This is a genomic window from Duganella sp. 1224 (assembly GCF_013408245.1).
Taxonomy (GTDB): domain Bacteria; phylum Pseudomonadota; class Gammaproteobacteria; order Burkholderiales; family Burkholderiaceae_D; genus Rugamonas.
The window spans coordinates 55772-169146 of sequence record NZ_JACBYS010000009.1 but is presented as its reverse complement, the minus strand read 5'-3'; the positions used below and the strand labels follow the sequence as shown (position 1 = coordinate 169146).

Annotated in this window: 106 protein-coding genes and 1 riboswitch (2 of these 107 running past the window's edge); of the genes, 38 read left to right on the top strand and 68 right to left on the bottom strand. The window is 65.3% G+C overall.

The features are described from left to right. On the top strand, positions 1-752 hold the 3' portion of the coding sequence (locus tag FHW58_RS25740; RefSeq protein ID WP_179676036.1) for an SGNH/GDSL hydrolase family protein. The gene continues 487 nt to the left of window position 1, outside the view; only the last 752 of its 1239 coding nucleotides appear in the window; its start codon lies beyond the left edge, outside the window; it ends in the stop codon at positions 750-752. Here the strand turns inward: FHW58_RS25740 and dxs are convergent. Genes dxs through FHW58_RS25725 form a run of 3 tightly spaced genes read right to left on the bottom strand, consistent with a single transcriptional unit; the run spans position 739 to position 3758 of the window. Then, complete coding sequence (dxs, locus tag FHW58_RS25735) at positions 739-2610, bottom strand: 1-deoxy-D-xylulose-5-phosphate synthase (protein WP_179676035.1); 1872 nt, start codon at positions 2608-2610, stop codon at positions 739-741. The genes FHW58_RS25740 and dxs overlap by 14 nt on opposite strands. After that, positions 2611-3498: a polyprenyl synthetase family protein gene (locus FHW58_RS25730; protein ID WP_179676034.1), complete on the bottom strand. Its 888-nt coding sequence runs from the start codon at positions 3496-3498 to the stop codon at positions 2611-2613. Beyond that, positions 3495-3758, bottom strand: coding sequence for an exodeoxyribonuclease VII small subunit (locus FHW58_RS25725; RefSeq protein ID WP_179676033.1), 264 nt, complete (start codon positions 3756-3758; stop codon positions 3495-3497). Before FHW58_RS25725 ends, FHW58_RS25730 begins: the two co-directional genes overlap by 4 nt. Positions 3759-4084: 326 nt before the next feature. On the opposite strand from FHW58_RS25725, the gene FHW58_RS25720 reads away from it, so the two are divergent. The 3 genes from FHW58_RS25720 to FHW58_RS25710 are packed head-to-tail and all read left to right on the top strand — an operon-like array spanning position 4085 to position 6983. Further along, complete coding sequence (locus FHW58_RS25720; protein ID WP_179676032.1) at positions 4085-5191, top strand: aromatic ring-hydroxylating dioxygenase subunit alpha; 1107 nt, start codon at positions 4085-4087, stop codon at positions 5189-5191. Positions 5192-5196: 5 nt separating this feature from the next. Further along, the gene (locus tag FHW58_RS25715; protein WP_179676031.1) at positions 5197-6120 is read left to right on the top strand and encodes a DMT family transporter; all 924 of its coding nucleotides are present in this window, start codon (positions 5197-5199) and stop codon (positions 6118-6120) included. 11 nt (positions 6121-6131) lie between these two features. Further along, a complete protein-coding gene (locus FHW58_RS25710) occupies positions 6132-6983 on the top strand; it encodes a sulfurtransferase (RefSeq protein WP_179676030.1) in 852 nt (283 codons plus the stop codon). A 43-nt stretch (positions 6984-7026) separates the two neighbouring features. On the opposite strand, the gene FHW58_RS25705 is transcribed toward FHW58_RS25710, so the two are convergent. Further along, positions 7027-8007 carry a LysR family transcriptional regulator gene (locus FHW58_RS25705; protein ID WP_179676029.1) on the bottom strand — a complete coding sequence of 327 codons (981 nt, stop codon included), beginning with the start codon at positions 8005-8007 and terminating at the stop codon, positions 7027-7029. Positions 8008-8164: 157 nt separating this feature from the next. On the opposite strand from FHW58_RS25705, the gene FHW58_RS25700 reads away from it, so the two are divergent. From FHW58_RS25700 to FHW58_RS25690, 3 genes are read left to right on the top strand one after another with little or no spacing between them, the layout of a single operon-like run. After that, positions 8165-8875 carry an SDR family NAD(P)-dependent oxidoreductase gene (locus tag FHW58_RS25700; RefSeq protein WP_179676028.1) on the top strand — a complete coding sequence of 237 codons (711 nt, stop codon included), beginning with the start codon at positions 8165-8167 and terminating at the stop codon, positions 8873-8875. Between the two features lie 24 nt (positions 8876-8899). Next, positions 8900-9301: a nuclear transport factor 2 family protein gene (locus FHW58_RS25695; protein ID WP_179676027.1), complete on the top strand. Its 402-nt coding sequence runs from the start codon at positions 8900-8902 to the stop codon at positions 9299-9301. A 27-nt stretch (positions 9302-9328) separates the two neighbouring features. Next, positions 9329-10021 (top strand): carboxymuconolactone decarboxylase family protein, encoded by a 693-nt coding sequence (locus FHW58_RS25690; RefSeq protein WP_179676026.1) that lies wholly within the window; start codon positions 9329-9331, stop codon positions 10019-10021. Between the two features lie 19 nt (positions 10022-10040). On the opposite strand, the gene FHW58_RS25685 is transcribed toward FHW58_RS25690, so the two are convergent. Then, positions 10041-10379: a hypothetical protein gene (locus FHW58_RS25685; RefSeq protein WP_179676025.1), complete on the bottom strand. Its 339-nt coding sequence runs from the start codon at positions 10377-10379 to the stop codon at positions 10041-10043. Positions 10380-10525: 146 nt separating this feature from the next. Here FHW58_RS25685 and FHW58_RS25680 point away from each other — a divergent pair, with 146 nt between their 5' ends. Then, the gene (locus tag FHW58_RS25680) at positions 10526-10840 is read left to right on the top strand and encodes a FlxA-like family protein (RefSeq protein ID WP_179676024.1); all 315 of its coding nucleotides are present in this window, start codon (positions 10526-10528) and stop codon (positions 10838-10840) included. A gap of 175 nt (positions 10841-11015) precedes the next feature. Here FHW58_RS25680 and FHW58_RS25675 read toward each other — a convergent pair whose 3' ends face one another. Next, positions 11016-13052, bottom strand: a complete 2037-nt coding sequence (locus FHW58_RS25675) for a M13 family metallopeptidase (RefSeq protein ID WP_179676023.1) — start codon at positions 13050-13052, stop codon at positions 11016-11018. A 219-nt stretch (positions 13053-13271) separates the two neighbouring features. Between FHW58_RS25675 and FHW58_RS25670 the strand changes: the two genes are divergently transcribed. The 3 genes from FHW58_RS25670 (at position 13272) to groL (ending at position 15983) form a co-directional block, all read left to right on the top strand. Continuing rightward, entirely contained in the window at positions 13272-13901 is a 630-nt protein-coding gene (locus FHW58_RS25670; RefSeq protein ID WP_179676022.1) for a diguanylate cyclase, read from the top strand. 140 nt (positions 13902-14041) lie between these two features. After that, positions 14042-14356 (top strand): co-chaperone GroES, encoded by a 315-nt coding sequence (locus tag FHW58_RS25665; RefSeq protein WP_179676071.1) that lies wholly within the window; start codon positions 14042-14044, stop codon positions 14354-14356. 22 nt (positions 14357-14378) lie between these two features. Then, the gene (gene groL, locus FHW58_RS25660) at positions 14379-15983 is read left to right on the top strand and encodes a chaperonin GroEL (RefSeq protein WP_179676021.1); all 1605 of its coding nucleotides are present in this window, start codon (positions 14379-14381) and stop codon (positions 15981-15983) included. A 6-nt stretch (positions 15984-15989) separates the two neighbouring features. Here the strand turns inward: groL and FHW58_RS25655 are convergent, their stop codons facing one another. The 3 genes from FHW58_RS25655 to polA all read right to left on the bottom strand — a co-directional run bounded on the left by FHW58_RS25655 (position 15990) and on the right by polA (position 20588). After that, positions 15990-16694 carry a ZIP family metal transporter gene (locus FHW58_RS25655; RefSeq protein ID WP_373996734.1) on the bottom strand — a complete coding sequence of 235 codons (705 nt, stop codon included), beginning with the start codon at positions 16692-16694 and terminating at the stop codon, positions 15990-15992. A 163-nt stretch (positions 16695-16857) separates the two neighbouring features. Continuing rightward, positions 16858-17742 (bottom strand): dienelactone hydrolase family protein, encoded by an 885-nt coding sequence (locus tag FHW58_RS25650; RefSeq protein WP_179676020.1) that lies wholly within the window; start codon positions 17740-17742, stop codon positions 16858-16860. Positions 17743-17816: 74 nt separating this feature from the next. Further along, entirely contained in the window at positions 17817-20588 is a 2772-nt protein-coding gene (gene polA, locus FHW58_RS25645) for a DNA polymerase I (protein WP_179676019.1), read from the bottom strand. A gap of 199 nt (positions 20589-20787) precedes the next feature. On the opposite strand from polA, the gene FHW58_RS25640 reads away from it, so the two are divergent. The 3 genes from FHW58_RS25640 to FHW58_RS25630 are packed head-to-tail and all read left to right on the top strand — an operon-like array spanning position 20788 to position 22955. Next, on the top strand, positions 20788-21198 hold the full coding sequence (locus tag FHW58_RS25640; protein WP_179676018.1) for a hypothetical protein: 411 nt from the start codon (positions 20788-20790) through the stop codon (positions 21196-21198). A gap of 21 nt (positions 21199-21219) precedes the next feature. Continuing rightward, positions 21220-22176, top strand: a complete 957-nt coding sequence (locus tag FHW58_RS25635) for a homoserine kinase (protein ID WP_179676017.1) — start codon at positions 21220-21222, stop codon at positions 22174-22176. Next, positions 22176-22955: a BPSS1780 family membrane protein gene (locus FHW58_RS25630; RefSeq protein ID WP_179676016.1), complete on the top strand. Its 780-nt coding sequence runs from the start codon at positions 22176-22178 to the stop codon at positions 22953-22955. Before FHW58_RS25635 ends, FHW58_RS25630 begins: the two co-directional genes overlap by 1 nt. On the opposite strand, the gene FHW58_RS25625 is transcribed toward FHW58_RS25630, so the two are convergent. The 11 genes from FHW58_RS25625 to thiC all read right to left on the bottom strand — a co-directional run bounded on the left by FHW58_RS25625 (position 22952) and on the right by thiC (position 35926). Continuing rightward, complete coding sequence (locus FHW58_RS25625) at positions 22952-25252, bottom strand: UvrD-helicase domain-containing protein (protein ID WP_179676015.1); 2301 nt, start codon at positions 25250-25252, stop codon at positions 22952-22954. The genes FHW58_RS25630 and FHW58_RS25625 overlap by 4 nt on opposite strands. Positions 25253-25381: 129 nt before the next feature. After that, positions 25382-27649, bottom strand: a complete 2268-nt coding sequence (locus FHW58_RS25620; protein ID WP_179676014.1) for a M56 family metallopeptidase — start codon at positions 27647-27649, stop codon at positions 25382-25384. 125 nt (positions 27650-27774) lie between these two features. Then, positions 27775-28881 carry an S-(hydroxymethyl)glutathione dehydrogenase/class III alcohol dehydrogenase gene (locus tag FHW58_RS25615; RefSeq protein ID WP_179676013.1) on the bottom strand — a complete coding sequence of 369 codons (1107 nt, stop codon included), beginning with the start codon at positions 28879-28881 and terminating at the stop codon, positions 27775-27777. A gap of 37 nt (positions 28882-28918) precedes the next feature. Further along, positions 28919-29851, bottom strand: coding sequence for a Gfo/Idh/MocA family protein (locus FHW58_RS25610; protein ID WP_179676012.1), 933 nt, complete (start codon positions 29849-29851; stop codon positions 28919-28921). A 101-nt stretch (positions 29852-29952) separates the two neighbouring features. Beyond that, positions 29953-30405: a response regulator gene (locus FHW58_RS25605; RefSeq protein ID WP_179676011.1), complete on the bottom strand. Its 453-nt coding sequence runs from the start codon at positions 30403-30405 to the stop codon at positions 29953-29955. A gap of 205 nt (positions 30406-30610) precedes the next feature. Next, entirely contained in the window at positions 30611-31243 is a 633-nt protein-coding gene (locus FHW58_RS25600; protein WP_179676010.1) for an ANTAR domain-containing response regulator, read from the bottom strand. 70 nt (positions 31244-31313) lie between these two features. Further along, positions 31314-31931, bottom strand: a complete 618-nt coding sequence (thiE, locus tag FHW58_RS25595; RefSeq protein WP_179676009.1) for a thiamine phosphate synthase — start codon at positions 31929-31931, stop codon at positions 31314-31316. 15 nt (positions 31932-31946) lie between these two features. Further along, complete coding sequence (locus FHW58_RS27665; RefSeq protein ID WP_229265492.1) at positions 31947-32942, bottom strand: hydroxymethylpyrimidine/phosphomethylpyrimidine kinase; 996 nt, start codon at positions 32940-32942, stop codon at positions 31947-31949. After that, positions 32939-33718 carry a thiazole synthase gene (locus tag FHW58_RS25580; RefSeq protein ID WP_179676008.1) on the bottom strand — a complete coding sequence of 260 codons (780 nt, stop codon included), beginning with the start codon at positions 33716-33718 and terminating at the stop codon, positions 32939-32941. The genes FHW58_RS27665 and FHW58_RS25580 overlap by 4 nt, the downstream gene beginning before the upstream one ends. Positions 33719-33835: 117 nt before the next feature. Next, entirely contained in the window at positions 33836-34039 is a 204-nt protein-coding gene (gene thiS, locus FHW58_RS25575) for a sulfur carrier protein ThiS (protein WP_179676007.1), read from the bottom strand. A 3-nt stretch (positions 34040-34042) separates the two neighbouring features. Beyond that, complete coding sequence (thiC, locus tag FHW58_RS25570) at positions 34043-35926, bottom strand: phosphomethylpyrimidine synthase ThiC (protein ID WP_179676006.1); 1884 nt, start codon at positions 35924-35926, stop codon at positions 34043-34045. 67 nt (positions 35927-35993) lie between these two features. Continuing rightward, positions 35994-36096, bottom strand: a riboswitch (TPP riboswitch). A gap of 91 nt (positions 36097-36187) precedes the next feature. On the opposite strand from thiC, the gene FHW58_RS25565 reads away from it, so the two are divergent. Continuing rightward, positions 36188-39274, top strand: a complete 3087-nt coding sequence (locus FHW58_RS25565) for a ligand-binding sensor domain-containing diguanylate cyclase (RefSeq protein ID WP_179676005.1) — start codon at positions 36188-36190, stop codon at positions 39272-39274. Here the strand turns inward: FHW58_RS25565 and FHW58_RS25560 are convergent. Continuing rightward, on the bottom strand, positions 39264-40082 hold the full coding sequence (locus tag FHW58_RS25560) for a crotonase/enoyl-CoA hydratase family protein (protein WP_218892881.1): 819 nt from the start codon (positions 40080-40082) through the stop codon (positions 39264-39266). The genes FHW58_RS25565 and FHW58_RS25560 overlap by 11 nt on opposite strands. Before the next feature lie 84 nt (positions 40083-40166). Between FHW58_RS25560 and FHW58_RS25555 the strand changes: the two genes are divergently transcribed. The 3 genes from FHW58_RS25555 (at position 40167) to FHW58_RS25545 (ending at position 45728) form a co-directional block, all read left to right on the top strand. Further along, positions 40167-40631, top strand: coding sequence for a (2Fe-2S)-binding protein (locus tag FHW58_RS25555; protein ID WP_179676004.1), 465 nt, complete (start codon positions 40167-40169; stop codon positions 40629-40631). 10 nt (positions 40632-40641) lie between these two features. Next, positions 40642-42765: a xanthine dehydrogenase family protein molybdopterin-binding subunit gene (locus FHW58_RS25550; RefSeq protein WP_179676003.1), complete on the top strand. Its 2124-nt coding sequence runs from the start codon at positions 40642-40644 to the stop codon at positions 42763-42765. A gap of 167 nt (positions 42766-42932) precedes the next feature. Further along, positions 42933-45728: a valine--tRNA ligase gene (locus FHW58_RS25545; protein ID WP_179676002.1), complete on the top strand. Its 2796-nt coding sequence runs from the start codon at positions 42933-42935 to the stop codon at positions 45726-45728. Between the two features lie 89 nt (positions 45729-45817). Here the strand turns inward: FHW58_RS25545 and FHW58_RS25540 are convergent, their stop codons facing one another. The 3 genes from FHW58_RS25540 to FHW58_RS25530 are packed head-to-tail and all read right to left on the bottom strand — an operon-like array spanning position 45818 to position 50298. After that, the gene (locus FHW58_RS25540; RefSeq protein ID WP_179676001.1) at positions 45818-46774 is read right to left on the bottom strand and encodes a threo-3-hydroxy-L-aspartate ammonia-lyase; all 957 of its coding nucleotides are present in this window, start codon (positions 46772-46774) and stop codon (positions 45818-45820) included. Between the two features lie 17 nt (positions 46775-46791). Next, on the bottom strand, positions 46792-47418 hold the full coding sequence (locus FHW58_RS25535; protein WP_179676000.1) for a transcriptional regulator: 627 nt from the start codon (positions 47416-47418) through the stop codon (positions 46792-46794). Positions 47419-47460: 42 nt separating this feature from the next. Then, on the bottom strand, positions 47461-50298 hold the full coding sequence (locus FHW58_RS25530) for a TonB-dependent siderophore receptor (protein WP_179675999.1): 2838 nt from the start codon (positions 50296-50298) through the stop codon (positions 47461-47463). Positions 50299-50554: 256 nt separating this feature from the next. On the opposite strand from FHW58_RS25530, the gene FHW58_RS25525 reads away from it, so the two are divergent. Further along, entirely contained in the window at positions 50555-53206 is a 2652-nt protein-coding gene (locus tag FHW58_RS25525; RefSeq protein WP_179675998.1) for a M1 family metallopeptidase, read from the top strand. 93 nt (positions 53207-53299) lie between these two features. Next, positions 53300-53740, top strand: coding sequence for a DUF2147 domain-containing protein (locus tag FHW58_RS25520; protein ID WP_179675997.1), 441 nt, complete (start codon positions 53300-53302; stop codon positions 53738-53740). Here FHW58_RS25520 and FHW58_RS25515 read toward each other — a convergent pair whose 3' ends face one another. After that, positions 53741-54502, bottom strand: coding sequence for a ThuA domain-containing protein (locus tag FHW58_RS25515; protein ID WP_179675996.1), 762 nt, complete (start codon positions 54500-54502; stop codon positions 53741-53743). It abuts the gene before it with no gap. Between the two features lie 68 nt (positions 54503-54570). Here FHW58_RS25515 and FHW58_RS25510 point away from each other — a divergent pair, with 68 nt between their 5' ends. Further along, entirely contained in the window at positions 54571-54957 is a 387-nt protein-coding gene (locus FHW58_RS25510; RefSeq protein WP_179675995.1) for a YbaN family protein, read from the top strand. Here FHW58_RS25510 and FHW58_RS25505 read toward each other — a convergent pair. Beyond that, entirely contained in the window at positions 54902-55828 is a 927-nt protein-coding gene (locus FHW58_RS25505) for a LysR family transcriptional regulator (RefSeq protein ID WP_179675994.1), read from the bottom strand. The genes FHW58_RS25510 and FHW58_RS25505 overlap by 56 nt on opposite strands. Positions 55829-55923: 95 nt before the next feature. On the opposite strand from FHW58_RS25505, the gene FHW58_RS25500 reads away from it, so the two are divergent. Next, on the top strand, positions 55924-56910 hold the full coding sequence (locus FHW58_RS25500; RefSeq protein WP_179675993.1) for an aldo/keto reductase: 987 nt from the start codon (positions 55924-55926) through the stop codon (positions 56908-56910). A 10-nt stretch (positions 56911-56920) separates the two neighbouring features. Here the strand turns inward: FHW58_RS25500 and FHW58_RS25495 are convergent, their stop codons facing one another. The 11 genes from FHW58_RS25495 to tyrS all read right to left on the bottom strand — a co-directional run bounded on the left by FHW58_RS25495 (position 56921) and on the right by tyrS (position 65948). After that, entirely contained in the window at positions 56921-57373 is a 453-nt protein-coding gene (locus FHW58_RS25495; RefSeq protein WP_179675992.1) for a YaiI/YqxD family protein, read from the bottom strand. Continuing rightward, positions 57373-58431 (bottom strand): Holliday junction branch migration DNA helicase RuvB, encoded by a 1059-nt coding sequence (ruvB, locus tag FHW58_RS25490; protein WP_179675991.1) that lies wholly within the window; start codon positions 58429-58431, stop codon positions 57373-57375. The genes FHW58_RS25495 and ruvB overlap by 1 nt, the downstream gene beginning before the upstream one ends. A gap of 140 nt (positions 58432-58571) precedes the next feature. Continuing rightward, entirely contained in the window at positions 58572-59150 is a 579-nt protein-coding gene (gene ruvA, locus FHW58_RS25485; RefSeq protein WP_155463745.1) for a Holliday junction branch migration protein RuvA, read from the bottom strand. 24 nt (positions 59151-59174) lie between these two features. After that, positions 59175-59726 carry a crossover junction endodeoxyribonuclease RuvC gene (gene ruvC, locus FHW58_RS25480; RefSeq protein WP_179675990.1) on the bottom strand — a complete coding sequence of 184 codons (552 nt, stop codon included), beginning with the start codon at positions 59724-59726 and terminating at the stop codon, positions 59175-59177. A gap of 106 nt (positions 59727-59832) precedes the next feature. After that, the gene (purH, locus tag FHW58_RS25475; RefSeq protein ID WP_179675989.1) at positions 59833-61419 is read right to left on the bottom strand and encodes a bifunctional phosphoribosylaminoimidazolecarboxamide formyltransferase/IMP cyclohydrolase; all 1587 of its coding nucleotides are present in this window, start codon (positions 61417-61419) and stop codon (positions 59833-59835) included. 89 nt (positions 61420-61508) lie between these two features. Continuing rightward, positions 61509-61742: a helix-turn-helix domain-containing protein gene (locus tag FHW58_RS25470; protein ID WP_160989600.1), complete on the bottom strand. Its 234-nt coding sequence runs from the start codon at positions 61740-61742 to the stop codon at positions 61509-61511. A 110-nt stretch (positions 61743-61852) separates the two neighbouring features. After that, positions 61853-62869, bottom strand: a complete 1017-nt coding sequence (dusB, locus tag FHW58_RS25465) for a tRNA dihydrouridine synthase DusB (RefSeq protein ID WP_179675988.1) — start codon at positions 62867-62869, stop codon at positions 61853-61855. Positions 62870-62989: 120 nt separating this feature from the next. Continuing rightward, positions 62990-63640, bottom strand: coding sequence for a histidine phosphatase family protein (locus FHW58_RS25460; RefSeq protein ID WP_179675987.1), 651 nt, complete (start codon positions 63638-63640; stop codon positions 62990-62992). Continuing rightward, positions 63637-64248: a YbhB/YbcL family Raf kinase inhibitor-like protein gene (locus FHW58_RS25455; RefSeq protein WP_179675986.1), complete on the bottom strand. Its 612-nt coding sequence runs from the start codon at positions 64246-64248 to the stop codon at positions 63637-63639. Before FHW58_RS25455 ends, FHW58_RS25460 begins: the two co-directional genes overlap by 4 nt. Positions 64249-64251: 3 nt before the next feature. Then, a complete protein-coding gene (gene dtd, locus FHW58_RS25450; RefSeq protein ID WP_179675985.1) occupies positions 64252-64698 on the bottom strand; it encodes a D-aminoacyl-tRNA deacylase in 447 nt (148 codons plus the stop codon). Further along, a complete protein-coding gene (tyrS, locus tag FHW58_RS25445; RefSeq protein WP_179675984.1) occupies positions 64695-65948 on the bottom strand; it encodes a tyrosine--tRNA ligase in 1254 nt (417 codons plus the stop codon). The genes dtd and tyrS overlap by 4 nt, the downstream gene beginning before the upstream one ends. Positions 65949-66106: 158 nt before the next feature. On the opposite strand from tyrS, the gene FHW58_RS25440 reads away from it, so the two are divergent. Both FHW58_RS25440 and FHW58_RS25435 read left to right on the top strand, forming a co-directional pair. Beyond that, the gene (locus FHW58_RS25440; RefSeq protein WP_179675983.1) at positions 66107-67501 is read left to right on the top strand and encodes a peptidoglycan DD-metalloendopeptidase family protein; all 1395 of its coding nucleotides are present in this window, start codon (positions 66107-66109) and stop codon (positions 67499-67501) included. A 100-nt stretch (positions 67502-67601) separates the two neighbouring features. After that, positions 67602-68699 carry an anhydro-N-acetylmuramic acid kinase gene (locus FHW58_RS25435; protein WP_179675982.1) on the top strand — a complete coding sequence of 366 codons (1098 nt, stop codon included), beginning with the start codon at positions 67602-67604 and terminating at the stop codon, positions 68697-68699. 148 nt (positions 68700-68847) lie between these two features. Here the strand turns inward: FHW58_RS25435 and erpA are convergent, their stop codons facing one another. From erpA to rplM, 4 genes are all read right to left on the bottom strand, one after another. Then, positions 68848-69198, bottom strand: a complete 351-nt coding sequence (erpA, locus tag FHW58_RS25430) for an iron-sulfur cluster insertion protein ErpA (protein ID WP_135199647.1) — start codon at positions 69196-69198, stop codon at positions 68848-68850. A 112-nt stretch (positions 69199-69310) separates the two neighbouring features. After that, the gene (gene argC / locus FHW58_RS25425; protein WP_179675981.1) at positions 69311-70348 is read right to left on the bottom strand and encodes an N-acetyl-gamma-glutamyl-phosphate reductase; all 1038 of its coding nucleotides are present in this window, start codon (positions 70346-70348) and stop codon (positions 69311-69313) included. A gap of 153 nt (positions 70349-70501) precedes the next feature. Continuing rightward, positions 70502-70894 carry a 30S ribosomal protein S9 gene (gene rpsI / locus FHW58_RS25420; RefSeq protein ID WP_179675980.1) on the bottom strand — a complete coding sequence of 131 codons (393 nt, stop codon included), beginning with the start codon at positions 70892-70894 and terminating at the stop codon, positions 70502-70504. 9 nt (positions 70895-70903) lie between these two features. Further along, entirely contained in the window at positions 70904-71332 is a 429-nt protein-coding gene (rplM, locus tag FHW58_RS25415; protein ID WP_179675979.1) for a 50S ribosomal protein L13, read from the bottom strand. Between the two features lie 221 nt (positions 71333-71553). On the opposite strand from rplM, the gene FHW58_RS25410 reads away from it, so the two are divergent. Continuing rightward, positions 71554-71979, top strand: coding sequence for an OsmC family protein (locus FHW58_RS25410; protein WP_179675978.1), 426 nt, complete (start codon positions 71554-71556; stop codon positions 71977-71979). Here FHW58_RS25410 and cysS read toward each other — a convergent pair. The 3 genes from cysS to FHW58_RS25395 form a co-directional block, all read right to left on the bottom strand. After that, on the bottom strand, positions 71949-73349 hold the full coding sequence (cysS, locus tag FHW58_RS25405; RefSeq protein WP_179675977.1) for a cysteine--tRNA ligase: 1401 nt from the start codon (positions 73347-73349) through the stop codon (positions 71949-71951). The genes FHW58_RS25410 and cysS overlap by 31 nt on opposite strands. Positions 73350-73500: 151 nt before the next feature. Beyond that, the gene (gene coq7, locus FHW58_RS25400) at positions 73501-74142 is read right to left on the bottom strand and encodes a 2-polyprenyl-3-methyl-6-methoxy-1,4-benzoquinone monooxygenase (protein ID WP_179675976.1); all 642 of its coding nucleotides are present in this window, start codon (positions 74140-74142) and stop codon (positions 73501-73503) included. 48 nt (positions 74143-74190) lie between these two features. After that, positions 74191-74625, bottom strand: coding sequence for a hypothetical protein (locus tag FHW58_RS25395; protein WP_179675975.1), 435 nt, complete (start codon positions 74623-74625; stop codon positions 74191-74193). A 112-nt stretch (positions 74626-74737) separates the two neighbouring features. Between FHW58_RS25395 and FHW58_RS25390 the strand changes: the two genes are divergently transcribed. The 4 genes from FHW58_RS25390 to FHW58_RS25375 all read left to right on the top strand — a co-directional run bounded on the left by FHW58_RS25390 (position 74738) and on the right by FHW58_RS25375 (position 81366). After that, complete coding sequence (locus tag FHW58_RS25390; RefSeq protein ID WP_179675974.1) at positions 74738-75517, top strand: ATP-binding cassette domain-containing protein; 780 nt, start codon at positions 74738-74740, stop codon at positions 75515-75517. 3 nt (positions 75518-75520) lie between these two features. Further along, positions 75521-76717 (top strand): ABC transporter permease, encoded by a 1197-nt coding sequence (locus FHW58_RS25385; RefSeq protein WP_179675973.1) that lies wholly within the window; start codon positions 75521-75523, stop codon positions 76715-76717. Positions 76718-76883: 166 nt separating this feature from the next. After that, positions 76884-77777 (top strand): ABC transporter ATP-binding protein, encoded by an 894-nt coding sequence (locus tag FHW58_RS25380; RefSeq protein WP_179675972.1) that lies wholly within the window; start codon positions 76884-76886, stop codon positions 77775-77777. A 10-nt stretch (positions 77778-77787) separates the two neighbouring features. After that, complete coding sequence (locus tag FHW58_RS25375) at positions 77788-81366, top strand: M1 family aminopeptidase (protein ID WP_179675971.1); 3579 nt, start codon at positions 77788-77790, stop codon at positions 81364-81366. A gap of 94 nt (positions 81367-81460) precedes the next feature. Here FHW58_RS25375 and FHW58_RS25370 read toward each other — a convergent pair whose 3' ends face one another. The 7 genes from FHW58_RS25370 to FHW58_RS25340 all read right to left on the bottom strand — a co-directional run bounded on the left by FHW58_RS25370 (position 81461) and on the right by FHW58_RS25340 (position 89950). After that, positions 81461-82999 (bottom strand): methyl-accepting chemotaxis protein, encoded by a 1539-nt coding sequence (locus tag FHW58_RS25370; RefSeq protein WP_179675970.1) that lies wholly within the window; start codon positions 82997-82999, stop codon positions 81461-81463. 138 nt (positions 83000-83137) lie between these two features. Next, positions 83138-83620, bottom strand: coding sequence for a hypothetical protein (locus tag FHW58_RS25365; RefSeq protein WP_179675969.1), 483 nt, complete (start codon positions 83618-83620; stop codon positions 83138-83140). An 80-nt stretch (positions 83621-83700) separates the two neighbouring features. Beyond that, positions 83701-84183, bottom strand: coding sequence for a hypothetical protein (locus FHW58_RS25360; protein ID WP_179675968.1), 483 nt, complete (start codon positions 84181-84183; stop codon positions 83701-83703). Positions 84184-84392: 209 nt separating this feature from the next. After that, positions 84393-87050 (bottom strand): DNA topoisomerase III, encoded by a 2658-nt coding sequence (locus tag FHW58_RS25355; protein ID WP_179675967.1) that lies wholly within the window; start codon positions 87048-87050, stop codon positions 84393-84395. 171 nt (positions 87051-87221) lie between these two features. Beyond that, positions 87222-87686, bottom strand: coding sequence for a DUF494 family protein (locus tag FHW58_RS25350; RefSeq protein ID WP_179675966.1), 465 nt, complete (start codon positions 87684-87686; stop codon positions 87222-87224). A gap of 42 nt (positions 87687-87728) precedes the next feature. Next, on the bottom strand, positions 87729-88847 hold the full coding sequence (gene dprA, locus FHW58_RS25345) for a DNA-processing protein DprA (protein ID WP_179675965.1): 1119 nt from the start codon (positions 88845-88847) through the stop codon (positions 87729-87731). Between the two features lie 8 nt (positions 88848-88855). Next, entirely contained in the window at positions 88856-89950 is a 1095-nt protein-coding gene (locus tag FHW58_RS25340; RefSeq protein WP_179675964.1) for a LysM peptidoglycan-binding domain-containing protein, read from the bottom strand. Positions 89951-90123: 173 nt separating this feature from the next. Here FHW58_RS25340 and def point away from each other — a divergent pair, with 173 nt between their 5' ends. Next, positions 90124-90666, top strand: coding sequence for a peptide deformylase (gene def, locus FHW58_RS25335; RefSeq protein ID WP_179675963.1), 543 nt, complete (start codon positions 90124-90126; stop codon positions 90664-90666). Positions 90667-90680: 14 nt separating this feature from the next. Then, a complete protein-coding gene (gene fmt / locus FHW58_RS25330; RefSeq protein ID WP_179675962.1) occupies positions 90681-91631 on the top strand; it encodes a methionyl-tRNA formyltransferase in 951 nt (316 codons plus the stop codon). Here the strand turns inward: fmt and FHW58_RS25325 are convergent, their stop codons facing one another. Further along, on the bottom strand, positions 91632-92012 hold the full coding sequence (locus tag FHW58_RS25325; protein WP_179675961.1) for a MerR family transcriptional regulator: 381 nt from the start codon (positions 92010-92012) through the stop codon (positions 91632-91634). It abuts the gene before it with no gap. Between the two features lie 94 nt (positions 92013-92106). Between FHW58_RS25325 and FHW58_RS25320 the strand changes: the two genes are divergently transcribed. The 4 genes from FHW58_RS25320 to FHW58_RS25305 all read left to right on the top strand — a co-directional run bounded on the left by FHW58_RS25320 (position 92107) and on the right by FHW58_RS25305 (position 95773). After that, on the top strand, positions 92107-92745 hold the full coding sequence (locus FHW58_RS25320; RefSeq protein WP_179675960.1) for an NAD(P)H-dependent oxidoreductase: 639 nt from the start codon (positions 92107-92109) through the stop codon (positions 92743-92745). Between the two features lie 143 nt (positions 92746-92888). Then, entirely contained in the window at positions 92889-93788 is a 900-nt protein-coding gene (locus FHW58_RS25315; protein WP_179675959.1) for a hypothetical protein, read from the top strand. Then, a complete protein-coding gene (locus FHW58_RS25310) occupies positions 93785-95086 on the top strand; it encodes a hypothetical protein (RefSeq protein WP_179675958.1) in 1302 nt (433 codons plus the stop codon). The genes FHW58_RS25315 and FHW58_RS25310 overlap by 4 nt, the downstream gene beginning before the upstream one ends. 12 nt (positions 95087-95098) lie before the next feature. Next, complete coding sequence (locus FHW58_RS25305) at positions 95099-95773, top strand: FkbM family methyltransferase (protein ID WP_179675957.1); 675 nt, start codon at positions 95099-95101, stop codon at positions 95771-95773. Here the strand turns inward: FHW58_RS25305 and FHW58_RS25300 are convergent. Both FHW58_RS25300 and FHW58_RS25295 read right to left on the bottom strand, forming a co-directional pair. Beyond that, entirely contained in the window at positions 95770-96666 is an 897-nt protein-coding gene (locus FHW58_RS25300) for a DUF2145 domain-containing protein (RefSeq protein ID WP_373996731.1), read from the bottom strand. The two genes, FHW58_RS25305 and FHW58_RS25300, sit on opposite strands and share 4 nt — an antisense overlap. Further along, positions 96663-97118: a hypothetical protein gene (locus FHW58_RS25295; protein ID WP_179675956.1), complete on the bottom strand. Its 456-nt coding sequence runs from the start codon at positions 97116-97118 to the stop codon at positions 96663-96665. The genes FHW58_RS25300 and FHW58_RS25295 overlap by 4 nt, the downstream gene beginning before the upstream one ends. Before the next feature lie 48 nt (positions 97119-97166). On the opposite strand from FHW58_RS25295, the gene FHW58_RS25290 reads away from it, so the two are divergent. Further along, positions 97167-97757, top strand: coding sequence for a 2-hydroxychromene-2-carboxylate isomerase (locus FHW58_RS25290; protein ID WP_179675955.1), 591 nt, complete (start codon positions 97167-97169; stop codon positions 97755-97757). On the opposite strand, the gene FHW58_RS25285 is transcribed toward FHW58_RS25290, so the two are convergent. Then, complete coding sequence (locus tag FHW58_RS25285; RefSeq protein ID WP_179675954.1) at positions 97734-97967, bottom strand: hypothetical protein; 234 nt, start codon at positions 97965-97967, stop codon at positions 97734-97736. The genes FHW58_RS25290 and FHW58_RS25285 overlap by 24 nt on opposite strands. Next, a complete protein-coding gene (locus tag FHW58_RS25280; protein WP_179675953.1) occupies positions 97951-98223 on the bottom strand; it encodes a BrnT family toxin in 273 nt (90 codons plus the stop codon). The genes FHW58_RS25285 and FHW58_RS25280 overlap by 17 nt, the downstream gene beginning before the upstream one ends. 239 nt (positions 98224-98462) lie before the next feature. Between FHW58_RS25280 and metH the strand changes: the two genes are divergently transcribed. Beyond that, positions 98463-102224: a methionine synthase gene (gene metH / locus FHW58_RS25275; RefSeq protein WP_179676066.1), complete on the top strand. Its 3762-nt coding sequence runs from the start codon at positions 98463-98465 to the stop codon at positions 102222-102224. 99 nt (positions 102225-102323) lie between these two features. On the opposite strand, the gene FHW58_RS25270 is transcribed toward metH, so the two are convergent. Both FHW58_RS25270 and FHW58_RS25265 read right to left on the bottom strand, forming a co-directional pair. Further along, on the bottom strand, positions 102324-103697 hold the full coding sequence (locus FHW58_RS25270) for an ABC transporter permease (RefSeq protein WP_179675952.1): 1374 nt from the start codon (positions 103695-103697) through the stop codon (positions 102324-102326). A gap of 10 nt (positions 103698-103707) precedes the next feature. Next, positions 103708-104640, bottom strand: coding sequence for an ABC transporter ATP-binding protein (locus tag FHW58_RS25265; RefSeq protein WP_373996730.1), 933 nt, complete (start codon positions 104638-104640; stop codon positions 103708-103710). 141 nt (positions 104641-104781) lie between these two features. On the opposite strand from FHW58_RS25265, the gene FHW58_RS25260 reads away from it, so the two are divergent. Then, positions 104782-105159, top strand: a complete 378-nt coding sequence (locus FHW58_RS25260) for an SPW repeat protein (RefSeq protein WP_179675951.1) — start codon at positions 104782-104784, stop codon at positions 105157-105159. A 66-nt stretch (positions 105160-105225) separates the two neighbouring features. Here the strand turns inward: FHW58_RS25260 and FHW58_RS25255 are convergent, their stop codons facing one another. The 10 genes from FHW58_RS25255 to rsmB all read right to left on the bottom strand — a co-directional run. Further along, positions 105226-106506, bottom strand: a complete 1281-nt coding sequence (locus FHW58_RS25255; protein ID WP_179675950.1) for an EAL and HDOD domain-containing protein — start codon at positions 106504-106506, stop codon at positions 105226-105228. Positions 106507-106580: 74 nt separating this feature from the next. Beyond that, entirely contained in the window at positions 106581-106853 is a 273-nt protein-coding gene (locus FHW58_RS25250) for a PAAR domain-containing protein (protein ID WP_179675949.1), read from the bottom strand. Then, a complete protein-coding gene (locus FHW58_RS25245; RefSeq protein WP_179675948.1) occupies positions 106843-107508 on the bottom strand; it encodes a hypothetical protein in 666 nt (221 codons plus the stop codon). Before FHW58_RS25245 ends, FHW58_RS25250 begins: the two co-directional genes overlap by 11 nt. Before the next feature lie 82 nt (positions 107509-107590). After that, complete coding sequence (locus FHW58_RS25240; protein WP_179675947.1) at positions 107591-108355, bottom strand: class II glutamine amidotransferase; 765 nt, start codon at positions 108353-108355, stop codon at positions 107591-107593. Between the two features lie 38 nt (positions 108356-108393). Next, a complete protein-coding gene (locus tag FHW58_RS25235) occupies positions 108394-108651 on the bottom strand; it encodes a DUF3567 domain-containing protein (RefSeq protein ID WP_179675946.1) in 258 nt (85 codons plus the stop codon). A 100-nt stretch (positions 108652-108751) separates the two neighbouring features. Then, positions 108752-109171, bottom strand: coding sequence for a GTPase (locus FHW58_RS25230; RefSeq protein WP_218892888.1), 420 nt, complete (start codon positions 109169-109171; stop codon positions 108752-108754). Further along, positions 109168-109884 carry a response regulator gene (locus tag FHW58_RS25225; protein WP_179675944.1) on the bottom strand — a complete coding sequence of 239 codons (717 nt, stop codon included), beginning with the start codon at positions 109882-109884 and terminating at the stop codon, positions 109168-109170. Before FHW58_RS25225 ends, FHW58_RS25230 begins: the two co-directional genes overlap by 4 nt. 61 nt (positions 109885-109945) lie before the next feature. Further along, the gene (locus FHW58_RS25220; RefSeq protein ID WP_179675943.1) at positions 109946-112252 is read right to left on the bottom strand and encodes an ATP-binding protein; all 2307 of its coding nucleotides are present in this window, start codon (positions 112250-112252) and stop codon (positions 109946-109948) included. Then, positions 112253-112861: a DUF4390 domain-containing protein gene (locus tag FHW58_RS25215; protein WP_179675942.1), complete on the bottom strand. Its 609-nt coding sequence runs from the start codon at positions 112859-112861 to the stop codon at positions 112253-112255. Beyond that, positions 112854-113375, bottom strand: partial view of a 16S rRNA (cytosine(967)-C(5))-methyltransferase RsmB gene (gene rsmB / locus FHW58_RS25210; protein WP_179675941.1) — the 3' end only. Its footprint extends 885 nt past the window's final position; the window shows 522 of its 1407 coding nt (coding positions 886-1407); the start codon falls outside the window, past its right edge — the gene reads right to left on this strand; the stop codon is at positions 112854-112856. Before rsmB ends, FHW58_RS25215 begins: the two co-directional genes overlap by 8 nt.

The window sequence follows — 113375 nt, the reverse complement described above, 5'->3', positions numbered from 1 at the left end:
CTACGCTGCGGGACGCGCAGGCCTTGCACGGCCGCGCGCTACTCAGCGGAATTTGGGTGGACGCGCCTCCCGAGGTGACAGCGGCGACGGACGCGACGGCGAGCGTGGTGGCGACGTTGGGTGCGGTCGCGGCGTTTGGCGACTCTATCACCGATGGCAATGCTTCTACACCGGACAAGGACCGCCGCTGGCCGGACTACCTCGCCGCGCGGCTCAGTCTCGCCGGCGTAGCGGTGGTGAATGCCGGGATTTCAGGCGCGCGCCTGCTGGGCGACCGCATGGGCGTCAACGCGGCCGCGCGCTTCGAGCAGGATGTGCTGTCGCAGCCCGGCGTCCGCACCGCCATTGTGCTGATGGGGATAAACGATATCGGCTGGCCGCAATCCATCTTCGCGCCGCAGGAACCGCCCATGACGGCCGACCGCATGATCGCCGCCTACCGCCAGCTGATCGCCCAGGCCCGCGCGCGCAAGCTGCGCATCATCGGCGCCACGCTCACGCCTTTCGAAGGCACGGCAATCGGCGGCTACTACACGCCCGCCAAGGACGCGCTGCGCCGCCAGGTCAATCAATGGATCAGGGAATGCAAGGAGTTCGACGCGGTGGCCGATATGGATGCGCTGATGCGCGACCCGGACCACCCATCGCGCATGCTGCCGCGCTACGACAGCGGCGACCACCTTCATCCCGGCGACGCGGGATACGAGGCGATGGCCGCCGAAGCCACGCGCGTACTGCTTAGCCGTTATTGACGACCAGGCGCGGCTCGTCGCTCAGATAACGCTGTTTGATGGAAGCGGTAATGCCGGCGGCATCCAGCCCCACGCTGGCCAGCAGCTTGGCCGGATCGCCATGGTCGATGAACTTGTCCGGCAGGCCAAGCATCAGCACCGGCTTGACGATGCCTTCCGCCGCCAGCGCTTCCGCCACGGCGGCGCCAGCGCCGCCCATGATGCAGCCCTCTTCCACCGTCACGAAATAATCGTGATCGGCGGCCAGCTGCCTGACCAGTGCCACGTCCAGCGGCTTGACGAAGCGCATATTGGCCACGGTGGCGTTCAGCGCATCGCCGGCGGCCACCGATGGCGCCACCATCGAACCAAACGCCAGGATGGCGATCTTCTGGCCGGCGCGCTTGAGCTCGCCCTTGCCGATCTCGATCGTGGTCAGCGCAGGCTGGATGGCCGCGCCGATGCCGGCGCCGCGCGGATAGCGGACCGCCGCCGGGCCGTTGTAGTGGTAGCCGGTGGTCAGCATCTGGCGGCACTCGTTTTCGTCCGACGCCGCCATCACCACCATGTTCGGAATGCAGCGCAGGTAAGCCAGGTCGTAATTGCCGGCATGGGTGGCGCCGTCCGCGCCCACCAGCCCCGCGCGGTCCAGCGCAAAGGTCACGTCCAGGTTTTGCAGCGCCACGTCGTGGATCAGTTGATCGTAGGCGCGCTGCAGGAAGGTCGAGTAGATCGCCACCACCGGCTTGAGGCCCTCGCAGGCCAGGCCGGCGCCGAAGGTCACCGAGTGCTGCTCGGCGATGCCAACGTCGAAGTAACGGTCCGGATACTCGTGGTTGAAGCGCACCATGCCCGAGCCCTCGCGCATGGCCGGCGTGATGCCGACCAGCTTCTTGTCGGCGGCGGCCATGTCGCACAGCCAGTCGCCAAACACCTCGGTGTAGGTCTTCTTGGACGGCGCGGTGGCCGGCTTGATGCCCTCGGCCGGATTGAACTTGCCGGTGCCGTGGTACAGGATAGGCTCGGCCTCGGCCAGCTTGTAGCCCTGGCCCTTCTTGGTCACCACGTGCAGGAACTGCGGCCCTTTCAGGTGCTTGATGTTTTGCAGCGTCGGGATCAGCGAGTCCAGGTCATGGCCGTCGATCGGGCCGATGTAGTTGAAGCCGAATTCCTCGAACATCGTGGCCGGCACCACCATGCCCTTCGCATGTTCTTCCAGCTTCTTCGCCAGTTCCAGCACAGGGCCAGGCAGCACCGACTTGCCGACGTTCTTGGCGGCGGCGTAGAACTGGCCGGACATCAGGCGCGCCAGGTAGCGGTTCAACGCGCCCACCGGCGGCGAGATCGACATGTCGTTGTCGTTCAGGATCACCAGCAGATTCAGGTCGTCCTGCACGCCGGCGTTGTTGAGCGCCTCGAACGCCATGCCGGCGGTCATCGAGCCGTCGCCGATGACGGCGATGGCGTGGCGATGCTCGCCCTTGATCTTGGCCGCCTGCGCCATGCCCAGCGCCGCCGAGATGGAGGTCGACGAGTGCGCGGTGCCAAAGGTGTCATATTCCGACTCGTCGCGCTTGGGGAAGCCCGAGATGCCGCCCAGCTGGCGCAAAGTGCTCATGCGGTCGCGGCGGCCGGTCAGGATCTTGTGCGAGTAGGTCTGGTGGCCCACGTCCCACACGATGCGGTCATGCGGCGTGTTGAACACGTAGTGCAGCGCCACCGTCAGCTCCACCGTGCCCAGGTTGGACGACAGGTGGCCGCCGGTCTTGGACACGGAATCGAGCAGGTAGGCGCGCAGTTCGTGCGCCAGCGGCGTCAGTTGGCTGTACGGCAGTTTGCGTACATCGGCCGGGGAATCTATTTTTTCGAGCAAGTTCATTTATGCCTTCCGCTGCACGATCAAATCCGCGAGTTCGCGTAATCGCAGAGCTTTTTCTCCAAACGGTGCGAGCGCCGCGTGCGCGTCGCGCCGCAATTGTTCCGCCAGCGCGCGCGATGGCTCCAGCCCCAGTATCGACACATAGGTCGGCTTGTTGTCGGCGGCGTCCTTGCCGGCGGTTTTGCCCAGCGTGGCCGAATCGGCCGTCGCATCGAGCACATCGTCCACCACCTGGAACGCCAGGCCGATGGCGCGCGCGTAGACGTTCAGCGCGTTCAGTTCTTCATCCGACAAATCCTTGCCGGCCAGCGCGCCCAGCACCACCGAGGCGCGCAGCAGCGCGCCGGTCTTCAGCTGGTGCATCTGCTCCAGTTGCTCCAGCGTCAGGCTGAGGCCCACGCTGTCGAGATCAATCGCCTGGCCGCCGCACATGCCGGCCGAGCCGGAAGCCTGCGCCAGCAGGCGCACCATCGCCAGCGCGCGCGCCGGCGGGACCTGGTCGGCCGCCGCCAGCACCATGAAGGCCTGCGACTGCAGCGCGTCGCCGACCAGCAGCGCGGTGGCCTCGTCGTAGGCCACGTGCACGGTGGGCTTGCCGCGACGCAGTTCGTCGTCGTCCATGCACGGCATGTCGTCGTGCACCAGCGAATAGGCGTGGATCATTTCCACGGCCGCCGCCGCGCGGCTCAGCGTCGAGGCGTCGGCGCCGAACAGCGCGCCGGCCGCGTACACCAGCAGCGGGCGCACGCGCTTGCCGCCGCCCAGCAGCGCATAGCGCATCGCCGCGTGCAGCCTGGCCGGGATCGCATCGGCGGCCGGCAGGAAAGCGGATAAATCGTTTTCCGATCCGGCCTGCACGGTTTTCATCCAGTCGTCGAAGGCGCTCATTGATCGCCCTCGGCGGCTTCCACGAAGGGCTTCAGCATGTCGCCTTCCAATACCTTGACCTGGGATTCGACTTTCTCCAGCTGGGCGGCGCAGAACTTCACCAGCTCCGAGCCGCGCGCGTAGGCGGCCACCGAAGCTTCCAGCGGCAGCTGTCCTGCCTCCATTTGCGCGACCAGTTGTGCCAGCTCGGCCATCGCTTCTTCAAACGAAGCGGGAGCGGGGACGGCGGCGGTCGCGTCGGCAGTTATTTTCTTAGACATAGTCACTCAGTTATCTTTGGCACAACAATGCCAGCGCAGTGTAGCCCGATATTTTAGAACAAACCACCTTATCCGGTGGAACATTAGCAGTCCGGCGCGGCGGCGACTCTGGATTTTATCGCAATCGCCCCCATTTGCCGTGCCAGCATGCAGGAATTGCAAGTTTATGCACGAAAAACGAGCACGGCAGGCTGTTGGTCGAGAGTAAAACACGGTATAATCGCCGGTTCTGTCCTAAATACCACCTCAACGCATTCACGTTATGCGGGTCGTCTTTACGGATTCTGTCTCTTCTTGGTTTGAAATTTTAATTAAGGGGGGTTTGGATGTCCGATCTGGGTACCCACGCCAAGCTAGCGCGGCCAACCGCGCAACTTCCGGTAAGCGTCTATTTTGACGAAACGCTACTGCAGCGGGAAATGCAGCAACTTTTTAAAGCCGGTCCGCGCTATGTCGGACACGAGCTGATGGTGCCGAACACCGGCGACTATGCCACCCTCGCCGCCGAAAACGAAGGCCGCATGCTGGTGCGTAACGCCAACGGCATCGAACTGGTGTCCAATGTCTGCCGCCATCGCCAGGCGCTGATGCTCAATGGCCGTGGCAATACGAACAACATCGTTTGCCCGCTGCACCGCTGGACGTACGACCTCAAGGGTGAACTGATCGGCGCGCCGCATTTCGCCGAGACGCCGTGCCTCAACCTGCCCAAGACGCCGTTGCAAAACTGGAACGGCCTGCTGTTCGAGCAAAACGGCTACAACGTCATGGAAGCGCTGAACGGGCTGTCGGTCACCAAGGACCTGGACTTCAGCGGTTACATGCTGGACCATGTCGAAGTCCACGAGTGCAACTACAACTGGAAGACCTTCATCGAGGTCTACCTGGAGGACTACCACGTCGAGCCATTCCACCCGGGCCTGGGCAGCTTCGTCACCTGCGACGACCTGCGCTGGGAATTCGGCAAGGAATACAGCGTGCAGACGGTGGGCGTGCACAAGGGGCTGCAGAAATCCGGCTCGGAAATCTACAAGCGCTGGCAGGAACAGGTGCTGAAGTTCCGCGGCGGCGAACCGCCGCCGTACGGCGCCATCTGGCTGACGCTGTATCCGAACATCATGGTCGAATGGTATCCGCACGTGCTGATCGTCTCGACCTTGTGGCCGGAAGGCCCACAGCGCACGCGCAACGTGGTCGAGTTCTACTACCCCGAGGAGATCGTGCTGTTCGAGCGCGAATTCATCGAGGCCGAACGCGCCGCCTACATGGAAACCTGCATCGAGGACGACGAGATCGGCCAGCGCATGGACGCCGGCCGCAAGGCCCTGCTCGACCGCGGCGAAACCGACGGCGGACCGTACCAGTCGCCGATGGAAGACGGCATGCAGCACTTCCACGAGTGGTACCGCAGCCGCATCGATGTAAAGGCCTGAGCACGATGCAGTCACTGTGGATGTTGTTTGCCAGTTTCATGTTTGCCGCCATGGGCGTGTGCGTGAAACTGGCGTCGGTGGAATTCTCAACATCCGAACTGGTCATGTACCGCGGCGTGGTCGGCGTGATCACCCTCGGTACCATCATCAAGCTGTCGGGCGAAACCTTCCGCACGTCGATGCCGGGCGCCCACCTGTGGCGTGGCGTCATCGGCGTGATCTCCCTGTGGTTGTGGTACTACTCCATCGGCCAGCTGCCGCTGGCCACCGCCATGACCCTCAACTACCTGTCGCCGATCTGGATCGCCGTGTGGCTGTTCGCCATGGGCTGGTGGCACGCCAGGGGCGACGTCAAGTGGCCGCTGCTGGTGGCGGTGGGCATGAGCTTTGTCGGCGTCACGCTGCTGCTGCGGCCGGCGTTCAACGCCAACCAGCTGACGCCGGCGCTGATCGCGCTGGGCTCCAGCATGATCACCGCCATGGCCTACCTGCAGGTGCGCAAGCTGGGCCTGGCCGGCGAACCGGAAAACCGCGTGGTGTTCTACTTTACCGTGATGAACCTGCTGGCCGGGCTGGCCGGCGTGTTCCTGACCGGCGGCGCCGACGGCCCGGTCTGGCATCCGGTCACCCATTGGCGCAGCGGCCTGCTGCTGCTGGCCATCGGCGTGTGCGCCACCAGCGCGCAGATCGCCATGACCCGCGCCTACCGTCTCGGCAGTACGCTGGTGGTGGCCAATCTCCAGTACACTGGCATCGTCTTTTCCAGCGCGTGGGGCGTGCTGATCTTCGGCGACGTGTTTGACTGGCATAGCTGGGCCGGCATCGGCATCATTCTCGTGTCGGGCATGGCCGCGACGTTCTACAATACCCGCAGCACCGACAAAGGCAAGGCCATTTCGAAAACCGACCCCATCGCCAGCGAAGTATAAGGAAACCGCCCATGCACACCACCCTGATCGACGCCGCCACCCTGTCCCAGCACCTGGACGATCCGCACTGGGTCATCCTCGACTGCCGCCATGACCTGATGAACCCGAACGCCGGCCTGGACAGCTTCGCCATCGGCCACATCGCCGGCGCGCAGTACGCCAATGTGGACACGGACCTGTCCGGTTCGAAGGTGGGCGCGGATGGCAAGTTCCAGGGCCGGCACCCGCTGCCGGGCCGCGCCGCCTTCATCGAGACGCTGCGCGGCTGGGGCATCAGCGACGACACGCAAGTGGTGGCGTACGATGCGCACGGCGGCATGTTCGCGGCGCGCCTGTGGTGGCTGCTGCGCTGGGTCGGCCATCCGGCCGTGGCCGTGCTGGATGGCGGCCTGGTCGCCTGGCAAGCGGCCGGCCTGCCGATGGTCACGCAGGCCGAGCGCCGCACGCCGGGCGCGATCAGCGAGCGGCCGTCGCTGGTGTCGACGGTCAGCGCGGACGACGTGGCAGCCAACCTGTCGACGCAGGCGCGCACCGTGGTCGACGCCCGCGCGCCCGACCGCTATCGCGGCGAGAACGAAACCATCGACCCGGTGGGCGGCCACATTCCCGGCGCGCGCAACCGCTTTTTCAAGGACAATCTGACCGCCGAAGGCCGCTTCAAGAGCGCCGAACAGCTGAAGGCCGACTTCGCGCCGCTGTTCGACGATCCGGCGAAAGCCATCATGCAATGCGGCTCCGGCGTCACCGCCTGCCACAACCTGCTGGCCCTGGAAGTGGCCGGCCTGCCGGGCGCGGCGCTGTATCCGGGATCGTGGAGCGAATGGGTCAGCGACACCAGCCGCCCGGTCGCCACCGGCCACTAAGCGCCTACCCCGAGGCACCGTCTGCAATCGGCCACGACCTCGGCTATGGGGTCTGACCCCGTACGGGGTCAGACCCCTCGCAGCTTGAGGGGTTGGCCTGCCACAACGCATCCCAATACGGCGGCGACCCGATCGCATCCACAAGAAAAGCCGACAATTCGCGCACCTTTTGCGATCGCAGCCGGTTCTCCGGCGACAGGATCTGAATGTACAGCGGATCGGCATACGCCGAAATCTCCCAGTCCGGCAGCAACCCCACCAGCCGCCCCTCCGTGAAACTGGCCGGCTGATACAGCCAGGTCGGCATCAGCACGATGCCCTGTCCGGCCAGCGCCGCATTAATCAGAATTTCCGAGTTATTACTGCGTAACGGCCCGTTGACCACCAGCGGCTCGAACACCTCGCTGGCCGAGCGCCGAAAGTGCCAGCGCTGCGGCTCCTGCTGCCCCTTGTACAGCAGGCAGCTATGCTCCAGCAACGCCTCCGGATGCCGGGGCGTACCGCGCCTGGCCAGGTACGCCGGGCTCGCCGCGAGCACGTAGCGGTGCGCACACACCACCTTGCCAATCAATCCCGAATCCACCAGCCGTCCCACGCGGACGGTGATGTCCGCTCCCTCCTGCACCGGATCGACAAAGGCATTGGTCAGCGTCAGTTCCACCACCAGATCCGGATACCTGTCCTGCATCTGATTGACCAGGCGGCCAATATGCAGCCGGCCCAGCGAGTCCGGCGCATTGATACGCACCAGTCCGCGTATGCCCCTGGAGCTATCGTCGAACTGCTCGGCGGCGCTGTCGATCAGCTCCACCGCCTGCCGCACCTGCGCGTAGTAGCGCTGTCCCTGCTCGGTGAGCCGGACCGCGCGCGTGCTGCGGTAGAACAGCTGCTGACCGAGTTCGTGTTCCAGCGACGAGATGGCGCGCGACACCGACGATGCCGGCACCTCAAAATGCCGGGCCGTGGCAAGAAAACTGCCGCTGGTGGCAACCATCAAAAAGTAACGTAGAGTCTGAACATGCATAGCCGCTGATTGTACCCGCTCCCCATCACCATCCTCTCAAATGCTGTTTTCGCAAAAATGAATTGCCGGGCCGGCGGATTGTTCCAGGCCCTGTGCGCACCTACCATTCTCCCTGTCGAGTTCGTATCGATTCACCCATTTTCGAGAGAGGTCTATCATGAGTGCAGCACAAAAAGTCGCCATCGTCACCGGCGCGTCGCAAGGCATCGGCGCGGCAATCGTCAAGGCGTATCGCCAGCTCGGTTACCGCGTGGTCGCCACCTCGCGCACCATCAAGCCGTCCGACGATCCGGACGTCGCCACTGTCGCCGGCGACATCGGCGACCGCGCCACCGCCCAGCGCGTGGTGGCCGAGGCGCTGGCGCGTTTCGGCCGCGTGGACAGCCTGGTCAACAACGCCGGCATCTACATCGGCAAGCCGTTCACCGAGAACACCATCGACGATTACAACGCCATCATGAACGTGAACATGGCCGGCTTCTTCCACATCACCCAGCTGGCGTTGACCGAAATGGAAAAACAAGCGGCCGGCCATGTGGTGACGGTCACCGGCAGCATCGACAACGGCATGAGCGGCGGCGTCTACACCGGGCTGGCGGGCCTGACCAAGGGCGGCCTGAACGCGGCCACGCGGGCGCTGGCGATCGAGTACGCCGACAGACGCATCCGCGTCAACGCCGTCGCACCGGGCGTCATCAAGACGCCAATGCACGCCGAGGAGAATCTCAAGTTCTTCGGCCAATACCATCCGCTGGGCCGCATCGGCGAAGCAAGCGAGGTGGCCAGCGCCATCACCTTCCTCGAAACCGCCGAGTTCATCACCGGCGAAATCATCCACGTCGACGGCGGCCAGCACGCCGGCCGCTAACCTCTTGCAACAGGAGCACACACCATGAATACGACGCACGTCACCGACTATTTCAACGCCTTGCGCAACAAGGATACGCAGGGCATCATCCCTCACCTGGCGGACAATATCGTTCTGCACGGCCCCATCTTCCCCGAACCGACCGAAGGCAAGGAAGCGGTGGTACAAATCCTGGCCGGTTTTCTGGCCACCATCGACACGCTCGACGTCCACCTGACCTTTTCGTCGGGCCGCGACGTGGCGGTGTTCTTCAGCTTTTCGTGCAATGGCATCACGGTCAAGGGCAACGAACATCTGCACCTGGATGAGAACGGTCTGATCGACCACATCGAGGTCGCATGGCGCCCGCTGCCTTTCGCCGTACAAATCCAGGAAATATTCGCCAACAAACTGGGCTTCCAGCCGTTGCGCCTGGTTCCGGCGTAAGTGATGATGGCTCATCCAGGTTCATCGATGCCCGACACGCTGGAAGACGTCCGCAAAGTAGCACCCGCGCTTGCACGTTACACGACGCGGGTGTTGCAAGGCGATGTCTGGCGGCGTCCGCAGCTGTCTGGCCGCGACCGTGCCCTGCTCACCTTGTCCGTCCTGATCGCACGCGGACAAAGTGAGCAGACGCCCTCTTATCTGGCGCTCGCGCTGGATCATGGCGTGAAGCCCAGCGAGATTTCCGGAATGATTGCGCATCTGGCTTTTTATTCCGGCTGGGGGAACGCCATGGCGGCGGCGACAGTGGCAAGCGGCGTTTTTGAACAGCGCGGCATCGATGCCGGACAGCTGTCCAGCGCTGCCATGCCGGCCGCCTTGGATAGCGTCGCCGAAGCACGACGCCACGCCATCGTGCAGCGCAAATTCGGCGACGTCGCGCCAGGCCTGGTGCAACTGACGAAGGACGTATTGTTCGGGGACCTATGGTTGCAGCCAGAACTCTCGCCACGTGACCGCTGCCTGGTGACGATTTGTTCCGTCATCGCCACGGCCCAGACCGCTCAACTTGGGTTCTACCTGAACCGGGCAATGGACAACGGTGTGAGCCGGGCGGAACTATCGGAACTGATGACGCATGTGGCGTTCTACTCGGGCTGGTCGAGCGTTTACACGGCCCTTGCGGTCGCAAAGGAAGTGTTTGAGACCAGGCCCGATTAAAAGCGGCTGTCAGCGGCAATTAACTTGCTACCTTGCCCGTCTGCTCCGCGATTTGCTGCTGCAGCTTCTGCTTGATCATCTCGGCGATTTTTTCATCGACCGCTTTCTTCTGCTCAGGCGTCATGGCGTTGTACTGATCGTCGGAGATGCCCAGTTGTTGGCGCATCGCTTTCGCCACGCGCTCCTCCGGCGTCATCTTCATATAAGCGTCCAGCTCCTGGGCCGCGTCGGATTGCTGTGCTTGCGTGTTTTGCAGCACGGCGCCGAAGCTGCCGCCATCCACCACGCCTTTCGAGCCCGGCGGGTACTTGAGCGACAACGCGTCGTTGGCGCTAACGGTCCGGATTTCGACTTTCATACTGGTTCTCCTGTAGGTTGCTAGTAGAACAAGTGCGAAGCCGGGGGAAATGGAAATGTAGCGCCGCCGGAAAAAAATGTTGGGCGGGCTGTAACCGCTGGTGCGTCGAATACGAATTCAGAAAAAAAACGGACCACTGCACAATCATGCCCTCCACCATCGCCATCGGAGCATCCCCGACGCCCGCCACCGCCTACGGGGGAGGCGGGCCGTCCGCAACCAGTTTGCAAGCACAATTGCAGCGATATCAACAGCAGCTTTCGGACTGCGTCAACTGCGCATCGGCCAAGACCCCGCAAGGCAAGGCGGACATCCAGGCAATTTCCGCGCGCATCAGCGAGGTGAAGCAAAGCATCGCGCAGGCGGAACAGGCAGCGGCCAAGCCGACGGACGCCTCCGCGCCAACGTCGCCGCCGTTCCAATTTTCTGGCGTAGGCAACGTGATTAATGTGTTCGTTTGATTTGCTTTGGCCGTGGTGGCAGGGGCGGCGCCATCGCGTGTCAGTAGGTCTTTTCAACCCCAAAAAGTTCGGGGTCGTACCCCGTGCGGGGTACGACCCCTATGTGTCGCAGTGCATGTGGTGCGGTTACTGCGGGTTCAGTTGAACAACAGCCCCTGAACCCGCTTTGCTGTTCTTACCACATGATGACGCGCTGCTCCGGCGGCAGGTACATCGGGTCGCCTGGCTTGATGCCGAAGGCTTCGTAGAAGCCGGGCTGGTTCATCACCGTGCCCTTGGCGCGGAATTCGCCCGGCGAGTGCGGGTCGCTCTTGATCTGGGCGATGGCCGCTTCCGGACGCAGCTTGGCGCGCCATTTCTGCGCGAAGCCGATGTACAGGCGCTGCTCGCCCGTCAGACCGTCGATCACCGGCGATGGCTTGCCACCCAGCGAACGCTGGTAAGCCTTCAAGGTCAGCGACAGGCCGGAGTTGTCGCCGATGTTTTCACCCAGCGTCAGCTCGCCGTTGATGTAGTAGCCGGGCACCGGGCTGTACGAGCCGTATTGCTTGACCAGGCCGGCCGCGCGCGCCTTGAAGGCGGCGCGGTCTTCGGCGGTCCACCAGTTGCGCAGGCGGCCCTTGGCGTCGTACTGGCTGCCGGAGTCGTCGAACGCGTGGCTGATCTCGTGGCCGAAGGTGATGCCCAGCAGGCCGTAGTTGACCGCGTCTTCCGCTTTCACGTTGAAGAACGGCGGCTGCAGAATCGCGGCCGGAATCGTGATCGCGTTCAGCAGCGGGTTGTAGCTGGCGTTGACGGTCTGCGGCGTCATCGACCATTCTTCGCGGTCGACCGGCTTGCCCAGTTTTTCCATATTGCGTTGGCGCGCCCACGCACGCGAGGCGCGGACGTTGGCGATCAGGTCGTTCGGCTGGGTCTTCAGCGCGCTGTAGTCGCGCCATTTGTCCGGGTAGGCGATGTTGGGACGCAGCGCGGCCAGCTTGGCTTGCGCTTCTTTCTTGGTCTCCGGCCCCATCCAGTCCAGCTTGTCGATGCCTTCCTTGAACGAGGCGACGAAGTTGTTGAACATGGCCATCACGCGCGGCTTGGTTTCCGGCGGCAGATAGGTTTGCACGTACAGCTTGCCGACGGCGTCGCTCAGCGCGCCGTCGGTGAAGCGCAGCGCCAGCTGCCATTGCGGTTCGCTTTGCGGTACGCCGCGCAGCACCGTGCCTTCAAACGCGAAGCGTTCCTTGACGGTGTAGCTGTCCAGGTAGGACGCATAGCTTTCGATGATGCGCCAGTTGAAGTAGCTCTTCCACGCTTCCAGCGGCACCTCGGCCACGGTCTCGGCGAAACCGGTCAGGTAGCTCGGCTGGCGCACCACCGCCGACGAGGCTTTCGGCGCCAGGCCGGCGGCCGTGAAGTAGGCCTTCCAGTCGAAGGCCGGCGCCAGCGCGCCGAACTGGTCGAAAGCGACGCGGTTGTACGACTTGACCGGGTCGCGCATCTGCACGCGGGTCCATTGCGCTTTGGCCAGGCGGGTTTCAATGTCCAGCACTTGCGCCGCGTGGGTGGCGGCATCCTTGTCGCCGCTCTTGGCCAGCAGCGTTTCGATGTGCTTGACGTATTTGTCGCGCACGCCTTTGAGCTTGGCGTCGTCGTCCTTCAGGTAGTAGTCGCGGTCCGGCAGACCCAGGCCGGACTGGCCGACGTTGAGGGTGTACTGATCCGGGTCCTGCGCGTCGACCGATACGCCGGCCGAGAACGGCGTCTGGATGCTGTTGCGCTGTAGATAGGCCAGCAGCGCCGGCAGTTCTTTCTTGTCCTTGACGGCGGCCACATGCGCCAGATCGGCGTGCAGCGGCTTGAAGCCGGCGGCGTCGCGCGCCTTGTCGTTCATGAAGCTGGTGTACAGGTCGGAAATCTTATGCGTCTCGCTGCCCACCTTGCCCGGATTTTTGACGGCGTTGTCGATCACCGCGCGCAGCTGGCCTTGCGCGGTTTCGCGCAGTTCGATGTAGGTGCCCCAGGTCGACTTGTCGGCCGGGATTTCGGTGTTGCGCGTCCAGATGCCGTTGACGTAGCCGTAGAAGTCGTCTTGCGGACGCACCGCCGGGTCCAGCGTTTTCAGGTCGATGCCCGACACCAGCGGCGCAGTTTGCTGGGCGTGCGATGGTGACGAGAGGAAGAGCAAGGCGCAGCAGGCGGCGCTGACAAGCGTACGGTTCACGAGGGAGTCCTTTAATGGTGGTGAGAGTCCTGGCGCATGGACCTTGCGGCCATGCAGCGGACGATTATAACGGTCCATTACACATAGGTAATGCTGCAAGGCAGCACATTGTGGTACGGATGCTGCACTTGTTGAAACGTTGATTTACAATTTTCCAGCCGCCGGGCGATGCGGCGGCCCTCTGTTTTCCCCAACGCGAATGATCAGGAGAATTTTCTCATGCACATTTTCGATATCGTCTCGGCCCACATGGACGCGGTCGGCCTGCCGCTGTACGCCGTCAGCGCCACCCGCGTCAACCAGGCCGACACCCCCACCCTGTTGTTCCTGCATTGGCATGGCTTCCACCGCGCCACGCCGCTGCAACTGCCCGGCGTGGCGCTGCCGGCGCGCGCCGTGCCCAGTTCCGCGCTGCAGTTCGACGGCCCGTGGACCAGCAGCCGCGCCGCTGAAGAAGAACTGCTGGATGCCGCCTGGCGCCTGGGCGCATGGGAGGTGGAGCGCCTGCAACGGCGTGCCTGCAATAGCGCCGGCGCGCCGGTCAGCGAGGCCTACGACTGCCGTCTGGCCTTCGGCGACAACCCTGCCGGCCACCCGGACCTGCCTGTACTCGGCGCTGACGAAGAAGTGCGCGAGCAGCTAATGCGGCAGGCGGCGCAACGCGGCTATGCGCGCTGGCTGTTCCAGCCGGTGAAGGGCGGCCTGTGGGCCGGCGTGGGTCCGGGCGACGACAGCCTGGACAGCGACGGCGGCCGCCCGTCGGAGTGCCCGGTGCGCCCGGCGCCGGACGGCGCGCAAGCGCGCACCGTCTACCAGCTGGGCCGCATCGACCGGGTGCTGGTGCGTTGATACATTTTGTTACACATTCAGCGTTAAACAGCGCCTTGAAAACAAAAAAACCGGCACTTATTTTGGCCTCGCTGAAGTCAGGTCCTGCTCGCAGGGCCGGTTCACTTTGGAATGATCTGTAACCATTGGAGATAGAAATGATCAAGATTCGTCCCCTTTACGACCGGGTTATTGTTAAGCGAATTGAGCAACAACGCCAAACCGCCTCCGGTATTGTCATCCCCGATTCCGCCGCCGAAAAGCCCGAGCAGGGCGAGGTGCTGGCGGTCGGCCACGGCCGCGCGCTGCAGGATGGCAGCCTGCGCCCGCTGGCGGTGAACGTCGGCGACTCCGTCCTGTTCGGCAAATACGCCGGCCAGACCGTCAAGCTGGACGGGCAGGAAGTGCTGGTGATGCGCGAGGAAGACATCCTCGGCATTATCGAAAGCGCCCAGTCCACCCTCAAAGCCGCCTGATTGACTACACGGAGAACAGAAAATGACTGCGAAAGAAGTACAGTTCCATGACGACGCCCGCGCCCGCATTGTGAAGGGCGTCAACGTACTGGCCAATGCGGTGAAGGTCACGCTGGGCCCGAAAGGCCGCAACGTCGTGATCGACCGCAGCTTCGGCGCCCCCACCATCACCAAGGATGGCGTGTCGGTGGCCAAGGAAATCGAACTCAAGGACCGCCTCGAAAACATGGGCGCGCAAGTGGTGAAACAGGTCGCCTCCAAGACCGCCGACGTGGCCGGCGACGGCACCACCACCGCCACCGTGCTGGCCCAGTCCATCGTGCAGGAAGGCATGAAATTCGTCGCCGCCGGCATGAACCCGATGGACTTGAAGCGCGGCATCGACCAGGCCGTGGCCTCGGCCATCGAGGAACTGAAAAAGATCTCGCGCCCCATCACCACCAACAAGGAAATCGCCCAGGTCGGCTCGATCTCGGCCAACTCGGACAGCGCCATCGGCGACATCATCGCCCAGGCCATGGAGCGCGTGGGCAAGGAAGGCGTCATCACCGTCGAGGACGGCAAATCGCTGGACAACGAGCTGGATGTGGTCGAGGGCATGCAGTTCGACCGCGGCTACCTGAGCCCCTACTTCATCAACGACCCGGACAAACAACTGGCGCGCCTGGAAGACCCGCTGGTGCTGCTAGTCGATAAAAAGATCGGCAACATCCGCGACCTGCTGCCGGTGCTGGAAATCTCGGCCAAGGCCGGCAAGCCGCTGTTCATCGTGGCGGAAGACGTGGAAGGCGAAGCGCTGGCCACGCTGGTGGTCAACTCGGTGCGCGGCATCCTGAAGGTGGCGGCCGTGAAGGCGCCGGGCTTCGGCGACCGCCGCAAGGCCATGCTGGAGGACATCGCCATCCTGACCGGCGCCACCGTGATTTCGGAGGAAACCGGCCACACGCTGGAAAAGACCACGCTGGAACAGTTGGGCAGCGCCAAGCGCATCGAGGTGCAGAAGGAAGCCACCACCATCATCGACGGCGCCGGCGACCGCCAGCGCATCGATGAGCGCGTGGCCACCATCAAGACCCAGATCGAGCAGGCCACCAGCGACTACGACAAGGAGAAGCTGCAGGAGCGTGTGGCCAAGCTGGCCGGCGGCGTGGCGGTGATCAAGGTCGGCGCCGCCACCGAGGTGGAAATGAAGGAGAAGCGCGACCGCGTTGACGACGCGCTGCACGCCACCCGTGCCGCCGTCGAGGAAGGCGTGGTGCCGGGCGGCGGCGTGGCGCTGCTGCGCGCGCGTGCCGCCATCAGCAAGCTGAAAGGCGCCAACGCCGACCAGCAGGCCGGCATCCAGATCGTGCTGCGCGCGCTGGAGGAGCCGCTGCGGGTGATCGTCTCCAACGCCGGCGAGGAACCGTCGGTGGTGGTGGCCAAGGTGGTGGACGGCAAGGGCAACTTCGGCTACAACGCCGCCACCGGCGAGTATGGCGACATGGTGCAGAACGGCGTGATCGACCCGACCAAGGTCACCCGCACGGCGCTGCAGAACGCGGCGTCGATCGCCTCGCTGATCCTGACCACCGAGGCGACCATCTCGGACACGCCGGCCGAGGATAAGCAGGCGCAGCCCGCCTAAGCCTGCCTAGTGGTGGGTGCCGACCAGGAACACGACAATGGCGACACCCGCCGCAATCAGCAACACTTGCGGGACCGATTCCCGCAAGGTTGCGCGACGCTGCATCTGCGGCATCAGGTCGCTGACGGCGATGTAGATGAAGCCGGATGAAGCGAACACCAGCACATACGGAATCAGGCTGGCCGCGCGGTCCAGCGTGTAGTAGCCCAGCAGGCCGCCGGCAATCGCCAGCAGGCTGCACAGCAGGTTGTAGACATAGGCGCGCGTGCGCGAGAAACCTGCATTCAACAGCACGATAAAATCCCCGATTTCCTGCGGAATCTCGTGGGCGATGATGGCCAGGCCGGTCACCAGCCCCAGTTCGGGATTGGCCAGGAAAGCCGCCGCGATCAGGATGCCGTCGGTGAAATTGTGCATGCCGTCACCGACCAGGATCATCCACCCCGCCTTGCCGGCCTCGTGCTTGTCGTGGCCATGATGGTGATGGTGGCCATCGTGCTCGTGATGGTGCGAATGGCGCAGGATCGCCAGTTTCTCCAGCAAGAAGAACGCCAGCAGGCCGCCCAGCAGCGTGGCGAACAGGCTGCGCGCGCTGGCCTGCGATTCAAACGCTTCCGGCAGCGCATGCAGCAGCGAGGTCGACAGCATGATGCCGACCGACAGGCTGACCATGCGCTCGACCACCTTGGACAGCAAGGTAAACGAGAACACCGCCGCCGCCGTGATGCTCACGACGCCAGCCAGCGTGGTTGCCAGTAAGATGGAGATAAGTACGGGATCGATGGTATAGCCTCTGGTACTGAAGGCATGCGCGCTGTCGCGCAGGCCGGGGCGTTATTTTACTCCCCGGCATGCTTTTTTGCTTAAAAACCGCTCAAATCACGCCGTGCTGCTTGAACCAGGCCAGCGTGCGGCCCCAGCCGTCCTTGGCGTCGGCCTCGACGTAGCTGGGGCGGTAGTCGGCGTGGAAGGCGTGGCCGGAGTTGGGGTAGATCACAAACGTGGACTTGTTCGGCCCCTGGGCCAGCGCCGCCTTCATCACCGTGATCGATTCCTGCGAAATGCCGGTGTCCTTGGCGCCGTACAGGCCCAGCACCGGTACGCTCAAAGTGCCAGCAACATCGACCGGGTGCCTGGGAAAGTTGGCGTTGGTTTCCCCCATCAGGCGGCCGTACCAGGCCACGCCGGCCTTGATCGACGGATTGTGCGCGGCATACAGCCAGGTGATGCGGCCGCCCCAGCAGAAGCCGGTGATGGCGATCTTGTCCGGATTGCCGCCGTTGGCCTTGGCCCAGGCGACCACGGCGTCGAGGTCGGTGAAGACCTGGGCGTCCGGCGTCTTGGAGATGATGTCGCGCTGCAGGTCGGCAATCGAGGTGACCTTGGTCGGGTCGCCCTGGCGGATGAACAGGTCCGGCGCCAGCGCCAGGTAGCCCTGCTTGGCGAAGCGGCGGGCGACGTCGGCGATGTGCTCGTGCACGCCGAAGATTTCCGAGATGACCAGGATCACCGGCAGGTTGGTCTTGCCTTCCGGCTGGGCACGGTAGACGGGGACGTTCTGGCCGTTGACGTTGACCTGGATGGTGCCGGCGGTCAGGCCGGCGGTATCGGTCTTGATGACGTTTTGCGCCATCACCGGCAGGGTGGCGGCGGCGAAGCCGGTGCCCAGGGCGGTTTTCAGGAAGCCGCGGCGGTCGACGCCGTCCGACAGGCTGGTTTTGGTCAGCAAACTTTCCGCGTCACGCGTCAAATCGTCCATCAGTATCCTCCGTAGTTGACCCCGGAACGGCCAGGGTCTGACCCCGTACGGGGTCAGACCCTGAACTGCCGGGTTTAGTGTGCTTGATCCCAGTTGCTGCCAACCCCGACTTCGGCAATCAGCGGCACCTTCAGTTTCGCCACGCCGGCCATCAGCTCCGGCAGTTTCTGCTTGATCAGTTCCAGCTCCGCGTCCGGCACTTCCAGCACCAGTTCGTCATGCACCTGCATGATCATGCGCGTGCCCAGTTTCTCCGCCTCCAGCCAGTTCTGCACCGCGATCATGGCCAGCTTGATCAGGTCGGCAGCCGTGCCCTGCATCGGCGCGTTGATCGCCGCGCGCTCGGCGCCCTGGCGGCGCGGGCCGTTCGGCGAATTGATCTCCGGCAGCCACAGGCGGCGGCCGAACACCGTCTCCACGTAGCCGCGCTCCTTGGCTTGCAGGCGCGTGTCGTCCATGTACTGCTTGACGCCCGAGAAGCGCGCGAAATAGCGCTCGATATAGCTCTGCGCCGCGCCGCGCTCGATGCCCAGGTTGCTCGCCAGGCCGAATGCGCTCATGCCGTAGATCAGCCCGAAGTTGATCACCTTGGCATAGCGACGCTGCTCGCTCTCCACCGCCTCCGGCTCGACGCCAAAGATCTCGGCGGCGGTGGCGCGGTGAATGTCCACGCCCTCGGCGAAGGCACGCAGCATGTTGGCGTCTTCCGAGATGTGCGCCATGATGCGCAGCTCGATCTGCGAATAGTCGGCCGACACGATGTGCGAACCGGCCGGCGCCACGAACGCCTCGCGGATGCGGCGGCCTTCCTTGGTGCGGATCGGAATGTTCTGCAGGTTCGGATCGTTGGACGCCAGGCGGCCGGTCACCGCCACCGCCTGCGCGTAGTTGGTGTGCACGCGGCCGGTCTGCGGGTTGATGCCCTTCGGCAGCTTGTCGGTGTAGGTCGATTTCAGCTTGGACAGGCTGCGGTACTCCAGCAGCACTTTTGGCAGCGGATAGTCTTCCGCCAGCTTCTGCAATACTTCCTCATCGGTCGACGGTGCGCCGCTTGGCGTTTTCTTCACCACCGGCAGCTTCAGCTTCTCGAAGAAGATCTCGCCAATCTGCTTCGGCGAGCCGAGGTTGAACGGCTGCTCGGCCAGCTCATGCGCCTTGGCCTCCAGCTCGGCGATGCGCGCGCCCAGTTCGGACGATTGCTGCGCCAGCAGGTCGGCGTCGATCTGCACGCCGTTGCGCTCAATCTTTTGCAGCACCACGGCGGTCGGCAGCTCGATGTTGCGGTAGATGAAGTTCAGCTTCTCGTCCTTCTCCACCTCGCCGATCATGTTCTGGTGCAGGCGCAGCGTGATGTCGGCGTCTTCCGCCGCGTACTCGGTGGCGCGGTCGATGGCCACCTGGTCGAAGGTGATCATGCTGGCGCCCTTGCCGCACACGTCCGAGAACGGAATGGTGGTGTGGTTCAGGTGGCGCAGCGCCAGGCTGTCCATGTCGTGCGAGCGGTGCGATTCGAACACATACGATTCCAGCAGCGTGTCGTGATGGATGCCCTGCAGCGAGACGCCGTGGTTGGCGAGGATGTGGCTGTCGTACTTGAGGTTCTGGCCGACCTTGAGCTTGGTGGCGTCTTCCAGCCATGGCTTCAGCCTGGCCAGCACGTGCTCGCGCTCCAGCTGCTGCGGCACGCCCTGGTAAGCGTGGGCGACCGGGATGTAGCAGGCCTCGCCCGCTTTCACCGACAGCGAAATGCCGACCAGTTGCGCCAGCATCGGCTCCAGCGAGGTGGTCTCCGTATCGACGGCGGTCAGCTCGGCGGCGTTGATGCGGGCGATCCACTTGTCCAGCTGCTCGTCGGTGTAGACCGTCTCGTAGGTGGCGATGACCGGCTCGGCGAACAAATCGCCGTTGAGCGAGGCCGCGCCACCCACCGGCGCGTCCAGCGACACCTTGACCGTGGCGCCCGGCGTCGCGCCCGGCGTGCCGGCGGCTGCGCTCAGTTCGCGCAGCAGCGTCTTGAAGCCGTACTTGCTGAAGAAGGACAGCAGGCCTTCCTTGTCCTCTTCGCGCGCGATCAGCGATTCGGTGATCGACACCATGTGGCCGGTCAGGTCGCAGTCCAGCTTGACGGTGATCAGCTCGCGGCCCTTGGGCAGCCATTCCAGCGCGTCGCGCAGGTTCTGGCCGACGGCGCCGGTGATCTTGTCGGCGTTGGCGATGATGCCGTCCAGCGAGTCATACGCGGTCAGCCATTTCACCGCGGTTTTCGGGCCGCACTTGTGTACGCCCGGCACGTTGTCGACGGTGTCGCCGATCAGCGTCAGGTAATCGATGATGCGGTTCGGCGGCACGCCGAACTTGGCCAGCACGCCGGCCTCGTCCATCTTCTCGTTGGTCATGGTGTTGATCAGCATGACCTTGTCGTTGACCAGCTGCGCCAGGTCCTTGTCGCCGGTCGACACCACCACGTTCATGCCCGCCTTGGCGGCCTCGAACGACAGCGTGCCGATCACATCGTCCGCCTCCACGCCATCCACCATCAGGATCGGCCAGCCCATGGCCTTGACCGCTTCGTGGATCGGCTCGATCTGCAGGCGCAGGTCGTCCGGCATGGCGGCGCGCGTGGCCTTGTACTCCGGGTACAGGTCGTCGCGGAAGGTCTTGCCCTTGGCGTCGAACACGCAGGCGATGTAGGCGGCCGGGTAGTCCGCGCGCAGGCGGCGCAGCATGTTGACCATGCCGTGCATGGCGCCGGTCGGGTGGCCGTCCGGGCTGCGCAGGTCGGGCAACGCGTGGAAGGCGCGGTAAAGATAGCTGGAGCCGTCGACTAACAACAGGGTATTTTGCATAGGTACTAGATGAGGATGCTTGGGCGTGAATGCAACATTATCGCAGGTTTTACCCGGTGTCCGGCAGCGTGGCAAAGTTTTTAAATCGGCAACAACAGCGCCTACCTCCAAGGGAAAGCACAGGGATGGGTGTCTGTTTGTTACAATGGATCATACATAAAAATTCCGCGGCTCTTTCTCTGCAAAAAGGCGACCCACCATGAAGCGCACTTCCCTCCTCTGGCCTGCCCTCCTCCTGACGCTGAGCGCCCACCCGGCGTTCGCCCAGTCGACCCCGAGCCAGGCGCCGCCAAAAATGGAAAAACTGGAGGAAGTGACCGACGACCCCGTCACCATCACCGCCAAACCGGCGGAAAGCAAGATCACCGAACGCCGCGACAACAGCGGCAACGTGGTGGAAGCCACCGTCAAAAGCGGCCCCAGCACCTACACCCTGCGCCCCAACCACCCGGCCGGCACCGCCATGCCGGGTGACGCCATGAGCGGCAACCTGCGCGGCCCGCAGTGGACGGTGATGGAATTCGACCTCGGCAAGAAGAAAAAGAAAGCCCCGGATGAAGAGGCCGCGCCGGACACCAACGCGCCGCCGCAGCCACCGACCGGCAAATAAACACACGGAACTTACACCTACATGGCAGTCTTTACCCCGGTATCGCTGGAGGATGTCACCCAGTGGATCACCCAATTCCCGCTTGGCAAAGCGCTCGCGCTCAAAGGCATCAGCTCCGGCATCGAAAACAGCAACTTCTTCCTGACGACCGAGCGCGGCGAGTACGTCCTCACCATCTTTGAAAACCTGTCGTTTGACCAACTGCCGTTCTACCTCAAGCTGATGCGCCACCTGGCCGAGCGCGGCGTGCTGGTGCCGGCGCCTATCGCCAACAACCAGGGCGAGCTGATCGTCGCCCTGCATGGCAAGCCGGCCGCCATCGTCACCAAGCTGGAAGGCAGCTCGCAGATGGCGCCGCAGCCGGTACACTGCGCCGCCGTCGGCGCCATGCTGGCCAAGATGCACCTGGCCGGCCTGGACTACCCGCTACAGCAGCCCAACTTGCGCGGCCTGGGCTGGTGGCATCAAACCACGCCGCAAGTGCTGCCCTTCATCCCCGAGGACAAGGCGCACCTGCTGAAAACCGAAGTGCACTTCCAGGAAGCGTTTGCCGCCTGCGACACCTACCACCAACTGCAGGTGGGCCCGGTGCACGCCGACCTGTTCCGCAACAACGTGATGTTCGACGGCGAGCGCCTGACCGGCTTCTTCGACTTCTACTTCGCCGGCTGCGACACCTGGCTGTTCGACGTGGCCGTCACCGTCAACGACTGGTGCATCGACCTCGACACCGGCGTGCTGGACGCCGCCCGCGTGCGCGCCCTGCTGGACGCCTACCACGCCGTGCGCCCGTTCACCGCTGCCGAGCACACCGCCTGGCAGCCGATGCTGCGCGCCGGCGCGCTGCGTTTCTGGCTGTCGCGCCTGTACGACTTCTACCGTCCGCGCGAGGCCGAAATGCTGACGCCGCACGATCCCGGCCACTTCGAGCGCATCCTGCGCGAACGCATCGCCACCCCGGCGCCAGGACTGTTCTGATGGAAAAATTACCCGCACGCGCAGGCTGGCACTGGGTCAAGCAGGGCCTGCAATTGTTCCGCAAGCAGCCCGGCGGCCTGATGGCGCTGCTGTTCGTCTGCATGTTCTCGTCGTTCTTCATCCTGCTGCTGCCAGTGATCGGCCAGATCATCTGGTGCGTGCTGATGCCGCTGTTCAGCGTGGCCCTGTTGCAGGGCTGCGCGGAAATCGACGGCGGCCGGCGCGCCATGCCGCAGCTGCTGCTGGCCGGCTTCCAGTCGCCGATGCGCAAGCAGCTGTTCGGCCTGGGCGGCATCAACTGCGCGCTGATGCTGCTGGCGATGCTGGCCATCTACGGGCTGTCCGGCGACGCGCTGGCGGCGCTGCGCGCAGCCCAGGCCAAGGGCGCCATCCAGCCGGAGGACGTGGAAGGCTTGTTTGCCGGCATGCTGACCGGCTCGGCCATCTACATGATCGGCTGGATGCTGACCTCGATGACGGCGCCGCTGATTTTCTGGCAGAAGATGGCGCTGACCAAGGCGCTGTTCTTCAGCGTGGTCAGCGTGCTGCGCGCGGTGAAGGCGTTTGCCACCGCCATCGTCATCCTGCACCTGCTGTACTTCTTCGGCGTGCAGCTGGTGCTGCTGGTACTGGGCGTGTCCAGCCTGGGCGTAGCCGGCATCTTCACGCTGCTGCTGATCTCGCTGGTGATGGTCCACTGCACGCTGTTCGTGGCCTACAAGCAGCTGTTCGGCACACCTCCGGCGCTGCCGGAGGGGGTCAACCTGAACAAGCCTTAAAGCTTCTCCAGCTTGGCAACGCTCAGGTCCAGCACCTTCATGCCGGCGCTGCCGAAGTTGATCTGAGCGCGGGCATTATTGCCGCTGCCCTCGATGTTGACGATCACGCCCTCGCCAAACTTGGCGTGGGCCACCGACTGGCCGAGGCGCCAGCCGGTGCTGGCCGCCAGCGACTTGCTGGCGATCTGCTGCGCCAGCGCCTTGTCCGAACCGGCCAGCGCCGGCTCGTCCCACGCCGACTTCTTGCCGCCGAACCAGCTGGGCTGGACTTTTGGCGTCAGCCACTTCAGCGCCTCTTCCGGCAACTCGTCAAAGAAGCGTGACTTCATGTTGTAGCGGGTCTGGCCGTGCAGCATGCGGGTCTGCGCAAAGCTCAGGTACAGGCGCTGGCGCGCGCGGGTGATGGCCACGTACATCAGGCGGCGCTCCTCTTCCACGCCGTCGTGCTCGCGCGAGCTGCTCTCGTGCGGGAACAAGCCCTCTTCCAGGCCGGTGATGAAGACGTTGTTGAACTCCAGCCCTTTGGCCGAGTGCACCGTCATCATCTGCACCGCTTCCTGGCTGGCGGCGGCCTGGTTGTCGCCGGCCTCCAGCGAGGCGTGCGACAGGAAAGCCGACAGCGGCGACATCACCGTCGCCAGCGGCGCATCGGCGTCCAGGATCTCGAAACCGTCCTCGTTGACCACGGCGGCGCCGGCGCTCGCCTGTGCCTGCGGGCCGAGGTGGGCCGGCGCGCCCTGGCCATAGCCCTCCTCCGACAGGAACTGGGTTGCCGCGCTGACCAGCTGCTCCAGGTTTTCGATGCGGTCGGCGCCTTCTTTTTCGGTCGCATAATGCGACAGCAGCGTCGACTGCTCCAGCACGATGCGCACCAGTTCCGGCAGCGCCATCTGCTGCGTTTCGAAGCGCGTGCCCTCGATCAGCTTGACGAAGCCGGACAGCGACGTGCCGGCCTTGCCAGTCACATACGGCACCGCCGCGTACAGCGAAATGCCGTACTGGTCGGCCGCCGCCTGCAAGGTCTCGATCGAGCGCACACCGATGCCGCGCGCCGGGAAGTTGACCACGCGCAGGAAGGCCGAGTCATTGTGCGGATTGTCCATCAGCTGCAGGTAGGCGATGGCATGCTTGACCTCGGCGCGCTGGAAATAGCGCAGGCCGCCGTACACGTGGTACGGAATGCCAGCCGAGAACAGCGCATGTTCGATCACGCGCGACTGCGCGTTGGAGCGGTACAGCACGGCGATTTCGCTGCGCGAGGCGCCATCGGCGATCAGGTTCTTGGTTTCCTCGATGATCCACTGGGCTTCGGACAGGTCCGAGTTGGCCTCGTAGACGCGCACCGGCTCGCCGTGGCCGGCATCGGTGCGCAGGTTCTTGCCCAGGCGCTTGCTGTTGTTGGCGATCAGCACGTTAGCCGCGTCCAGGATGTGGCCATGCGAGCGGTAGTTCTGCTCCAGCTTGATCAGATTCTTGACGTTGAACTCGCGCTCGAAGGCGCTCATGTTGCCGACGTTGGCGCCACGGAACGCGTAGATCGACTGGTCATCGTCGCCGACGGCAAACAGCACGCCGCCGCGCTGACCGCCGTGGCCGGCGAGCAGCTTCAGCCACTTGTACTGCAGGTCGTTGGTATCCTGGAACTCGTCCACCAGGATGTGCTGGAAGCGCTGCTGGTAATGCTCGCGCAGCGGCTGGTTGCGCAGCAACAGCTCGTAGGTGCGCAGCAGCAGCTCGGCGAAATCGACCACGCCCTCGCGCTGGCACTGGTCGTCGTACAGCTGGTACAGCTCGACCTTCTTGCGCTCGTCGGCGTTGTACGGATCGATGTCGTGCGCGCGCAGGCCCGAATCCTTGGCGCCGTTAATGAAGTACATCACCTCTTTCGGCGGAAACTTCTCATCATCGACGTTCTGGGCCTTCAGCAGGCGCTTGATGGCCGACAGCTGATCCTGCGAATCGAGGATCTGGAAGGTCTGCGGCAGCGCGGCGTCGCGGTGATGGGTGCGCAGCAGGCGGTTGCACAGGCCGTGAAAAGTGCCGATCCACATGCCGCGCGTATTAATCGGCAACATGGCCGACAAGCGGGTTAGCATCTCCTTGGCGGCCTTGTTGGTAAACGTCACCGCCAGGATGCCGGAAGGCGACACCTGGCCGGTCTGGATCAGCCAGGCGATGCGGGTGGTCAAGACACGGGTTTTACCGGAGCCGGCGCCCGCCAGGATCAGCGCGCTCTGCGCGGGCAAGGTCACAGCGGCGAGCTGTTCCTCGTTGAGGTTATGGAGAAGATTTTGCATCCCGTGATTATACCGGGACTCATCCCCCCAAACCGGGGTCAGTGCCGACATTCGGACACGAGCTCAACCCTAGCGTTCGCTACGGTTGAGCTCGTGTCCGAATGTCGGCACTGACCCCGGTGTTGGTGGTTAAGCGGATGGTGCGGGGACGGCTTTGCCGTTCTGCAAGCTCTCTTGCATCAGCGATTGCATGGTGCGTTCGGCGTCGCGCACGGCGTCGCGGTGTTTCATGGTGAGTACGCTCATGCGGCCTTGCAGTTCGCCCATCGGCGCGCTGGCTTCGCTCATTTTCCTGGACAGCGCTTTCATCGCGTCGTCCATCGCGGGCTTGCTGCCCATTTTGCTGGACAGCTCGCGCTGGTAGACGTCCATCTGTTTTTGCAGCGGCGCCATTTCCTGTTGCAGACTGGCCAGTTTCACCTGCATGGCGCGCAACTGCTCCTGGGAGCTGTCCGGTCCGATCTCGCGCGCGGTCTGGTCCATGCGACGGCCGATTTTTTCCTGCTCACGCGCCAGTAGCCGGATCTGCTCGTGCAGCGATTCGGCTTCGCGGCCGGCGCGGCGGCCGTACTCGCCGGCGGCGGCGCTCATCTCTTTGCCGATGGCTTCCAGGACCTTGCCTTGGGCTTCGATTTTCTTGCCCTGCTCGTCCATCTGGCTGCCGATGCGGTTGACCGGGGTCCACGCTTCGTCCAGACGGGCCAGCACGGCGGGATCTTTGATCACGTAGGTTTTGTCGCCGTCGCGGAACCAGAGGAAATCGTCGCGCATGGTGGCACGCAGTTGCGTTACTTTGCGGAGGTCGGCGGTGTCTGCCGAGACCGTCATGCGGTCGCTGCCACCGCGCACGATGGCGTAGGCGCCGCGTTGGCCTTTCGGGAAGTGTTGGCTCAGTTGGTCGCTCTTGATGCGCATGACACCGGAATCTTCCACTACGCTGACCTGGGCGGAAATCGCGCTTAGCACCGGCATGGCACGCGCCGACGCGGCGGCACGCGCTGGTGCGGCAGCAGCTGCCGCTGCGGCTGGTGCAGCGGCGGCAGAGGGTGCGGCAACCCGAGCTGTGGCGATCGCTGGGGCTGGCGCTGCGGCGGGGGCTGGCGCTGCGGCGGGGGCTGGCGCTGCGGCGGGGGCTGGCGCTGCGGCGGGGGCTGCGGCAGCGGCCGGGGCGGCGGCGGCCGGAGCCGGCGCGGCAGCGGGTGCCGCAGGCGCCGGTGCCACGTCGCGTGATGGCATCGGTGCTGCCGGAGCGGCGGGCGCCACCGGCGCAACCAGTTCCGGCGCTTCAGGCGCCGCTGCGGCGGCGGGCGGCGCGGGGACGTCCGCCACGTCGGGCACGGCTGGCAGTTCGGCTTCAACGGGCGCGGCCGGGGCGGCAGGCGGCGCTGGCGGTTGCGGCGCGGCATGGGCGTAGAACATGGCGCCGGCAGCCAGCAGCCCGGCCAGCGGCATGGCGATTTTCCAGCTGACCGGTTCAACATCGGGACGCAGCAGGCGTTTGATACGAGACATGAGATTTCCTCCGTGAGCCGCGTGGGCTAGTTGTGTTGTGTCGAACTGAAATCGATCCAGTTGCGACAGGGCTTGCGCCAGCTTGTGCGGCTGGCCGAGCATACTCACGGCCAGGTCGTCGGCGATTTGTTCCCGCTCGATCCGTATCCTGCGCGATAGTGCCCAAACACTAGGGTGATAGAACAGCCCGATTTCAATCGTGCTTTGTATGAGGTTGACCAGGTAGTCGTGCCGCTTGATGTGCGCCAGCTCGTGCGCCAGCAGCGCCTCCAGCAGGTCGGCCGGCATGCCGGTGACCAGCGCCGCCGGCACCAGCACGATCGGCTTCCAGCAGCCAGCCGTGATCGGGCTGTCCAGCCGCTCGGCCACGCCCAGCCGCACGTGAAAATCGATGTCAAAACGGCGCGCCAGCTCGGACAAGCGGCGCTGCCAGTAAGGATGGCTGGTGTATTGGTCCGGCCGCGTGTGGTCGGCCACCCATTTGAGGCCGATGGCCAGCCGCAGCGCCATCAGCGCCGCCCCCGCCAGCCACAGGCCGACGATCCACGGCAACTGCCGGCGCAGCAGGTCTTTCGCGCCGTCCAGCGCGCCATCGTTGAACAGCGACACGCCGGCCTCGCCCGCGCCGGACACGGCCACGGTCTGCACCGCGCCAAAGTCGCCAGCGGCGTGCCAGTCAGTCAGCTGGAGCAGGATGCTCGACAACGGCAGCGCGGCACACAACAGCATGCCGCCGCAGGCCACGGCGTAGCGCGTCTGCGGACGCGCCTTGCGCAGCAGGTGCATGACCAAGGTGACGCCCCAGCCGATCAGCAGTCCCTGCCAGATAAAGTGCAGCAGTGCCCAGCCCACGGCGGACACCATGGCCGGCAGCAGGCTATTCATCGCCGCTGCCCGCCGAGAAATTGAGATAGCTACCCATGCCGCCCTCCAAGTCGATGGATGTAGAATAAATTATCTAGATCGCGAAGTCTAGAACTTTTTTTCTACATCCATCCGGGCACAGCGTTTTAGTACAGCACCACCGAGCGGATCGACTCGCCGCTCTTCATCAGGTCGAAGCCCTGGTTGATGTCGTCCAGCTTCAGGCGGTGGGTGATCAGGTCGTCGATGTTGAGCTTGCCTTCCATGTACCAGTCAACGATCTTCGGCACGTCGGTGCGGCCGCGGGCGCCGCCGAAGGCCGAGCCCTTCCACTCGCGGCCGGTCACCAGCTGGAACGGACGGGTGGAGATTTCCTGTCCGGCCGCCGCCACGCCGATGATGATCGACTTGCCCCAGCCCTTGTGGCAGCACTCCAGCGCCTGGCGCATCAGCGTGGTGTTGCCGACGCACTCGAAGCTGTAGTCGGCGCCGCCGTCGGTCAGCTGGATGATGTGGTCGACCACGTTTTCCACCTGGTTCGGATTGACGAAGTGGGTCATGCCGAACTTGCGCGCCATCGCCTCGCGCGCCGGGTTGATGTCGACGCCGATGATCTTGTCCGCGCCCACCATTTTGGCGGCCTGGATCACGTTCAGGCCGATGCCGCCGAGGCCGAACACGACCACGTTGGCGCCGGCCTCCACCTTGGCGGTGAACAGCACCGCGCCGACGCCGGTGGTGACGCCGCAACCGATGTAGCACACCTTGTCGAACGGCGCGTCTTCACGGATCTTGGCCAGCGCGATTTCCGGCACCACGATGTAGTTGGAGAAGGTCGACGTGCCCATGTAGTGATAGATCGGCTTGCCGTCCAGCGAGAAGCGGCTGGTGGCGTCCGGCATCAGGCCCTTGCCCTGGGTGGCGCGGATCGACTGGCACAGATTGGTTTTCTGCGACAGGCAGAATTTGCACTGGCGGCATTCCGGCGTGTACAGCGGAATGACGTGGTCGTCCTTCTTCAGCGACTTGACGCCGGGACCGACGTCCACCACCACGCCCGCGCCCTCGTGGCCGAGGATGGCCGGGAAAATCCCTTCCGGATCGGCGCCGGACAGGGTGTAGTAATCGGTATGGCAGATGCCGGTGGCCTTGATTTCCACCAGCACCTCGCCTTCGCGCGGGCCGCCCAGTTCGACTTCTTCAATCGTCAGGGGTTTGCCCGCTTGCCATGCAACGGCTGCTTTGGTTTTCATGAATGTTCCTTTCGCGTGGGAACAGCATGATAACAAATCAATCGTGGAACGCGTCCACCACTTTGCGCTGGCCCAGCATGAAGGCGTCTGCCACGTGGCGCAGCGGCGCCACGTCCACGTCGGACTTGCCGGCCCGGACCAGTTGCGCGAAGCGCTGGTACAGCGACGGGTATTCGGCTTCCTCGTCCAGCGTCTGCTCGGCGCCGTTGATCCACAGGCGCGCGCCACCGTCGGCCAGCTTGACCTCGCCGCTGGCGGTGGTGACGACGATGTCCCAGCTCTGCTTGCCGGTCTGGCGCCAGTCGAACTCGGCGTGCACCTTGACGCCGTCGGCGTCCTGGAAGTGCAGGTCGGCGGCAATCGGGGCGTCGCGGTTTGCCGGGAATTCCAGCGCGGCCTTGCTCAGGAACACGGCCGAGGGCAGGATCTCGGTGACGATCGACAGCGCGTTGATGCCGGGATCGAACACGCCCAGGCCGCCGGCCTGCCAGATCCAGTCCTGGTTCGGGTGCCACTGGCGCACGTCTTCTTTCCAGATCACGTGCATGGCGGTGGGCGCGTGGGCGGCCAGGTGGGCCTTGGCCGGCTGCACGCCGGGCGCGTAGCGCGAGTGCCAGCTGGCGAACAGGGTCACGCCTTGGGCGGCGGCGAAGGCTTCCAGGTCGGCCACTTCCGACAGCGTGGCGCCAGGCGGCTTTTCCAGGAACACGTGCTTGCCGGCGGCCAGCGCCTTGCGCGCGGCGGCGTAGCGGTACTGCGGCGGCATGCACAGCGAAACCGCCGCGATGTCCGGACAGGCGTCCAGCATGGCCTCGATGCTGGGGAAGCTGGGGACGTTGTCGATGGTGTTGTTGCGGCTGGCCGTCGCGACCAGCGCGTAGTCGGCGGCCTGGGCGGTGATGGCCGGCAAGTGCTGATCGTAAACGATCTTGCCCACGCCAACGATGGCGAGTTTGATGGGTGACGTCATCTGTGTAGTCCTGATTGAGTGGATCCGGCAGCCTATCACCGACGCCAGCCACGCAACAAGGTCAGACAGCCGTCACCCTGTATTTATTATCAATAACGCGATTATTGCGGTTCAACCGGCATCGCAGGGCCGATGCCCAGCAGGTCGGACACGGTGCGCCACAGCTGGCGCGGCGAGGTCCACGGCTTGGGCAGGAAGGCGCTGCCGGCGTTGTGCTGCTCCGGGTGGCGCGCCGAGTAGACCAGCACCCGGGCGTCGGACTGGAAGGCGCGCACGTCGGCCAGCAGGTCGGCGCCGTCGCCGTCCGGCAGGTCCGGGTCCAGCACCACCAGCGCGAACTTCTCCTGTTGCAGCAGCGCCTGGGCGGCGGCCAGGGTCGGCACGTGGGTCACCTGGGTTTCCGGCACCAGCAACGCGGCCAGCACCAGCGCGGCGTCGTGGTCGCTGTCGACGTGCAGCACGCGCGGCGCGGTGGCAAAGATGGAAAAACCGATGGCGCCGCCGGTTTCTTCGGTGAACGGACGATAGGTGCCCGTAGGGTGGTCGTTGGTCATGGCTGTCTCCGCAGTAAAGCTGTTTGCAAGCTCGGCGGAGTTGGGCCGAAGGATTCGGGTGTGGCGCAGGGTGCAGGCGGCCAGTGGGGGCGACAGGCGCAGATTGAGGCCCGGTCGCTGCTGAGGCGGGCGGATGCGTGATCCGCCGCTCAGCCCATAGTGTACAACAAAAATGCCTCGGGGCAAGAAAAATTGCCCGAGGCGTTTACTTTTTCAGACGGTTGTTGAATGCGGCATGCAAGCTGTTGAGGGTTTCCTCGGCTGCCAGCAGCTGGTCCGCCACCTCGTTGACCTTGCGCCGGTTGGAGCGCGCGTGGTCGCGCAGCACCTCGAAGGCGGTGTTGCGGTCGGTCTGGAACTTGCACATCAGCAGGCCCACGGCCAGGCTGGTTTCGCGGCCGGCGGCCAGCGCGGCGTTCAGATTGAGCTCGGTGCGGCGCAGCTGGCGGATCTCGTCGGCGCGCGCCAGGCCGGCGGCGAAGGCCGGCATCAGCTGCTTCTCGTCGACCGGCTTGACCAGGAAGCCGACCGCGCCGTACGAGGCGGCCTGCTTGCCGGCGTCGGCGTCGCCGCGGCCGGACAGGAACATGAACGGCACCGAACTGGTCGCGTGCAGCTGCTTGGCCAGTTCCAGGCCGTTCATGCCGGGCATGTGGATGTCCAGCAGGGCCAGGTCGGGCTCGCGCTGGGCGATCGCTTGCAGGGCTTGTTCGGCGGAGGACGCCTTGGCGACGTCGTAGCCGGCATGGCTCAGGACTTCACCGAGGAAGTCCAGCAGCAGAGGGTCGTCGTCGACGATGAGGATCAGACGCTTGGAGGTGGTGGAAGTTAACGGCATAGGGGCGGCTACCTCGGGCTAATGTAACGATCCCATTATAAAGCCGAAAGCCGTCCACACTTCAAGCGTTTTATTGCTGAGCGAAAAGCGCGTGGAAGCGGGTCGCGGCTTCAGCCACACTTTCAGCTTGATAGATGCTGCTGATGGCCGCCACCATGTGGGCGCCGCGGGCCACCAGCGGCGCGGCGTTGGCGGGCGTCATGCCGCCGATGACCACGGTGGGCACGCGCAGTTGCGCGCGCGCCTGGTCGAGGATGGCGGGCGGCGTGGTGACCGCGTATTGCTTGACGCGCGACGGGTAGAAGCCGCCGAACGCCACGTAGCTGGCGCCGGCGTCCTGGGCGTGCAGCGCGCGCGGCAGGTCGCCGTAGCACGAGGCGCCGATCAGCTTGCCGGCGCCGAGGCGGGCGCGGACGGCCGCCACTTCATCGTCGGTGCCGCCGAGGTGGACGCCGTCGGCGTCCAGTTGCGCGCACAGGTCGACGACGTCGTTGACGATGAACGGGACGTTGTGGCGGCGGCACAGCGCCAGCAGCGCGGCGGCCTGCTCGGCGCGCTGCGCGGGGGCGGCTTCCTTGTGGCGGTATTGCAGCAGGGCGATGGGGACGGCGCGCATGGCCAGCTCGCTGGCGTGCAGCAGGCGGTCAGTGTCGTTCCAGTTGGGGGTGACCAGGTAGAGTCCTTGCATGGTGGTGTCTCTCGTTTAACGTAAGGGGATGCGCTGGCCGGGAGCGATGGCGTAGGCGTCACGCAGCGCGTGGTAGACGTAGTGCTGGGCGTGCTCCAGCGCGATGGCGGTCGGCAGGCCGAGCGCCAGTTGTGCGGCGATGGCCGAGGCCAGGGTGCAGCCGCTGCCGTGAAAAGCGCCATCAATGCGCGGCCAGCGCCATTCGCGGTGGCAGCCGCCATCGCTGGCGGACGGCGCGGCGGTAATGGCGAGGCCGGCGCGCGCGGGCTGGTCGCCGTGGGCGGCAGCGGTGGTGAGGCTGACGCGCGCGGGCGGGCCGTCGTGGGCTGTGGCGTGGCCGGCGGTGGCTGTCGCGCGGGCGGTGGGGGGGCCGGGGGCGTACCAGCGGTTGACGACTTCGTCGCCGTCGCCGTGGCCGCCGGTGATCAGGACGTGGCGGCAGCCGCGCGCGCGCAGGGCATGCGCCTGGGCGTCTGGCCGCGTGGCGTCGGAGAGCGCTTGCGCTTCGGGGCCGTTGGGCGTCAGCACGGTGGTCAGCGGCAGTAGCGGCGCCAGCGCCTGCGCCGCGTCGTCGCGCGACAGCAGGTCGCCGTGGCCGCTGGCCAGCACCGGGTCCAGCACCACGGGTAGATCTGGCGCGGCCAATGCAGGCAGCAGACCAGCCGGTGCCGCACCCGGCGGCGCGTGGGCCATCGCTTGCCGCTCGCGCAGCCAGGCGATGAACTCCGCGATCGCCCGCGCGTTGGCGGCGCTGCCGGTGATGCCGATCTTGACCGCGCTGATGGCCACCTTGTCCGCCAGGACCCGCGCCTGGCGCAGCACCAGTTCCGCGTCCACCGGCTGCACGCCGTAGACGCGGTCATTGTCCTGCACCGTCAACGCCGTGCACACCGTGAGCGCGTGCGCGCCCTGCCCGGCGATGGCGTGCGCGTCCGCCGTCAGCCCGGCGCCGCCGGACGGATCGAGTCCGGCAAACACCAGCACGCACGGCCGCGACTCGACCACCGTCATGCCAGCCGGCCCGCCATCGGCGATGACGGCGACGCCGCGAACTTGCGCGCAATGCGCCCGGCCAGATAGGCCTCGCGCCCCGCCTGCACGCCCAGCTTCATGGCGCGCGCCATGCGCACCGGATCGCGCGCACCGGCGATGGCGGTGTTCATCAGCACCCCGTCGCAGCCCAGCTCCATCGCAATCGCCGCGTCGGACGCGGTGCCGACGCCGGCATCCACCAGCACCGGCACCTTGGCCTGCTCGATGATCAGCGACAGGTTCCATGGATTCAGGATGCCCATGCCGGAGCCGATCAGCGACGCCAGCGGCATCACCGCCACGCAACCGGCATCCTCCAGCATGCGCGCCTGAATGGGATCGTCGCTGCAGTAGACCATCACGTCGAAGCCATCCTTGACCAGCTCGCGCGCGGCGAGCAGCGTTTCCGGCATATTGGGGAACAGGGTCTTTTCATCGCCCAGCACCTCCAGCTTCACCAGCTTGTGGCCGTTCAGCAGCTCGCGCGCCATCTGCAGCGTGTAGATGGCGTCCTGCGCGTTGTAGCAGCCCGCGGTATTCGGCAGGATGGTGTAGCGCGACGGCGGCAGCACGTCCAGCAGCGACGGCGCCTTCGGGTCCTGGCCGATGTTCACGCGGCGGATCGCCACCGTGATAATTTCCGCCTCGGCGGCGTCGGTCGCCTCGCGGGTTTGCTGCAGATCCTTGTACTTGCCGCTCCCCACCAGCAGGCGCGATTGATACTGTTTGCCCGCAATCGTCAAAAAATCGTTCATCACATATCCTCAAAAAATCCACCCCGCACGCTTTTGCCACGACACCAGCGTCACCACTTAGGGGTCTGACCCCGTACGGGGTCAGACCCCGCCTGGCCGTGCGGGGTGAAAGAAAAATCAACCGCCGCCAATCGCGCGCACGATATCCACCTTGTCCCGCGCCAGCAGCACGCGCTGCGGCCACTGCTGACGCGGCACCACATCGCGATTGACCGCCAGCGCCAGCGCCTGCCCGCCCAGCGCCAGCGCCGCGATCAGCTGATCCAGCGTCTGCCGCTCCGGCACCATGTGCGGCGCACCGTTCAATTCAATCTCGATCATGATTCAGGCCTTGCTGTACAACTCGGCGCCGTTCTTCATGAACTCCACCGCCTTGACCTGCATGCCATCCTCCGCATACGCGCGCACCTCCTGCGTGATCTTCATCGAGCAGAAATGCGGACCGCACATCGAACAGAAATGCGCCACCTTGGCCGAATCCTTCGGCAAGGTCTCATCGTGGAATTCGCGCGCCTTGTCCGGGTCCAGGCCCAGATTGAACTGGTCCTCCCAGCGGAACTCGAAGCGCGCCTTGGACAGGGCGTTATCGCGGATCTGCGCGCCCGGATGGCCCTTGGCCAGATCCGCCGCGTGCGCGGCGATCTTGTAGGTGATGATGCCGTCCTTGACATCGTTCTTGTCCGGCAGGCCAAGATGCTCCTTCGGCGTCACATAGCACAGCATGGCCGTACCATACCAGCCGATCTGCGCGGCGCCGATGCCGGAGGTGATGTGGTCATAGCCCGGCGCGATATCGGTGGTCAACGGCCCGAGGGTATAGAACGGCGCCTCGTGACACTGTTCCAGTTGCAGGTCCATGTTCTCCTTGATGAGCTGCATCGGCACATGGCCCGGACCTTCGATCATCACCTGCACATCATGCTTCCAGGCGATCTGCGTCAGCTCGCCCAGCGTGCGCAACTCGCTCAGTTGCGCCTCGTCGTTGGCGTCATAGATGGAGCCCGGCCGCAGGCCATCGCCCAGCGAGAAGGACACGTCATACGCCTTCATGATCTCGCAGATCTCTTCAAAGTGCGTGTACAGGAAGGACTCCTTGTGATGCGCCAGGCACCACTTGGCCATGATCGAGCCGCCGCGCGAGACGATGCCCGTCATGCGTTTGGCCGTCATCGGCACGTAGCGCAGCAGCACGCCGGCGTGGATGGTGAAGTAATCGACGCCCTGCTCCGCCTGCTCGATCAGCGTGTCGCGGAAAATCTCCCAGGTCAGGTCCTCGGCCTTGCCGTTGACCTTCTCCAGCGCCTGGTAAATCGGCACGGTGCCGATGGGGACCGGCGAATTACGGATGATCCACTCGCGCGTTTCGTGGATATGCTTGCCGGTCGACAGATCCATCACCGTGTCGCCGCCCCAGCGGATCGACCACGTCATCTTCTCCACCTCCTCGCCGATCGACGAGGTCACCGCCGAGTTGCCGATGTTGGCGTTGATCTTGACCAGGAAGTTACGGCCGATGATCATCGGCTCCACCTCCGGGTGGTTGATGTTGGCCGGGATGATGGCGCGGCCGCGCGCGATCTCGTCGCGCACAAACGCCGGCGTGATCTCGGCCGGAATACTGGCGCCATACGCCTGGCCCGGATGCTGGCGCCCCATCAGCTCCGCCAGCCGCTGGCCATTGGGACCGGATGCCTTCAGGCTGGCGATGTACTGCTGGCGGCGCAGGTTCTCGCGGATGGCGACGAATTCCATCTCCGGCGTGATGATGCCCTGGCGCGCATAGTGCATCTGCGTGACGTTGCGGCCAGCGCGCGCGCGGCGCGGCTGGCGGTGCAGATTGAAGCGCAGCTCCGCCAGCGCCGGATCGGCCAGGCGCGCCTGGCCATATTCGGACGTCGGGCCGTCCAGCGCCTCGGTGTCGCCGCGCTCCAGTATCCACGGCAGGCGCGGCGTCGCCGCCAGGCCGGAACGGATGTCGATCGTCGCATCGGGATCGGTGTACGGGCCGGAAGTGTCGTAGACATACACCGGCGGATTGACCTCGGCGCCGAACGAGGCCGGCGTGTCGGCCTGGGCGATCTCGCGCATCGGCACGCGCAGGTCGGCGCGGCTGCCTTGCACGTAAATCTTGCGGGAGTTGGGAAGTGGCTGTATCGCGGCCTGGTCCACCGTGGCGGTGGCGGACACGAATTTGAGATGGGCGTTCATTTGGCTCCTTTGTTGGGCTACAGGAGCCAGCAAAGGAGGTGGGACGGCAACCCGCACCATGGGTGCGCGCGTACATCCTGAGCTTCCCTTCGCTGGCATTATCCAGATCAGGTTCGGAGGGTATTTCTCACCCGCGCCATACAACCGGCGCAGGACCCCTAGCGTTCGCCGCCTCGCGGCAGCGCGTCGATTATAAACGCCTTGCGCGCAAAGTGGCAAAAATCCGACAAGCGCGGGCCGGCACTCAGGTATAGTGCTCTCATGCTACAAAGCAATGCCGATCCCTCCCCCGCCCTCCTGGCGCGCCGCGCGCGCGTCGCCGCCACGCTGTGCCTGATGCTGAGCCTGCTGAGCCTGCTGAGCCTGCTGAGTCCGCTTGCGCCGGCGCGCGCCGAATCGGCCGCGACCGCCGCACAGGCCGAGCGCTGGGCCGGCATGAGCCACACCTCGTTCAAGCACACCGTGCACGCCGACCTCGGCAGCGGGCTATGCTTCGCCCAGGACCGCCACGGCTTCCTGTGGATCGGCACCCAGGCCGGGCTGGTGCGCTGGGATGGCAACCGCCCGCTCAAATACGTGGCCGACGCGCGCGAGGACGCGCTGCCGGACAACTACATCATCAGCCTGCATCTCGACAGCCAGGGCCGGCTGTGGGCCGGCATGAACTCCGGCGGCCTGGCCCGTTACGACGCCGGGCGCGACAAGTTCGTCCGCTACCGCGCCAGCCCGACCGGCCTTCGCGACCCGCGCGTGGCGGCCATGGCCGACGACGGTCAGGGCGGCCTGTGGATCGCCACCGGCAGCGGGCTTGACCATCTGGGCGCCGACGGCCGCTTCACCCGCCTGGGCGACGCCTATGGCGCCGCCACGCTGCCCGACAGCGGCATCGACGCGCTGCTGCGCGACGCCGACGGCGCGCTGTGGGCCGGCACCCGGCGCGGCCTGTTCCGCCTGCGCCGCGACCAGCCGGCGCAAGCCATCCCGCTGGGCGGCAAAGCCGGCCTGCCGATCAACAGCCTGCTGCACGACAGCGCCGGTCGTCTGTGGATCGGCAGCCGCAACAACGGCGCCTTCGTGCTGGCGCCCGGCGCCGCCGCCGCCACGGCGGTGGCCGAGAGCGGTCCGCAGCCGACGCTGCACAACGAACGGATCTCGTCCATCGTTGAGGCGGCGCCTGGAGAAATCTGGTTCGGCACCGACGGCGGCACCGGCGGCATCGTCATCCTCGACGTGGCGCGCCATAGCACGCGCCGCATCCGCCACCGCAGCGACACGCCGGACAGCCTGGCCGACAACGACGTGCTGGCCATGTTCCGCGAACGCAGCGGCATCATCTACACCGCCAACATGGTCGGCATCAGCCAGCACGCGCCGCAGCCGCCCGCGGTGGCCACCATCCGCCACCTGGCGCCCGGCCGCGGCGGCCAGCTGAGCGTGACCAGCGTGATGGACGCGGCCGACGGCAAGCTGTGGCTGAGCATGATCAGCGGCGGCGTCGAGCTGATCGATCCCCACCACGGCTACAGCGGCCAACTGGCGGCCAACGCCGGCCTGCCGCCGGGCCGCGTGCTGACCAGCGTCGCCGGCCCCGACGGCGAAACCTATCTGGGCACCCAGCACGGCCTGTTCCGCATCGACGCCGGCCAAAGCCGCGCGCGCCACATCACGCTGCCGCCGCGCGACGAGGAGGAGGTCTGGGCGCTGGCCATTCGCGGCCGCACGCTGTGGATGGGCGGCATGGACGGCCTGTGGGGGTTCGAGCTGCCGGCCGACGGCCCGCTGCGGCTGCTGCGCCACGAAGGCAAAAGCCTGGGCGATCCGCGCGTGACCACCGTGCTGGCGGCCGGCGACGACGTCTGGGTCGGCACCCGCACCGGGCTGGCGCGGCTGGCGCCGGACGCGGTGGAGGTGATCCCGACCGATCTGAGCACGCCGGACCGGCTGCCGCCCGGCTATGTGTCGTCGCTGCTGATCGACCGCCAGGGCCGGCTGTGGCTGTCCAACTTCGGCACCGGCATCGTCATCCTGGAGCGCACCGACGCCGACGGCCGGCGCCGCTTCCGGCGCCTCGGCATCCGCCAGGGCCTGCCCGACAGCGGCGCCAACAAGCTGCTGCAGGACCAGCAGGGCATGGTCTGGGCCAGCACCGACGCCGGCCTGGCGCGCATCGATCCGCGCACGCTGGCGATCCTGCCGCTCGGCCCCGGCGAGGGGGTGCAGGTCGGCACCTACTGGGCCAACTCCGGCGCCGTCACCGGCGCCGGCGAACTGGTGTTCGGCGGCCTGTCCGGCCTGACGGTGGTGCGGCCGCAGGCGCTGAGCGGCTGGCACTACCAGCCGCCGATGGCGGTCACCCGCATCCTGCTGAACGACAAGGAAATCCCGGTCGGCCCCTACAACGCCGGCCTGGGCGCCAAGGCGCCGCCGCTGACCGTGAGCACCGCCGCCCGCGAGCGCGGTTTCTCGGTGGAATTCGCCGCGCTCGACTACTCGGCGCCGGAGCGCAACCGCTACACCTACCAGCTCAAGGGCTTCGATCATCACTGGGTGCAGACCGAGGCCAGCTCGCGCCGCGCCAGCTACAACAACCTGCCGCCGGGCGACTACGTGCTGCAGCTGCGCGGCTCCAACCGCAACGGCGACTGGGCCGAGGCGCTGGAGGTGCCGGTGCGGGTGCTGCCGGCCTGGCACCAGCAGCCGCTGGCGCGGGTGGCGATGGTGGCGCTGGCACTGGCCGCCGGCGCCGGCCTGATCCAGGCGCGCACCGCCTACCTGCGGCGCCGCCAGCGCGAACTGGAGGCGATGGTCGAGGCCCGCACCGCCGAGCTGCGCGCCACCCAGGCGCAGCTGGAGACGCTGGCCTACGGCGATCCGCTGACCGGCCTGGCCAACCGCCGCCTGTTCACCGACGACCTGCGGCGGCTGGTGGCGCAGGGCGAGCGCGGCGGCGGCGCCTGCGCGCTGCTGCTGGTCGACCTCGACCACTTCAAGCCGGTCAACGACACCCACGGCCACGACGCCGGCGACGCCCTGCTGGCGGCCACCGCCGAGCGCCTGCGCGCGGCCGTGCGCGAGGCCGACCGGGCGTTCCGCCTGGGCGGCGACGAGTTCGCCGTGCTGCTGAGCCAGCCCGCCGACAGCGCCGCGCTGGCGCCGGTGTGCGCGCGCATCCTGGCCAACCTGGCCGCGCCGCTGCCGCACGGCGACGCCGTCATCCAAATCAGCGCCAGCATCGGCGCCGCCATCTACCGCGACGGCGACAGCCACGAACAACTGTACAAGCGCGCCGACCTGGCGCTGTACGCCGCCAAGGCCGCCGGCCGCAACACCTGGCATCTCAGTCCCTGAACACCGGCGCGGTCTCGCTCATGGCGGCCGTCATGGCCGTTTGCAGGTCGGCCGACAGCAGCATGGCGGCGTTCCACGTGGCCACGTAGTTGAGGCCGTCGGCGACCGAGTGGTCGCGCGCATAGCTGATCATTTCCTTGACACCGCGCACCGCCAGCGGCGACCTGGCGGCGATCTGCTCGGCCATCGCGCGCACGCCGGCGCGCAAGGCCTCCGGCGTGTCGAACACGCGGTTGACCAGCCGCATCTCCCTGGCCTCGGCAGCGTCGAACTTGCGCGCGGTGTAGGCCAGCTCGCGCGTGATGCCCTCGCCGACCAGGCGCGGCAGCCGTTGCAGCGTGCCGACGTCGGCCACCATGCCGATGTCGATTTCCTTGATGGTGAACCAGGCGTCGGCCGAACAGTAGCGCATGTCGGCGCAGCAGATCAGGTCGATGCCGCCGCCGACACAGGCGCCGTGCACGGCCGCCAGCACCGGCTTGCGGCAGCGCTCCAGGCTGCTCAGCGTGTCCTGCAAATCGAGGATCACGCGACGCAGGTTTTCGCGCGTGCGGCCATCGCACGCATCACGCACCTGGGCGCCGACGCCCAGCATCATCTGCAGGTCGATGCCGGCGGTAAAGGCCTTGCCCTCGCCCTCCAGGATGGCGACGCGGATGGCCGGCGTCTGGTCGATATGGCGAAAGGCCGCGCGCAGATCGTGCCACATGGCAAGGTTCATTGCGTTCAGCTTGTCCGGGCGGTGGAGGCGGACGGTGGCGATGGCGCCGTCGACGTCCAGGCTGACGGCTTCAAGTGTTGGAATCATGCAAGTCTCCTTTTTTTGTCATTGAAATACGATATATTGTTCTTCGCGGCATGCATATATTCCGATAATAACGAGGAGAATGACATGGCAACACAGTTCAAGCTTAACGGCAAAGCGGTGCAGGCGCAGGCCGAACCGGACACCCCGCTGCTGTGGGTGATCCGCGACGAGATCGGCCTGACCGGCACCAAGTTCGGTTGCGGCATGGCGCTGTGCGGCGCCTGCACCGTCCACCTCGACGGCGAACCGATCCGTTCCTGCCAGACGCCGGTATCGGCGGTGGCCGGCAAGCAGGTGGCCACCATCGAGTCGCTGTCCAAGGACAATTCCCACCCGCTGCAAAAAGCCTGGATCGCGCACGATGTGCCGCAATGCGGCTACTGCCAGTCCGGCCAGTTGATGAGCGCGGCCGCGCTGCTGCGCACCAACAAGAATCCCAGCGACGCCGACATCGACAACGCCATGAGCGGCAACATCTGCCGCTGTGGCACCTACAACCGCATCCGCGCCGCCATCAAGACCGCCGCCGCCGACATGCGCAAGGCCTGAGGAGAGCACCATGACGACCAATCGCAGGGAGTTCCTCAAAACCACCGCCGTGGTCGGCGGCGGCCTGACGCTGGGCGTGTTCCTGCCGGCGCAACTGGACCAGGCCGTGGCGGCCGGCACCCTCCACACGCCCAACGCCTGGGTCCACATCGCCGACGACAACACCATCACGCTGCTGTCGGCGCGCTCCGAGATGGGCCAGGGCGTGTACACCGCCATGCCGATGCTGATCGCCGAGGAGCTGGGCGTGGACATCCGCAAGATCAAGGTGGAGATCGCGCCGGTGGCGCCGGTCTACACCAACGCGCTGCTGGGCGCGCAGATCACCGGCGGCTCGACCTCGGTGCGCGACGGCTGGGAGAAGCTGCGCATCGCCGGCGCTCAGGCGCGCATCATGCTGGTCAACGCGGCGGCGGCCAAATGGAAGGTCGACGCGGCGCAGCTGCGCGCGGCGGACGGCAAGGTCACCGGACCCGGCGGGCGCAGCGCCACCTACGGCGAGCTGGCCGAGGCGGCCTCAAAGCTGCCGGTGCCGGAGAAGGTGACGTTGAAGGAGCCCAAGGACTTCAAGCTGATCGGCAAGCCGACCAAGCGGCTGGATACCGCGCACAAGGTCAACGGCACGGCCGAATACGGCATCGACGTCAAGCTGCCGGGCATGGTGTACGCGTCGCTGGAACAGTGCCCGGTGATCGGCGGCAAGCCGGTACGGGTGGACGCCGCCAAGGCCAAGGCCATGCCCGGCGTGATCGGCGTGGTGCAGATCCGCGACGGCGTGGCGGTGGTGGCCGACTCGTGGTGGCGCGCGAAGAAAGCGCGCGAGGCGCTGGTGGTCGAATGGGACGAAGGCCCGGTCGCGCGCATCAGCAATGCGTCGATGCAGGACGGCATCCGCAACGCCAGGGACGCCACCATCCCGATCAAGAAGACCGGCGACGCCACGGCGGCGTTGAACGGCGCCAGCAAGAAGCTGAGCGCCGAATACTGGTCGCCGCTGCTGGCCCACGCGACCATGGAACCGCAGAACTTCACCGCCTCGTACAAGGACGGCAAATGCCTGGTGATCGGGCCGGCGCAGTTCCAGCAAGGCACGCAGGGCAATGTGGCCAGCGCCATCGGCCTCAAGCCGGAAGACGTGACGGTCAAGACCACCTTCCTCGGCGGCGGTTTCGGCCGCCGGCTGGAATATGACTTCGCGGTGCAGGCGGCCGAGATTTCCAAGGCGGTCGGCAAGCCGGTCAAGCTGGTGTGGACGCGCGAGGACGACACCACGCACGACTTCTACCGGCCCATGGCGCTGCACCGCATGGCCGGCGGCCTGGACGCCAGCGGCAAGCCGGTGGCGCTGACCTTGCAGTTGACCTCGCAGTCGATCACGCAGCGCGCCTTCGGCCTGCCCAAGGGCACGCTCGATCCCTTCATGGCCGAGGCGGCGGTGGTCGGCTACGACATCCCCAACATGACGCAGGAGCTGATCGAGCATGACAGCGGCCTGCGGGTGGGCTACTGGCGCTCGGTCAGCCATGCGCTGAACGCCTTCGCCAACGAGAGCTTCATCGACGAGATGGCGGCGGCGGCCGGCAAGGACCCGTACCAGTTCCGCCTGGCGCTGCTGGGCCAGCAGCCGCGCTTTGCCAAGGTGCTGAAGCTGGCGGCGGAAAAGTCCGGCTGGGGCAAGCCGCTGCCCAAGGGCCACCACCGCGGCATCGCGCTGATGGAAGGTTATGACACCTACATGGCGCAGGTGGCCGAGATTTCGGTCGACAAGGACCAGGCCATCAAGGTGCATCACGTGTGGGTGGCGGCCGACCTGGGCCACATGATCAATCCGGACACGGTGGAGGCGCAGATCCAGTCCAGCATCGCCTTCGGGCTGTCGTCAGCGCTGGGCGCGGAAATCACGCTGGACAAGGGACGGGTACAGCAGACCAACTTCCACGACTACCCGGTGCTGCGCATGAACGAGATGCCGAAGATCGACGTGACGCTGGTGCCGAGCACCGAGAAGCCGGGCGGCATCGGCGAACCGGCCACGGCGCTGATCGGCCCGGCCGTCGCCAACGCCCTGTTCGCCGCCACCGGCAAGCGCGTCCGCCAACTCCCCCTCTCGGCCGAGCACATCCGGTCCGCCTGACGGCAACGGCCCCGGCGAAGCCAACTTCGCCGGGGCCGCATGAGTTAGCGGATAAGTTAGCGGGATTCTCTGTTGTTTGCATCAAAACAATTTTCCGGCCGGCGTGGCGCTATGCTGTGCCGCGTCATTTATAATGGCTGTTTCGCCCAAATTAAATCAGCCATATCATGGAATTAGCCAAGTCTTTCGAGCCTGCCGACATTGAACAGTTCTGGCGCCAAGAGTGGGAAGCGCGCGGTTACTACACCGCCACCCTCGACGCCGGCAAACCTTCTTTCAGCATCCAGCTGCCGCCGCCGAACGTCACCGGCACCCTGCACATGGGCCATGCCTTCAACCAGACCATCATGGATGGCCTGACCCGCTACCACCGCATGCTGGGCCATAACACCGCCTGGATTCCCGGCACCGACCACGCCGGCATCGCCACCCAGATCGTGGTGGAGCGCCAGCTCGACGCGCAGAAAATCTCGCGCCACGACCTCGGCCGCGAAAAGTTCATCGAAAAAGTCTGGGAGTGGAAAGAGAAATCCGGCTCCACCATCACCGGCCAGATGCGCCGCCTGGGCGCCTCGCCGGACTGGCAACGCGAATACTTCACCATGGACGCCGAGCGCTCCAAGGTCGTCACCGAGGTGTTCGTGCGCCTGCACGAGCAAGGCCTGATCTACCGCGGCAAGCGCCTGGTCAACTGGGACCCGGTGCTGGGCACCGCCGTGTCCGACCTGGAAGTGGTGTCGGAGGAAGAAGACGGCTCGATGTGGTACATCAAGTACCCGCTGGCCGACGGCAGCGGCCACCTGACCGTGGCTACCACCCGTCCTGAAACCATGCTCGGCGACGTCGCCGTGGCGGTCGATCCCACCGACGAGCGCTACCAGGCGCTGGTCGGCAAGATGCTGACGCTGCCGCTGGTCGGCCGCGAAATCCCGATCATCGCTGACTCCTACGTCGACAAGGCCTTCGGCACCGGCTGCGTGAAAATCACGCCGGCGCACGACTTCAACGACTACGCCGTCGGCCAGCGCCACAAGCTGGCGATGCCGTCGATCCTGACGCTGGACGCCAAGATCGTCGACGACGCGCCGGCCGCCTATCGCGGCCTGGACCGCTTTGAAGCGCGCAAGAAAATCGTCGCCGACCTGGAAGCCCAGGGCCTGCTGGAAGAAGTCAAGAAACACAAGCTGATGGTGCCGCGCGGCGACCGCACCGGCGTGGTCATCGAGCCGATGCTGACCGACCAATGGTTCGTGGCCATGAGCCAGCCGGCGCCGGAAGGCACCTTCAATCCGGGCAAGTCGATCGCCGAAGTGGCGCTGGAAAAAGTCGCCAGCGGCGAGATCAAGTTCGTGCCGGAAAACTGGAGCACCACCTACAACCAGTGGCTGAACAACATCCAGGACTGGTGCATCTCGCGCCAGCTGTGGTGGGGCCACCAGATCCCGGCCTGGTACGACGACGCCGGCAACATCTTCGTCGCCCGCACCGAGGACGAAGCCAGGGCGCAGGCCGCCGCCAAGGGCATTACCGCGCCGCTGCGCCGCGACAACGACGTGCTGGACACCTGGTTCTCGTCCGCGCTGGTGCCGTTCTCGACCCTGGGCTGGCCGCAAGAAACGCCGGACATCAAGGCCTTCCTGCCGTCGTCGGTGCTGGTGACCGGCTTCGACATCATCTTCTTCTGGGTGGCGCGCATGGTCATGATGACCGCGCACTTCACCGGCAAGGTACCGTTTGAAACCGTGTACGTGCACGGCCTGGTGCGTGATTCGCAGGGCCAGAAGATGTCCAAGTCCAAGGGCAACACGCTGGACCCGATCGACCTGATCGACGGCATCGGCGTCGACGCGCTGGTGGAGAAACGCACCACCGGCCTGATGAACCCGAAAGCGGCCGAGAAGATCGCCAAGGCCACGCGCAAGGAATTCCCGGAAGGTATCGCCGCCTACGGCACCGACGCCGTGCGCTTCACGATGGCCTCGTACGCCTCGCTGGGCCGCAACATCAACTTCGACCTGGGCCGCTGCGAAGGCTACCGCAACTTCTGTAACAAGATGTGGAACGCCACCCGCTTCGTGATGATGAACACCGAAGGCAAGGACTGCTCGGCCTCGGACGCCGACCTGTCGCCGGCCGACAAGTGGATCATCTCGCTGCTGCAAAAGGCCGAGCTGGACGTGGCCAAGGGCTTCGAAGACTACCGCTTCGACAACATCGCCTCGGCCATCTACAAGTTCGTCTGGGACGAGTACTGCGACTGGTACCTGGAAGTGGCCAAGGTGCAGGTGCAAAGCGGCACCGAGGGCCAGCAGCGCGCCACCCGCCACACGCTGCTGCGCGTGCTGGAAGTGGTGCTGCGCCTGGCGCATCCGGTGATTCCGTTCGTCACCGAGGCGCTGTGGCAGGCGGTTGCGCCGCTGGCCGGCAAGACCGGCGACTCGATCATGCTGCAGCCGTACCCGATCGCCAACACCGCGCTGATCGATGAATCGGCCGAGGCCTGGATGCAGCAGTTGAAGGCGCTGACCGACGCGACGCGCAACCTGCGCGGCGAGATGCAGCTGGCGCCATCGCTGCGCGTGCCGCTGATCGTCGAGCCGGGCAACCCGGCCGACAAGGCGGCGATGGAAGGCTTCGCGCCGTATGTGCAGTCGCTGGCCAAGCTGGCGGAAGTGCAGATCGTGGACGCGCTGCCGGATTCGCCGGCCGCCGTGGCCATCGTCGGCACGACCAAGCTGATGCTGAAGGTGGAGATTGACGTCAAGGCCGAGCGTGAGCGTCTGACCAAGGAAATCACCCGCCTGCAAGGCGAGATCGCCAAGGCCAACGGCAAGCTGTCGAACGAAAGCTTCGTGGCGCGCGCGCCGGCCGAGGTGGTGGCGCAGGAGAAGGAACGCGTCGCCAACTTCTCGGCCACGCTGGCCAAGATGCAGGAGCAGATTGCCAAGCTGCCGGCGGCGTGAGCTAAACCCGCACAGCCCGGCGGGGTCTGACCCCGTTCGGGGTCAGACCCCTAAGTGGTACGGCATGCGTAGCGCTTAGCTTGTGGGTCTCAGGCCAGCAGTTCGGCGTAGCGGGCGATGTCCACATTGCCCCCGCTGATGATGATGCCGACGCGCTTGCCCTGCAGTTGGGGTTGCATCCCGCGCGCGGCGGCAAAGCCCAGGCCGCCGGTCGGTTCCACCACCATCTTCATCCGCTCCGCAAAGAAGCGCATTGCCACGCGCAGTTCGTCATCGCTGGCGGTCAGAATGTCGTTCACATCGCGCTGGATGATCGGGAAGGTCAGGTTACCCAAGTGCTGCGTCTGCGCGCCGTCGGCAATCGTCTTCGGCGTGTCGATGTGCACGATGCTGCCGCTGCGGAACGATTGCTGGCCGTCGTTCCCCGCCTCCGGCTCCACGCCGAACAGCTTGGCCGACGGCGACAGCGCGCGCGTCGCCAGCGCCGTGCCGCTCAGCAGGCCACCGCCGCCCAGCGGCGCAAACACATAATCCAGCCGCCCCACTTCCTCGAACAATTCCTTGGCCGCCGTGCCTTGCCCCGCAATCACGTCCGCGTGGTCATACGGTGGAATCAGGGTCAGCCCATGTTTGGCCGCCAGGTCGCGGCCGATCTGTTCGCGGTCTTCCTTGTAGCGGTCATAAATCACCACCTGCGCGCCGTAGCCGCGCGTGGCCGCCACCTTGGCCGCCGGCGCGTCATGCGGCATGACGATGGTGGCCGGTATGCCCAGCAGCCTGGCCGACAGGGCCACCGCCTGCGCGTGATTGCCCGACGAGAACGCCACCACGCCGGCCTTGCGCTGCTCCGGCGTGAACCTGGCCAGCGCGTTGTAGCCGCCGCGGAATTTGAACGCGCCCATGCGCTGGAAGTTCTCGCACTTGAAGAACACCTCCGCGCCCAGCTCGGCGTTGGCGGTGCTGGAGGTCAGCACCGGCGTGCGGTGCGCCACGCCGGCGATGCGTTCGGACGCGGCAACCACGTCTTCAAAAGTTGGCAGTGTCATAGGAATTCCTGTGGTGATTAGCGCGCGTCGTTGTAGACGGTGGCGCGGGAGACGTTGAGATAGGCGGCGACGATGTCCATGGCGCGCCGCACTTCGCTGAGACCGGATTCCTTGAGTTCGCGCATCAGTGCCTTGCGCTCGTCCGCTTTGAGCGCGCGCGGCGTGGTGCCCAGCCGCGCGGCAAACTGGTCGATGCGCTGGCGGATGGCGTCGGCGCCGGCCGGCGCCAGGCTGTCGGCCACGGCGGCGGCCGTGTCAACGCTGCCGAATTGCGCCAGCATGGTGTTGAGGCTGCGGAACACGGTCAGGTCGACATTCAGGCACAGCGCGGCGACGTAGCGCCCTTCGCTGTCCTTGATGCCGATCGAGGTGCTCTTGGCCAGCCGGCCGTCGGGAAAGGTGTTGGGATAGTTGGCGATGACCTGCTCGAAGGCCGGATCGGCCGCGCGCGCGAGGCCGAGTTCGGTCGCCGGTGCGCCCACCACGCGTCCGGACAGGTTGTTGTGGATCGCCAGAATGGCATGCTCGGGCTGTGTCAGGTCGTGCAGCACGACTTCGCAGAACGGCGCCAGGGTTTTGCCCAGCCCGTCCGCGACCTGGCGCATCTGCGCCAGCAGGTTCTGATGTTCCGCAGTAGTTTTCATCTGCACATATTATCTTATTTTAGATAATATGTGCAAATCTGGTCAGAACGTGTAGTTCAGCCCGACGTTGACGAAGCGACCGATGGCGCCCGCCGTATGCAGCGACAGGTTGTATGGCCGGCCGCTGCCATAGGTGCTGACGTCCACCGGCGGCGCCTGGTTGAACAGGTTGGTCACCGACGCGTGCAGGGTCCACTGCTTGTCCAGCTTGTAGTGCACGGCCAGATCAGTCTCCAGGAAGGAGCGCACCTTGCAGAACTGCTCGGGCGTATTCCCGGCCGGGAACACGCCGTTCATGGTGCCGCCGTCCGCGCAGGTCAGCTGGCCGCTGGTCGGGTCGGTCAGGTTGTAGCTGGAAATCCAGTGCAGCGTGGTGGCCACCTCCCATTTGCCCTTCTCCCAGTCCACTTCCAGCTGCGCGCGGTCCTTCGGATTGGCGGTGTCGGCGCCGATGCCGGCCGGGCCGTGGCCGCCGGCCAGCTCGTAGGCCTGGCCGCCGATGTTCATCACGTAGCTGAACGCGTGGGCGATCTGGAATTCGGTCTTCAGCCGGCCGTAGTCGCCGAGGTTGAAGCGGTAACGGGTGTCGAACTCGACGCCGCGCGTGCGGGTGCTGTTGGCGTTGATCGGCGTTGCCGGGTAGTAGGCGATGCGGCCGACGCTCGGCGTGCAGGTGTAGGTGCCGCCCAGGCCGTCGGCGCAGTCGCTCGGCTCCGCCGCGTTGCGCACCGGCGTGCCGGACAGCGGGCCGCCGACGATCTGGTCCTTGACGGTGATCTGGTACAGGTCGATCGCCGTGCTCCAGCCCTTGACCGGTTCCAGGATCAGGCCGAGCGTGGCCGACACCGACTTCTCCGGCTTCAGGTCGGGATTGGTGGTGCTCAGGCCGATCAGCGATTCATTGCACGAAGCGATCACCGTGCCGCGCGGATACTGGCCGTTGGACAGGTAGCCGGACGGGCACAGCACCGGGTCGGCGTTGCTGCCGACGCCGCCGCTGCTGGCCGAGTTGCCGTTCTCGGCCGGGCCGGGCGCGCGGAAGCCTTTCGACAGCGTGCCGCGCAGCGCCACCGCGTCGCTCGGCATGTATTTGAAGGCGACCTTCGGCGTGGTGGCGTTGCCGGCCAGGCTGTAGTGGTCAAAGCGCACGGCGCCGTCGAATTCCAGGTTCTTCAGCAGCGGCGCGACGAATTCCAGGTGGGCCGAGCTGGCGGTTTCGGAACCGAAGGCATAGGCGCCGTTGGTGTGGCCGTCGGCATTCGGCATGGCCGGCGCCGACAGCTTGGTCTTGAACACCTCGGCGCCGACGCTGACCACCAGGTCGCCGCCGGGCAGCTTGGCCACCGGGCGCGAGCCCTGCAACGTGACGAAGTTCAGTTCCGAGGTGTCGTAGGAGCCGACGTCGCGGAAGATCGCGGCCAGGTCCTCCGGCGTGTTGGGGCCGTACACCAGGTAGGGATTGCCCGGACGGTTGAGCGCGGCGTTCAGCGCCGGCACGTTCAGGTTGCCGGTGCTCCTGCGGTCCAGGTTGTTGCGGGTGTAGCCGATGGCGGCGTCGATGTCCCACACCCCCAGCGTGCCGCGCAGGTCGGCCACCAGCCGGTAGGCCTTGGAGTCGGTGGTGATGTTGCGGTCCGGCGCGCCAGGAATCGGGCCGCGCAGGATGGCCGGCACGCCGAACGGATTGCCCGGGTAGTTGGCCGGTACGCGGATAGTCGGGATGGCGGTGCCGTCGACGTAGTGCGGCGGCACGCCGGACTGCATTTCCAGCTGCTGGCCGTAGGACGACGGGAAGTTGCTAAAGCCCTGCGGCAGCCGCACCTTGCTCTCGAACATAGAAGCCTTGAAGTCGGCCTGCCAGCCGCCGCCCAGATCCTTGGTCAGGCTGGCCAGCAGGTTGATGTTCTCGGTCTTGGGCTGGATTTCCTTGTACGGGTCGTCGTAGGCGCAGCCGCCGGCCGCCAGCTGCGCATAGCTGCTGCAGGCGGTGCCGGGGAAGAAGCCGAAGGCGGCGCTGTTGTTGGCGCCCGGCACCCGCGTCACGTTGGGATTGAGGAAGTATGGCGACAGCGTCAGCGGCGCGGTGTTCTGCGGCGTGATGACGCCCAGCGCCTTGTTGCTGCCGCCGTAGGCCGACATGTCCAGCGCCTGCCAGTCGCCGCCGTTCAGGCGCTGGTTGTAGCGGATCGGATTCTGGTGACGGTATTCGGCGCTGAAGTAGGCGTTGTAGCCGTCCTTGTCGATGTCGCCCATGCCGTGGCTGATGGTGGCGTGGCTGGTGCCGCCGCCGCCCTGCGTGGCGCGCCCGCCCTCGGCCGAGAGGAAAGTGCCGACCAGGTTTTTCTTCAGGATGACGTTGACCACGCCGGCCATCGCGTCCGAGCCGTAGACCGCCGAGGCGCCGTCCTTGAGGATCTCGATGCGCTCCACCGCGTCGAACGGAATGTTGGAGATGTCGACGAACGAGCGCGAGCCATCATCGGCCAGCGGGTACGGCGCCATGCGGTGGCCGTCGATCAGCACCAGCGTGGCGTTGTCATTCAGGCCGCGCAGCGAGATGCCGGCGCCGCCGGCCGCGAAGCCGCCCGAGAAGGTCTGGCTCAAGGTGCCGGCGCCATTGGCGGTGATGTGTTGCAGGACGTCGGCCACCGAGTTGTAGCCGGAATTCTTCAGGTCGGCCGCGGTGATCACTTGCACCGGGCTGGGCGTTTCTGCGTCGGCGCGGCGGATGAAGCTGCCGGTGATCTCGACCTTGGTGATCGGTGGTTCCGCCTGCGCCGTCGACTGCGCGCTGGCGGGGGTGACAACGCCGGCAGAAAAGGCGCCGGCGGCGATCAATTGCGTGATGGCCAGCGGAATGGCGTGCAACTTCCCAGACATGTAAGCTCCCTATTTGATGTGTTCAACACTCTCTGAAATGCTTGTTCACGCAGCGTCCTGCATTGGGCTAAACGGTTTAGATCGGGGCAAATATAGGTAGGCGAAATTTGCGTGTCAAACTGAAACTGCGCGCAACGCTTTGTTTAGCGGCTGTGCACGCATCAAACACAAACTTTGCAACAGCGATTGACGCGCGGCACGCATCCGGCATAGATTCATCCGATGTCCACTTGTCCGCACAGGAGAATTCGCCGTCATGCACCGTCCGCTTTTGCCCCGTACCCTCATTGCCAGCGCCGCCGCGCTGCTGCTGCACATCACCCCTGCCGCCGCACAACAGCAGGCGCCGTTCTCGTTCGACCAGGCGCCCGGCCACCTGCCGAAAAACGTGGTGCCGCTCGACTATGACGTCGCCATCACGCCCGACGTGGCGGCGCGCACGCTGCGCGGCAAGGAAACCGTCAAGCTGCTATTCCGCGAGGCCAGCGCCACCATCCAGTTCAACGCGCTCGACCTGACCTTCCAGCAGGTGCAATTCGACGGCAAGCCGGTCAAGAGCACGGTGATCGACGCCAAGCGCCAGATCGTCTCGGTCACGCTGCCCAAGCCGGCCGCGCCCGGCCAGCACACGCTGACGCTGGCCTACACCGGCAAGATCGAAAGCGGCCCGCGCGGCCTGTTCGCGCAGCCCTTCGTCAAGCCGGACGGCGGCAAGGACATCCTGCTGTCGACCCAGTTCGAAGCCACCGACGCGCGCCGCATGTTCCCGTGCTGGGACGAGCCGGCCTTCCGCTCGACCTTCCAGCTGACCACCACCACGCCGGCCAAGTGGGTGTCGATCTCCAACATGCCGGTGGCCGAGCGCAAGGTGCGCGGCGACACCGCCACCACCCGCTTCGCGCGCTCGCCGAAGATGCCGTCCTACCTGGTGGAGCTGACCAGCGGCGACATGGCCAGCATCGGCACCAAGGCCGGCAATACCGACATCAATGTCTGGGCGGTGCGCGGCCAGGAACAGTACGGCGCGGTGGCGCTGAACAACGCGCGCCAGATCCTGCTCGACTACAACGAATACTTCGACCACCCGTTCCCGCTACCCAAGCTGGACGCGATCGCCGTGCCGGGCGGGTTCCAGGGCGCGATGGAAAACTGGGGCGCGATCACCTACAACGACCAGACGCTGCTGGTAACGCCCGCGTCCACGCTGGACAACCGCCAGCTGGTGTTCAGCATCGAGGCGCACGAGATGGCGCACCAGTGGTTCGGCGACCTGGTGACCATGGGCTGGTGGGACGACATCTGGCTCAACGAAAGCTTCGCGTCCTGGCTCACCGCCAAGGAAACCGAGCTGCGCAATCCGAGCTGGCACGTGCGCGAGCAGGAGGACGCCGGCAAGGAGGCGGCGATGCGGGTCGACGCGCGCAGCGATTCCAAGCCGGTGCACAACCCGGTGACCGACGAGCTGGCACCGGAGAACGGCGCCGATGGCCTGATCATCTACAACAAGGGGCAGGCGGTGCTGCGCATGCTGGAAGCCTACATCGGCCCGGACACCTTCCGCACCGGCATCCGTGCCTACATGAAGGACCGCGCCTATTCCAACGCCACCAGCGTCGATCTGTGGAACGCGCTGGGCAAGGCCAGCGGCAGCGACATCGGCGCGCTGGCCCACCTGTGGATCAACCAGCCGGGCTTCCCGATCGTGTCGGTGAGCGCCAGCTGCGACGCCGACGGCGCGCGCACCATCACGCTGACGCAGCAACGCTTCCTGCTGCAGGGCAACGACGCCGCGCACCAGCACTGGAACGTGCCGCTGCGGCTGCGCATCGGCGCCGACGGCGAGGCCCGTTCGCTGTTGCTGACCGAGCCGGGCCAACGCGTGGCCGCCGGCCGCTGCAACCAGGCACTGAGCATCAACGCCGGCGCCGACGGCTTCTTCCGCAGCGCCTACGACGCCGCCACGCTGCGCACCAACGCCCAGCAATTCCGCAGCCTGCCGGCCGGCGACCGCATCGCGCTGCTGGACGACCAGTGGGCACAGGTCGAGCAAGGCACGCAGCCGCTGGCCGCCTACCTGGCGCTGGCCAGCGCCATGGGCGACGACCTCAACGAACGCGCCTGGAACCAGATCATCGAGGCGCTGTCGACGGTGGAACAGGCCGAGCGCGGCACGGCCGGCCACGGCGCCTTCCTGGCCTACGCCAGCGCGCTGCTGAAGCCGGTGGCGACACGGCTGGGCTGGCAGCCGGCGGCCGGTGAAACCGCCGGCGTGCAGCGCCTGCGCCGCAGCGTCATCGGCCGTCTCGGCGCCTGGGGCGACCGCGACATCGTGGCGCAGGCGCGGCAACGCTTTGCCGCCTTCCTGCAAGACCGCGGCAGCATCACGCCGGACGACCAGGGCATGATCCTGACCATCGTCGCGCAGAACGCCGACGCCGCCACCTTTGATCAGCTGCACGCGCTGGCCAAGGGCGCCGCCAACGAAACCGAGGTGCGGCGCTACTACGCGGTGCTGATGCGCGTGCGCGATCCGCAGCTGGCGGCGCAGGCGGCGCAGATCGCGCTGTCGCCGGAAATCCCGGCGCAGGCCGATGTGCTGCGACTGGGCCTGGTGTTCGCGCTGAACGACGCCAACCCGCAGCTGTCGTGGCAGACCTTCACCACCAACGTCGACCGGCTGACCGCGTCGAACCCGGGCAACCGTCCCGCCGTGCTGGCCAAGAGCGTGCCCGGCGTCTACTGGAACAGCGTGCCGCTGGCGCAGCTGGGGGAATGGGCCAAGGGACACCTGGAAGCCGGCATGAGCGCGACGCTGGAAGACAACCTGGCCTACGCGCGCTTCCGCCTGGATGAAAAGACCCGCCTGGTGCAGGCCGCCGACGCCATCACCGGCGCCACGCCGCACTAAGCGCGCAGGGAGGGCGAGAAACCGACAAAGTCCTCTAATTGGCGTGTCTCCACGTGTGCGATCATGGGCACACAATCATTACAGGAGACCTCCATGAAATTTCTCGCCCTCTTCGCCGCCGCCGCCCTGGCGGTGTCGCCGGCCTTCGCCGACAACGCCTCGCCCGTTGGTCTTTGGAAAAACATCGACGATGTCAGCGGCAAGCCCAAGGCGCTGATCCGCATCACCGAAAGCAACGGCGTCCTGCAAGGCAAGATCGAACAACTGTTCCGCGAACCGAACGAAGACCCGGCCCCGCGCTGCGACAAGTGCAAAGACGCCCGCAAGGACCAGCCCATCATCGGCATGACCATCCTGTCCGGCCTGAAGAAAGACGGCGACGAATACAAAGGCGGCGAAATCCTCGACCCATCCGACGGCGAGGTCTACAAAAGCAAGCTGCACCTGACCGACGGCGGCAAGAAACTCAGCGTACGCGGCTACATCGGCGTGCCCATGCTGGGTCGCTCGCAAACCTGGGTACGCCAGGAGTAATTACGGCTTGACGCCCCTGCCGGTGGCGGTCCACCACAGGCCGCCCATCAGGTGGGCCAGGTATTGCGGGTCGCGGTACATATTGCCGTCGTGGCCGAGCGCGGTGACGAAGACGCGGCTCTTGTCGACGTAGTGGTACCAGCTCAGCGGGTGGTCCTTGCCCATGCCGTGCGACACCTGGCCCGGCCAGATCTTGGTCGGGTCATAGCTGGCTTCGTCGACGTTGAGCACCGGGTTGATCTTGACCTGATAGGGATTGTCGAACACGTAGAATTCGTCGCTCCAGATCCAGTGGTCCGGCAGGCCGTAGGTGGCGGGGAATTTTTTGTCGGTCACGTCGATCACGCCGGTCTGCAGCATCGGGTGGTTGCCGGTGCGCCGGCCCACCAGCTTTTCATACCACGGCCAGACATTCGCCGGGATGATCAGCGAACGGTGCACCAGCATGGCGTTGCCGCCGTTCTTCATGTAGTCCTCGAACTTCCTGCGGCGCGCCTCGTTCAGTTCTTCCGGCGGCGTGTTCAGGAACATCACCGCGGCGTACTGGCTCAGGTCGCCATCGAAGACTTCCGGCTTGTTGGTGTAGGTCATGTCGAACGCATGCAGCTTGCCCAGCTTTTCCAGGCTGTCGCGGGCGATCGGGATATATTCGTAGTGGTACTTGCTGGGCATGGCCAGCACCAGGATCTTGTACTGAACGTCGGCATGGGCGCCGGCCATCATCATCACCCCGGCCACGGCGGCCAGCATGCGTCGCTTCATCGTCTCCTCCTTAAGTTAGCGCTATCATTTTTGTCATAGTCTACCCCAAGGTGATACGATTTGGCCAAATGAAAATAATTCTCAACTTCGTCGGCATCGTCGCGGTGATCCTCGGCGTACTGGGCATCTTCCTGCCGCTGCTGCCGACCACGCCGTTCCTGCTGCTGGCCTCGGCCTGCTTCGTGCGCGCCTCGCCGCGCATGCACCACTGGCTGCAAACCAACCCGGTGTTTGGCAAGTATCTGCGCGACTACGAAAACGGCCGCGGCATTCCGCTGCGCGGCAAGGTGTGGATTTTGATCTTCATGTGGGGCTCGATGGCCTACTCGGTGTGGCGCACCGAGCTGCCGTGGGTACGCATCCTGATCGTGCTGATCGGCGTCTGCGTCACCGTCTACCTCACCCGCTTCGTGCCGACGATGCGTATTCCGCCATCCCCTGCTGCTGACGAATGATGTTCATCAGCGTGCGCAGCGCCGGATGGGTGTGGCGCCGGCTGCTGTAGTACATGTGGAACGGCTCGCCCTTGGCGGCGTGCTCCGCCAGCACCACGCGCAGGCTGCCTTCCGCCAGTTCGGCGGCGATGCGCTGCTCCAGCAGATACGCCAATCCCATGCCTGCCTTGGCGGCCATGATGGTGGTGGCGGTGTCGGCGATGGTGATCGCACCGGGCACGCGCACACGACGGCGGCGGTTGAATTCCCATTTGTAGCTGGAGTTATCGCCGAGCAGCAGTTGCAGACAGGTGTGCCGCGCCAGGTCGTCGATGCTGCGGATGGCGTCGTGGGCGTCGAGGTAGGACGGCGCGGCGGCCACCACCCAGCGCTGCGTTTTGCTCAGCGGTACGGCGATCATGTCTTCGGGTACGTAATGGCCGTAGCGGATGCCGGCGTCATAGCCCTCGGCGACGATGTCGATCGGCCGGTCCTCGACCACCACCGTCAGCCGCACGCCCGGACAGCGGCGCGCGAATTCCGGCAAGGCCGGCGCAATCAGCAGGTGCGCGGCGTCGGAGAACACGTTCAGACGCAGCTCGCCGTGGCGGCCGCTGCCGGGGGTATCCAGTTCCGCCAGCGCGTCGCCGATCTTGTCGAAACCCTCCTCGATGCGGCGCGCCAGCTCGCGCCCCACATCGGTGGCAGAAACCGCGCGGCTGGAGCGGTTCAGCAGTTTGGCGGCCAGCCGCTCCTCCAGCCGGCGCATGGCATGGCTGACCGCCGACGGCGTCAGGCCAAGCTGGATGGCGGCCGCCTTGAAACTGCCGGTGCGCATGATGGTGAGGAAGACCCGCAAATCGGTCAGGTCAACGCGGTCGAATAATGACATGAATAGAACTCACTCTGACGATGAATATGGCTCATCCGCACAGCGTACCACGCGGTGTTATAAATAGCGTCTTTCCCATCCTCGGAACCAACACCATGAAGCAAAGAACTTTCGGCCGCACCGGCCACACCGTATCGGAAATCGGCTTTGGCGCCTGGGCCATCGGCGGCGCCTGGGGCGACGTGAGCAAGGAAGACGCCAAGGCCGCGCTGCACGCCGCGCTGGATGCCGGCACCACGTTCATCGATACCGCCGACGTGTATGGCGACGGCCGCTCGGAGCAACTGATCGCGGAGGTGCTGAAGGAGCGCGGCGGCGACAAGCCTTACGTGGCGACCAAGCTGGGCCGCCGCCTGTCGCCGCACGCGGCGGACGGCTACAACAAGCAGAACATGACGGCCTTCGTCGAGCGCTCGCTGGCCAACCTGCAAACCGACTGCCTCGACCTGGTACAGCTGCACTGCCCGCCGCCGGCGGTCTACTACCAGCAGGAAGTCTTCGGCCATCTCGATGATCTGGTCAAGGCCGGCAAGATCCGCCACTACGGCGTGTCGGTCGAAAAAGTGGAAGAGGCGCTGAAGGCCATCGAGTATCCCAACGTGCAGTCGGTGCAGATCATCTACAACATCTTCCGCCAGCGCCCCGCCGCGCTGTTTTTCGCCGAGGCCCGAAAGCGCCAGGTGGGCGTGATCGCCCGCGTGCCGCTGGCGTCCGGCCTGCTGACCGGCAAGATGAATGCCGCCACCGCCTTCGCGGCCGACGACCACCGCGCCTTCAACCGCAACGGCGAAGCGTTCGACAAGGGCGAGACGTTTGCCGGTGTGCCGTATGACGTGGCGCTGGAAGTGGTGGAAGAAATCCGCAAGCTGGTGCCGGCCAACGCCACCATGGCGGAATTCGCGCTGCGCTGGATTCTGATGGAGGACGCGGTCAGCACCGTGATTCCCGGCGCCCGCAATGCGGCGCAGGCGCAGGCCAACAGCCGCGCCAGCGCGCTGCCGCCGCTGACGGCCGACACCATGGCGGCGCTGCGCGAACTGTACTTCAACCGCATCGCCCGCTACGTCCACCACGCCTGGTAAGCGGCGCCGTTCAGCCCTGCTTGCGCCGCGCCAGATGGCGGTCCAGGCTGTTGGCGAAATGCTGGCGGTCGGCCTGGCTGAAGGCGGCCGGGCCGCCGGTGTCGACGCCGCTGCCGCGCAGCTCGTCCATGAAGGCGCGCATGGTCAGCATCTGCGCGATGTTGTCATTGGTGTAGAACTCGCCGCGCGGATTGAGCGCGTGGCCGCCCTTCTTCAGCACGTCCGCCGCCAGCGGAATGTCGCCGGTGACCACCAGGTCGCCGGGTTCCAGCAGGCGCACGATTTCCCTGTCCGCCACGTCGGCGCCGGCCGGCACCTGCAGCGCGCGGATGAAGCGCGACGGCGGCACGCGCAGCAGTTGGTTGGCCACCAGCGTCACCGGCATCTGCACGCGGTCGGCCACGCGGTAGAGGATTTCCTTGATGACGGCGGGACAGGCGTCGGCATCCACCCAGATCTGCATTACAGATCGCTCCACAGCTCGCCGTTGGGATTGGTGCGCGGCAGGTTGACGCCGAAGTGCTTGTAAGCCGCCGCCGTGGCCACGCGGCCACGCGGCGTGCGTTGCAAAAAGCCTTGCTGGATCAGGTAAGGCTCCAGCACGTCCTCGATGGTGTCGGCGGCCTCGCCGATGGCGGCCGCCAGGTTGCCGATGCCCACCGGGCCGCCGCCAAACTTGTACAGCACCGCCTCCAGCAGCTTGCGGTCCATGACGTCGAAGCCGACGGTGTCCACGTCCAGCATGATCAGCGCGGCGTCGGCCACGGCCTTGGTGATTTCGCCGTCGCTCTTCACTTCGGCGTAGTCGCGCACGCGGCGCAACAGGCGGTTGGCGATCCGCGGCGTGCCGCGCGCGCGGCGGGCGATCTCGCGGGCGCCTTCCTCGTCGATGTGGGCCTTGAGCAGCGCGGCGCTGCGGCTGACGATCTTGGTCAGCTCGTCGGTGGTGTAGAACTCCAGGCGGGCGACGATGCCGAAGCGGTCGCGCAGCGGATTGGTCAGCATGCCGGCGCGGGTGGTGGCGCCGACCAGCGTGAACGGCTGCAGGTCGAGCTTGACCGAGCGCGCGGCCGGGCCCTCGCCGATCATGATGTCGATCTGGTAGTCCTCCAGCGCCGGGTACAGGATTTCCTCGACCACCGGCGACAGGCGGTGGATTTCGTCGATGAACAGGACGTCGTTGGCTTCCAGGTTGGTCAGGATGGCGGCCAGGTCGCCGGGGCGCTCCAGCACCGGGCCGGAGGTCTGGCGCAGGTTGACGCCCATTTCGCGGGCGATGATGTTGGCCAGCGTGGTCTTGCCCAGGCCCGGCGGGCCGAACAGCAAGGTATGGTCGAGCGCCTCGTTGCGCTTGCGCGCGGCGGAGATGAAGATTTCCAGCTGATCGCGGATTTTGGCTTGCCCGACATATTCATCGAGGTGCTTGGGGCGCAGGGCGCGTTCGATCGCCTCTTCGTTCGGGGACGAGGGGGCGGCGTCGATGATGCGCTGCTCGGTAAAATTGTCGGTCTGTATGCTCATACAGCTATTTTACCCTGCCGCGGCCAGATACTACGCCCCCTCGCCAGCTGAAGTTTTTCATACCCCATCATGCATGAGCGGCTGCGCGTGGTTCGTGGGCCGAGCTTGGGCAGAGGCGCCGGCGGGTCGATTGCGCTGGATCAGCCTTTGGACAGCGCCTTGAGGGCTTGCTTGATGCCATCGGAGACGGAGGCGCCGGCGGGGACGGTTTTCAGCGCCAGCAAGGCCTCCTTGTCGGAGTAGCCCAGCGCCAGCAGGGCGTTGAGGATGTCGGATTGCGAGTCCGGCGCGGCGTGCGCGCCGCCGGCGCCGATGTCCGCGCCCAGCTTACCCTTCAGTTCCAGCAGCAGTCGCTCGGCGGTCTTCTTGCCGATGCCCGGCACCTTGACCAGCCGGCCAGCCTCCTGCAGCGTGACGGCCTGCGCCAGGTCGGCGATCGACATGCCGGACAGGATCGACAGCGCGGTGCGCGCGCCAACGCCGGTGATCTTGATCAGCTGGCGGAACACCGCGCGCTCCTCGGCGTTGCCAAAGCCGTACAGCAGGTGCGCATCCTCGCGGATGGCCTGGTGCGTGAACAGCACCACCTTCTCGCCCACGCCCGGCAGGTTGTAGAAGGTGCTCATCGAAACGTCGACTTCGTAGCCGACGCCCCCCACGTCCACCAGCAGTTGGGGCGGATTTTTTTCAAGCAGAATACCGGAGAGACGACCGATCATCGTGTAGGACCTTTAATGGGGAAGTTAACCGACCAGGCGGCCGCGGCGCATGCGCAAGCCGGCCAGCGGGCCGGTGGCGGCGACATTGGTGCCGCCGGCAATCAGCGTCAGCGTTTCGCGGCTGTGGGCGTGGCAGATGGCGATGCCGAGCGCGTCGGCGGCGTCGGTGCCGGGCAGGCCGGGCAATTGCAGCAGGCGCGCGACCATGTCCTGCATCTGCGCCTTGACCGCGCGGCCGGTGCCAACCACCGCCTGTTTGATTTGGGTTGGGGAATACTCGGCCACGCTCAGTTCAGCCGTCACCAGCGCGCAGATCGCCGCGCCGCGCGCCTGACCCAGCAGCAAAGTCGATTGCGGATTGACGTTAACGAAGACTTGTTCGATGGCCGCGCAGTCCGGGCCGTAGGTACGGGCGACTTCGCCCACGCCGTCCAGGATCACCTTGAGCCTTGTCGGCAGGTCGCCCTCGCCGCTCTTGATGGTGCCGGAGGCAATGTAGCGCAGCTTGCTGCCCTGCTTGTGGATGACGCCAAAGCCGGTGGTGCGCAGGCCGGGGTCGATGCCGAGAATTATCATTCAGGGATTGTATGCACTAAGGCAAGCGGCGGCAAGCTTTACCCCGCACGGCGACAGGCGGGGGTCTGACCCCGTACGGGGTCAGACCCCACGTCCGGGGTTGAATTTAGTGGCGGAAGTGGCGGGTGCCGGTGTAGACCATGACCACGCCGCGCTCGTCGGCGGCGTCGATCACTTCCTGGTCGCGCATCGAGCCGCCCGGGTGGATCACGCAGGTCGCGCCGGCGTCAACCACCACGTCCAGGCCATCGCGGAACGGGAAGAACGCGTCCGACGCCACCACCGAACCGGCCAGCGTCAGGCCGGCGTTCTGCGCCTTGATCGAGGCGATGCGGGCCGAGTCGATGCGGCTCATCTGGCCGGCGCCCACGCCCAGCGTCATGTTATTGCCGCAGAAGACGATGGCGTTCGACTTGACGTACTTGGCCACGCGCCACGCGAACATCATGTCCTGCAGTTCCTGCTGGGTCGGCTGCTTCTTGCTGACCACCTTGAGGTCGGCCAGCAGCACGTTCTTCGCGTCGGCCGACTGCACCAGCAGGCCGCCGCCCACGCGCTTGAAGTCCATGGCGTTGACGCCATTGCCCAGCGGGATTTCCAGCAGGCGCACGTTCTGCTTGGCCGACAGGATCTGCTTGGCGTCGGCGCTGAACGACGGCGCGATCAGCACTTCCACGAACAGCTTGGCCAGCTCGGTGGCCGCCGCCGCGTCCACTTCCACGTTGAAGGCGATGATGCCGCCGAAGGCCGAGGTCGGGTCGGTCTGCAGCGCGCGGGTGTAGGCTTCCACCGCCGAGCGGCCCAGCGCCACGCCGCACGGATTGGCGTGCTTGACGATCACGCACGCGGCCGGCTGGTCGAAGCCGCCCATGCTCTTCACGCATTCCCACGCCGCATCGGCGTCGGCGATGTTGTTGAACGACAGTTCCTTGCCTTGCAGCTGCTTGTAGTTGGCCAGCGCGCCCTCGGTCTTGACCACGTCGCGGTAGAACGCCGCCGACTGGTGCGGGTTCTCGCCGTAGCGCATGTCCTGCACTTTTTCAAACGCCACGTTCAGCTTGGCCGGATAGGCGCTGCGGCTGGCGTGGGCGCGGGTCGCGTCCAGGCTGGTCAGGTAGTTGGCGATGGCGCCGTCGTACTGCGCGGTGTGCGAGTAGACCTTGGTGGCCAGCGTGAAGCGGGTGTCGTAGCTGACGTAGCCGGGGGCGTTGTCGGTGGTCTTCATTTCCGCCAGCACCACGCCGTAGTCGGCCGGGTCGCAGATCACCACCACGTCCTTGTGGTTCTTGGCGGCGGAACGCAGCATGGCCGGGCCGCCGATGTCGATGTTCTCGATGGCGTCGTCCAGCGTGCAGGTGTCCTTGGCCACCGTGGCCTGGAACGGGTACAGGTTGACCACCACCATGTCGATGGTCGGGATGTTGTGCTCTTCCAGCTTGGCCACGTGCTCCGGGAAGTCGCGGCGCGCCAGGATGCCGCCGTGGACTTTCGGGTGCAGCGTCTTGACGCGGCCATCCAGCATCTCCGGGAAACCGGTGTAGTCGGCCACTTCGGTCACCGGCACGCCGTTGTCGGCCAGCAGTTTGGCGGTGCCGCCGGTCGACAGGATGTTGACGCCCATGGCGGACAGCGCGCGCGCGAAGTCCAGCACACCGGTCTTGTCGGATACGGAGATGAGAGCTTGTTTAATCATGGCTATGAATGACGAGGTGGTTAAATAATTCGGGAGCTCCGGCGGCGCGGCCGTCCCCAGCCACTCAATGCCGGATAGAACGGGCGCGCTTACAGCAGGCCGTGTTCCTGCAATTTCTTGCGCAGGGTATTGCGGTTGATGCCCAGCATCTGCGCGGCGTGCGACTGGTTGCCATCCGCTCGGGTCATGACCACTTCCAGTATCGGTTTCTCAACGGTCATCACCACCATGTCGTAAATGTTGGATGCCTGTTGCTCGCCCAGGTCGGCGAAGTATTCTTCGAGACTCTTCTGGACTACTTCCTGGATACTTTCTTTGCTCATTTTCTTATCGTTCGGCTAATTAATCTATAACGCTGGCAAATCGCCCGGCTTGTGGCTGGAGGCGTCTACCCTTCTGATGATGTGACTTTTTTGTCCACGCCCGCCACTGGTCAGGCGGCCTGCAAATCTTCAGCGAGGCGGTATTGTAACCGCTCGCCGTACCGCCATTGCGATTCAAAGAATTGGTCGACGGCAAGTAATTGCTCGTCAACGGATTCCAGCAGGTTCATTTTCTGGCGGAATTCCTCGCCGCCCTGCAGGTCGCGCACATACCAGCCGATGTGCTTGCGCGCGGTGCGCACGCCGAGGTAGTCGCCGTAGAACGCGTAGTGGGCGCGCAGGTGTTCGTCCATCAGCGCGCGCACTTCGTCCACGTAGGGCGCCGGCAGATGCTTGCCGGTGCGCAGGTAGTGATCGATCTCGCGGAAGATCCACGGCCGGCCCTGCGCGGCGCGGCCGACCATGACGGCGTCGGCGCCGGTGTAGTCCAGCACGAAGCGGGCTTTCTCGGGCGAGGTGATGTCGCCGTTGGCCACCACCGGGATTGAAACCGATTTCTTGACGGCCGCAATGGTGTCGTACTCGGCGTCGCCCTTGTAGCCGTCGGCGCGCGTGCGGCCATGCAAGGTCAGCATGGCGATGCCGGCGTCCTCGGCGATGCGCGCGATCGTCAGCGCGTTCTTGTTTTCGCGGTCCCAGCCGGTGCGGAACTTCAGCGTGACCGGCACGTCCACCGCGCCCACCACCGCATCGACGATGCGCTTGACCAGTTCCTCGTCCTGCAACAGGGCCGAGCCGCACCAGGCGTTGCACACCTTCTTGACCGGGCAGCCCATGTTGATGTCGATGATCTGCGCGCCGCGCTCGACGTTGAAGCGGGCGCAGTCGGCCAGATCCTTGGGGTCGGCGCCGGCGATCTGCACTGCCTTGGGTTCCATCTCGCCGGTGTGGTCGGTGCGGCGCGAACTCTTTTCGGTCGCCCACAGGCGCGGGTTGGAGGCCGCCATTTCAGACACCGCATAGCCCGCGCCCAGCTCCTTGCACAGCTGGCGGAAAGGCCGATCTGTCACGCCCGCCATGGGGGCGACAAAAACGTTGTTACGCAGTAAATGAGGACCGATTTGCACTGGCAATACCTGAATGTCGGGAGAAGGAACCTTCTATTTTAACCCAAGCCCTGCTCAAATAATAAGCACTATTTTTTATGAAATCGGCAAATGTGCAGTCTGGTCGTTATGAGACTGGGATCAGATGACGTCGTCCATGGCAGCCGGCGCGAGGTGGCCAACCTCTCCCCAGCTAGTGAGCGCCAACTTGTCGCCGGCGATGGTGAAGCGGTTGACGCTGGCGTTTTTGACCTGAAAATCGCGCGGGCTGTCGAGCTGGATGCCGCGCGCTTCGCGGTAGGCGCATTCCAGCACGCCGCCGTGGGCGACCACCGCGACCGTCTGGCCGGCGCGGGTGGCGGCGACGCGGCGCAGCGCGCCGATCACGCGGTCGTAGAACTGGCGGAAGCTTTCGGCGTAGCGTTCGCCGTGCGGCATGACGGCGTCGATATCGCGCGCCTGCCATAACTGGAAGTCGGCCGGGTATTCGTCCTGGATGTCCTGGTACAGCATGCCTTCGAAGGCGCCGTAGGCACGTTCGCGCAGTTGGGCATCGGTCTGCAGCGCGATGCCGGCATGGTGCGATGCCACCGCCTGGGCGGTTTGCATGGCGCGTTGCAGGTCGCTGCTGATGATGGCGTCCAGTTTTTCTTTGGCCAAGGCGCGGCCGAGGGCCAGCGCCTGGCGTTCGCCCTCCTCGTTCAGCGGGATGTCGATGTGGCCTTGCAGGCGGCGCACGGCGTTCCAGGCGGTTTCGCCGTGGCGGATCAGCAGAATGGTGGTGTCGGTCATTTGTAGGTATAAGCGCCGATCAGCTGCGCTTCATCGATGATGTGGCCATAAATGGCGTTCAATACGTCGGCGCCGGTGAAGCTGGCCGGCAGGTCGAGCCGTGGCACGTCCAGCGCGTAGAGACGGAAAATATAGTGGCGGGCGCCGCCGGCCGCCGGCGCCGGACCGGCGTAGCCGGGACGCCCGAAGTCGTTCAGGCCCTGGCGCGGCAGCGGCACGCCGAGGGCGGCGCACCGCGCGACGGCTGGCGTGGCGTCGGGGGCGGCGCGCGGGGCGATGGCTGGCCTGGCATCGGGAGCGGCGCGCGGCGCGAGGGCTGGCGTGACGTCGGGAGCGGCTTGCGTAGTGGGCGACGGGGCGTCTGGCGGAGCGTCGGCGGCCGGCAAGGCGCCGGCGGCGAGTGATGTCAGCGATGGCGGAATGTCCACCACGCTCCAGTGACAGAAGTCGCCGTCTGGCCGGTCCGCGGCCAGGCACAGCAAGGCCAGCGAAGCGGTGCCGGCCGGCACCTCGCTCCAGCGCAGCTGCGGGTGGCGGTTGCCGCCCGTGGCCAGTTGCGCCGACGGCATGGCGGCGCGGTTGCGGAAACTGTCACTGGCAAGCTTCATTGCTTACTTGGCGGTGGTTTGCAGCCAGAAAGTAACCGGGCCATCGTTGGTCAGCGACACTTTCATGTCGGCGCCGAACTGGCCGGTTTCGACCTTGGCGTGCTTCAGCCGCGCCTGCTCCACAAAATAGCTAAACAGCCGCAGTCCATCGGCCGGGGCCGCCGCCGGCGTGAACGACGGACGCGTGCCGGACTGGGTATCGGCCGCCAGCGTGAACTGCGGCACCAGCAGCAAACCGCCACCGATATCGGTCACACTGCGGTTCATCTTGCCGGCATCGTCGGCGAACACGCGGTAAGACAGCAGCTTCGCGAGCAGCGCGTCCGCCTCCTTCTCCGTGTCGTTGCGCTCGGCGCAGACCAGCACCATCAGGCCGGCGTCGATGGCGCCTATCGTCACGCCATCCACCACCACGCTGGCGCCGCTGACGCGCTGAAGCAGCCCGATCATGCCGACAGCGTCACGCGCGCGAACTTGCGCTTGCCGACTTGCAGCACGAAGGTGCCGGCCTCCAGCTTCAGCGCCTTGTCGCTGATGACGGTGCCATCCACCCGCACGCCGCCCTGGTCGACCATGCGCATCGCTTCCGACGTCGACGCGCACAGGTTGGCCTGCTTCAGCAATTGCGGAATGCCGAGCGGCGCGCCACTCAGCGCCACTTCCGGAATATCGTCCGGAATGCCGCCCTTCGAGCGGTTGACGAAGTCGGCCAGCGCGTCTTCCGCCGCCTGCTGCGAGTGGAAGCGCGCCACGATCTCCTGCGCGATGGCGACCTTGGCGTCACGCGGGTTGCGGCCACCGGCCACTTCCGCCTTCAGCGCGGCCACATCCGCGATCGAGCGGAACGACAGCAGGTCGTAGTACTTCCACATCATCTCGTCGGACACGCTCATGATCTTGGCGAACATGGTGTTGCCCGGCTCGGTGATGCCGATGTAGTTGTTCTTCGACTTCGACATTTTTTCCACGCCATCCAAACCTTCCAGCAGCGGCATGGTCAAAATGCATTGAGGCTCCTGGCCGTAGTCCTTCTGCAGCTCGCGGCCGACCAGCAGGTTGAACTTCTGGTCGGTGCCGCCCAGCTCCAGGTCGGCCTTCAGGGCCACCGAGTCGTAGCCCTGCATCAGCGGGTACAGGAATTCGTGCACGGCAATCGGCGTGCCATTTTTAAAGCGTTTGGTGAAATCGTCGCGCTCCATCATGCGCGCCACGGTGTAGCGCGAGGCCAGCTGAATCATGCCACGCGCGCCCAGCGGATCGCACCACTCGGAGTTGTAGCGGATTTCGGTCTTGGCCGGATCCAGCACCAGCGAAGCTTGCTTGAAATACGTCATGGCGTTCTGCTCGACCTGCTCGCGGGTCAGCGGCGGGCGGGTGGCGTTGCGGCCGGACGGGTCGCCGATCATCGAGGTGAAGTCGCCGATCAGGAAGATCACCTGGTGGCCGAGGTCCTGCAACTGGCGCATCTTGTTCAGCACCACGGTGTGGCCCAGGTGCAGGTCGGGCGCGGTCGGATCCAGGCCCAGCTTGATGCGCAGCGGGACGCCGCTCTGCTCCGAGCGCGCCAGCTTCTGGGCGAACTCGCTTTCAATCAGCAACTCGTCGACACCGCGTTTGGTGATGGCGAGTGCCTCCTGAACGTTGTCGGATAACGGCAACGCTTTAGAGGGAGCCGGCGGTATCGAAGAAGTAGTAGTCATGATTTTTTAAGCGGTAGATTCAGAAAAAGGTAGTCAGGCGCAGGAGTTTGTTATAATCCCCGATCCATCAATCTTGCCGCATGAAAACGAACAAAACCGATAATTAGAAAAAATAAAACGTTCCTGAATAGTTCAAGCGGCAAATTTTAACTGATTGCATGAACCAAATACATAAATTCACAAGCTCACGCTTGTTCAGTCTGCTAGGTTCTACGCGCAAGGCGCGCATCATCAGCGCCTCTGCTCTGTTTCTCGCAGTATGTGCTTTTGGTGCCGCCGGTGTAGCCCCACTCGCGCCTGACGCGTCGGATCTGCCAGTGAAAACTGTCCAGGAAGCCGTGGTGGTGCCGGACCTGAGCGCGCAGATCAATAGCCTGGAACAACAGTCGTCCAACGCCCACTTCGTCCACGAGGAAAAGATCCGCGCCGGCGACACGCTGGCCACCTTGCTGACCCGCCTGGGGGTGGACGACGATGCGGCCGAGAACTTTATCAAAAAGGATAAGGTTGCGAAAGGCGTCATGCAGCTGAAGGCCGGCAAGCGCGTGCAAGCGCAGACCGACGACGAAGGCAACCTGCAGTGGCTGCGCGCCACCGTGGTCGACGGCAAGGACGACCCGGTCACCAACATCAAGGTCACCCGCCAGGGCGACGGCTTTGTCGCCACCGCCGAGCCCGCCAAACTGGAACGCCGCGTGGAAATGCACGCGCGCACCATCACCTCGACGCTGTACGCGGCCACCGACTCCAGCGAAGACGGCGCCAAGCTGCCGGACACCGTGGTCAAGCAGATCATCGAGATGTTCTCCACCAACGTTGACTTCCGCGGCGACCTGAAACGCGGCGACAGCTTCAACGTGGTGTACGAAACCTTCTGGCAGGATGGCGAGTTCGTGCGCGCGGGCCGCGTGCTGGCCGGCGAATTGACCAACAAGGGCACGACCTATCAATCGGTGTGGTTTGAAGATCCGCAGAGCAAGCAAGGCGGCGGCTATTACAGCTACGACGGCAAGTCGCTGAAGAAAGCGTTCCTGAAATCGCCGGTGGAGTTTTCGCGTATTTCGTCCGGCTTCGCGATGCGCGTGCACCCGATTTCCGGCCAGTGGAAACAGCACAAGGGCATCGATTTCCCGGCCCCGACCGGCACGCCGATCCGCGCCGCCGGCGATGGCGTGGTGGACTTTGCCGGCACCCAGAATGGCTACGGCAATTTCGTCGTCCTCAAGCACTGGAGCAACTACACCACCGCTTACGCCCACATGAGCCGCTTTGCGCCGGGCATCAAGAAGGGCAGCCGGGTCAGCCAGGGTGACGTGATCGGCTACGTCGGCACCACCGGCTGGTCGACCGGCGCCCACCTGCACTACGAATTCCGCGTCGCTGGCGAAGCCAAGGACCCGAGCAAGATGAACGTGCAGGCACAGGCGCCGTTGACGGCCGCCGAAATGGGCCGTTTCAAGGTCTACGCCAATGACATGATGCACCGCTTCGCGCTGCTGCGCCCGGCCGGAGCAGGCGGCAATACACGGATGGCGTCAGTCTCGTCCAAATAAGCATCTCTCGAAACAGGCCGCCTAGCGGCCTGTTTTTTTATTATGATGCGCTCTTGCGCGCGCTGGTTCCGTGCGCCATCCCACACTTGATGAGGTCGCTATGAGTTTGTATATCGGTTTGATGTCCGGTACCAGTCTGGACGGCGTGGACGGCGCGCTGGCCCAGTTTGACGGCGACACTACCACCACGGTGGCCACCGCCTACGTCGCCTTTCCGCCATCGCTGCAGGCCGAGCTGATGGCGCTGCAAGCCAGCGGCGACAACGAGATCGAGCGCGAGGCGCTGGCCGCCAACCAGCTGGCGCGGCACTACGCGCAGTGCGTGGCCGAGCTGCTGCGCGAATCCGGCCGCGCGGCGCCAGAGATCCGCGCCGTGGCCGTGCACGGCCAGACCATCCGCCACCGCCCCGAGCTGAGCTATACGCGCCAGACCAACAACCCTGCCCTGCTGGCCGAGTTGTGCGGCATCGACGTGGTGGCGGACTTCCGCAGCCGCGACGTGGCTGCCGGCGGCCAGGGCGCGCCGCTGGTGCCGGCCTTCCACCAGGCGCTGTTCGGCAAGCAAGGCCAGCCGCGCGTGGTGGCGAATATCGGCGGCATCGCCAACATCAGCGTACTGGGCGACGAGGGCCGCGTGGTCGGCTTCGACACCGGCCCCGGCAACGTGTTGATGAACGGCTGGATCCATCGCCACCGCCGGCAGGAATACGACGCCGACGGCGCATGGGCGGCCAGCGGCAAGGTGCTGCCGGCCTTGCTGGCGGCATTGTTGAAGGAGCCGTATCTGGCGCTGCCGCCGCCGAAAAGCACCGGCCGCGACCTGTTCCACATGGCCTGGCTGGACGAGCGCCTGGCCGCGCACGCGCAAGCCGCGCCGGAAGACGTGCAGCGCACGCTGACCGAATACACGGCCGTCACGCTGGCCGCCGCCATCCAGGCCTATGGCGGCGGCGCGGACGCGGTCTACATCTGCGGCGGCGGCGCGTACAACAGCGTCCTGATGCAGGCAATCAGCGCCGCCCTGGGCAACCAGGTGCTGCTGGCCTCGACGCAGGCGCTGGGCGTCGCCCCCAACTGCGTCGAGGCGCTGGCGTTTGCCTGGCTGGGCTACCGCTTCACCGAGCGGCTATCGGGCAACCTGCCCGCCGTGACCGGCGCCCAGGGCGAGCGCATCCTGGGCGCCCTCTACCCCCGCTGATTGAGCGCCACGGCCAACCCCGGAGGATAGGGTCTGACCCCGTACGGGGTCAGACCCTGCGCGCCGCAGTGCGGGGTAAACGGTTGCCGCCCGCTCAGCAAAAAAAAACGGCGACCCGCAGGCCGCCGTCTTCCGTAACAATCCTAACTTACACCGAGAACGACGAACCGCAGCCGCAGGTCGAGGTCGCTTGCGGGTTCTTGATCACGAACTGCGCGCCTTCCAGGTCGTCCTTGTAGTCGATCTCGGCGCCCACCAGGTACTGGTAGCTCATCGAGTCGATCAGCAACTGGACGCCGTTCTTGACCATGGTGGTGTCGTCTTCATTGACGATTTCGTCGAAGGTGAAACCATACTGGAAGCCGGAGCAGCCACCGCCCTGCACGAACACGCGCAGTTTCAGGTCAGGATTGCCTTCTTCTTCGATCAGTTGGGCCACTTTTTCAGCAGCGCTATCGGTGAAGATGATAGGCGCTGGCATTTCAGCAACAGCATTCATTTCTTTACTCCCACGAGAAAACAATTAGAGGCCATTATAGACCTTGAGCAGTTTTCCTGCTCCGACCTGCCTCAAATTTGATGATTATCCGCACAAAAACAAGATGCCTGGATCAAGGCAGCAGCGCAATCTGCGTCAGGCCGGTGGTTTCTTCCAGGCCAAACATCAGGTTCATGCACTGTACCGCTTGGCCGGACGCGCCCTTGACCAGATTGTCCTGCACCACCAGCACGATGACGGTGTTGCCGTTGTCCGGACGGTGCAGCGCCAGGCGCAGCATGTTGGAGCCGCGCGTCGAGCGGGTTTCAGGATGCGAGCCGAACGGCATCACGTCGACGAAGGCGCTGTCCTGGTATTGCTCTTCGAACAAGGCTTGCAGTTCGTCGTTGCTGATGTCCTTGGTCAGGCGCGCGTACAGCGTCGAGTGCATGCCGCGGATCATCGGCACCAGATGTGGCGTAAAGACCAGGCCGACCTTGTCGGAAGTGAACTTCTGCAACTGGGCCGAGGTTTCCGGCGTGTGACGGTGGCCGGCCACGCCGTAGGCCTTGAAGTTGTCCGACGCTTCCGAGAACAGCGTGCCGATTTCCGCCTTGCGGCCGGCGCCCGACACGCCCGACTTGCAGTCGGCGATCAGCGAGCCGGCATCGACCACGCCAGCCTTCAGCATCGGGTAGTAGCCCAGCTGCATGGTGGTCGGGTAGCAGCCCGGATTGGCGACCAGGTTGGCTTTCTTGATGTCCTCACGGTTCAGCTCGGCCAGACCGTAGGCGGCCTGCTCCAGCAGGTCCGGGCAGGTGTGCTCGATCTTGTACCATTTTTCGAACACCGCTTTGTCCTTGATGCGGAAGTCGGCCGCCAGGTCGATGACCTTGACGCCGGCCTTCAGCAACGCCGGCGCCTGGGCCATGGCGACGCCGTGCGGGGTGGCGAAGAACACCACGTCGCACTGGGTCAGGTCGGCGTTTTCCGGCGACGAGAATGTGAGATTCACGCGGCCACGCAGCGAAGGGAACATATCAGCCACTGGCAAGCCGTCCTCTTTGCGCGAGGTGATTGCCGTCAGTTCCACATCCGGGTGGACTGCCAACAAACGCAGCAGTTCTACCCCGGTGTAACCGGTGCCGCCGACGATGCCAACTTTGATCATTGTGTTTTCCTTCAATATGCGTGGGGAGTGAGACATTTTATCAGCCATGCGCTACCGGCGCATGACAGTACCAAATAGCAAAAAAGCCGCCCGGCACAAGGCCGGCGGCTTTTTCCACAGCGCACCGCAAGCGGCGCGCCAGAGCGTAATAAATTAACGCTTCGAGAATTGCTTTGCGCGACGTGCTTTGCGCAGACCAACTTTTTTACGTTCAACTTCACGTGCATCGCGGGTAACGAAGCCGGCGCGTGCCAGATCGCCCTTCAGGCCTGCATCGTAGTCGATCAGGGCACGGGTGATGCCGTGACGAACCGCACCTGCCTGGCCCGACTCACCGCCGCCGTGGACGTTGACTTTGATGTCGAAACGTTCAACGTTGCCGGTCAGTTCCAGTGGTTGACGAATAACCATCAGGCCGGTTTCGCGGGAGAAGTACTCAGCCGCTGGCTTGCCGTTAACGATGATTTGGCCAGTGCCCGATTTGATGAACACACGAGCCACTGCACTCTTGCGACGGCCGGTGCCGTAGTTGTAGTTACCGATCATGTCAGTTCCTTAGATTTCGAGTGCTTTAGGTTGCTGGGCAGCGTGCGGGTGGGTACCTTCGGCGTACACTTTCAGCTTCTTGATCATGGCGTAGCCCAGTGGGCCTTTTGGCAGCATGCCCTTGACGGCTTTTTCCAGAGCGCGACCTGGGAAACGCTGTTGCATTTTCAGGAAGTTGGTCTCGTAGATGCCACCTGGGTAGCCCGAGTGACGGTAGTAGGTCTTCTCGGTTGCTTTGGTGCCGGTCACGCGCAGTTTGCCTGCGTTGATGATGACGATGAAATCGCCGGTATCGACGTGAGGGGTGAACTCAGGCTTGTGCTTGCCGCGCAGTCGGAGTGCCACTTCGCTGGCAACACGTCCGAGGACTTTGTCCGTCGCGTCAATCACGAACCAGTCGCGCTGGACTTCATGTCCTTTAGCGGAAAAAGTTTTCATGTGATGACTTTCTGTATAAGAAATTACCGCTCAAATGGTGGTTCCGCTACTGCTACAGCGGACTCGGCCTTTTTATTTACTTTCCTGAGCGAATGGAAAGCCGACTATTCTAACCGCTTGAAGCCGCCGGCGTCAAGCCCGATATTGGCCGCAGGCCGCGGAAACACAGGGCTGGCGCGGTCCATTACAATATGGACAAAGTTTTTGACACGGAGAATGCGATGGAATGCAAAGTTAGCTGGAACGGCCCATCGGGCATGAGTTTCCTGGCCCAGACCGGCTCCGGCCACCTGGTCACCATGGACGGCGCGCCCGAGGGCGGCGGCCACAACCTGGCGCCGCGGCCGATGGAAATGGTCTTGCTGGGCACCGGCGGCTGCACCGCCTACGACGTCGTGCTGATCCTGAAAAAAGGCCGCGCCGACATCCGTGGCTGTGAATGCGTGCTGCAAGCCGACCGCGCCGACACCGAGCCCAAGGTCTTCACCAAGATCAACTTCCACTTCGTCGTCACCGGCAAGGGCCTGAAGCCCGAGCAGGTCGAGCGCGCCATCACGCTGTCGCACGATAAATACTGCTCGGCCTCCATCATGCTCGGCAAAACCGCCCAGATCACTCACTCCTTCGAGATCGTCGACGTCGCCTGAGGCGTGATGCTGGCGCCGGCCGGCGTGTCGCGCACGCTGTAGCCGGCGTCCTCGATGGCCTGGCGCAGGCGGTCGGCGTCGGCCCAGCGCTTTTCCTGCCGCGCCAGCGCGCGCGCCGTCACCAGTGCGTGCACGGCGTCCGGCACCGCCACCTCGGCCGCTGTCCAGTCGGCCAACCCCAGTCCCAGCACCTGGTCCAGCCAGGCCAGCGTGGCTTTTTGCGCGGCGGCCGGCACGGCGTCGGATTTCAACAGTTCCCACATCAGGGCCAGCGCGCGCCGCGTGTTGAGGTCCTGGTTCAGCTCGGCGTGCAGGGCTTGCTGGTAGCGGGCGTCGGACTGGCCGCCGTCCGGCAAGCGGTGGAAGGCCAGACGCAGGCGGCCCAGCGCGGTCTGCGCAGCATCCAGCGCCGCCCAGGAAAACGTCAGCGGCGAGCGATAGTGGGCGGACAGCACCAGGTAGCGGTAGGCCAGCGGGTCGTAGCCGCGCTCGGCCAGCGTGGCCAGGCGCAGGAAGTCGCCGTCGGATTTCGACATCTTGGCGCTGCCGTCCACGTTCAGGAAGGCGCCGTGCAGCCAGTAACGCGCCGGCGGGTGGGCGTGGCAGGCTTCGTGCTGGGCGATTTCGTTGCTGTGGTGGACCGGGATGTGGTCCTCGCCGCCCACGTGGATGTCGAACAGCGCGCCGAGATACTTGGTCGACATGGCCGAGCATTCGATGTGCCAGCCGGGAAAGCCGCGGCCCCACGGGCTGTCCCACTCCATCTGTCGCTGCTGGCCGCCGCTGAATTTCCACAGCGCGAAGTCGGTGGCCGCGCGCTTGTCGCGCAGCTCGACGCGGTGGCCCGAACGCAGCCCGTCGATATCCAGCCGCGCCAGATGGCCGTAGCGTTCCAGCTTTTGCGTGTCGAAGTAGATGCCGTCTTCGGTGCGGTAGGTGTAGCCGTTGCGCTCGATGCCGGCGATGAAGTCGATCTGCTCCTGGATGTGCTCGGTCGCGCGCGCCCACACCGCCGGCGCCAGGATGCGCAGGTCGGCGATGTCGCGCTGGAAGGCGCGGGTGTAGAAGGCGGCGATCTCCCAGGCCGACTGGCGCGCGCGGCGGCTGCCCTTCTCCATCTTGTCCTCACCGGTGTCGGCGTCGGAAGTCAGGTGGCCGACGTCGGTCACGCAGATCACGTGGTTGACCGCGTAGCCGTTCAGCGCCAGCACGCGGCGCAGCGCATCGCCGAACAGGTAGGTGCGCAGGTTGCCGATGTGGGCGTAGTCGTAGACCGTCGGGCCGCAGGCGTACAGGCCCGCCGCGCCAGGTTGCAGGGGGACGAAGGGACGCAGGCGTCGCTCGTAGGTGTCGTACAGCATCAGCTCCATGAAGGCTCCAGAAAAGACAAAGGCCACAGGAGCGCGAACTCGCTGTGGCCTATAGAAAACTGTCGATGTAAAGGGGATCAGCAGGCTTCTATGGCCTGCGCGCACACGCTCCGAATCGGGATGGTTGCTTGATCATGCCCTGATAGTACCATTAAACGTAGTAAGCGGTGCTGGTCATCACCTTGCCCATGACCGACATCGCCGCCCGCACCGGCGCCGGCATGGCCGCTGCGCCGAGGCGCTGGGCCGCCGCGCCGTGCTCGATTTCATCAATGCGCATCTGGTCGACGATGGCGCGCGACCGGGCGTCCTGCGGCGGCAGCTTCTCCAGGTGGCTTTCGAGGTGGGCCTCGACCTGGCGCTCGGTTTCCACCACAAAGGCCAGGCTGCGGGCATCGCCCAGCGCCGCGGCCACCGAACCCAGCGCGTAGGCGCCGGCGTAGAACAGCGGGTTCAGCACGCTGATGTGCGAGTTCAGCTCGCCCAGGCGCTGCGCGGTCCACGCCAGGTGGTCCTCTTCCTCGCGGCTGGAATGCTCGAACTGCGCGCGGATCGCCGGCGTGCGGGCGAAGCGCGCCTGGGCGTTGTACAGCGCCTGCGCGCACACTTCACCGACGTGGTTCACGCGCATCAGGCCGGCGGCATGGCGGCGCTCGGCCTCGCTCAGCTCGGCATCGGCCGCGCGCAGCGCCGGGTTCGGGCGCGACGCCGAGGCGACGCCGGAGATGACGCGCAGCGCCTTGTCGGCGCCGGCAATGAATTGGTCCAGGGGAGTGTGATGATAGGCTGCCATAAACGAACTCGTGTCTTCGAAGGAAAGTCCCATTATAGGAGCAAGTCGCTATTTTGCGTCCGCTTCCTCGCGCAACTGCCGCTGGCGTTCGATGTAGTCGGCCACCGGTCCGCGCACGTCGATCCTGGAAATATCCTTGGCCACGCCCAGGTTCAGCCCCAGCAGGAAGGGGATGTTCTCCAGCGGCACCTCGGTGCAATGCTCGGCAAACGCCCGCAGAAAGCGCTTGGACTCGACCACCGGCACCACCTTCTCGCCGCTCATGTACTGCAGCACGCTGGTAATGCTGTGGCCCTTGCCGATGGTCTGGTAGATGAAGCGGTTGAAGTCGCGGTCCAGCTGCTTGAAGTCCAGCGTTTCCTTGGTCATCAGGCCGGCCAGGTAATACAGGCCCAGCGCCACGCGGAAAAAACCGGTGGACTCTTCGCGGTCGACGCCGTACTGCATCACCGCCAGTATTTTTTCCTTCAGCTGGGGACTCATATTTCACTCCGCTCCTGGCTGCCACTATAGCAAGAGTTTTCTCCGCCCAGTAGCTTGCGTGTCAGAATTTCTACATGCTACTCTTGAAACTTTTCCACCCGGGACACGCACGATGATCGAGGTAAGGAATCTGGCCAAGCGCTTTCGCCTGCCGTCACGCGGCAGCCCCACCCACGCCGCGCGCGATCCGCGCGACCACGACGGCTGGTTCCACGCGGTGCGCGACGTCAGCTTCCGCTGCGCGCCGGGCGAGGTGCTGGGCCTGCTCGGCCCGAACGGCGCCGGCAAGACCACCACGCTGCGCCTGCTGTCGACCGCGCTCAAGGCGGACGGCGGCAGCATCCACGCCAACGGCATCGACCTGCTGGCCGATCCGCTGGCGGCGCGCCAGCACATCGGTTTCCTGTCCGGCTCCACCGGCCTGTACGGCCGCCTGACCGCGCGTGAAAACGTCGAGTACTTCGGCCGCCTGCACGGCATGCGCCCGGACCGCCTGCAACGCCGCTGCGACGAGCTGTTCGACCTGCTGCAGATGCACGACTACGGCAACAAGCGCGCCGACCAACTGTCCGCCGGCATGCAGCAGAAATGCGCGATCGCCCGCACCGTGGTGCACGAGCCGCGCATCGTCATCCTCGACGAGCCGACCACCGGCCTGGATGTGATGTCGGCCAAGATCCTGCTGGATTTTATCGCCAGCTACAAGGCGCTGCGCGTCCCCTTGATTTTTTCCACCCACCACCTGCACGAGGTGGACAAGCTGTGCGACCGCGTCTGCATCATCAACCACGGCAAGACCGCTTTCCACGGCAGCACCGACGAGCTGCGCCACCTGGGCGGCAGCGCCGACCTGTACGACGCCTTCGTCGGCGTCATCCACCAGGAGGCCTGAGCCATGTGGACCATCTACCTGAAGGAACTGCTGGAACTGGTGCGCGACCGCCGCACCTTCATCTTCACCGTGTTCATCCCGGTGTTTGCCATGCCGCTGATCTTTGCCGGCTTCGGCTACCTGTCGTCGACCATGTTCAGGCAGGCCAGCACCGCCGACCTGGCTTACGCCGTGTTTGGCAAGGAGCACGCGCCGCGCCTGGCCGCGCGCTTCGCCCGCGAAAAAGGCTTCCACGAGATCGCGCTGGGCAGCCCGGACGAGATCAAGGCCGCCATCGGCGCCGAGCGCATCAAGTTCGCGCTGGTCATTCCGGCCGGCCTCGACGCGCAGATGGCGGCCCAGCAACAGGGCAAGATCGAACTGCACTACAACAGCGCCGCCACGGTCGACGTCACCCGCAAGCGGGTGCTGGCGGTGCTGGCGGCCGAGAACGGCGCGCTGCGCGAACAGGCGATGGCGCGCTTCCACCTCAGCCACGAGCAACTGGCCTACGCGCTCGATCCGATCCGGCTGGAGGACCATTCCACCGCCGACAAGCGCGCCCAGATGGGCGCCATCATCGGCGGCATGCTGCCCTACGTGCTGCTGATGGTGTGCCTGATGGCGGCGATGTACCCGGCGATCGACACCGGCGCCGGCGAGAAGGAACGCGGCACGCTGGAAACGCTGCTGCTGGCGCCGGTGCCGCGCACGGCCATCGTGCTGGCCAAGTTCTTGATGCTGTTCACCATCGGCCTGACCTCGGCGCTGCTGATGATCGTCAGCGTGGCGGTGCTGATCCACTTCTTCGGCGGCCTGGCCGGCAGCGAGCTGGTGCAGATGCTGCACGCCATCGGCCCGCGCGACCTGGCCATGGTGGCGCTGATGCTGGTGCCGACCGCCGCCATCTTCGCCGCCATCCTGCTGTCGATCTCGATCTACGCCAAAAGCTACAAGGAGGCCAGCGGCATGATCTCGCCGCTGATCATCGTCACCATCCTGCCGACGCTGGTGGCGTTGCTGCCCGGCGTGGAGCTCAACTGGCGCTGGTCGCTGGTGCCGCTGACCAACGTCGCGCTGGCCATGAAGGAGCTGGTCAAGGGCACCATGGACTACCGCCTGTTCTCGCTGATCCTGCTGTCCAGCGCGCTGACCGCCGCCCTGCTGCTGGCCCTGTGCCGCTGGTGGTTCAACCGGGAAACGGTTTTGTTCAGGAATTGATCAAGTTGTCTATTCAACCATGCCAGCCGGGTGCCGCCTGTGCCGCCGATTCTGCACTCTGGCGCAGCATAGTGCGGCCCATCGCAATGGCGCCCCCTGTGTGGATCAAATTCAATACAATGCCATCATGTGAAAAGTGGTTATCCGCGCAGAATCAGGAGTTAGCATGGAATTAAGCATCAGCAATTTGTCCAAGACCTACGCCAACGGCGTGGTGGCCCTGGACAATATTTCGCTCACCATCCCGACCGGGATGTTCGGCTTGCTCGGCCCGAATGGCGCCGGCAAGTCGACGCTGATGCGCACGCTGGCCACGCTGCAGGAATGCGATTCCGGCTCGGTGTTCTTCGGCGACCTGGACGTGCTGGACGACAAGGACGAGATCCGCCGCCAGCTCGGCTACCTGCCGCAGGACTTTGGCGTGTACCCGAAAGTCACCGCCTACGAGATGCTCGACCACTTCGCCGTGCTCAAGGGCCTGAGCAACCGCCACCGCCGGCGCGAGGTGGTTGACGGACTGTTGCAACAAACCAATCTTTTCGAGGTACGCCACCAGCGCCTGGGCGGCTTCTCGGGCGGCATGCGGCAGCGCTTCGGCATCGCCCAGGCGCTGCTGGGCGACCCCAAGCTGATCATCGTCGACGAGCCGACCGCCGGCCTCGACCCGCAGGAGCGGGTGCGCTTCCACAACCTGCTGTCCGACATCGGCGAGGACAAGACCGTCATCCTGTCCACCCACATCGTGTCCGACGTGGCCGACCTGTGCGCCAACATGGCAATCATCAACAAGGGCCATTTGCTGCTGTGCGGCCCGACCCAGGAGCTGATCCACGAGGTCAGCGACAAGATCTGGGCCCGCTTCATCAACAAGAGCGACCTGCAATCGTTCCAGCTGCGCCACCCGGTGATCTCGTCGCGCCTGCTGTCGGGCCGCACGCTGATCCACGTCTACAGCGACACCGACCCCGGCGACGGCTTCGAGGAAGCGCTGGGCGACCTGGAGGACGTCTACTTCGCCACCATCGCCGGCCGCCACCGCGCCGCCAGCAGCTGCGATTAAGGCCGGCATCATGTTCGCCATTGCCCTCTTCGAAGCGCGCCAGCGCCTCAAGCTGCTGTCGACCTGGGTCTACTTCTTCGGCTTCCTGGCGCTGGCCATGCTGTGGATGATGGCCGCCGGCGGTTTCTTCAAAGGCGCCTCGATCACCTTCGGCAGCCAGCTGATCGACTCGCCGCGCGCGCTGATGTTCACCACCAGCTTCCTCGGCTCGCTCGGCGTGGTGGTGATCGCCGCCATGATGGGCCGCTCGGTGCAGCAGGACTTTGAACACGGCATGCAGCACTTTTTCTTCAGCGCGCCGATCCGCAAGCACCAGTACATGTTCGGCCGCTTCCTCGGCGCCTACCTGGCGCTGGCGGTGATCTTCACCAGCATCGTGCTGGGCTTGTGGCTGGGCGGACTGGTGCCCGGCGTCGATCCCGAGCGGCTGTCGCATCCCGCGCCGCTGGCCTACCTGATCCCCTACCTGGTGGTGATCCTGCCCAACATCTTCATTTTCGGCGCCGTGTTCTTCATCCTGGCGGCGCTGACGCGGCGCATGCTGCCGGTCTACATCGCCAGCGTGGTGATGCTGGTCGGCTACATGGTGGCGCCCGGTCTGGCGCGCGACCTCGACTACAAGACCTTCGCCGCGCTGATCGACCCCTTCGGCACCACGGCCGTGCTGCGCCTCACCGAGTACTGGCCGCTGGTCGAGCGCAGCACCCGCATGTTCTGGCCGGAGGGGGTGTACCTGCTGAACCGCGTGATCTGGGCCTCGGCCGCGCTGGTCGGCCTGCTGGTCGGCTACTGGCGCTTCCACTTCGTCGCCACCATCGATAGCGGCCACAGCCGCAACAGCAGCGGCGAGGGCGAGCTGCCGCAGCACCTGTCGCAGGCCTCGGTCAACACGCGCGAGGCGCCGGACTTCCAGGCCCGCAGCCTCGGCTGGCTGCTGCTGCGCTCGACCTGGCTCAACCTGCGCGAAACCACCAAGAACATCTACTTCCTGGTGATCGTGCTGGCCGGCGTGCTGATGATGCTGGCCGCGTCGCTGGACCTGGGCTCGATCTACGGCACCAACACCTACCCGGTCACCTACCAGGTGCTGGAGGTGGTCAGCAACACCTTCGAGCTGTTCATGATGGTGATCACCACCTTCTACGCGGGCGAGCTGATCTGGCGCGAACGCGAAGCCCACATGGCGCTGATGCTGGACGCGCTGCCGGTGCCGAGCTGGCTACCGCTGCTGGCCAAGCTGTTCGCGCTGATCGGGCTGCAGGCGCTGCTGCTGGTCATCGTCATGCTGAGCGGCATGGCGGTACAGGTCTTCCAGGGCTACTTCCTGCTGGAGCCGGGGCTGTACCTGCGCCACCTGTTCCTGATCTTACTGCCCGGCTACGCGCTGACGGCGGTGCTGGCGATCGCGCTGCAGGTGATCATCAACCAGCGCTACATCGCCTACTTCGCCATGATCAGCTACTACCTGATCACCGTCACCGCCGGCACGCTGGGACTGGACAACCCGCTGCTGATCTACGGCACCCTGCCCGACCTGGTGTACTCGGCGATGAACGGCTACGGCCACTTCCTGGTGCGCCAGCGCTGGTACGAGGCCTACTGGGGCGGCGCCGCGCTGCTGCTGGTGGTGGCCGCGCTGCTGTTCTGGGCGCGCGGCGCCAACGACGGCTGGCGCCAGCGCCTGCAACTGGCGCGCCACGCGCTGACCATGCCGGTGCTGGCCAGCATCGCCATCGGCGTGCTGATCTTCGGCGGCGCCGGCGGCGTGCTGTTCTACAACCAGCACGTGGCGCGCAGCTACCAGTCGGCCTACGACAAGGAAAGCGACAAGGCCGATTACGAGCGCAAGTACAAGCAATACGCGGTGCTGCCGCAGCCGCGCATCACCGACGTCAAGCTCAACGTCGAACTGTGGCCGGCGCAGCGCACGCTCGCGGTCAAGGGCCGCTACCTGCTGCAGAACAAGAGCACGCAGCCGGTGACCGACATCATCGTCTCGCAGGACAACCTGGCCAGCCAGTACCAGGTGCGCTTCGACCAGCCGGTGCGCGACGGCCTGCAAGACCGCGCGCTGGGCTTCTACACCTACAAGCTCAGCAAGCCACTGGCGCCGGGCGCGCAACTGGCCATGGACTTCGAGCTGCGCTACGCGCCGGGCGGCATCCTCGGCCTCGGCCGCGACACCCCGGTGGTCGGCAACGGCACCTTCCTCAACAGCGACGTGATGCCGCACATCGGCTACCAGCCGGGCTGGGAGCTGGACGACGCACGCGACCGCAAGAAACACGGCCTGGCCGCGCGCGAACGCATGCTGCCGCGCGACGACCCGGCCGGCCTGGCGCACAACTTCGTCAGCAACGACGCCGACTGGATCCGCTTCGACGCCACCATCGGCACCAGCGCCGACCAGACCGCGGTGGCGCCGGGCACGCTGGTCAAGGACTGGAGCAGCCAGGGCCGGCGCTACTTCCACTACCAGATGGACCAGCCGATGCTGAACATGTACGGCATCCAGTCGGCGCGCTACGCGATCAAGCGCGACTGGTGGCAGGACGTCGGCATCGAGCTGTACTACCATCCCGGCCACGAGTACAACCTGGAGCGGATGGACAAGGGCATCAAGGAATCGCTGGACTACTACACCCGGAACTTCGGCCCCTACCAGCACAAGCTGGTGCGCATCGTCGAATTCCCGCGCTACGAGCGCTTTGCGCAATCGTTCCCGAACACCATTCCTTACTCGGAAGCGGTGGGCTTCATCGCCAAGGTCAACGACAAGAACCCGAAAGACATCGACTACCCGTTCTACATCACCGCGCACGAAGTGGCGCACCAGTGGTGGGGGCATCAACTGGTGGGCGGCAACACGCGCGGCAGCACGGTGCTGACCGAAACGCTGGCCGAATACTCGGCGCTGATGGTGATGAAGAAAAACTTCGGCGCCAGCAAGATGCGGCGCTTCCTGCACTACGACCTGGAGCAATACCTGATCGGCCGTGCGCTGGAGCGCAAGAAGGAACTGCCGCTGGCGGAAAATGAAAACCAGAACTACATCCAGTACCGCAAGGGCAGCCTGGCGATGTACCAGCTGCAGGACATCCTGGGCGAGGACAAGGTCAACGGCGCGCTGAAGGAAATGCTGGCGCAGTACGGCCGCGCGTCGGGTCCGTATCCGGGCGCGGACATCCTGGTGGCGGCGCTGCGCAAGATCACGCCGCCGGACCAGGCCTACCTGATCGACGACCTGTTCAACCACATCGTGCTGTACGAAAACCACGCGGTGGCGGCCAGCGCGCGCAAGCTGGCCGACGGCAAGTACGAAGTCAGCTTCACGGTCAGCGCCGCCAAGGTGCGCGCCGGCGAGCAGGGCGAGGAACAGGACGTGGCGCTGAAAGACTGGATCGACATTGGCGTCGACGACAAGGACGGCAACAGCCTGCTGCGCGAGCGCAAGCTGATCGAGCAAAAGGAGAACCGCTACACGGTCATCGTCAGCGGCCGCCCGGCCAAGGCCGGCATCGACCCCGACAACAAACTCATCGACCGCAAGCCCGACGACAACATGATCAACGTCGAACTCACCCAATAAACCCGGGGTCAGGTCCTCCATTTCTACACGGCCTCTGCCGTACGCGCGCGTACGGCAGAGGCCGTGTAGAAATGGAGGACCTGACCCCGGAGTGTTAGCGCAGCTTGAAGACGGCGACGATGGCGGTCAGCGCGTCGGCCTGGTCGTGCAGCGAGGCGGCGGCGGCGGCGGCTTGCTCCACCAGCGCGGCGTTCTGCTGCGTTACCTGGTCCATCTGGCCGATCGCCTGGTTGACCTGCTCGATGCCACTGCTCTGCTCCACCGTGGCCGAGGTGATCTCGCCCATGATGTCGGTCACGCGCTGGATGCTGTCCACCACCTCGGTCATGGTGCTGCCGGCCTGCGACACCAGCATGCTGCCAGCGTCCACCTTGTTCAGCGAGTCGTCGATCAGCGCCTTGATTTCCTTGGCCGCCGCCGCGCTGCGCTGCGCCAGGTTGCGCACTTCCGACGCCACCACCGCGAAGCCGCGCCCCTGCTCGCCCGCGCGCGCCGCTTCCACCGCGGCGTTCAGCGCCAGAATGTTGGTCTGGAAGGCAATGCCGTCGATGACGCTGATGATGTCGGCGATCTTGCGCGACGAGCCGGTGATGGCGTCCATCGTGCTGACCACCTCGGCCACCACGCCGCCGCCGCGCTGCGCCACTTCCGACGCCTTCACCGCCAGCTGGTTGGCCTGGCGCGCGTTGTCGGCGTTCTGCTTGACGGTGGCGGTCAGCTCTTCCATCGAGGACGCGGTTTCCTCCAGGCTGGAGGCCTGCTCCTCGGTGCGGCCCGACAGGTCGAGGTTGCCGGCGGCGATCTGGTTGGAGGCGGTGGCGATGTTCTCGGTGCCGTGGCGGACGTCGGTGACGATGCTGATCAGGCCATCGTTCATCTTCTGCAGCGATTGCAGCAGGCGCCCGGTTTCGTCGCCGCTGGTGACTTCGATGTGCGTGGTCAGGTCGCGCTGCGCCACCGCCTCGGCGATGTCGACCGCCTGCCCCAGCGGCACCGTGATGCCGCGCGTCAGGCGCCACGCGCACAGCACGCCCAGCGCCAGCACCACCAAGCCGAACACGACCATGAAGGCGCGGTTGCTCTCGTACAGCGATTCGATCTGCTCGGCCTGGCTGTCCATGTTTTTGCGCTGGTGCTCCAGCAGCGTGCTCAGCGCGCCCAGGTAGGCCTTGCCGGCCGGCGTGAAGCGCTGTTCCAGTTCCTCGGCCGCCTCGTCCAGCTTGCCGTCCTTTTTCAGCGCGACGATCTTGTCGCGCGATTCGCCATATACCTTGCGATATTCCTTGAGCTTGTCGTACAGCGCCTTTTCGTCGTCGCCTTCCAGCAGCTCTTCCACGTTTTTCTGCAGCTTGTTAATTTCTGCCACCGACTGCCTGGTGTCGTCCGCAAAGAACGGGCCCAGCGACGGGTCCGAGCTTTTCGAGATGGCCGACGTGCGCCGCACGCTGGTGTGGATCAGGCGATACCAGTCGCTGATCATGCGCTCCTTGGCCAGCGGCTGCTGCATCATGTCGCGCGTGGCCATCGCCACCGTATGCATGTGGCGTATGCCGATCACCGTCATCAGGATCATCAACGCCAATACCAACCCGAAGCCCGCCGCCAGGCGCGTGCCAATTTTAAAATTGTTCATGAGTACCGTGCCGTAATGGCAATGTTGAAAAATAAAGATACGTTGCGACTGTGGCAACCGCGATTCGGGCAGCAGAAGATTGATTGCCCTAAAGAATCAACAGTTTAGCACGGCAATTATTTTAATGCGCGGGTGTGACTAGGCGGTGACGTGCAGCGTGCTGACGATGCCCTGCTCGAACGAGCTGGCAATGACGGTGCCGGCCAGGTCGGGATTGGTCTTGAGCAGATCCGCCCAGTTGCTCGCCGCCTGATCGGACAGGCCGGCGGTGGCCGTGCCGCTGCCGTTGTAGATGCCGGCGCCGGCGGTATTCAGGCTGGACAGTATCCCCTGGTCGAGCGCATCCTGCGCGCGGTTGGTGGTGTCGGCGTCGCTGCCGTCGGCCGGCACAGCGACCGGCTCCTTGACCTCGCCCGCCTGCTGCAGGCTGTTCAGCAGGCCGGACGGCGAGTACACCGCGGCGCCGGTCGAGCCGCCAAGCGACGCCACCACCGCCGACTGGGCCGACAGGCTGACCGCCTCGGACGACAAGGCCGCCGCCGCCGTGGCGCTCTGGGCGACGGTGGGCACGTACGGCTGGTAAGCCGCGTTGGCGGTGACGGTGTTCAGGGTAACGGTCATGATGACTTCAATATAGTGCCTTGCGGCACCATGTGCAAGGCCGGAGCGCGTGGCGGCGTCCGGCCTTGGCAGGGTGACAATCAGAGCTTGTTGGCGTCGTGATCACGCTTGGCGGTGTCGAGATGGCGGTCCACCTTGTCCTCCTGGCGCGCCACCTGGGCCGCGTGCTTGTCGGCGGCATGGTGGGCGATCACTTTCTGATCATGGCGGATTTCCTGCTTCTGCCGCTGGATCGCCTGCTGCTCGCCGCGACGGGCCTGCTCCAGCTGGGCGGCGCCGGCCAGGTTGCCCTGCTTCAGATCCTGGTGCTCGGCGTGGGCCAGCGCCCGGCTTTCCTGCCGCTCGGCCTGCAGTTGCTGCTTGCCGGCAGCCACCTCGCCCTGCTTCACCGCGATGACGGTGTTGTCGTGGCGGATTTCGCGGTTGTCCTGGTGAATTTGTTTGGTGTCCTGGCGGATCTGCGCGTTGTCTTGCTGGACCTGGGCCACGGGATTTTGCGCAAACGCTGCTGCGCTGATCATCGAAAGCAGGCCGGCGGTGATCATCAGGGTCTTGGTTTTCATGGCATTGTTCCTTTTCTGTCGGTTGGCAGACCGCTGTTCTTCAGCGCTCTTGCTCCTTCAACGCGCCCGCCGCGCGCGGCGACGACCCGACTTTCGTAAGAAAAGTTACCAGTTGTATCGTTGCGCCAGCCATGGCCATGCTATCGCACAGCGCCCGGCCTGGCCTGGCCGCATAAAAAAACGGGACACTTGCGTGTCCCGTTTTCGTTTTACTCCGCGGTGGCGGCAGCTTTTTTAGGGGCGGCCTTTTTTGCGGCGGGTTTCTTTGCGGCCGGCTTTTTGGCCGCTGGCTTCTTCACGGCCGCGGCTTTTTTGACCGGCGCTGGCGCCGCTTCCGCCGCGCCCTCGTCCGCCGCGGCCGCCTTGCCCTTGGCCGGCGCCTTGGCCTTGCGCTCTTCGAACTCGAAGCTGATCTTGCCGTCCTTGCCCTTCACCAGGAAGGCCTTGAACGGACGGCGCGTGCGCTGCGAGATGAAGCCTGGCAGCAGGTCGGTCTTGCCGTCGTTGAGCAGCTTGGCCATCTGCTCCGGCAGGATTTCCTGCTGCAGGATGATGCGGCCGCTGCGGAAGTCGCAGGTCTTCGGCTTGGCCACGCTGTGTTCGCACACGTAGGCCAGGCCCATCTCGTACACGCCGCCATTGCACTTCGGGCACGGACCCAGCGGCGTCTGGCCGCTGAAGTCGACCGGTTCCGAATCTTCCGACTCGTCGTTCTGGCCGAAGTCGAATTCCAGCTTGTAGTTCTTGATCTCCTCGTCCTTGACGATGCGCAGGATGGCCGCGAACGGCCGGCCCATCTTGGAGCGGAAGCCTTGCAGCGGACCGATGGTGCGGTCACGCAGCAGCTGTTCCACTTCCTCGATCTCAAACTGGCGCCCGCCCGGCGTTTTGCTCATCGAGAAATCGCAATGGGTGCAGGCGAAGCGGCGGTAGTTTTCCTTGACCACGTGGTTGCAGTTCGGGCACGGCGCGGTCAGCGTGGCGTAGTCGCCCGGAATGGTGTCGTTGTCGTATTCCTTGGCGCGCTTGACGATCACCTGCGTCATCTGCGCGATCTCGCGCATGAACTCTTCGCGCGAGATCTTGCCCTTTTCCATCTGCGACAGCTTGTATTCCCACTCGCCGGTCAGTTCCGGCGCGGTCAGCTCGTTGACGCCCAGGCCGCGCAGCAGCGTCATCAGCTGGAACGCCTTGGCGGTCGGCATCAGCTCGCGGCCTTCGCGCAGCAGATACTTCTCGGTCAGCAGGCCCTCGATGGTGGCGGCGCGCGTGGCCGGCGTGCCCAGGCCCTTGCCGGCCATGGCGTCGCGCAGCTCGTCGTCTTCCACCAGCTTGCCGGCGCCTTCCATCGCCGACAGCAGCGTCGCTTCGGTATAGCGCGCCGGCGGCTTGGTGACCAGGCCGTTGGCGTCGACCTTGTCGGTCAGCACCTTCTCGCCCTTGGCCACCGGCACCAGGCTCTTGTTGTTGCCGCCTTCCTTTTCCTTGTCGCCGTCATCGGCTTCCTTGCCGTAGATCGCCAGCCAGCCCGGATGGGTCATGACCTTGCCTTCGGTCTTGAAGGTATGGCCCGACACCTCGGTGTAGCGGGTGGTGACCTGGAACTCGGCGGCCGGGAAGAACACCGCCATGAAGCGGCGCGTGACCAGGTCGTACAGCTTCTGTTCCGGCTCGGACAGGTTCTTCGGCGCGATGGTGGTCGGGATGATCGCGAAGTGGTCCGAAATCTTGGTGTTGTCGAAGATGCGCTTGTTCGGCTTGACCCAGCCCTTGTCCAGGATCTGCTTGGCGAACTGGTGGTAGTTGTGGTTCTCCTTCACCACCTCCAGCGTCTGCTGCACGGTCGCCAGGTAGTCTTCCGGCAGGTGGCGCGAGTCGGTACGCGGATAGGTCAGCACCTTGTGCTTCTCGTACAGCGCCTGCGCCAGGCCCAGCGTGTTCTTGGCCGAGAAGCCGAAACGCGAGTTGGCCTCGCGCTGCAGGCTGGTCAGGTCGAACAGGCCCGGCGAGATTGAGGTGGTCGGCTTGGCTTCCTCGGTGACGTTGCCCTGCTTGCCGCGCACGGCCAGCGCGATGGAGTCGGCCGCGGCCTTGCTCCACAGGCGCTCGGCGCGCTTCTCGGGATCGGTCTCGTCCTTCTTGAACTTGGTGTCCAGCCAGCGGCCTTCGTACACGCCGGCGGCGCAGACGAACTCGGCCCGCACTTCCCAGTAGTCGCGCGGCTTGAACTTGCGGATTTTCTCTTCGCGCTCGACCACGATCGACAAGGTCGGCGTCTGCACCCGGCCGACGGTGGTCAGATAGAAGCCGCCCTCCTTCGAGTTGAAGGCGGTCATGGCGCGGGTGCCGTTGATGCCGATCAGCCAGTCGGCCTCCGAGCGGCAACGGGCGGCGTCGGCCAGCGGCATCATTTCCTCGTCGCTGCGCAGGTGGGTGAAGCCGTCGCGGATCGCGGACGGCGTCATCGACTGCAGCCACAGGCGCTTGACCGGCTGCTTGGCCTTGGCGTTCTGGGCGATCAGGCGGAAGATCAGTTCTCCTTCGCGGCCCGCGTCGCATGCGTTGATCAGGGTGGTGACATCCTTGCGCTTGATCAGCTTGTTCAGCACCTTGAGGCGCGCCTCGGTCTTGGCGATCGGGTTCAGCGCGAAATACGGCGGAATCATCGGCAGGTGGGCGAAGCTCCACTTGCCGCGCTTGACGTCATGTTCTTCCGGGACGGCAATTTCCAGCAGGTGACCGACGGCGGAAGACAACACGTACTCGTCGGATTCAAAGTACTCATCGTGCTTGGTAAAGCCGCCCAGCGTCTTGGCGATGTCGTTCGCGACAGACGGTTTCTCGGCGATGATGAGGGTTTTGCTCATATTTTAATATCTCGTTTTTAACACTTGGGAGGGACAGCATGCGCATCATACATGGATCGCACGGCAGTCTGCACGTTTCCGTCACAGTCTTGTCAAAGCGCAAATAATAAGCGGATTGCCGGGCGCACCGCAAGCACGGCGCGTCCGGATGGCACAAAAGAAAGGGAAAATTCAGTGCAGCAGGCGCGGCGCCTGGTCTTCGTCCGAGCCGAACAGGTCGTCGAACATCAGCGCGTCCGGCTCCTTGCCTTGGCTCCAGAGCAACATCAGCACGATGACCTTGAGCTTGCCCAGCGACACCGGCATCTCGTCCAGCGCCAGCGCGCGCTCGATGACGATCTCGCGTTGCAGCGGCGACAACACCTTGGCCGATTCGAGGAACTGGATGAAGCCGATGGCCGGCGCCCCCAGCGCGTCCTGCTCTTCCTCGACGTAGAAACGGGTGCCGGTGGAGGCCGCCGTCAGCGCCTGTTCCACGCCCGCCATGGCCGTCAGGTCGGTCAGCCACACCAGCGCCTCGGAGATCTCGACGTCGTCAAAACCGACGGCCGACAGCTTCTTGGCCAATGCGGCCGGCTCGGGGCAGGCATCGGGACGGTAATAAGTCTCGTAGAGATAAACAAGGACGTCGAACATGGCTCTACTCTATCAGTTAACACGAAAAGGATACAAGTGCGTTCAGCCACGCAAGCGCTGAAACATGCCGCCAGGCAACCGTTCCAGCAACCCCGCCAGTTCCAGCGCCAGCAACTGCCCCTGCAGCTCGGCGGCGCTCTGCCCCAGGTGCCTGGCCAGCATCTCGGCCTGCACCGGATCGTCGCCCATGGCCGCCAGCACCCGGTCGACAAAACTATCATCCAGCGCCGGCCGCGCGCCCGCCTCGGCGGCGGCCAGCATGTGCAGGGCCGACAACACATCGGCGGCGCTTTCCACCAGCCGCGCGCCGTCGCGGATCAGCTGGTGGCAGCCCTTGGACAGTGTCGCATGAATCGAGCCGGGCACGGCGTACACATCGCGCCCCTGCTCGGCGGCCAGGCGGGCGGTGATCAGCGAACCGGACTGGGCGGCCGCCTCCACCACCAGCACGCCGCGCGCCAGCCCGCTGATGATGCGGTTGCGGCGCGGGAAGCTGTCGCGCGACGGCGGCGTGCCGAGCGCGTACTCGCTGACGATGCAGCCCTCCTCGGCAATGCGCCGCGCCAGCGCGCCGTTGCGCGCGGGATAGATGCGGTCGGCGCCGGTGCCGAGCACGGCGATGGTGCCGCCGGCGCCGTTCAGCCCGCCGGCGTGGGCGGCAGCGTCGATGCCCAGCGCCAGCCCGGAGACGATGGTCACGCCAGCCTCGGACAGCGCCTGCGCCAGGCGCTCGGCGTTCAGCAGGCCCTGGCGGCTGGCGTTGCGCGCGCCCACCACCGCCACCGAGCGCTGCGGCAGCAGCTGCACCCGGCCCTTGACGAACAGCAGCAGCGGTGCGCCGATGATGTGGCGCAAATAGTCGGGATAGGCCGGATGGCCGAACGGCAGCAGCAGGTTGCCCGGCTGTTCCTGCCACGCCAGCATCGCGTCCAGCTGGGCGTCGAGGCCGGGCGGCGGCGCGCCCAGCAGCGCGTCGGCCTGCCGCGGCCGTGCCACGCCCAGCAGCGCCTCGCGGCTGGCGGCAAAGATGGCGTCGGGTGTCTTGAAGTGCTCCAGCAGGCGATGCGCGGTCAGCAGGCCGACGTGGTCGGTCTGTTGCAGACGCAGCCAGCCGGCCAGCGCTGGCAACGTCGTTTTGGCAGGTGGGTCCGTGGCTTGCACGGCGCGGCTTACTCCGGCGACTTGGCGACGTCGCCGATCTGCACCGGCGCCGTGACCTGCATGATCAAGCCATAGGAAATATGCTTGAACGTGCGGAAGATAAACAAGCTGCCCACTTCCTCATCCGGCAGCTTGACCTGCTGCTCGCGCCCGAACCAGCCCTTTTTGGCCGTGGAATCGCTGACAGTCGCTCCCGCATGGTACAGCTGCAGCACGGACCCGATATCGAGTCCGTCAAGCTTTCCGCGATTAATGCTGACAATCTGGTTCTGGCCGGCGTGGGTGACGCCGCCGTACACCGCCACCACGCGCGCATCGAGCGGCTGGGCGGGCGGGTGCGGCACATAATTCTGCAGCGGTGTCGGCGGCACCGCGCGCAGCTGGTCGCCCTTGCCGATTTCCTGGGCGGCGGTGGTGACGCTGAAGGTGTGCACGTCGCTGCCCGCGCCCGGCCGGGCCTCGGCCTGCAATTTCATCGTGCCTAAATAAAAGGCCTCGTAGCCGATCACCTGCTTGGTGACCGGGTCCTTCAGCGGCGCGCCCGGACGGAACACCTGGAACGCGCTGTTGCCGTCCAGCGCGCCGCGCACATAGGCCTTGTCGCCCTTGCCGAGGAATACCCGGCCCTCCTGGGTGGCGACGATGCGCGGCGCGTTGCTGAGCTCGTCATCCTCGACGATCAGCGGCTGGGTCAGGAACGGTTCGATGTCGCCCGGCGCGATCGATGGCACGGCGTCGGCGCCCAGGCCCTCGGTGCGCACGCGCGGGCTCAGGCGCTGGGCGCCGGCATCGTTGGCGCCGGCGGCGATCGGCTGGCCCAGCCGCAGGCGGCCGGCGGCGCGGTCGAACCAGATGATCTGGCCCGGATAGATCCAGTGCGGGTTGGCGATCTCGTCGCGGTTCATGCCCCACACGGTGGGCCAGCACCACGGTTTTTGCAGGAAGGTGCCGGAAATGTCCCACAGCGTGTCGCCCTTGACCACCACGTGCTGGTCCGGGGCGTCGGCGCGGAATGCGCACACCAGCGGCGCAGACGATGCCGCCGAGGCGGCAAAAAGCGTGACCCAGACCAGACGACGACCGACTGTGCTAAAATTTTTCATTAATAGATCCAGTAAGTGCGCCGCAGGCACACGACAGCCAAGCAGTAAAGCTTGCCAAATTGAATCAAATTCTGCCCATAAAACCCTGAACTAGCAAGCGAAACCGCGCCTTCACCGATCGCCGCGCGCTGGCTGCATTAGCAGGGCAATCACATAGTTTTCACTTAGTTATCATGGCTATTTTAAATATTCTGCGTTACCCCGATCCACGCCTGCACAAGGTTGCCGCGCCGGTCACCGTGTTTGACGAGCGCCTGGAGAAACTGGTGGCCGACATGGCCGAGACCATGTACGACGCGCCCGGCATCGGCCTGGCCGCCACCCAGGTGGACGTGCACGAGCAGGTGATCGTCATCGACATCACCGAGGAAAAGAACGCGCTGACCGCCTTCATCAACCCGGAAATCCTGTGGGCCAGCGACGACAAGCAGCTGTACGAGGAAGGCTGCCTGTCGGTGCCGGGCATCTACGACGGCGTCGAGCGTCCGACCAAGGTCAAGGTGCGCGCCTTCGACGTCAAGGGCCAGCCGTTTGAAGTGGACGCCGACGGCCTGCTGGCCGTGTGCATCCAGCACGAGATGGACCACCTGAAAGGCAAGGTCTTTGTCGAGTACCTGTCGCCGCTGAAGCGCAACCGCATCAAGACCAAGCTGCAGAAGGAAGAGCGCGGCATTCAGCGCGAAGCCCAGCTGCGCGCGCAGGGCCGCCGCTACTGATGGCTGGCGCCGCCATGAAAGTCATCTTCGCCGGCACCCCGGAATTTGCCGCCGTGGCCCTGCAATCGCTGCACGAGGCCGGCTTTGAGATCCCGCTGGTGCTGACCCAGCCGGACCGTCCCGCCGGCCGCGGCATGCAGTTGCAGCCGTCGGCGGTCAAGCAGTACGCCGTGTCAAAAGGCATCGATGTGCTGCAGCCGCTGTCGCTGCGCATGGACAGCAAGGACCCGCAGCGCGCCGAGGAAGCCAGGGCCGCGCACCAGCGCCTGCTGTCGACGCCATACGATGTGATGGTGGTGGCCGCCTACGGCCTGATCCTGCCGCGCAGCACGCTGGACATCAAGCCCTGCCTCAACATCCACGGCTCGCTGCTGCCGCGCTGGCGCGGCGCCGCACCAATCCACCGCGCCATCGAGGCGGGCGACGCTGAAACCGGCATCACCATCATGGAAATGGAAGAAGGCCTGGACACCGGCCCGATGCTGCTGATTGAAAAGGTGGCCATCGCGGACAGCGACACCACCGGCAGCCTGCATGACAAGCTGGCGGCGCTGGGCGGCAAGATGATCGTCGAGGCGCTGCAAAAATACCAGCACCAGCAGCTGGAGGCGGTGGTGCAGCCGGAAGACGGCGTGACCTACGCCGCCAAGATCAGCAAGGAAGAAGCCACGCTGGACTTCACGCAATCTGCGGTGGAGATCGGCCGCAAGATCCGCGCCTTCAATCCCTTCCCAGGTGCGCACGGCACGGTCAACGACGTGGTGATCAAGCTGTGGGGCGCCGAGGTGGTGGACGCCAGCGGCCCGGCCGGCAAGGTGCTGTCGGCCGACGCCCAGCACGGCATCGTGGTGGCCTGTGGCCAGGGCGCGCTGCGCCTGACCTCGCTGCAAAAACCGGGCGGCAAGCGTTTGCCCGCCGCCGAGTTCATCAAGGGCTTCGCGCTGGAAGGCCTGTCGTTCTCGTGATCAGTTGACCGCCTGCGGCTCACCGCACGGCGCGTCCATGTTGTAGTTGCCCAGGTTGGCGCGCAGGATCAGCAGCGACTGCCGCTTGCGCTCCAGCGCCGCCTGCTGCGCTTCAATCTCGCGCAGCAGGATGGCCGACTGTTGCATCGTCTTCTCGATCGAGCACTTGCCGTTTTCGTCGAGCATGTCGCGGATCACGTCCAGCGAAAAGCCCAGCTTCTTGGCGCCCTGGATCAGCTTGAGCCGGTCCGGCGCGTTGCTGGCGTACTGGCGATAGCCGGACGAGGTGCGCGAGATCGGCGCCAGCAGCCCCTGCTCTTCATAAAACCGGATCGCCGAGGCGGCCAGGCCCGACTTGCGCGATAATTCACCGATTTTCATTTTCCGCTTGACCCTCAAGTTGACTTGAAACTTATTATAGATCGGTCCGCCGTCTCCTGCCCAGGCAGGCTTTATTACAAATAGGAGTATCGATATGACTGATGTCATCAAACATCTGAACTGGCGCTACGCCACCAAGAGCTACGACGCGTCCAAAAAGCTGGACGAGGAAAAGCTGAACCATGTGCTGGAAGCGATCCGCCTGGCGCCGACCTCCAGCGGCCTGCAGCCGTTCGAGGTGTTCGTGGTGAAGAATCCTGACCTGCGCGCCAAGATCCGCGAAGTGGCGTGGAACCAGTCGCAAGTGACCGACGCCTCGCACTTGCTGGTGTTCGCGGCCTGGGACAACATCACCCCGGCGCGCATTGACGCCGCCTTCGACTACACCAACGAAGTGCGCGGCTTCATCAATGAAGGCTGGGAAGCCTACCGCAAGCAGCTGCACGGCATCATCGCCGCCCGCACCGAGCAGGCCAACTTTGACGCCGCCGCGCGCCAGGCCTACATCGCGCTGGGCGTGGCACTGGTGGCCGCCGCCGAGCAAGGCATCGACAGCACGCCGATGGAAGGCTTCGATCCGGCCGCCGTCGACCGGATCCTGGGCCTGAAAGAGCGCCACCTGCGCAGCGTGGTGATCCTGCCGCTGGGCTACCGCAAGGCCGACAGCGACTGGCTGGTCAACCTGAAAAAGGTGCGCCGCCCGATCGGCAAGATGGTCACCGAGCTGAACTAAGCAAACGGCCGGTCCGCGCGGCCGGCCCACCTCACTATTTCGCCATTGTTTGGCGCTCATCAAATCCAGCCCGGATTCACATAGACCGCCTTTACGCTGGCGCCTAGACTCGATGCTCAACCATTGCCATCGAGGAGGCGCCAATGGACACTTACCCAAGCGGTTCACGCAAACAACTCGCACTGCAACGGCGGCTTGACGCCCTGTTCCGCGCGCTGGCGTCGGACTTTCTTCTGCGCGAGCAGTTCATCACCGATCCGGCACAGATCGCCTCGGAATACGTCAACGGCAAGCGCATCCCGCCCGAGGAAGCGGCGGCGATGAACCACCTGATCTACGCCTGCCTGGCCAATAACTACCTGATCTCCTGGTTCCGCGATTACGCCATGCGCAGCGACGGCAAAGCCATCACGCAACAAGGCTTTGTGCGGGACTTGTCCGCCGCGGTCATCGAGCAGCGCGCCCATCACGTGGTATCCGCGCTGGCCCATTTCGCGCTGCACGACACCGCCCGCATCAAGCTGGACGACAACTGGCTGCAAGTGATCTTCGGCCGCTGGCACCACTTCGGCGAAGACGGCACGGACGATGCCACCGATGCCACCGATGCCACTAATGCCACCGACAGCACCGGGACCGACGAAACCGGCACCGACGATGCCACCGACAGCACTGGCACCGATGACGCGACGGACAGCACCGGCACGGACGCCACCGACAGCACCGGCACGGACGCCACCGACAGCACCGGCACGGACAGCACTGGCACGGACAGCACTGGCACCGACAGCACCGGCACCGACCTGAGCGGCACACTCACCGCCGTCACCTGGAAAACCTACATCACCGAAACCACCGAGAAAACGCACCCAAGCACCACACCCTTCACGCACACCGGCATGACGCGCTCGCCCATAACCACCGCCACCACGCTGAACACCGAACGCTTCCTCGGCACCAGCCACGTCATCATCACGCTGGAAGCACTGACCAGCTACGCGCGCCACCTGATCCGTTCCGGCGCGCTGGACGAGCGGCCATGAACTTCGCCGACCTGTTGCCCGCGCGCTCCAAGCCGCCGACGCCGCGGGACGCGCCGGCCGCGCGACGCCGATTGCTGCTCACGCTCCTCAAAAACGGCCACACCAACGCCGCGGACTCCCTGTGGCGGCAAGAACTGTCAGCCGACGACTCCGCCTTCCAGTGGGCGCAAACCGAGCTGGACCGCGCGATGCGGCAAGGCGACTTTGCCTTGACTGAGCACCTGGGCAAGCTGCTGGCCCACCGCTGGCGCAGCCACTGGCACCCGGACCGCATCGCCGCCAGCCACGCCCTGCCGCGCGTGCCACGCGACACCCTCACCGTCAGCAAGCTGCGCCACGACGCCGGCCAGTTCGCCTACCTGCGTAGCCTGAACCTGCTGGACGCCAGCTTCGACGCCGCCATCCACACCTACCACCAACTGGCCGACCACATGGCTGCCGCCGGCCACGACGAAGCGCGCAGACCGATGAGCGACAGCGAGCGCGCCCAGATCGGCCACCTCTACAACCGCATCGTGCACCTGCCGCCAGCCGGCCGCGTGCCGCGCGCGCTGTCTCCCGGCTGGAACCCGCGCGACATCGAAGCGCGCTTCCTGGAGCAAGGCGACGGCCTGGTCGTGATCGACGACTTCCTGACGCCAGAGGCGCTGCAAGGCCTGCACCGCTTCGCCCTGCAAGCCACCGTCTGGACCGGCATCCGCTATGCGTACAACCGCTTCGGCGCATTCTTCCAGGACGGCTTCCATTGCGCGCTGCTGCTGCAGGTCGCGCAGGAATTGCAGGCAGCGCTGCCGCGCGTCATCACGCCACGCTACCCGCTACGGCAAATCTGGGGCTTCAAGAACGCCGGCGACCTGCCGGAAGACGTCAACCTGCACGCCGACTTCGCCGCCGTCAACGTCAACTTCTGGCTGACGCCGGACGACTGCAACTTGTCACCGGAGACCGGCGGCATGAAGGTCTACGACGTCGACGCCCCGCTGGCGTGGGACTTCCACACCTACAACGGCCGAACCGACATCATCAAGGCCTTCCTGCGCGAGAACCGGGCAAAAGCGACCTATATCCCCTACCGGCAAAACCGCTGCGTGCTGTTCAACTCCGACCTGTTCCACGGCACCCACGCGGTCCATTTCAAGCCGGGATTCGAACATCACCGCATCAACGTCACGCTGTTGTATGGCCACCGCGAACAAGACCAGTTGCATCGCAGCCTGAGCAGCCGCCCGGACCTCGCCGCGCGCTGGGCACGGCAAGACAGCGCATGGCGCTCGCCAGCCTTCAGCCGCCATCGCTGACAGGGCGCCACCATGCCCTCGCAATTCGGCCAGGACCAGTTGGTGCTGCAACTGCTCAACGGCCAGCGCAACGGCTACTTCCTCGACACCGGCGCCGCCGACGGCCTCCGCAGCAGCAACACCGCGCTGCTGGAGCGCGAGTTCGGCTGGCGCGGCCTGTGCGTCGAACCCAACACCACGTTTTACCAGCGGCTGATCCGCAACCGAAACTGCCAATGCCTGAACGCCTGCCTGTACGACCGCGTGGCCGACCTGCCTTTTCTGGAAGCGGCCGGCACACTTGGCGGCCTGGTCAACGCATTCGCCCCCGCGCAACTGGCGCACGCCGTGAGAACCCAGCGCCTGACGCTGGATGCCGCTGGCCATCCGCCGCTGGTCAGCAAGCGCACCATGACCCTCGCCACCGCGCTGTCGCAGGCGCGGGCGCCCGCCGTCATCGACTACTGGAGCCTGGATACCGAAGGCAGCGAATTGGCGCTGCTGCGGAGTTTTCCTTTCGAGCGCCACACCTTCAACATTATCACCGTCGAACACAATCACCAGCCGGCGCGGGCGGCGATTCGCGGCTTTCTGGAAGCGCGCGGTTTCATCTTCGTCACAGCATGGTTTATCGATGACTGCTACCTCCGCGCGGCGGCGTTTCCGCGCCGGCACGCCGGCAGCGTGGTATGGCGGCGCCGCTATTAGTCGATGAGCGACACCACACGGTCGCCTTCGGCCGGATGGCAACCGTCGGCAATCGGCGTCCAGCCGCGGTGGATGACGATCTGCTTGTCGTCATGGCATAACTCGACGCGCTGGCTTTGCGGAAAGCGCGCACGCACAAAGTCCTCCACCGTGCTGGGCAAGCTGATATGCAGCTGCAAGGCGTCACGGTCCTGGTCCGGATGATCATCCAGGTGCAGCAGCGGCACGAAATACGCGGCCAGCATCCACAAGCGCGAGCCGACATCGACCGGCTGCGGCGCGTAATGTTCCTCGCGCAGCCAGGCTTGCGCGCGCGCCCGCAGATCCTCGCCATCCGGCAGATCGCCCCAGCCGGCCGCCAGCATCTCGATCAGCCACTGGTTGCAGTTCTGGTAGCGCAGGCCGTAAGCGTAGGCATTGGCGCTGTACTGCGCGCCCAGCAGGTGCAGCGCGCGCGAGGTATCCAGCAGCGCCGGCCGCAACGCCAGCACCGCCTGCGGCGGCAGGCGCACAATGCTCACATACCCCAGTTGCGGATCGTCGGTGCCCATGGCGAAGCCGGCCAGACCCTGATCGTAGATGCGCGGCCGGCCCTCGTCGCAAGCGTAGTACAACTGCCGCGCCGACCAGGCGCCCTGCTCCGAGCGCCACGCCACCGCGCCGTGCGAATAACGGATGTGGAAGCGCGACAGATCCAGCCCGGAGCGGCTGACCAGCGCCACGCTCTCGTCGGTGGCGGCCAGTTCGTCGCGCAGCACGGCGGCAAAGCGCAGCAGGCGATCCTGCTCGGCGGCGCTGAGATCGTGCGTGCGGTCGCAGAAGCGGCCGGACGAAGCGTGGGCGGCGCCGGCTGCCATCAGCAGGCCCAGCGCCAGTGCGCGCAACCGTTTCAAAGGCTCAGCGGACGCGAGGCCAGCTCGCCATACCACTCGTCGGCCAGCACCAGGTAGAACGGCTGGCGATTGTCGGCGCGGCCAAACTCGATGCCGTAGACGCGGTTGTGCGCATACATCCCGTCGCCAACGGCCAGTTGCTGCTTGTCGAAAGTCGTTTGCGGCAGGTCCAGCACAATGCGCTGGGCCGCATCGTCGGCCTGCATGGTGACGCGGGTGCGGTCGGCGCGGCCGGGCGTAACGGCGATGTCGATGATGCGGTAGTCGGCGTCGGCCACGCGTTTGTTGTTGTTCGAGCTGTTGCTGGAGCTGGCCAGCGAATCGGACACGCTGCCGCTGGAAGCCGAACTGGCGCTCGACGCGGACGACGCCACGCTGTCCGCCTGTGCATGCAATGCCACAGCCATCAGGCCAACGGCACCCATCAATCGCATGGTCAAAGTGATATTCATCTACACTTCCTAAACTGTGCAAATAAGGAAGTATAAAAGGAGACTGTTATGTCCGCATCTGAAATCAGCTGCTGGTTCGACTTTGCCAGCAACTACAGCTACCTGAGCGTGTTGCGGCTGGCGCGGCAGAAGGAGGTGATCGTGCACTGGAAGCCCTTCCTGCTGGGACCGATCTTCAAGGAGCAGGGCTGGGACAACTCGCCGTTCGTGCTGCAGAAGGACAAGGGCGATTACGTGTGGCGCGACATGCCGCGCGAATGCGCCAAGTATGGCCTGCCGTGGCGCCGGCCGTCCGAGTTTCCGCGCCGCTCGCTGCTGGCGGCGCGGGTGGCGCTGCTGGGCGAGCATCAGCCGTGGATGGCCGAATTCTGCGCGCGTGTCATGCTGGCCAACTTCGAGCACGACGAGGACATCGGCACCCCGGAGGTGATCGCCGCCATCCTCACCAGCATCGGCCTCGACGCGCCGGCGCTGCTGAGCGCCGCCCAGTCCGACGACAACAAGGCCCGCCTGCGCGCCCGCAACGACGAAGCCCGCGCCCGCCACATCTTCGGCGCCCCCACCTTTTTCGTGGGCGCCGACATGTACTGGGGCAACGACCGCCTGGCCGACGCTCTAGCCTTGGCCAGCCATCGCTAGCCGCGCCTGGTATCGCTCCATGTAAACACGCAAGACCTGACTGATGCGCTTTGAACGCTCTGGTTCCGGAAGCGTCGACCTGAACCATTCGTAAATGTCACTGTCGACAACCACGCTATTCTTTTCCACCAATGGGCCAATCCTTCGCGCTTTCGCAAAGAATTCTTCACCCAGTTCAGGAATATCACTCAAATCAATATCCTCGTCCATATCGTTTCTCCTCTGACTTCAACGCTTTGCGCGCCGAGATAATTCTCGTCGTACCTGCGTCACGATTTACGAATGCAACCGCCAGCAATCGCGCGCCTGAAAAGCCAATGGCAATATAGCGGTCTTCATTCAAGGAACTATCAACATCGAAATAAACCAAGGGAGACCCGTCGAAGACCTCTTTTGCTTCATCAAAGCTCACCCCGTGCTTCTTAATGTTAATTTGGTTCTTGTGCTCGTCCCATACAAATTTCATGGCCGCTCCATCTCAGTATAGAGCGCGGCGCAGCGCGCACTGTTGGATGGTGCGCCGCTGCGGGTCGCGGCCTTTGAGATGGATCAGGCGAGCGAAACGGCAGATTGTTGCGGCGATGCCGCTGTTGGCTGAAGCATATTCAGGGATGCCGTATAATCCCAGACCGCCCTCAGCCTCATGGCGCGCTCCCTCTAAGACTCCTGAGATATCAAATGAATAACACCGTATCCCGTCCCGTCATGTCCAAGACCGATGCCCAGTTGCGCGCGATTCTCGCCCGCCGCATCATGATCCTGGACGGCGCGATGGGCACCATCATCCAGCAGTACAAGCTGGATGAAACCGCCTATCGCGGCGGCCCCGACGGTGCGTTCATCGACTTCGCCCCGCCCGCCGACGCCGGCGCGCGCGAGCTGTTCGTCAAGGGCAACAACGAGCTGCTGACGCTGACCCAGCCGCAGGTGATCCAGGAAATCCACGAACGCTACCTGGCCGGCGGCGCCGACATCATCGAAACCAACACCTTCGGCGCCACCTGGATCGCCCAGGACGATTACTACATGGGCCACCTGGCCTACGAGATGAACGTGGCCGCCGCCAGGCTGGCGCGCGCCGCCACCGCCAGGTACAGCACGCCGGACAAGCCGCGCTTCGTCGCCGGCGCCCTCGGCCCGACGCCGAAAACCGCGTCGATCTCGCCGGACGTCAACGACCCGGCCGCCCGCAACATCACCTTCGACCAACTGGTGGACGCCTACTACGAGCAGACCAAGGGCCTGATCGACGGCGGCGTCGACTTGCTGCTGGTGGAAACCATCTTCGACACGCTGAATTGCAAGGCCGCGCTGTTCGCCATCGAAAAATACTACGACGAGCACCCGGCGCAGGAACGCCTGCCGCTGATGATCTCCGGCACCGTGACCGACGCCTCCGGCCGCATCCTGTCCGGCCAGACCGTGCCGGCGTTCTGGAACTCGGTGCGCCACGCCAAGCCGCTGACGATCGGCCTCAACTGCGCGCTCGGCGCGGCGCTGATGCGTCCCTACGCCGAGGAACTGTCGCAGATCGCCGACACCTACGTCTGCATCTACCCCAACGCCGGCCTGCCCAACCCGATGAGCGACACCGGCTTCGACGAACTGCCGGCCGACACCTCGGCGCTGCTGAAGGAATTCGCCGAGGCGGGCTTCATCAACATCGCCGGCGGCTGCTGCGGCACCACGCCCGACCACATCAAGGCCATCGGCGAAATCCTGTCGACGGTCGAGCCGCGCAGCGTGCCGCAGGTGCCGGTGGCGCAGCGCCTGTCCGGCCTGGAGCCGTTCACCATCGACGACAGCTCGCTGTTCGTCAACGTCGGTGAGCGCACCAACGTCACCGGCTCCAAGGCCTTCGCGCGCATGATCCTCAACGAGCAGTACGACGAGGCGCTCAGCGTGGCGCGCCAGCAGGTGGAAAACGGCGCCCAGGTCGTCGACATCAACATGGACGAGGCGATGCTGGATTCGCAGGCCGCCATGACCCGCTTCCTCAACCTGATCGCCTCGGAACCGGACATCTCGCGCGTGCCGATCATGATCGACTCGTCCAAGTGGTCGGTGATTGAAGCGGGCCTGAAATGCGTGCAAGGCAAGTCCATCGTCAACTCCATCTCGATGAAGGAAGGCGAGGAAGAATTCATCCGCCAGGCCAAGCTGTGCCTGGCCTACGGCGCCGCCGTCATCGTCATGGCCTTCGACGAGAAAGGCCAGGCCGACACCTACGAACGCAAGATCGAAATCTGCGGCCGCGCCTACAAAGTGCTGACCGAGAAGGTCGGCTTCCCGCCGGAAGACATCATCTTCGACCCGAACATCTTCGCGGTCGCCACCGGCATCGAGGAGCACAACAACTACGCGGTGGACTTCATCAACGCCACCCGCTGGATCAAGGAAAATCTGCCGCACGCGAAGATTTCCGGCGGCGTGTCCAACGTCTCGTTCTCGTTCCGCGGCAACGACCCGGCGCGCGAGGCCATCCACACCGTGTTCCTGTACCACGCCATCAAGGCCGGCATGACCATGGGCATCGTCAACGCCGGCATGGTCGGCGTCTACGACGACCTGGAACCGGAACTGCGCGAGCGCGTCGAGGACGTGGTGCTGAACCGCCGCGAGGACGCCACCGAGCGCATGATCGAATTCGCCGGCACCTTGAAGGCCGGCGCCGGCAAGCAGGAGGCGGCCACGCTGGAATGGCGCAACGGCCCGGTGGAAAAACGCCTGGCGCACGCGCTGGTGCACGGCATCACGCAATGGATCACCGAGGACACCGAGGAGATGCGCGCGCAGGTGGCGGCGTCCGGCGGCCGGCCGATCCACGTCATCGAAGGCCCGCTGATGGATGGCATGAACATCGTCGGCGACCTGTTCGGCCAGGGCAAGATGTTCCTGCCGCAAGTGGTCAAGTCGGCGCGCGTGATGAAGCAGGCGGTGGCGCACCTGATCCCCTTCATCGAGGAGGAAAAGGCCGAGGAGGAGCGCCGTACCGGCATCGTCGCCAAGCCCAAGGGCAAGATCGTCATCGCCACCGTCAAGGGCGACGTGCACGACATCGGCAAGAACATCGTCTCGGTGGTCCTGCAATGCAATAACTTTGAAGTGGTGAACATGGGCGTGATGGTGCCGGCCTCCGAGATCCTGGCGCGCGCCAAGGTGGAGAACGCCGACATCATCGGCCTGTCCGGCCTGATCACGCCGTCGCTGGAAGAGATGGCCCACGTGGCCAAGGAAATGCAGCGCGACGAACACTTCCGCATGCTGAAGATCCCGCTGCTGATCGGCGGCGCCACCACCAGCCGCGCCCACACGGCGGTGAAGATTGCCCACAACTACGACGGGCCGGTGGTGTACGTGCCGGACGCGTCGCGTTCAGTGTCGGTGGCGCAATCGCTGCTGACGCCGGAATCGCGCGAGCAGTACATCGCCGAGATCGAGCAGGATTACGAGCGCATCCGCGAACAGCACGCCAACAAGAAGGCCCTGCCGATGCTGCCGCTGGCCGAGGCGCGCGCCAACAAGATGCAGCTGTCGTTCGCGCCGGTGAAGCCGAAGTTCATCGGCCGCCGCGAGTTCCGCAACGTCGACCTGGCCACCATCGCGCGTTACATCGACTGGGGCCCGTTCTTCCAGACCTGGGATCTGGCCGGCCCCTTCCCCGCCATCCTGACCGACGAGGTGGTGGGCGAGGCGGCGACCAAGGTGTACGAGGAAGGCCAGGCCATGCTGAAGAAGCTGATCGACGGCCGCTGGCTGACCGCCAACGGCGTTATCTCGCTGCTGCCGGCCAACACCGTCAACGACGACGATATCGAGGTCTACACCGACGATACGCGCGCGACCGTGGACTTCACTTACTACGGCCTGCGCCAGCAGGGCGTGAAGCCGGTGGTGGATGGCGTGCAGCGTCCCAACCAGTGCCTGGCCGATTTCATCGCGCCCAAGAATAGCGGCGTCAAGGATTACATCGGCATGTTTGCGGTGACCGCCGGCCTGGGCATCGAGAAGCACGAGAAGCGCTTCGAGGACGCGCACGACGATTATTCGTCGATCATGCTGAAGTCGCTGGCCGACCGTCTGGCCGAGGCGTTTGCCGAGTATCTGCACGAGCGCGTGCGCACCGACTTGTGGGGCTATGCGGCCGACGAGAAGTTGAGCAACGAGGAGCTGATCGGCGAGCAGTACCTGGGCATCCGTCCGGCGCCGGGCTATCCGGCCTGCCCGGAACATACGGTCAAGCGCGACATGTTCAAGACCATGCAGGCCGAGGAGATCGGCATGCAGCTGACGGATTCCTTCGCCATGTATCCCGGCGCGGCCGTGTCCGGCTTTTACTTCGCGCACCCCGAGTCGAAATACTTCGTTGTCGGCAAGATCGGCGAGGACCAGCTCAACGACATGGCGCAACGCCGTGGGGTCGACAAGGCCGAGCTGGAACGCTGGCTGGCGCCCAACCTGTCGTAAACCGCCACCACCGTCATGCCGGCGCAAGCCGGCACCCATAACCCCTGTGCCTCGCCGCGCACTCGGCATGGATTCCGGCTTGCGCCGGAATGACGTGGTTTATTGGCGCTGGTCTTTCAGAAACTTCCACACGGCCAGCGCCCCGAACACCACCGCAAAGCCCAGCAACACCGCCATCGCCGGCACCGCGCCGTTCAGGCCGAGGCCGCGCCACGTGACCGCGTCCAGGCCATCCACCGCCCAGCGCGTCGGCACCACCAGCGTGGCGGTCTGCATCCACTGCGGGAACACGAACGACGGCACCCAGGCGCCGCCCAGCATCACCAGGATCAGTGTGGCGAAGGTGGCGATGCCGCGCGCCGCTTCCGGCGTCTTGCCGAAGGCGGCGATCAGCAGGCCGAACGCGGCCGTCATCATGCCGAAGCAGACCGCCATGCCGAGGAAGCCGGCCACGCTGGTGATCTGCACCTTGAAGATCAGCACCGCGCAAATGAACATGGCCACCATCAGGCCGGTGGCGATGATGGCGCCGGCGACGGCGCGGCTCATGATGACAGTCTTCAGCGAAATGGGCGCGGCCAGCAGGCGGCTCCAGATGCCCTGGCGCTGCTCCAGCAGAATGCTGATGCCCAGGTTGATGCCCATGAACAGGATGAACTGCACGCCCATGCCGGCGAAGGAGTGCGCGTAGCCGTTGTATTTGGGGCCGCTGCTCAACGCTTCGTCGTGCGTGGTGTACGGCATGGTCATGCCGCCGCCGGCGTGCGCCGCACCGGCCGCGTTGGCCGCGTTGGTTGCGCTGGCGGCGCCGGCCGATGCGCCGGAGGTTGCCGAGGCCGCACCGTCGGCGCCAGCGGCGGAGGCCGCGTTTGTCGCCGCCAGCTGGTCCTGGAACTTCTTCAGGCTGCTAAGGAAATCGCCCAGTTGCGCCTGCTCGGCAGTGCGGCTGCCGGCGGCCGGCAACTCGGCCAGATACTTTTCCGTGGTGCGGCCGCCCTGCCCGCTCATGACGGACGCGCTGGTCACTTGCATCACCTGCTGCGTCAACAAGCCCTTGACCATCGCCAGCATGGTCGACTGCGACGGATCGTAATACAGCGGCAGTTCCGGCTTGTTGCGGCCGCTGAACAGCGCGCTGGACGCCGCTTCGCCAAAGCCGGCCGGAATCACCACCGCCACCGGCAGCTTGCCGCTGCGCACCCGCGCCTGCGCCTCCTGCTGGCTCAGCTCAACGATATTGAGCGCGCTGTCCGCCTTCAGGCCGGCGGCGATCTTCTGGCTCTGCTCGGACTGGTCCTGCACCACCAGGCCAACGTCGATCTTGCTGGTGCTGTCGCCGCCACCGCTGCCGCCGAACAGCGAGCCGAAGAAGGCCGCCAGCACCACCGGCATCAGCAGATGCAGCATCAGCGCGCGCTTGTCTTTCAGGTACAGAATCAGATCCTTGCGGGTCAGGGCAATCAATGCGGTCATATCGGTTCTCTCAGTCGCGCAGGCTGCGGCCGGTCAGGTTGAGGAAGATGTTTTCCAGCGAGGTGCGGGCGGTGGCGAAGTGCAGCAGCGCATGGCCCTGCCCATTCAGCCAGGCCAGCACCGGCGCCGCCTGCGAGGCCGCGGCCAGGCCGATGTGCAGCGTGGCGCCATGGCGTTCCACCGCCGTCACGCCCTCCAGCGCCTGCACGTCCGACAGCAGCGCCGACGACGGCTCGCTGGCCAGTTCCACCTGCAGCGCCGCCTGTGCCGGCAGGCGCTGGTACAGCGCGGCCGGCGTTTCGTCGGCCAGCACCTTGCCGTGGTCGATGATGACGATGTGGTCGGCCAGCCGCTCCACCTCCTCCATGTAGTGGCTGGTGTAGATCAGCGCGCGGCCCTGCGCCTGCAAGGCTTCCAGCGTGTCGAAGATGGCGTTGCGGCTTTGCGGATCGACGCCGACGGTGGGCTCGTCCAGGATCAGCAGCAGCGGATCGTGCAGCAGCGCGGCGGCGATGTTGAGGCGGCGCTTCATGCCGCCGGAAAAAGTAGACGGCACGTCGGCCGCGCGGTCGGCCAGGTTGACCAGCGCCAGCACCTGCTCGCAGCGCTCCTTCAACTGCGCGCCCTTCAGGCCGTACAGCGCGCCGAACAGCTTCAGGTTTTCCAGCGCGGACAGATCCTCGTACAAGGCCAGATCTTGCGGCACGAAGCCGATCTTGCGCTTGGCGGCGCTGGCGCCCTGGCCGATGACGTCGCCGTCGAGCACGATGCGGCCGGCGTCGGCGCGCAGCAGGCCGCAGATCATGCCCACGGTGGTGGACTTGCCGGCGCCATTCGGACCGATCAGGCCGACGGTCTGGCCGCGCTGCACCTTGAACGACACCCCATCGACCGCCTTGCGCGCGCCGTAGGACTTCGAGATTTGCTCCACGCTCAGTAACACCGCCGCCTCCGTGTTGATCAGTATGGCTTGCAGGATAGCGTTGCCATGACAAATTGGCAAGCTGCGGTGAACTTTTACCGGCCGTCGGCGGACTAAGTAAGAACGCCGCCATCCGGCGGCCCGACTACTATGGGAGGCAATATGGCAACCAATCCATCCGTCAAACGCTGGCAGGATCAGGTGATTCTGCTGTTGGGGTTGTGGTACTTCATTACGCCGTGGCTGTTCGGCTATCCGGTGCCGTCGGTGCAGGCGTGGACGGCGTTCATCTCCGGCGCGGTGATCGCGCTGCTGGCGGCGTTTGATTTGTACAAGACGTATTTCTGGGCAGTGGTGCTCAATCTGCTGGTGGGGATTTGGGTGGCGGTGTCGCCGTGGGTGCTGCGCGTGGAGGACAACCCGGATCTGTTGTGGAATTCGCTGATTGTCGGGGTGGCCGTGGCGGTGCTGGCGCTGTGGGAGATGCGTACCGATCCGGAGCTGGTGAAGCACTGGCCTGGGGCCAAGCATCCCGCGTGACCCGCACGGCGTCATGCATCGGGGTCTGACCCCGTACGGGGTCAGACCCCTCGGCGGGGGCAGGGTTTAGAGCGCGTAGCGGACCACGTTGTCGCTCCACTCGAACGCCGCCATCTCCAGTTCCACCAATTCGTCGGTGGACATGGCGAGGTCGCGCAACGTCGGCACGATCAGGTTGTCCATCTCCTCGATCCGCTCTATGCATTCCACTAGTCGCAGCAGGTCGCCGTAGAAGCCGCCCCGATACAGCAAGGCCTCGCGCACCTCGTCCCCCACCGGAATCTGCTCCAGGATCTCGCCCATCTGTATCCCGAACAAGGTGTCCATCAGCGACATGATGCCCACCGTGAACGCGATATCCGCCACCTCGCGCTGGTTCTGGCGCAGCTTGCCGGCCAACAGCTCCAGCATGCGGCCGCGCGTGGTGGCCAGCATCAGCAGCGGCGTCATGCTGTGACCACGCTTGCTCGGCTCGGCATACAGCATGATCTGCAGCCAGCGCTGCAACTGCCGCCGGCCGAGGATGGTCACCGCCTGGCTCAGCGAGTCGATACGCTGGCGCGCGCCCACGGCCGGCGTGTTCACCAGCCGCAGCAGGTTCAGCGCCAGCGACACGTCGCGCTTGATGGCGCGTTCGATTTCCTGGTTGTCGACGTCGGAGGTCACCAGCGTCATCAACTCCATCACTGCCAGCTGCGACGGCGACAGCTTCTTGCCGCTCATGATCACCGGCTTGGAGAAGTAATAGCCCTGGAAGTAGTCGAAGCCCAGATCCAGGCAGTTCTTGAATTCCTCGCGCGTCTCGACCTTTTCCGCCACCAGCTTTTTCTTCTCCTGGCGGAAGCGCGGCGCCAGCTTGCTCAAGGTACTCAGCGGGATGTTGCGCATGTCCATCTTGACGTAATCCACCAGCGGCAGCAGCGCCAGCACGTCGTCGTTCTCGCCGGTCACGTCGTCCAGCGCGAAGCGGAAGCCGTGGCCGGCCAGCTCGCGCACCCGGCTCAGCACCTCCGGCGTGGCCGGCATCGTGTTGATGATTTCCAGCACCACCTTCTCGCGCGGCAGGAAGGAAAAAATATCGCTCATCAGCACACTGGCATCGACATTGACAAAGCCCAGCGCGTCGCCGATGGTCTTTTCCATGCCCAGCTGCGAGGCGTGGGCGATCACCGCCGCCGTCGCGTTGAGGTCGTTGATGACGTGCGCCGGTCCCACCGGGGCGTTGCGGAACAGCAACTCATAGCCGAACAAAGCCTGGTTACGGTCCAGGATAGGCTGACGCCCCAGATAGAATTCGCGCACGCGCAAGCTCTGGGGACCGGTGTCGTGTAGGGTGAGATCGATCATTGCGGGTCCAAATCAAAAGACGGTCGGCTCCGTCTTCCATTTTGACAGCAATACACGCCGGTGTCTTGGAGAATTTACCCGGCGCCCTCGACCACGTCGGTGAACTGGCTGGCGATCAGCACCGCGCCGCACGAGGTTTTCATGCCGGCCACCGCCACGCCCTTGCCGTACAGCGTAGTGCTCACCACGCCCTCGACGATGGTGTGGTTGCCCGAACATTTGGGGCATGACACCTTGTGTCCGATAAACGCCACGGGCTTGCCGTGGCACAAGTCCGAGGGCGAGCCCTCCAGCACCGTGCCGTGGTGGCTGGTCTTGTCGCCCTGACGAATGATTTCACCTGCCATGTACGTTCTCCATCTGCAATGACGGGGGCGGCGCTGGCGGGCAGCGCAGCCAGAAGCGGCGGCCGCCGCGCGACTCCAGCGTCCCCTGCTGTCCGCCGGCGCAAGCCTGCGCCAGCGGCGGCGGACGAAACTGCCGGGCGATGCGGCCGCGCTGGTCGATCTCGACGCCGCGCCCGCCGACCAGCATGCTGTTCTGGCACTCGGACTCGGTGCAATAGACCTGGCAGTCCTTGCACGCCTGCGCCGTCTGCTCGCCGAACGCCAGGCACTGGTCATAGCTGGCCGGCACCCGCACCTGGAAGGTGCGCACGTCGAAGTAGCCGCAGCGGGCGCCATCGCGGAAGCGCGCCAGGTGCCCGCGCGGCTGCGGATAGTCGCCCTCGCCGTCGTGGTAGATGCCCGGCACCACGACCACGCCGCGCCAGTCCACCGCCACCAGTTCGGGCGGCTCGTCTACCATGATCAGCGCGTAGCCGCTCTTGCCAAAGCCCAGCTGACGCAGATGCTGCGGCTTGACGTGGCGCTGCGCGCCGCTGCCGGCAAAACAGGCGGCGTCCCACGCTTCCTGCCGCGACGACGGCGGACACGACTCGGCGGCGCGGCAACCGAACGCCATCAGCGTCAGCACCAGCGCCGCAAACACACTCCTGATCACTTCAACTCCCCGCCCCCGACACTATTAAATGAAATAAATCTTATCTGATTTATACCGGGCGCGGCGTCCGCTTGCGCCCGGCTTATTGCGGGCAGCCGTCGATGAAGAGTTTGAGTTCGCCGGGCAGGAAGGCGGTCCAGGTTTCGTTGGTGGTCAGCGGCTGGGTGACGATGATGGCGACGCGGTCGTTGGGCGTGGTCACCTGCGAGAAATCAACGCTCATGTCCTCGTCCGACAGCTTGGCGGTGTCGAACGGGTGCTGGCGCACCAGGTAAAACAGGTTGGTCGAACAATGCGCAAACAGCTCGCCGCCGGACGACAGCAGCATGTTGAAGGTGCCGTGCGTGGCGATTTCATGCACCAGGCCGCCGAGGGCGGAGCGCAACTGGTCCAGCGGCGGCCGCTGTTCGCCGAAGCGCGCGCGCAACTGCTGCAGGATGTAGCAGAAGGCCCGCTCGCTGTCGGTGGTGCCGACCGGGCGGAAGGCGCCGTTCAGCAGCGGCTGGAATGCCTTGAGGTCGCCGTTGTGGGCGAACACCCAGTACTGCCCCCACAATTCGCGCACGAACGGGTGACAATTCTCCAGCGCCACCTGGCCCTGCGTGGCCTTGCGGATGTGGGCAATGACGTTGGTGGATTTGATCGGGTAACGCTTGATCAGCTCGGCGATCGGCGAGGCGATGGCCGCCTGGTGGTCGACGAAATGACGCACGCCGGCGCCCTCGAAAAAGGCGATGCCCCAGCCGTCGTGGTGGCTGTCGGTGTGGCCGCCGCGCATGGCGAAGCCGGTAAAGCTGAACACAATGTCGGTCGGGACATTGCAGTTCATTCCAAGAAGTTGGCACATGGGGCGATTATAAGCCCCATGTGCCGCCGCCGCGCAGATTAATGCAGCGCTACGGGCTGACTCATCAGCGAGTCGTAACTGCCGAGGAATTCATCGATTTCCGCCATGGTCGGCTCGCCGGCGATCAGTTCGTTGACGTCGCGGCGGAACGTTTTGGCCAGTTCACCGGCGATGAAAATCTCGCGCTTGCCGCCTTTGTCGACGATTTCGTAGCCTCCGAAGCGCAGGGCCTCCAGATTCCGGTCGACGCCGAATTCGACAACACTGTATTGCTCGCTGTTGTAGATGAGGTTCATTTTGCTTCCTTTCTCAAGGGGCGAAACACCTTCGTTTCCGCCTTCTATCCCCAATTGGGGTCGAAAACGGGCCAATTCAAGGCCAAGCAGCGGGCTGGGATTAGGCCGCGATGTCGTCTTGCAGTTTCAGCAAGTCCCCGTAGGGCGCCTCGGACAACCAGGAACGCAGTTGTTCCAGGTGCTCGGCGGAGGCCAGGCTGATGTAGAGCCGCGCGGGGGGACGGCGCAGCACACGGTTTAATGTTACTCGCAAAATCAGATTGCCGCTGCAATGCAGGCAGCCCGGCGCGATGCGCAACACTTGCGGCACGGTATCGTAGGGAACCGGTCCATCCGTTGGGTCCAAGGATAGCGCCGAATTGCCGTCCGACAAACCCTCCAGAATGATGGCGCTGGCCCCCTCTTTGGGCAGATGGGCGGCAATGGCGGCCTCGCGCAGGCCGGCGCGCGCGCCGGTGACCAGCCAGGTCGGCACCGGCGGCCGGGAAGGGACGGCGGCGGTGGCGCCGGTCACAATCAGGCGTTTTTCTTGGCCAGCTTGCCCGGCTCCACGCCCAGCTGTTTCAGCTTGCGGTACAGGTGGGTGCGCTCCAGGCCGGTTTTCTCGGCCACGCGCGTCATGCTGCCGCCTTCCCGGCCCAGGTGGTGCTCGAAGTACATGCGCTCGAAGGCGTCGCGCGCCTCGCGCAGCGGCAGGTCGAACGACAGGTTGAACATGTGGTTGTCGGCGCCCGCCACGGTGGCGCCGCCGCGCACGGCAATGCCGGCCACCGGCGCCGGGGCGCCGAACGCCGGCGCGCTGGGCGCCTCCTCCGGCTGCGCCGCCGCCACCGGGCGCGGCGCCAGCGCTGGCGCGCGCACGGTTTCTTGGGCCCGGGTCAGGCCGGCCTGCACCGCCTTCAGCAGCTTTTGCAGCGCGATCGGCTTTTCCAGGAAATTCAGGGCGCCGATGCGGGTGGCCTCGACCGCCGTGTCGATGGTCGCGTGGCCCGACATCATGATCACCGGCATGGTCAGCAGGCCGTCGCGCTGCCATTCCTTGAGCAGCGTGACGCCATCGGTATCCGGCATCCAGATATCGAGCAGCACCAGGTCCGGCGCGCCCTGGGCGCGCGCCTCGCGCGCCTGCTGGGCGTTTTCCGCCAGTTGTATCGCGTGTCCCTCGTCGCTCAAGATTTCCGAGAGCAACTCGCGGATACCCATTTCATCGTCAACTACCAGAATGTTTGCCATCTTCCCTTGCCTTCCTCATTTCGCCGTCGGCCGACGGCAATGATTTTTGTAGTCGTAGCTGTTAGCTATTTTGCGACGCCGGTGCTAACTTTAACAGCAAAATCAGCACTGACGCGCCACTTCTATCGACATGGTTCTGGATATCGATCCGTCCGCCATGCTCTTCGATAATTTTTTTCACCATCGCCAGCCCCAGGCCGGTGCCGCGCGCCTTCGAGGTGACGTACGGCTCAAACGCCCGCGCCAGGATTTTCGGCGCGAAGCCAGGGCCATTATCCGTGATCGCCAGCCGCACGGCTGTGCGCGAACTCCCATCCGCGCCCTGATAATGAATGGCTTCGGTGATCACGTCAATGCGCGGCTGCGGTGCGCCGGCCGGCAGTTCCGCCATGGCGTCCTGGGCGTTCTGCAGCAGGTTGTGGATCACCTGGCGCAGCTGGGTCGGATCGCCCATCACCAGCGGCAGCTGCGGCGCCAGTTGCGGGTGGATGATGTCGTTGCCCTCGCCGCTGATGTACAGGTGCAGGATCTCGTCGACCAGCGCGTTCAGGTCCAGCGGCCCGAGCACGGCGGGCGGGGTCTTGGCGTAGTCGCGGAAGTCGTCCACCATGCGCTTCATCGCCGCCACCTGGTTGACGATGGTGGTGGTGCCCTTGTGCAGCAGCTCGGCGTCCGGCGGCAGCAGCTTGTCCTCCAGCTTCATCTGCATGCGCTCGGCCGACAGCTGGATCGGCGTCAGCGGGTTCTTGATCTCGTGCGCCAGGCGGCGCGCCACCTCGCCCCAGGCGATCGAGCGCTGCGCTGAAATGACGTCGGAAATGTCGTCGAACACCACCAGGTAGCCGCTGCCGCCCTCGACCGGCAGGCGCGAGCCGCGCGTCAGCAGCGTCAGGCCGTTGTCCTCGACGCCGGCGGCGGCCGGGCGCGGCACCTCGATCTGGCGCTGCCAGTGCAGCCGCGCGATGTTGCGGCCGGCCGCCGACTGGGCGTTCTGCGCGGCAAACGCCGCCACCACGGCGGCGCCAAACTCCTGCAGGCCCTCGATCTCGTCTAGCTTCTGGCCGATCATGGTGACGCCGGCCTGCTGCAGGATGCGCTCGACCGAGTCGTTGCAGCTGATCAAGTGAAACTCGTGGTCCAGCACCATCACGCCAGCCGACATATTGGCCAGCACCGACTCCAGGTGGGCCTTGGCGTTCTGCAGCGCCGCGCGGTTGCGCTCGACGGCGCTGCGGGCGTCCGACAGCTGGCGCGTCATGGTGTTGAACGACTGCGTCAGCGTGCCCAGCTCGTCCGAGGTGGCGACGATCGGCCGCGGCGACAGGTCGCCCTCGGCCACCGCGCGCGTGCCCTCGGCCAGCAGCAGCAGCGGCTGCGCCAGGTCGCTGGCGATCAGGAAGGCGCTGGCGATGGCGCCGGACACCGCCAGCAGCAAGGTCAGCGTCAGCGTCACCAGGTACATCTGGCGCAGGCCTTCGCGCGCCTCGTAGCGTTCGTTATAGTCCTTGTAGGCGGCGCGGATGGTTTCGCCGTGCCGGGTCAGCTGCGCCGGCGCCAGCTGGATCAGTTGCAGGTAGCGCGGCGCCAGGTAGGTGCCATTGGCCCGCACCTGGTCGGGCACCGGCACCAGCACCCGCAGCCGCAGCTGATTGATCGGTTCGGCCGGCGCCGCGCTGCCCACCGGCGCGGCGACCAGGTCACTGTGCAGCTCGTTGCCGCCCTCGGCGGCGCCATAGTGCTCGTCCTTCTTGACCGTGGCCATCATCTCGCGGGTCGGCAGGTCGGCGCTCAGGTTGCCCTTGCGGCTGGCGCGGGCGCTGACCACCAGGCCGCCGTCGCCGTCGACGATGATGGCGTTCTGCATGCCCTCCTGCTCCGTGACCACCGCCGCCAGCGTGGCGCGCTCGGTGCCGAACGGGCGCTCGGCCAGCTCGCGCGCGGTGCGGTTGGCCAGCGTGGTCAGCTCCTTCACCGAGCGCTCCAGGCCGTCGCGGCTCAGTTCGATGCCGGAATTGAGCGCCGCCTCGACCGGCACGTTGAACCACGATTCGATCGAATGGGAGACGAACTGCACCGACACCAGGAAGATCACCAGCCCCGGCAGCACGCCGATGGCGGCGAACAGCAGCACCAGCCGCGTCATCAGCTTGGAGCCGAACTTGCCGGCCTTGTAGCGGGAATACAGGCGGAACAGCGACACGCCGACCAGCAGCAGCAGGCCGATGGCAGCCGCCGCGTTCAGGCCCAGCAGCCAGCCATAGGAGCGGTCGAACAGGCCGGAATTGTCGGAGGCCGAGGCCAGCAGGAACAGCAGGATGCTGACAATGGCGCCCCCGACAACGAAGATGTAGCGCAGCGCCGTTTTCACTTACTCAGCCTTGTAGACCCAGGTTTTCTTGTCGGACGCCAGGCGCCACTCGTTGTTGTTGAGGGAGTTGACCTTGAGCGGCTTGGGGATGTAATTGGGGTCGAGGCCCATGCTGAGCTTGACGTTATAGGTTTCGCCGACCTTCAGCGCGCCGCGCGGCGCCACCAGCCAGCGGTTGGGGCGGCGGATCAGGAACAGCGCTTCGTCCAGCGACGGAAAGCTCTGGTAGACGCTGCCGCTGACAGCCACGTTGTATTGGCGGGTCAGCACGTTGTACGACAGGCTGACGGTCTGGCGCGCGGTGACGGCCTTTTCGTCGAACCAGTACCAGCGCGGGCGGGTGAATTCGATTTCGGTGTAGAAGTACAGCGGCTTGCCGTATTGCAGCGCGTCTTCCATCTCGCGCGTCAGGTCGAAGCCGTAGGTGGCCGACAGCCGGTAGCCCTCGTCGGTGGCCTCGATCAGGGCGCGGCGGATTTCCACGCCCTCCGACGCGCGCGCCGGCTGCGGCAGCGCCGCCAGCAATGCCAGCGTCAGCAGCAAGGGGGCGAGCAGAAATCGGAACAATCGTCGCGTCACGTGGGGGCCGGTACTCAAGAGGTTACGCATTTTTCTGGAACAGCGCGTAAAACAAACCATCGTGATCCTGCCCGGTGCCGCCGGCGGGGAGCAACTGACCGGGCGCATCCAGTCGGACAGCTTGATTACGTACAGCAAAAGCGGCCGCCTGCGCCTCGGATTCCTGCGGCCACAAGGAACATGTCACGAATAGCAATTTACCACCCGGTGCCAGCATCTGCCAAAGATTGTCGAGGATTTTGCCGGAAAGTGTTGCAAGTTGGAGCGTGTCGGCCTTGCGCCGCAGCCAGCGGATGTCCGGGTGGCGGCGCACGATGCCGGAGGCGGTGCACGGCACGTCGGCCAGGATGCGGTCATACGGCTGGCCGTCCCACCAGTCGCGGTGTTGCGCCTCGGCCGGCTTCAGCGTGGCCTGCAACTGCAGGCGCTCGAGGTTTTCGCCGACGCGCGCCAGGCGCTTGGGATCGGCGTCCAGCGCGGTGACCTGGGCATCGGCCAGCTCCAGGATGTGGCAGGTCTTGCCGCCGGGGGCGGCGCAGGCGTC

Coding starts and splice junctions, on each gene's coding strand:
- dxs (WP_179676035.1), bottom strand. CDS start 2,610: ATGAACTTGCTCGAAAAAATAGATTCCCCGGCCGATGTACGCAAACTG.
- FHW58_RS25730 (WP_179676034.1), bottom strand. CDS start 3,498: ATGAGCGCCTTCGACGACTGGATGAAAACCGTGCAGGCCGGATCGGAA.
- FHW58_RS25725 (WP_179676033.1), bottom strand. CDS start 3,758: ATGTCTAAGAAAATAACTGCCGACGCGACCGCCGCCGTCCCCGCTCCC.
- FHW58_RS25720 (WP_179676032.1), top strand. CDS start 4,085: ATGTCCGATCTGGGTACCCACGCCAAGCTAGCGCGGCCAACCGCGCAA.
- FHW58_RS25715 (WP_179676031.1), top strand. CDS start 5,197: ATGCAGTCACTGTGGATGTTGTTTGCCAGTTTCATGTTTGCCGCCATG.
- FHW58_RS25710 (WP_179676030.1), top strand. CDS start 6,132: ATGCACACCACCCTGATCGACGCCGCCACCCTGTCCCAGCACCTGGAC.
- FHW58_RS25705 (WP_179676029.1), bottom strand. CDS start 8,007: ATGCATGTTCAGACTCTACGTTACTTTTTGATGGTTGCCACCAGCGGC.
- FHW58_RS25700 (WP_179676028.1), top strand. CDS start 8,165: ATGAGTGCAGCACAAAAAGTCGCCATCGTCACCGGCGCGTCGCAAGGC.
- FHW58_RS25695 (WP_179676027.1), top strand. CDS start 8,900: ATGAATACGACGCACGTCACCGACTATTTCAACGCCTTGCGCAACAAG.
- FHW58_RS25690 (WP_179676026.1), top strand. CDS start 9,329: ATGCCCGACACGCTGGAAGACGTCCGCAAAGTAGCACCCGCGCTTGCA.
- FHW58_RS25685 (WP_179676025.1), bottom strand. CDS start 10,379: ATGAAAGTCGAAATCCGGACCGTTAGCGCCAACGACGCGTTGTCGCTC.
- FHW58_RS25680 (WP_179676024.1), top strand. CDS start 10,526: ATGCCCTCCACCATCGCCATCGGAGCATCCCCGACGCCCGCCACCGCC.
- FHW58_RS25670 (WP_179676022.1), top strand. CDS start 13,272: ATGCACATTTTCGATATCGTCTCGGCCCACATGGACGCGGTCGGCCTG.
- groL (WP_179676021.1), top strand. CDS start 14,379: ATGACTGCGAAAGAAGTACAGTTCCATGACGACGCCCGCGCCCGCATT.
- FHW58_RS25650 (WP_179676020.1), bottom strand. CDS start 17,742: ATGGACGATTTGACGCGTGACGCGGAAAGTTTGCTGACCAAAACCAGC.
- polA (WP_179676019.1), bottom strand. CDS start 20,588: ATGCAAAATACCCTGTTGTTAGTCGACGGCTCCAGCTATCTTTACCGC.
- FHW58_RS25640 (WP_179676018.1), top strand. CDS start 20,788: ATGAAGCGCACTTCCCTCCTCTGGCCTGCCCTCCTCCTGACGCTGAGC.
- FHW58_RS25635 (WP_179676017.1), top strand. CDS start 21,220: ATGGCAGTCTTTACCCCGGTATCGCTGGAGGATGTCACCCAGTGGATC.
- FHW58_RS25630 (WP_179676016.1), top strand. CDS start 22,176: ATGGAAAAATTACCCGCACGCGCAGGCTGGCACTGGGTCAAGCAGGGC.
- FHW58_RS25625 (WP_179676015.1), bottom strand. CDS start 25,252: ATGCAAAATCTTCTCCATAACCTCAACGAGGAACAGCTCGCCGCTGTG.
- FHW58_RS25620 (WP_179676014.1), bottom strand. CDS start 27,649: ATGAATAGCCTGCTGCCGGCCATGGTGTCCGCCGTGGGCTGGGCACTG.
- FHW58_RS25615 (WP_179676013.1), bottom strand. CDS start 28,881: ATGAAAACCAAAGCAGCCGTTGCATGGCAAGCGGGCAAACCCCTGACG.
- FHW58_RS25610 (WP_179676012.1), bottom strand. CDS start 29,851: ATGACGTCACCCATCAAACTCGCCATCGTTGGCGTGGGCAAGATCGTT.
- FHW58_RS25605 (WP_179676011.1), bottom strand. CDS start 30,405: ATGACCAACGACCACCCTACGGGCACCTATCGTCCGTTCACCGAAGAA.
- FHW58_RS25600 (WP_179676010.1), bottom strand. CDS start 31,243: ATGCCGTTAACTTCCACCACCTCCAAGCGTCTGATCCTCATCGTCGAC.
- thiE (WP_179676009.1), bottom strand. CDS start 31,931: ATGCAAGGACTCTACCTGGTCACCCCCAACTGGAACGACACTGACCGC.
- FHW58_RS27665 (WP_229265492.1), bottom strand. CDS start 32,942: ATGACGGTGGTCGAGTCGCGGCCGTGCGTGCTGGTGTTTGCCGGACTC.
- FHW58_RS25580 (WP_179676008.1), bottom strand. CDS start 33,718: ATGAACGATTTTTTGACGATTGCGGGCAAACAGTATCAATCGCGCCTG.
- thiS (WP_179676007.1), bottom strand. CDS start 34,039: ATGATCGAGATTGAATTGAACGGTGCGCCGCACATGGTGCCGGAGCGG.
- thiC (WP_179676006.1), bottom strand. CDS start 35,926: ATGAACGCCCATCTCAAATTCGTGTCCGCCACCGCCACGGTGGACCAG.
- FHW58_RS25565 (WP_179676005.1), top strand. CDS start 36,188: ATGCTACAAAGCAATGCCGATCCCTCCCCCGCCCTCCTGGCGCGCCGC.
- FHW58_RS25560 (WP_218892881.1), bottom strand. CDS start 40,082: ATGATTCCAACACTTGAAGCCGTCAGCCTGGACGTCGACGGCGCCATC.
- FHW58_RS25555 (WP_179676004.1), top strand. CDS start 40,167: ATGGCAACACAGTTCAAGCTTAACGGCAAAGCGGTGCAGGCGCAGGCC.
- FHW58_RS25550 (WP_179676003.1), top strand. CDS start 40,642: ATGACGACCAATCGCAGGGAGTTCCTCAAAACCACCGCCGTGGTCGGC.
- FHW58_RS25545 (WP_179676002.1), top strand. CDS start 42,933: ATGGAATTAGCCAAGTCTTTCGAGCCTGCCGACATTGAACAGTTCTGG.
- FHW58_RS25540 (WP_179676001.1), bottom strand. CDS start 46,774: ATGACACTGCCAACTTTTGAAGACGTGGTTGCCGCGTCCGAACGCATC.
- FHW58_RS25535 (WP_179676000.1), bottom strand. CDS start 47,418: ATGAAAACTACTGCGGAACATCAGAACCTGCTGGCGCAGATGCGCCAG.
- FHW58_RS25530 (WP_179675999.1), bottom strand. CDS start 50,298: ATGTCTGGGAAGTTGCACGCCATTCCGCTGGCCATCACGCAATTGATC.
- FHW58_RS25525 (WP_179675998.1), top strand. CDS start 50,555: ATGCACCGTCCGCTTTTGCCCCGTACCCTCATTGCCAGCGCCGCCGCG.
- FHW58_RS25520 (WP_179675997.1), top strand. CDS start 53,300: ATGAAATTTCTCGCCCTCTTCGCCGCCGCCGCCCTGGCGGTGTCGCCG.
- FHW58_RS25515 (WP_179675996.1), bottom strand. CDS start 54,502: ATGAAGCGACGCATGCTGGCCGCCGTGGCCGGGGTGATGATGATGGCC.
- FHW58_RS25510 (WP_179675995.1), top strand. CDS start 54,571: ATGAAAATAATTCTCAACTTCGTCGGCATCGTCGCGGTGATCCTCGGC.
- FHW58_RS25505 (WP_179675994.1), bottom strand. CDS start 55,828: ATGTCATTATTCGACCGCGTTGACCTGACCGATTTGCGGGTCTTCCTC.
- FHW58_RS25500 (WP_179675993.1), top strand. CDS start 55,924: ATGAAGCAAAGAACTTTCGGCCGCACCGGCCACACCGTATCGGAAATC.
- FHW58_RS25495 (WP_179675992.1), bottom strand. CDS start 57,373: ATGCAGATCTGGGTGGATGCCGACGCCTGTCCCGCCGTCATCAAGGAA.
- ruvB (WP_179675991.1), bottom strand. CDS start 58,431: ATGAGCATACAGACCGACAATTTTACCGAGCAGCGCATCATCGACGCC.
- ruvA (WP_155463745.1), bottom strand. CDS start 59,150: ATGATCGGTCGTCTCTCCGGTATTCTGCTTGAAAAAAATCCGCCCCAA.
- ruvC (WP_179675990.1), bottom strand. CDS start 59,726: ATGATAATTCTCGGCATCGACCCCGGCCTGCGCACCACCGGCTTTGGC.
- purH (WP_179675989.1), bottom strand. CDS start 61,419: ATGATTAAACAAGCTCTCATCTCCGTATCCGACAAGACCGGTGTGCTG.
- FHW58_RS25470 (WP_160989600.1), bottom strand. CDS start 61,742: ATGAGCAAAGAAAGTATCCAGGAAGTAGTCCAGAAGAGTCTCGAAGAA.
- FHW58_RS25460 (WP_179675987.1), bottom strand. CDS start 63,640: ATGACCGACACCACCATTCTGCTGATCCGCCACGGCGAAACCGCCTGG.
- FHW58_RS25455 (WP_179675986.1), bottom strand. CDS start 64,248: ATGAAGCTTGCCAGTGACAGTTTCCGCAACCGCGCCGCCATGCCGTCG.
- dtd (WP_179675985.1), bottom strand. CDS start 64,698: ATGATCGGGCTGCTTCAGCGCGTCAGCGGCGCCAGCGTGGTGGTGGAT.
- tyrS (WP_179675984.1), bottom strand. CDS start 65,948: ATGACTACTACTTCTTCGATACCGCCGGCTCCCTCTAAAGCGTTGCCG.
- FHW58_RS25440 (WP_179675983.1), top strand. CDS start 66,107: ATGAACCAAATACATAAATTCACAAGCTCACGCTTGTTCAGTCTGCTA.
- FHW58_RS25435 (WP_179675982.1), top strand. CDS start 67,602: ATGAGTTTGTATATCGGTTTGATGTCCGGTACCAGTCTGGACGGCGTG.
- erpA (WP_135199647.1), bottom strand. CDS start 69,198: ATGAATGCTGTTGCTGAAATGCCAGCGCCTATCATCTTCACCGATAGC.
- argC (WP_179675981.1), bottom strand. CDS start 70,348: ATGATCAAAGTTGGCATCGTCGGCGGCACCGGTTACACCGGGGTAGAA.
- rpsI (WP_179675980.1), bottom strand. CDS start 70,894: ATGATCGGTAACTACAACTACGGCACCGGCCGTCGCAAGAGTGCAGTG.
- rplM (WP_179675979.1), bottom strand. CDS start 71,332: ATGAAAACTTTTTCCGCTAAAGGACATGAAGTCCAGCGCGACTGGTTC.
- FHW58_RS25410 (WP_179675978.1), top strand. CDS start 71,554: ATGGAATGCAAAGTTAGCTGGAACGGCCCATCGGGCATGAGTTTCCTG.
- cysS (WP_179675977.1), bottom strand. CDS start 73,349: ATGGAGCTGATGCTGTACGACACCTACGAGCGACGCCTGCGTCCCTTC.
- coq7 (WP_179675976.1), bottom strand. CDS start 74,142: ATGGCAGCCTATCATCACACTCCCCTGGACCAATTCATTGCCGGCGCC.
- FHW58_RS25395 (WP_179675975.1), bottom strand. CDS start 74,625: ATGAGTCCCCAGCTGAAGGAAAAAATACTGGCGGTGATGCAGTACGGC.
- FHW58_RS25390 (WP_179675974.1), top strand. CDS start 74,738: ATGATCGAGGTAAGGAATCTGGCCAAGCGCTTTCGCCTGCCGTCACGC.
- FHW58_RS25385 (WP_179675973.1), top strand. CDS start 75,521: ATGTGGACCATCTACCTGAAGGAACTGCTGGAACTGGTGCGCGACCGC.
- FHW58_RS25380 (WP_179675972.1), top strand. CDS start 76,884: ATGGAATTAAGCATCAGCAATTTGTCCAAGACCTACGCCAACGGCGTG.
- FHW58_RS25375 (WP_179675971.1), top strand. CDS start 77,788: ATGTTCGCCATTGCCCTCTTCGAAGCGCGCCAGCGCCTCAAGCTGCTG.
- FHW58_RS25370 (WP_179675970.1), bottom strand. CDS start 82,999: ATGAACAATTTTAAAATTGGCACGCGCCTGGCGGCGGGCTTCGGGTTG.
- FHW58_RS25365 (WP_179675969.1), bottom strand. CDS start 83,620: ATGACCGTTACCCTGAACACCGTCACCGCCAACGCGGCTTACCAGCCG.
- FHW58_RS25360 (WP_179675968.1), bottom strand. CDS start 84,183: ATGAAAACCAAGACCCTGATGATCACCGCCGGCCTGCTTTCGATGATC.
- FHW58_RS25355 (WP_179675967.1), bottom strand. CDS start 87,050: ATGAGCAAAACCCTCATCATCGCCGAGAAACCGTCTGTCGCGAACGAC.
- FHW58_RS25350 (WP_179675966.1), bottom strand. CDS start 87,686: ATGTTCGACGTCCTTGTTTATCTCTACGAGACTTATTACCGTCCCGAT.
- FHW58_RS25340 (WP_179675964.1), bottom strand. CDS start 89,950: ATGAAAAATTTTAGCACAGTCGGTCGTCGTCTGGTCTGGGTCACGCTT.
- def (WP_179675963.1), top strand. CDS start 90,124: ATGGCTATTTTAAATATTCTGCGTTACCCCGATCCACGCCTGCACAAG.
- fmt (WP_179675962.1), top strand. CDS start 90,681: ATGAAAGTCATCTTCGCCGGCACCCCGGAATTTGCCGCCGTGGCCCTG.
- FHW58_RS25325 (WP_179675961.1), bottom strand. CDS start 92,012: ATGAAAATCGGTGAATTATCGCGCAAGTCGGGCCTGGCCGCCTCGGCG.
- FHW58_RS25320 (WP_179675960.1), top strand. CDS start 92,107: ATGACTGATGTCATCAAACATCTGAACTGGCGCTACGCCACCAAGAGC.
- FHW58_RS25315 (WP_179675959.1), top strand. CDS start 92,889: ATGGACACTTACCCAAGCGGTTCACGCAAACAACTCGCACTGCAACGG.
- FHW58_RS25310 (WP_179675958.1), top strand. CDS start 93,785: ATGAACTTCGCCGACCTGTTGCCCGCGCGCTCCAAGCCGCCGACGCCG.
- FHW58_RS25305 (WP_179675957.1), top strand. CDS start 95,099: ATGCCCTCGCAATTCGGCCAGGACCAGTTGGTGCTGCAACTGCTCAAC.
- FHW58_RS25295 (WP_179675956.1), bottom strand. CDS start 97,118: ATGAATATCACTTTGACCATGCGATTGATGGGTGCCGTTGGCCTGATG.
- FHW58_RS25290 (WP_179675955.1), top strand. CDS start 97,167: ATGTCCGCATCTGAAATCAGCTGCTGGTTCGACTTTGCCAGCAACTAC.
- FHW58_RS25285 (WP_179675954.1), bottom strand. CDS start 97,967: ATGGACGAGGATATTGATTTGAGTGATATTCCTGAACTGGGTGAAGAA.
- FHW58_RS25280 (WP_179675953.1), bottom strand. CDS start 98,223: ATGAAATTTGTATGGGACGAGCACAAGAACCAAATTAACATTAAGAAG.
- metH (WP_179676066.1), top strand. CDS start 98,463: ATGTCCAAGACCGATGCCCAGTTGCGCGCGATTCTCGCCCGCCGCATC.
- FHW58_RS25270 (WP_179675952.1), bottom strand. CDS start 103,697: ATGACCGCATTGATTGCCCTGACCCGCAAGGATCTGATTCTGTACCTG.
- FHW58_RS25260 (WP_179675951.1), top strand. CDS start 104,782: ATGGCAACCAATCCATCCGTCAAACGCTGGCAGGATCAGGTGATTCTG.
- FHW58_RS25255 (WP_179675950.1), bottom strand. CDS start 106,506: ATGATCGATCTCACCCTACACGACACCGGTCCCCAGAGCTTGCGCGTG.
- FHW58_RS25250 (WP_179675949.1), bottom strand. CDS start 106,853: ATGGCAGGTGAAATCATTCGTCAGGGCGACAAGACCAGCCACCACGGC.
- FHW58_RS25240 (WP_179675947.1), bottom strand. CDS start 108,355: ATGTGCCAACTTCTTGGAATGAACTGCAATGTCCCGACCGACATTGTG.
- FHW58_RS25235 (WP_179675946.1), bottom strand. CDS start 108,651: ATGAACCTCATCTACAACAGCGAGCAATACAGTGTTGTCGAATTCGGC.
- FHW58_RS25225 (WP_179675944.1), bottom strand. CDS start 109,884: ATGGCAAACATTCTGGTAGTTGACGATGAAATGGGTATCCGCGAGTTG.
- FHW58_RS25215 (WP_179675942.1), bottom strand. CDS start 112,861: ATGCGTAACCTCTTGAGTACCGGCCCCCACGTGACGCGACGATTGTTC.